The 105,195-nt window shown below is 33.8% G+C and carries 95 protein-coding genes, 1 tRNA gene and 2 pseudogenes; 29 read left to right on the top strand and 69 right to left on the bottom strand.

Features of this window, described 5'->3' with window-relative positions:
• The coding region (locus AD60_RS05990; RefSeq protein WP_146048833.1) for a transposase at window positions 1-475 on the top strand (475 nt) is incomplete at its 5' end.
• A gap of 203 nt (window positions 476-678) precedes the next feature.
• Here the strand turns inward: AD60_RS05990 and AD60_RS05985 are convergent.
• The 4 genes from AD60_RS05985 to AD60_RS05970 are packed head-to-tail and all read right to left on the bottom strand — an operon-like array spanning window position 679 to window position 4,048.
• Window positions 679-1,572, bottom strand: a complete 894-nt coding sequence (locus tag AD60_RS05985) for a glycine betaine ABC transporter substrate-binding protein (protein ID WP_233186831.1) — start codon at window positions 1,570-1,572, stop codon at window positions 679-681.
• Window positions 1,573-1,594: 22 nt separating this feature from the next.
• Window positions 1,595-2,245, bottom strand: a complete 651-nt coding sequence (locus tag AD60_RS05980; protein WP_103876757.1) for an ABC transporter permease — start codon at window positions 2,243-2,245, stop codon at window positions 1,595-1,597.
• A gap of 15 nt (window positions 2,246-2,260) precedes the next feature.
• Window positions 2,261-3,364 carry an ABC transporter ATP-binding protein gene (locus tag AD60_RS05975; RefSeq protein ID WP_103876756.1) on the bottom strand — a complete coding sequence of 368 codons (1,104 nt, stop codon included), beginning with the start codon at window positions 3,362-3,364 and terminating at the stop codon, window positions 2,261-2,263.
• A 27-nt stretch (window positions 3,365-3,391) separates the two neighbouring features.
• The gene (locus AD60_RS05970) at window positions 3,392-4,048 is read right to left on the bottom strand and encodes an ABC transporter permease (protein WP_103876755.1); all 657 of its coding nucleotides are present in this window, start codon (window positions 4,046-4,048) and stop codon (window positions 3,392-3,394) included.
• Window positions 4,049-4,299: 251 nt separating this feature from the next.
• Between AD60_RS05970 and AD60_RS10090 the strand changes: the two genes are divergently transcribed.
• Together AD60_RS10090 and AD60_RS05960 are read left to right on the top strand one after the other, a co-directional pair.
• Complete coding sequence (locus AD60_RS10090) at window positions 4,300-4,617, top strand: helix-turn-helix domain-containing protein (RefSeq protein ID WP_158248394.1); 318 nt, start codon at window positions 4,300-4,302, stop codon at window positions 4,615-4,617.
• A gap of 53 nt (window positions 4,618-4,670) precedes the next feature.
• Entirely contained in the window at window positions 4,671-5,120 is a 450-nt protein-coding gene (locus AD60_RS05960) for a hypothetical protein (protein ID WP_103876754.1), read from the top strand.
• Here the strand turns inward: AD60_RS05960 and mgsA are convergent.
• The 5 genes from mgsA to minC all read right to left on the bottom strand — a co-directional run bounded on the left by mgsA (window position 5,117) and on the right by minC (window position 9,356).
• Window positions 5,117-5,497 (bottom strand): methylglyoxal synthase, encoded by a 381-nt coding sequence (mgsA, locus tag AD60_RS05955; RefSeq protein WP_103876753.1) that lies wholly within the window; start codon window positions 5,495-5,497, stop codon window positions 5,117-5,119. The two genes, AD60_RS05960 and mgsA, sit on opposite strands and share 4 nt — an antisense overlap.
• 32 nt (window positions 5,498-5,529) lie before the next feature.
• A complete protein-coding gene (locus AD60_RS05950) occupies window positions 5,530-6,534 on the bottom strand; it encodes a M42 family metallopeptidase (protein WP_103876752.1) in 1,005 nt (334 codons plus the stop codon).
• Between the two features lie 17 nt (window positions 6,535-6,551).
• On the bottom strand, window positions 6,552-7,574 hold the full coding sequence (locus tag AD60_RS05945; RefSeq protein WP_103876751.1) for a M42 family metallopeptidase: 1,023 nt from the start codon (window positions 7,572-7,574) through the stop codon (window positions 6,552-6,554).
• On the bottom strand, window positions 7,571-8,611 hold the full coding sequence (locus tag AD60_RS05940; RefSeq protein WP_103876750.1) for a M28 family peptidase: 1,041 nt from the start codon (window positions 8,609-8,611) through the stop codon (window positions 7,571-7,573). Before AD60_RS05940 ends, AD60_RS05945 begins: the two co-directional genes overlap by 4 nt.
• A 142-nt stretch (window positions 8,612-8,753) precedes the next feature.
• A complete protein-coding gene (minC, locus tag AD60_RS05935; protein ID WP_103876749.1) occupies window positions 8,754-9,356 on the bottom strand; it encodes a septum site-determining protein MinC in 603 nt (200 codons plus the stop codon).
• A gap of 274 nt (window positions 9,357-9,630) precedes the next feature.
• Here minC and yajC point away from each other — a divergent pair, with 274 nt between their 5' ends.
• Genes yajC through secF form a run of 3 tightly spaced genes read left to right on the top strand, consistent with a single transcriptional unit; the run spans window position 9,631 to window position 12,401 of the window.
• Complete coding sequence (gene yajC / locus AD60_RS05930) at window positions 9,631-10,038, top strand: preprotein translocase subunit YajC (protein ID WP_103876748.1); 408 nt, start codon at window positions 9,631-9,633, stop codon at window positions 10,036-10,038.
• A 36-nt stretch (window positions 10,039-10,074) separates the two neighbouring features.
• On the top strand, window positions 10,075-11,493 hold the full coding sequence (gene secD / locus AD60_RS05925) for a protein translocase subunit SecD (protein WP_103876747.1): 1,419 nt from the start codon (window positions 10,075-10,077) through the stop codon (window positions 11,491-11,493).
• Entirely contained in the window at window positions 11,493-12,401 is a 909-nt protein-coding gene (gene secF / locus AD60_RS05920) for a protein translocase subunit SecF (RefSeq protein ID WP_103876746.1), read from the top strand. Before secD ends, secF begins: the two co-directional genes overlap by 1 nt.
• Before the next feature lie 44 nt (window positions 12,402-12,445).
• Here secF and AD60_RS05915 read toward each other — a convergent pair whose 3' ends face one another.
• Window positions 12,446-14,836, bottom strand: a complete 2,391-nt coding sequence (locus AD60_RS05915; RefSeq protein WP_103876745.1) for a WD40 repeat domain-containing protein — start codon at window positions 14,834-14,836, stop codon at window positions 12,446-12,448.
• A 298-nt stretch (window positions 14,837-15,134) separates the two neighbouring features.
• Between AD60_RS05915 and AD60_RS05910 the strand changes: the two genes are divergently transcribed.
• The gene (locus tag AD60_RS05910; protein ID WP_103876744.1) at window positions 15,135-16,244 is read left to right on the top strand and encodes an alanyl-tRNA editing protein; all 1,110 of its coding nucleotides are present in this window, start codon (window positions 15,135-15,137) and stop codon (window positions 16,242-16,244) included.
• 34 nt (window positions 16,245-16,278) lie between these two features.
• On the opposite strand, the gene AD60_RS05905 is transcribed toward AD60_RS05910, so the two are convergent.
• The gene (locus tag AD60_RS05905; RefSeq protein WP_158248393.1) at window positions 16,279-16,962 is read right to left on the bottom strand and encodes a thioredoxin fold domain-containing protein; all 684 of its coding nucleotides are present in this window, start codon (window positions 16,960-16,962) and stop codon (window positions 16,279-16,281) included.
• A gap of 16 nt (window positions 16,963-16,978) precedes the next feature.
• The gene (locus AD60_RS05900; protein ID WP_103876742.1) at window positions 16,979-17,662 is read right to left on the bottom strand and encodes a cytochrome c biogenesis CcdA family protein; all 684 of its coding nucleotides are present in this window, start codon (window positions 17,660-17,662) and stop codon (window positions 16,979-16,981) included.
• 369 nt (window positions 17,663-18,031) lie between these two features.
• On the opposite strand from AD60_RS05900, the gene AD60_RS05895 reads away from it, so the two are divergent.
• Entirely contained in the window at window positions 18,032-18,274 is a 243-nt protein-coding gene (locus AD60_RS05895) for an SHOCT domain-containing protein (RefSeq protein WP_103876741.1), read from the top strand.
• A gap of 85 nt (window positions 18,275-18,359) precedes the next feature.
• Window positions 18,360-18,587: an SHOCT domain-containing protein gene (locus tag AD60_RS05890; protein WP_103876740.1), complete on the top strand. Its 228-nt coding sequence runs from the start codon at window positions 18,360-18,362 to the stop codon at window positions 18,585-18,587.
• Between the two features lie 83 nt (window positions 18,588-18,670).
• Here AD60_RS05890 and AD60_RS05885 read toward each other — a convergent pair whose 3' ends face one another.
• The 5 genes from AD60_RS05885 to AD60_RS05865 all read right to left on the bottom strand — a co-directional run bounded on the left by AD60_RS05885 (window position 18,671) and on the right by AD60_RS05865 (window position 23,664).
• Window positions 18,671-19,555 carry a glycosidase gene (locus AD60_RS05885; RefSeq protein WP_103876739.1) on the bottom strand — a complete coding sequence of 295 codons (885 nt, stop codon included), beginning with the start codon at window positions 19,553-19,555 and terminating at the stop codon, window positions 18,671-18,673.
• Window positions 19,556-19,595: 40 nt separating this feature from the next.
• Window positions 19,596-20,426, bottom strand: coding sequence for a carbohydrate ABC transporter permease (locus tag AD60_RS05880; protein WP_103876738.1), 831 nt, complete (start codon window positions 20,424-20,426; stop codon window positions 19,596-19,598).
• Window positions 20,423-21,307, bottom strand: a complete 885-nt coding sequence (locus AD60_RS05875) for a carbohydrate ABC transporter permease (protein WP_166667792.1) — start codon at window positions 21,305-21,307, stop codon at window positions 20,423-20,425. Before AD60_RS05875 ends, AD60_RS05880 begins: the two co-directional genes overlap by 4 nt.
• A gap of 15 nt (window positions 21,308-21,322) precedes the next feature.
• A complete protein-coding gene (locus tag AD60_RS05870; RefSeq protein WP_103876736.1) occupies window positions 21,323-22,576 on the bottom strand; it encodes an extracellular solute-binding protein in 1,254 nt (417 codons plus the stop codon).
• 77 nt (window positions 22,577-22,653) lie between these two features.
• A complete protein-coding gene (locus AD60_RS05865; protein WP_103876735.1) occupies window positions 22,654-23,664 on the bottom strand; it encodes a LacI family DNA-binding transcriptional regulator in 1,011 nt (336 codons plus the stop codon).
• 390 nt (window positions 23,665-24,054) lie between these two features.
• Here AD60_RS05865 and AD60_RS05860 point away from each other — a divergent pair, with 390 nt between their 5' ends.
• Window positions 24,055-25,401: a hypothetical protein gene (locus AD60_RS05860; protein ID WP_103876734.1), complete on the top strand. Its 1,347-nt coding sequence runs from the start codon at window positions 24,055-24,057 to the stop codon at window positions 25,399-25,401.
• Between the two features lie 95 nt (window positions 25,402-25,496).
• On the top strand, window positions 25,497-27,710 hold the full coding sequence (locus tag AD60_RS05855; protein WP_103876733.1) for a hypothetical protein: 2,214 nt from the start codon (window positions 25,497-25,499) through the stop codon (window positions 27,708-27,710).
• Window positions 27,711-27,811: 101 nt separating this feature from the next.
• Here the strand turns inward: AD60_RS05855 and AD60_RS05850 are convergent, their stop codons facing one another.
• From AD60_RS05850 to AD60_RS05660, 39 genes are all read right to left on the bottom strand, one after another.
• Window positions 27,812-29,995 (bottom strand): TIM-barrel domain-containing protein, encoded by a 2,184-nt coding sequence (locus tag AD60_RS05850; RefSeq protein WP_103876732.1) that lies wholly within the window; start codon window positions 29,993-29,995, stop codon window positions 27,812-27,814.
• Window positions 29,996-30,016: 21 nt separating this feature from the next.
• On the bottom strand, window positions 30,017-31,660 hold the full coding sequence (locus AD60_RS05845) for a glycoside hydrolase family 66 protein (protein ID WP_103876731.1): 1,644 nt from the start codon (window positions 31,658-31,660) through the stop codon (window positions 30,017-30,019).
• A gap of 16 nt (window positions 31,661-31,676) precedes the next feature.
• A complete protein-coding gene (locus AD60_RS05840; protein ID WP_103876730.1) occupies window positions 31,677-32,519 on the bottom strand; it encodes a carbohydrate ABC transporter permease in 843 nt (280 codons plus the stop codon).
• A 14-nt stretch (window positions 32,520-32,533) separates the two neighbouring features.
• Window positions 32,534-33,418, bottom strand: coding sequence for a carbohydrate ABC transporter permease (locus tag AD60_RS05835; protein ID WP_103876729.1), 885 nt, complete (start codon window positions 33,416-33,418; stop codon window positions 32,534-32,536).
• A 78-nt stretch (window positions 33,419-33,496) separates the two neighbouring features.
• Window positions 33,497-34,744, bottom strand: coding sequence for an extracellular solute-binding protein (locus AD60_RS05830; RefSeq protein WP_103876728.1), 1,248 nt, complete (start codon window positions 34,742-34,744; stop codon window positions 33,497-33,499).
• Window positions 34,745-34,756: 12 nt separating this feature from the next.
• Window positions 34,757-35,944 (bottom strand): ROK family protein, encoded by a 1,188-nt coding sequence (locus tag AD60_RS05825; RefSeq protein WP_103876727.1) that lies wholly within the window; start codon window positions 35,942-35,944, stop codon window positions 34,757-34,759.
• 234 nt (window positions 35,945-36,178) lie between these two features.
• Window positions 36,179-37,903, bottom strand: a complete 1,725-nt coding sequence (locus tag AD60_RS05820) for a DUF4910 domain-containing protein (RefSeq protein ID WP_103876726.1) — start codon at window positions 37,901-37,903, stop codon at window positions 36,179-36,181.
• A gap of 16 nt (window positions 37,904-37,919) precedes the next feature.
• Window positions 37,920-38,930: a galactose-1-phosphate uridylyltransferase gene (gene galT / locus AD60_RS05815; RefSeq protein ID WP_103876725.1), complete on the bottom strand. Its 1,011-nt coding sequence runs from the start codon at window positions 38,928-38,930 to the stop codon at window positions 37,920-37,922.
• Between the two features lies 1 nt (window position 38,931).
• Complete coding sequence (locus tag AD60_RS05810; RefSeq protein WP_103876724.1) at window positions 38,932-40,383, bottom strand: glycogen synthase; 1,452 nt, start codon at window positions 40,381-40,383, stop codon at window positions 38,932-38,934.
• A gap of 47 nt (window positions 40,384-40,430) precedes the next feature.
• Window positions 40,431-41,054 carry a CBS domain-containing protein gene (locus AD60_RS05805; protein WP_134080048.1) on the bottom strand — a complete coding sequence of 208 codons (624 nt, stop codon included), beginning with the start codon at window positions 41,052-41,054 and terminating at the stop codon, window positions 40,431-40,433.
• Between the two features lie 38 nt (window positions 41,055-41,092).
• Window positions 41,093-42,316, bottom strand: coding sequence for a M20 family metallo-hydrolase (locus AD60_RS05800; RefSeq protein ID WP_103876722.1), 1,224 nt, complete (start codon window positions 42,314-42,316; stop codon window positions 41,093-41,095).
• 31 nt (window positions 42,317-42,347) lie between these two features.
• Window positions 42,348-42,467, bottom strand: a complete 120-nt coding sequence (locus AD60_RS05795; protein ID WP_103876721.1) for a CorA family divalent cation transporter — start codon at window positions 42,465-42,467, stop codon at window positions 42,348-42,350.
• Window positions 42,457-45,651, bottom strand: a complete 3,195-nt coding sequence (locus AD60_RS05790) for an exodeoxyribonuclease V subunit beta (RefSeq protein ID WP_103876720.1) — start codon at window positions 45,649-45,651, stop codon at window positions 42,457-42,459. The genes AD60_RS05795 and AD60_RS05790 overlap by 11 nt, the downstream gene beginning before the upstream one ends.
• A 132-nt stretch (window positions 45,652-45,783) precedes the next feature.
• Complete coding sequence (locus AD60_RS05785; protein WP_103876719.1) at window positions 45,784-46,512, bottom strand: ABC transporter ATP-binding protein; 729 nt, start codon at window positions 46,510-46,512, stop codon at window positions 45,784-45,786.
• Window positions 46,485-47,474: an ABC transporter permease gene (locus AD60_RS05780; protein ID WP_103876718.1), complete on the bottom strand. Its 990-nt coding sequence runs from the start codon at window positions 47,472-47,474 to the stop codon at window positions 46,485-46,487. The genes AD60_RS05785 and AD60_RS05780 overlap by 28 nt, the downstream gene beginning before the upstream one ends.
• 27 nt (window positions 47,475-47,501) lie before the next feature.
• The gene (locus AD60_RS05775) at window positions 47,502-48,443 is read right to left on the bottom strand and encodes an ABC transporter substrate-binding protein (RefSeq protein ID WP_103876717.1); all 942 of its coding nucleotides are present in this window, start codon (window positions 48,441-48,443) and stop codon (window positions 47,502-47,504) included.
• Window positions 48,444-48,753: 310 nt separating this feature from the next.
• On the bottom strand, window positions 48,754-50,214 hold the full coding sequence (cls, locus tag AD60_RS05770; RefSeq protein WP_103876716.1) for a cardiolipin synthase: 1,461 nt from the start codon (window positions 50,212-50,214) through the stop codon (window positions 48,754-48,756).
• Window position 50,215: 1 nt separating this feature from the next.
• Window positions 50,216-50,914: a dTMP kinase gene (tmk, locus tag AD60_RS05765; protein WP_103876715.1), complete on the bottom strand. Its 699-nt coding sequence runs from the start codon at window positions 50,912-50,914 to the stop codon at window positions 50,216-50,218.
• 58 nt (window positions 50,915-50,972) lie between these two features.
• Entirely contained in the window at window positions 50,973-51,536 is a 564-nt protein-coding gene (locus AD60_RS05760; protein WP_103876714.1) for a chromate transporter, read from the bottom strand.
• A complete protein-coding gene (locus AD60_RS05755; protein WP_103876713.1) occupies window positions 51,533-52,102 on the bottom strand; it encodes a chromate transporter in 570 nt (189 codons plus the stop codon). Before AD60_RS05755 ends, AD60_RS05760 begins: the two co-directional genes overlap by 4 nt.
• Window positions 52,103-52,225: 123 nt before the next feature.
• The gene (locus AD60_RS05750; protein WP_103876712.1) at window positions 52,226-53,326 is read right to left on the bottom strand and encodes a TM0106 family RecB-like putative nuclease; all 1,101 of its coding nucleotides are present in this window, start codon (window positions 53,324-53,326) and stop codon (window positions 52,226-52,228) included.
• Window positions 53,327-53,352: 26 nt separating this feature from the next.
• Window positions 53,353-55,422, bottom strand: coding sequence for a glycine--tRNA ligase subunit beta (gene glyS, locus AD60_RS05745; RefSeq protein ID WP_103876711.1), 2,070 nt, complete (start codon window positions 55,420-55,422; stop codon window positions 53,353-53,355).
• Entirely contained in the window at window positions 55,412-56,275 is an 864-nt protein-coding gene (locus AD60_RS05740; RefSeq protein ID WP_103876710.1) for a glycine--tRNA ligase subunit alpha, read from the bottom strand. The genes glyS and AD60_RS05740 overlap by 11 nt, the downstream gene beginning before the upstream one ends.
• Before the next feature lie 52 nt (window positions 56,276-56,327).
• Entirely contained in the window at window positions 56,328-57,995 is a 1,668-nt protein-coding gene (locus AD60_RS05735; protein ID WP_103927455.1) for a DAK2 domain-containing protein, read from the bottom strand.
• Between the two features lie 17 nt (window positions 57,996-58,012).
• Window positions 58,013-58,357, bottom strand: coding sequence for an Asp23/Gls24 family envelope stress response protein (locus AD60_RS05730; protein ID WP_158248391.1), 345 nt, complete (start codon window positions 58,355-58,357; stop codon window positions 58,013-58,015).
• 21 nt (window positions 58,358-58,378) lie between these two features.
• A complete protein-coding gene (amrB, locus tag AD60_RS05725) occupies window positions 58,379-59,203 on the bottom strand; it encodes an AmmeMemoRadiSam system protein B (protein WP_103876707.1) in 825 nt (274 codons plus the stop codon).
• Between the two features lie 29 nt (window positions 59,204-59,232).
• Window positions 59,233-61,320: a hypothetical protein gene (locus AD60_RS05720; RefSeq protein ID WP_103876706.1), complete on the bottom strand. Its 2,088-nt coding sequence runs from the start codon at window positions 61,318-61,320 to the stop codon at window positions 59,233-59,235.
• A gap of 222 nt (window positions 61,321-61,542) precedes the next feature.
• Window positions 61,543-63,423, bottom strand: coding sequence for a molecular chaperone HtpG (gene htpG / locus AD60_RS05715; RefSeq protein ID WP_103876705.1), 1,881 nt, complete (start codon window positions 63,421-63,423; stop codon window positions 61,543-61,545).
• A gap of 229 nt (window positions 63,424-63,652) precedes the next feature.
• On the bottom strand, window positions 63,653-64,447 hold the full coding sequence (locus AD60_RS05710; protein ID WP_103876704.1) for an OAM dimerization domain-containing protein: 795 nt from the start codon (window positions 64,445-64,447) through the stop codon (window positions 63,653-63,655).
• Complete coding sequence (locus AD60_RS05705; protein WP_103876703.1) at window positions 64,444-66,000, bottom strand: lysine 5,6-aminomutase subunit alpha; 1,557 nt, start codon at window positions 65,998-66,000, stop codon at window positions 64,444-64,446. Before AD60_RS05705 ends, AD60_RS05710 begins: the two co-directional genes overlap by 4 nt.
• The gene (locus tag AD60_RS05700) at window positions 65,997-67,340 is read right to left on the bottom strand and encodes a DNA mismatch repair protein MutS (protein ID WP_103876702.1); all 1,344 of its coding nucleotides are present in this window, start codon (window positions 67,338-67,340) and stop codon (window positions 65,997-65,999) included. The genes AD60_RS05705 and AD60_RS05700 overlap by 4 nt, the downstream gene beginning before the upstream one ends.
• The gene (locus AD60_RS05695; protein ID WP_103876701.1) at window positions 67,328-68,302 is read right to left on the bottom strand and encodes a hypothetical protein; all 975 of its coding nucleotides are present in this window, start codon (window positions 68,300-68,302) and stop codon (window positions 67,328-67,330) included. The genes AD60_RS05700 and AD60_RS05695 overlap by 13 nt, the downstream gene beginning before the upstream one ends.
• 23 nt (window positions 68,303-68,325) lie before the next feature.
• Entirely contained in the window at window positions 68,326-68,733 is a 408-nt protein-coding gene (locus AD60_RS05690) for a MaoC family dehydratase (protein ID WP_103876700.1), read from the bottom strand.
• Window positions 68,696-70,018, bottom strand: a complete 1,323-nt coding sequence (ablA, locus tag AD60_RS05685; RefSeq protein ID WP_103876699.1) for a lysine 2,3-aminomutase — start codon at window positions 70,016-70,018, stop codon at window positions 68,696-68,698. The genes AD60_RS05690 and ablA overlap by 38 nt, the downstream gene beginning before the upstream one ends.
• Before the next feature lie 13 nt (window positions 70,019-70,031).
• The gene (locus AD60_RS05680) at window positions 70,032-71,066 is read right to left on the bottom strand and encodes an L-erythro-3,5-diaminohexanoate dehydrogenase (protein WP_103876698.1); all 1,035 of its coding nucleotides are present in this window, start codon (window positions 71,064-71,066) and stop codon (window positions 70,032-70,034) included.
• Complete coding sequence (locus tag AD60_RS05675; protein ID WP_103876697.1) at window positions 71,063-71,884, bottom strand: 3-keto-5-aminohexanoate cleavage protein; 822 nt, start codon at window positions 71,882-71,884, stop codon at window positions 71,063-71,065. The genes AD60_RS05680 and AD60_RS05675 overlap by 4 nt, the downstream gene beginning before the upstream one ends.
• A 4-nt stretch (window positions 71,885-71,888) precedes the next feature.
• A complete protein-coding gene (locus tag AD60_RS05670; RefSeq protein ID WP_103876696.1) occupies window positions 71,889-72,272 on the bottom strand; it encodes a hotdog domain-containing protein in 384 nt (127 codons plus the stop codon).
• An 85-nt stretch (window positions 72,273-72,357) separates the two neighbouring features.
• Window positions 72,358-73,008, bottom strand: coding sequence for a 3-oxoacid CoA-transferase subunit B (locus AD60_RS05665; protein WP_103876695.1), 651 nt, complete (start codon window positions 73,006-73,008; stop codon window positions 72,358-72,360).
• Complete coding sequence (locus tag AD60_RS05660) at window positions 73,005-73,661, bottom strand: CoA transferase subunit A (protein ID WP_103876694.1); 657 nt, start codon at window positions 73,659-73,661, stop codon at window positions 73,005-73,007. Before AD60_RS05660 ends, AD60_RS05665 begins: the two co-directional genes overlap by 4 nt.
• 270 nt (window positions 73,662-73,931) lie before the next feature.
• Between AD60_RS05660 and AD60_RS05655 the strand changes: the two genes are divergently transcribed.
• The 3 genes from AD60_RS05655 (at window position 73,932) to AD60_RS05645 (ending at window position 77,336) form a co-directional block, all read left to right on the top strand.
• Window positions 73,932-76,532: an FtsX-like permease family protein gene (locus AD60_RS05655; protein WP_103876693.1), complete on the top strand. Its 2,601-nt coding sequence runs from the start codon at window positions 73,932-73,934 to the stop codon at window positions 76,530-76,532.
• Entirely contained in the window at window positions 76,532-77,227 is a 696-nt protein-coding gene (locus AD60_RS05650; protein ID WP_103876692.1) for an ABC transporter ATP-binding protein, read from the top strand. The genes AD60_RS05655 and AD60_RS05650 overlap by 1 nt, the downstream gene beginning before the upstream one ends.
• Window positions 77,228-77,261: 34 nt before the next feature.
• Window positions 77,262-77,336: transfer RNA gene (locus AD60_RS05645), tRNA-Ala, on the top strand.
• A 52-nt stretch (window positions 77,337-77,388) separates the two neighbouring features.
• On the opposite strand, the gene AD60_RS05640 is transcribed toward AD60_RS05645, so the two are convergent.
• The 10 genes from AD60_RS05640 to AD60_RS10450 all read right to left on the bottom strand — a co-directional run bounded on the left by AD60_RS05640 (window position 77,389) and on the right by AD60_RS10450 (window position 86,090).
• Complete coding sequence (locus AD60_RS05640; RefSeq protein ID WP_103876691.1) at window positions 77,389-78,678, bottom strand: ABC transporter substrate-binding protein; 1,290 nt, start codon at window positions 78,676-78,678, stop codon at window positions 77,389-77,391.
• A 13-nt stretch (window positions 78,679-78,691) separates the two neighbouring features.
• Window positions 78,692-79,273 carry a dephospho-CoA kinase gene (gene coaE, locus AD60_RS05635; RefSeq protein WP_103876690.1) on the bottom strand — a complete coding sequence of 194 codons (582 nt, stop codon included), beginning with the start codon at window positions 79,271-79,273 and terminating at the stop codon, window positions 78,692-78,694.
• A 2-nt stretch (window positions 79,274-79,275) separates the two neighbouring features.
• The gene (locus AD60_RS05630; RefSeq protein WP_103876689.1) at window positions 79,276-80,649 is read right to left on the bottom strand and encodes a glucose-6-phosphate isomerase; all 1,374 of its coding nucleotides are present in this window, start codon (window positions 80,647-80,649) and stop codon (window positions 79,276-79,278) included.
• A gap of 34 nt (window positions 80,650-80,683) precedes the next feature.
• Window positions 80,684-81,205: an adenine phosphoribosyltransferase gene (locus tag AD60_RS05625; RefSeq protein WP_103876688.1), complete on the bottom strand. Its 522-nt coding sequence runs from the start codon at window positions 81,203-81,205 to the stop codon at window positions 80,684-80,686.
• A 3-nt stretch (window positions 81,206-81,208) separates the two neighbouring features.
• Window positions 81,209-82,195 (bottom strand): UDP-glucose 4-epimerase GalE, encoded by a 987-nt coding sequence (gene galE / locus AD60_RS05620; protein WP_103876687.1) that lies wholly within the window; start codon window positions 82,193-82,195, stop codon window positions 81,209-81,211.
• A 16-nt stretch (window positions 82,196-82,211) separates the two neighbouring features.
• Window positions 82,212-83,294, bottom strand: coding sequence for a DUF933 domain-containing protein (locus AD60_RS05615; RefSeq protein ID WP_103876686.1), 1,083 nt, complete (start codon window positions 83,292-83,294; stop codon window positions 82,212-82,214).
• A 7-nt stretch (window positions 83,295-83,301) separates the two neighbouring features.
• The gene (mazG, locus tag AD60_RS05610; protein WP_103876760.1) at window positions 83,302-84,069 is read right to left on the bottom strand and encodes a nucleoside triphosphate pyrophosphohydrolase; all 768 of its coding nucleotides are present in this window, start codon (window positions 84,067-84,069) and stop codon (window positions 83,302-83,304) included.
• 31 nt (window positions 84,070-84,100) lie between these two features.
• Entirely contained in the window at window positions 84,101-85,255 is a 1,155-nt protein-coding gene (locus AD60_RS05605; RefSeq protein WP_103876685.1) for a lipopolysaccharide assembly protein LapB, read from the bottom strand.
• A gap of 215 nt (window positions 85,256-85,470) precedes the next feature.
• Window positions 85,471-85,896: a transposase gene (locus AD60_RS05600; RefSeq protein WP_233186829.1), complete on the bottom strand. Its 426-nt coding sequence runs from the start codon at window positions 85,894-85,896 to the stop codon at window positions 85,471-85,473.
• Entirely contained in the window at window positions 85,875-86,090 is a 216-nt protein-coding gene (locus AD60_RS10450; RefSeq protein WP_233186828.1) for a hypothetical protein, read from the bottom strand. The genes AD60_RS05600 and AD60_RS10450 overlap by 22 nt, the downstream gene beginning before the upstream one ends.
• A 78-nt stretch (window positions 86,091-86,168) precedes the next feature.
• On the opposite strand from AD60_RS10450, the gene AD60_RS05595 reads away from it, so the two are divergent.
• From AD60_RS05595 to AD60_RS05545, 10 genes are all read left to right on the top strand, one after another.
• Window positions 86,169-86,579, top strand: coding sequence for a hypothetical protein (locus AD60_RS05595; protein ID WP_103876684.1), 411 nt, complete (start codon window positions 86,169-86,171; stop codon window positions 86,577-86,579).
• A gap of 224 nt (window positions 86,580-86,803) precedes the next feature.
• Entirely contained in the window at window positions 86,804-87,220 is a 417-nt protein-coding gene (locus AD60_RS05590) for a hypothetical protein (RefSeq protein WP_103876683.1), read from the top strand.
• A 464-nt stretch (window positions 87,221-87,684) separates the two neighbouring features.
• Entirely contained in the window at window positions 87,685-88,092 is a 408-nt protein-coding gene (locus AD60_RS05580) for a GH36-type glycosyl hydrolase domain-containing protein (RefSeq protein ID WP_255396820.1), read from the top strand.
• 126 nt (window positions 88,093-88,218) lie between these two features.
• Window positions 88,219-88,908: a DNA alkylation repair protein gene (locus tag AD60_RS05575; RefSeq protein WP_199177854.1), complete on the top strand. Its 690-nt coding sequence runs from the start codon at window positions 88,219-88,221 to the stop codon at window positions 88,906-88,908.
• A 139-nt stretch (window positions 88,909-89,047) separates the two neighbouring features.
• Complete coding sequence (locus AD60_RS05570) at window positions 89,048-89,689, top strand: hypothetical protein (RefSeq protein WP_103876680.1); 642 nt, start codon at window positions 89,048-89,050, stop codon at window positions 89,687-89,689.
• Window positions 89,690-90,333: 644 nt separating this feature from the next.
• The gene (gene rbr, locus AD60_RS05565; protein ID WP_103876679.1) at window positions 90,334-90,927 is read left to right on the top strand and encodes a rubrerythrin; all 594 of its coding nucleotides are present in this window, start codon (window positions 90,334-90,336) and stop codon (window positions 90,925-90,927) included.
• A gap of 37 nt (window positions 90,928-90,964) precedes the next feature.
• Window positions 90,965-91,345, top strand: a complete 381-nt coding sequence (locus AD60_RS05560) for a desulfoferrodoxin family protein (RefSeq protein WP_103876678.1) — start codon at window positions 90,965-90,967, stop codon at window positions 91,343-91,345.
• Between the two features lie 298 nt (window positions 91,346-91,643).
• Window positions 91,644-93,671 (top strand): response regulator, encoded by a 2,028-nt coding sequence (locus AD60_RS05555; protein WP_103876677.1) that lies wholly within the window; start codon window positions 91,644-91,646, stop codon window positions 93,669-93,671.
• A complete protein-coding gene (locus AD60_RS05550; RefSeq protein WP_103927453.1) occupies window positions 93,668-96,697 on the top strand; it encodes a glycosyltransferase in 3,030 nt (1,009 codons plus the stop codon). Before AD60_RS05555 ends, AD60_RS05550 begins: the two co-directional genes overlap by 4 nt.
• 173 nt (window positions 96,698-96,870) lie before the next feature.
• Window positions 96,871-97,524 (top strand): hypothetical protein, encoded by a 654-nt coding sequence (locus AD60_RS05545; RefSeq protein ID WP_103876675.1) that lies wholly within the window; start codon window positions 96,871-96,873, stop codon window positions 97,522-97,524.
• A gap of 131 nt (window positions 97,525-97,655) precedes the next feature.
• Here AD60_RS05545 and AD60_RS10710 read toward each other — a convergent pair.
• Together AD60_RS10710 and AD60_RS05535 are read right to left on the bottom strand one after the other, a co-directional pair.
• Window positions 97,656-97,928: pseudogene (locus AD60_RS10710) on the bottom strand (permease); the annotation flags it as partial.
• 42 nt (window positions 97,929-97,970) lie between these two features.
• Window positions 97,971-99,689, bottom strand: a complete 1,719-nt coding sequence (locus tag AD60_RS05535; RefSeq protein WP_103876674.1) for a hypothetical protein — start codon at window positions 99,687-99,689, stop codon at window positions 97,971-97,973.
• Window positions 99,690-100,057: 368 nt separating this feature from the next.
• On the opposite strand from AD60_RS05535, the gene AD60_RS10185 reads away from it, so the two are divergent.
• The 4 genes from AD60_RS10185 to AD60_RS05520 all read left to right on the top strand — a co-directional run bounded on the left by AD60_RS10185 (window position 100,058) and on the right by AD60_RS05520 (window position 103,315).
• The gene (locus AD60_RS10185) at window positions 100,058-100,201 is read left to right on the top strand and encodes a hypothetical protein (RefSeq protein WP_158248390.1); all 144 of its coding nucleotides are present in this window, start codon (window positions 100,058-100,060) and stop codon (window positions 100,199-100,201) included.
• A gap of 463 nt (window positions 100,202-100,664) precedes the next feature.
• Window positions 100,665-101,069 carry a transposase family protein gene (locus AD60_RS05530; protein ID WP_158248389.1) on the top strand — a complete coding sequence of 135 codons (405 nt, stop codon included), beginning with the start codon at window positions 100,665-100,667 and terminating at the stop codon, window positions 101,067-101,069.
• A complete protein-coding gene (locus AD60_RS05525) occupies window positions 101,009-101,674 on the top strand; it encodes a helix-turn-helix domain-containing protein (protein ID WP_103876660.1) in 666 nt (221 codons plus the stop codon). The genes AD60_RS05530 and AD60_RS05525 overlap by 61 nt, the downstream gene beginning before the upstream one ends.
• Before the next feature lie 240 nt (window positions 101,675-101,914).
• Window positions 101,915-103,315, top strand: a complete 1,401-nt coding sequence (locus AD60_RS05520) for a radical SAM/SPASM domain-containing protein (protein ID WP_158248388.1) — start codon at window positions 101,915-101,917, stop codon at window positions 103,313-103,315.
• Between the two features lie 286 nt (window positions 103,316-103,601).
• Here the strand turns inward: AD60_RS05520 and AD60_RS05515 are convergent, their stop codons facing one another.
• The gene (locus AD60_RS05515; protein ID WP_103876658.1) at window positions 103,602-104,516 is read right to left on the bottom strand and encodes a transposase; all 915 of its coding nucleotides are present in this window, start codon (window positions 104,514-104,516) and stop codon (window positions 103,602-103,604) included.
• A 283-nt stretch (window positions 104,517-104,799) separates the two neighbouring features.
• Here AD60_RS05515 and AD60_RS05510 point away from each other — a divergent pair.
• Window positions 104,800-105,195, top strand: a pseudogene (locus AD60_RS05510) (ABC transporter ATP-binding protein); the annotation flags it as partial.

Here is a 105,195-nt window from a genome sequence, read left to right as displayed (position 1 = left end):
TTCTTTAAACGTAATAAAAGCCTTGGAAAAGGAAATAGAAACCGTTGATAAGGCTATTGAAAAAACGGTAAAAGGGCTTAATCCCAGCCAATATCAATCACTCATCTCTGTCAAGGGTATCGGTCCAGTTATTTCCTCTGGCATCATCAGTGAGATAGGTACGATAGCTTCCTTTCCATCTCACGATAGTTTGGCCAAATTTGCAGGACTGACATGGAGAAAACGTCAATCAGGGAATTATTCCTCCGACGAGACAGAAATGACTAAAACAGGTAACCCGTATCTTCGATACTATTTCATCGAAGCAGCTAGCTCCGTTAAAAATTATATCCCTGAGTTTGAAAAGTACTACTGGAAAAAATACTACGAGGTTACCACTCATCAACACAAAAGAGCCCTCGCGCTCACGGCTCGTAAGTTGGTTCGCATGATTTTTGCATTGCTGAGCAAAAATCGAATCTATTCGAATTACTAAGTTGAATAGATACAAGTGAATCTTTTTGTGTTTTCAAGCCTATTTTGAGTTTTTCTGAAAGTATGGGCATTGTCAGTTACACTAATTTTTAACAATTTTTTTGGTTTTTACCCCTTGACATATCACCGATTAGCTTTTTCTTCAAATAATAAGGGTGAAGAGATGCCCTTCACCCTTATTTGTTAGTTTAAATATAAGATCGTTTAATCTATCAAACCTAACCCTTCTAAATAATCTCTTGCAACAACTTCTGGTTCAACACCCTCAACATCAACTCTGTAGTTTAGCCTTATTAAAATGTCTTGGTTTAGGTAGAGTGTGAGAGGTCTCAAAATTTCTTCAATTTCAGGGTATTCATCAAGTGTATCTTTTCTAACTGCGTAAGAGATATGGTAATAAGGCCAGAAGTTTTGGTCGTCTTCTAGTACATGTAGGTTGTATCTTAAAATTTTTGGATCAGTAGCGAAAACCATTGCAATATCTATTTTATTGTTTGCAATTGCTTCGTAGGTTAATCCAAGTTGCATAGTTGATACTTGAGAATCAGGAATATCCAAACCATAGTGTTCGGCGAAGGCAAAGAAACCATCAGGTCTTTCATAGAATTCATAACCAACTCCTACCACAAACTCTTTTGGATGTTCGTTCCAGTAAGCAACTAAGTCAGAAAGAGTTTCGAAACCATATTTTTCGTAATCTTCTTGACGAATAGCAAGGGCATAAGTATTGTTAGCGTTTATCCTATCAAGCCAAACAATACCATTTTCAGCATCTAATTCTCTGACTTTTTCTAAAAGTTCATCTGGATCAGTGATCAGTTCTTCTTGGCCTAGGTAAGTTACCCAAGCGGTTCCAGTGTAATCTGGATATAAATCGATCTGACCTGTTGTCAAACCTTGTCTAGCGACGAGAGAACTAAGACCAAACCTTTCAACAACGTTAAAGCCATTCTCTTCAAGTAGCAGTGAAGCCAAGTTTCCAAGGACATACTGTTCTGAGAAGTTTTTTGCACCTACGGTTAAAGTTGCACCAAATATTGCAGTCAAAGAAAACACTACAACTAACATAAGTGCTGCCAATTTTTTCAACGTTAACACCTCCATTTAAAAGTTTTTTTCATTATTCATTTTGTAACTTAATACCTTCCGAAGTCATTTTGCTTTGTATTATAGAGAGTGCAAAATCAATTAAAACGGCCATTATAGATACTGGAATAGCTCCAGCTAATATCATCTCGAATTTAAAAGTCCCAAGACCTATAAAAATTAATTCTCCTAATCCCCCAGCACCTATGGCTGACGCGATTGTAGCTGTTCCTAAATTTATTATGGCTGCATTTCTTATTCCTGAAAAAATAGTAGGCATAGCGTTTGGGATTTCTACTTTCCACAGGATTTCTCTTTTAGTCATTCCCATTCCTCTTGCCGCTTCTTTCATACCTTTATCAATGCCGAAAAGTCCAGATGCCGTGTTAAAAGTTATAGGAACTATGCTGTATAAAAACAGAGCGAAGATCGCCGGGGCTGGGCCTATTCCCATGAATAAAAAAACGAGAGCAATAACGGCAATGCTTGGGACCGCCTGGGCTATTCCTGTGATTGAAAGCGCTATTCTTCCACTTCTCTCTCTTCCTGGGCGGGTAACATATATTCCTATTGCCATTCCCACAACTATGGCAATTGCCCACGAAGTTGCGAACAAATAAAGATGTTCTAAAGTCTTTATTCCCATATAACCAAGGTTTTCAGCAACGTATGTAAAAAATTCCATATTATCCTCCTCTTATCAAACCTCTGCTTTATTTGACATTTGTTCAAATATAGCTTTTAAGTTGATCACTCCTATTACCTTTTGTTTATCGGTAACTACGGGGATGTTTGTACTGGAAGAACTTAGTATTTTATTCAATGCTTCATAAAGGCTTGATTTTGTAGTGACGTAATCTTTTTTCAAAGAGCTTCGTAATTTAGATGAATCATCAATTCTATTCAATCTTTTAGTTTCTATAAAGCCTTTATAATTGTTATTTTTATCAACAAATATTGTGATAGGATAATTACTCTGTATAGTACTTTTAATATTTGAAAGATCCTCATCAATTTTAAAGACTTGCATATCTTTGTACAATCCTTCGCTAACTTTTACAAATTCCAAAGCTTTGAATTGACTATCTTCCCCCAATATGTCCTTTACAAAATCATTTTTTGGGTTTTGGACAATATCTTGTGTATCATCGTACTGTACTAATTCACCATCTTTGAAGATTGCAATTTTATCACCCAATTTAATAGCTTCCCTTATGTCATGCGTGACAAATATTATAGTCTTTTTGATTTTCTCTTGAATTTCAAGAAATGCATCTTGTAATGTTTCTCTATTGATAGGATCTATTGCACCAAATGGTTCATCCATGAGCAGTATGTCTGGATCGGCCGCAAGCCCCCTTGCTACTCCCACTCTCTGTCTTTGGCCTCCAGATAGTTGTGCTGGAAACTTATAAGCATTAACATCTGGTTCAAGATTTACTAAATCTAGTAGATCGTATACCCGCTTTTTTATTTTTTCTTCAGTCCATTTCAAAAGCCTTGGAACTACAGCTATGTTATCAAATACAGTCATATGAGGGAATAATCCAATTTCCTGTATAACGTAACCTATGCTTCTTCTCAATTGTATGGGATTCATATCGTCTATCGATTTTCCGTTGAAGAGGATATCACCCGATGTTCTTTCAATCAAACGATTGATCATCTTTAAGGTAGTTGTTTTGCCACATCCAGACGGACCTATTAGAATAGTTAATTTATTGTCTTCAAATTCAATATTTAAATTATTAACGGCAGTGAAATCGCCATACTTCTTTGTGAGATCAACTAATTTTATTGCCATTTCAATGTTCCTCCTGTGATTTTTATCTTATTCTTTAATTTTAAGACCCTTTGGGGTAATTAAATCCTCAAATTTTAGTAAAAGATAATTAGCCAAAACACCCAAAATTGAGACCAGTATTACCCCTGTTATTACCATTGGATACCTTGACCTGCTTAATCCAGCAAAAATAAAGTATCCTAATCCTCCTGAAGCAACAAAATATCCTAAAGTAGCAACTCCAACTCCCATTACTACAGCATTTCTTACACCAGACATGATGGTAGGAATCGATAAAGGTAAACGGATTTTAAATAATATTTGAGATTCAGTCATTCCCATTCCTTTTGCAGCCTCTATCATTTGTGGATCAAGAGCTTGAATAGCTACCAATGTATTTCTTATAATTGGAAGTAAAGAGTATATAATCAAAGCTATCACAGCAGGTGTAACCCCTAAGCCAGCTCCAAAAGGAGATAAAATTACAACCATAATCCCAAAAAGCGCCAAACTGGGAATAGTCATAAGAATACTAGCAATGTAGATGACTATGTTTGCGGCTTTAGGATGCCTTGATATGAAAATTCCAGTTGGTACTCCTATACCTATAGAAAAAGGTAATGACAAACCTATGATTTTTAAATGATTTAAAAATTCTCTAATTATAATACTTGAACTACTAGAAATATATTCAAAAAGTTCCACTTTTTCACTCCCTTCTTCTTACTGTAAATTAGTTTGTTCACCAAAGCGATAAATATTATAACACATTTTTAATCTTTTTAGAACATAAATAGGTTACAATTAAGTAAAAAAACAACGCTAAAAATCTTTTAAGATATTTTCTCATAAACTTAGTTAGGGAATAAAATAATTTTCAAGAAATAAGCGGCAGTAAAACTTGTTTAAAAATTTCTAAAAACAGTATAATTATTCTAATTTTGGAGGTGAAAGTTTTGAATGAAAATGAAAAGAAATGGGGAGCTATCGATAAAAAAGCTTTGTTAGAATTAGTATATGAGATTAAAAAAAGAAGATTACAAATGGGAATCACACAAAAAAACTTAGCTGAGCGAATGGGAACAACTCAGGCGATAATTTCTAAATTTGAAAAAGGAAACTACAATCCAACATATTTGTTTTTGCAAAGATTGACAGAAGTATTGGGTGGGAGTATCAAATTATATTTTGAGCCTAGAGATGATAAAGAGATAAATAGCGATGACGTTTCTAAAAATGATAATTTTCAAAAAATATTTCACTTAAAATTATAAAAAGAAATAAAGCTACTAATGACAAAAAATTCATAAACTTTGGGAGGAGTTTTATGAAAAAAACTGATAAAAAAATAAGTATATTGAAAGATATAATTTTAAAGGATATTTTTTTGGAAAGTGTTTTTTTCGAGAGAACAAATAAAGAAGAAGTTGAAAAAATTTCTGAAATATCTATCGAAAGAGGATACGTATATGAACAAAAAAATATTGACTTAAATTTAATTGTTACTTACAGGATCTTTTTAGAAGGGGAAAAAAAGAGAATAGCTTATTATGTTTTGACCTTCAGAGAGATTTTCGAAACGGAAACGGATTTCGAAAGTTTTTCAAAAAACAAAAGGGCCAAAAAGTATTTCCTTAAGAATTTTGTTGATGATGTTCTTTGGCCCTATATTAGAATTTATTTGAACGAAATTTTAATGAAAGCTGCTTTACCAAATATTGTTCTACCATTAAGTACAGGCAATCATCAAATTGATAGTCAAGATAATAAACTTTAATTATTAAGTTTTTTTTGAATTTCTAGAACTATCGCCTCAGCGGTTGCTAAATTAGTAGCAAGAGGGATGTTGTGTACATCGCAAATACGTAAAACTGCAGATACATCAGGTTCGTGTGGTTGGGCTGTCAATGGATCCCTCAAAAAGATGGCAAAATCTATTTTCCCACTGACAGCAAGAGCGCCTATTTGTAAGTCTCCTCCCAATGGTCCAGATTCAAAAGTTTGTATCTCCAATCCAACTTTTTCTTTTAAAATCTTTCCTGTGGTTTTTGTAGCATAAAGTTTGCAATTTTTAAATACATCCTTCCATTCTTTGGCAAAGAGCGCAAGGTCTAACTTTTTTTTATCGTGCGCAATTAACGCTACATTGACCATAATTTTCCTCCTCAAACGTGAAAAATAAGCTTCTAAAAATTCGTTTTACTAAGTGTATTTAACAGTTTCACCGTGTATTCAACATCGCTATAGCATAACATCTCGTGAGGTGAATGTATGTATCTGGTAGGGATAGAAATGGTACCACTAGGGATTCCAGATTTGGTTCTTTGATAACCCGCGGCATTTGTTCCTCCAAAGGTTAATACCTCGAACTGATACGGTATATTGTTTGCCAAAGCAGCATTTTTTATCCACTCTACAACTTCTCTGTCACTAACAGAAAGATTATCTTTTATTTTAATACAAGGTCCTTTTCCCAAGGCCATGCTCATTCTTTTAAGAGCCTTTGGAGTATCCAAGGAATCAGTGACATCAACAGCTATTGCTCTGTCGACTTGGTAATCATAAGAGGAAACAAAAGAACCGACCAAACCTACTTCTTCTTGGACTGTAAAAGCGAATAAAACGGTGTGTTGATTATCTTTCATATTTTTTATACTTTCTATTAAAATAGCGCATCCTATCCTGTCATCCATTGCTTTTGACATACAATAATTACCATAATCCACAAAACCTTCGGCGAAAGTTCCAAAAGTTCCTATAGGAGCAATTTTTTCCGCTTCTTCTTTTGAGGATACGCCTATATCAACAAATATGTTGTCTAAAGATAAGTTCTTATAATTATCTTTTAATTCTTTTTCACTTTCTCCCTCAACTCCAACAACCCCTATTCTTCCATTAAAAATCAATCTGGAACCAATTAAATTTACAGGGTTTTGGCCTCCAACTTGTTCTACTTTTAAAAATCCTTTATCTAAAATGTGAGTAACAACAACACCTATTTCATCCATGTGGGCGTCAAATAATATAGTTTTTCCAGAGTTACCTTTTTTTGTGGCAATAAGATTTCCTAACTTATCAGTTTTAATATCATCCACATAATCTTTAATCTGTTCTTTTATAAAATCTCTCACTTGGTCTTCTCTTCCACTTGGCCCATAAAGCTCAGTGATATTTTTTATTAGCTCTTTCAACTTTTTGCCCCCTCTCTTTAAAATGGTGTGTTAACAACTAATTGTTTTACCAATTGGTAGGTAAGTTCGTAATCTTGTAAATGCATTATAGATTGTGGAGAATGTATGTATCGGCACGGCACAGATATTACCCCAGCGGGAATTCCATAAAGGGTCTTTGCAAGTCTAGCAGCATCAGTTCCACCTGCCGTTCGCCTTTTGTATTGGAAATTAATACCTAATTTCTTTGCAGTATCTACGATCTTTTCAAAGATTTCTTGGTTAAGTACTAAACCGCTATGCATGAATGTTAAGACAGGTCCATTTCCAATATGTGTTGCCCATTTATCCTGTGTATTTTCAGGGTTGTCACCTGCTGTTGTACCTTCTAATACAATAGCGAAATTTGGTTGTATTTTTGAAGCTACAGTTCCTGTACCTCTCAATCCAGTTTCTTCTTGAGTAGCAAAATTGAAGTATGTGTCGTAAAGGGGTTTCTCGCCTTTTTCAAAAAAATAGTCTATTACATCCATCATAATAGAACATCCAACTCTATCATCAAAAGCTTTGGCCACAGCATAGTTATTTGCCTCATAATAAGTAGTATCAAATGTAACCATATCACCCAAATGAACCTTTTTAGACGCTTCCTCTTTGTTGGAAAATCCAACGTAGACCTTTATACTTTCATACTGTTCAACTTTGTCTATTTCTTTTTCTAAGTGAATAGGTGTAGAATTGACAACAGCAGATATTTTTTCTTCGATTTTTAATCTCTGACTTTTTACTACCCTTGGGTCAACACCCCCCACGGGAGATATGCCAAAAGTACCGTCTTCATTTATTTTAGTGATCATAAAGCCAACTTCATCCATGTGCGCGTCCAGCATCAATTTTTTGGAAGAATCTTTACCTTTAATTAAGCATAGTAGGTTTCCCATGTTATCCTCAGTGATTTCATCAACCTTGTTAGCAACTTTTGACTTTATGTACTCTCTTATTTTTTCTTCTCTTGAAGATATTCCAGGAAGATTGGTTAAATCTTTTAAATACTTCCTCATAATTTTCTACGCCCTTTCCAATTTAAACTAATATTTAAAGCGAAGAGAGATAATAATTTTGCGCTTTCTTCCACATCTTTTACATCTACAACTTCGTTGGGAGAATGCATGTTAAGGATCGGAACTGAAACAACACCTGTTTTTACTCCGGTAGAAGATATTTGTACTACATCTGCTTCGGTGCCACTGCCTCTAGTAAAAGTTTCTATTTGGTATTTGATATTGTTATTTTTAGCAGTTTTTGTTAGTTCTTCGAAAACACTCCTGGTAACGGTGGTACCTATACCTATGACTGGTCCTTCACCAAGCTTGATAGGCTCTATATTTTCCGGTAGTTTTTCGCCAAAAGTTACATCAACTACTATGGCATAATCTGGTTTTAGATGGTAGGCACTACCTTGTGCTCCCACTAATCCCACTTCCTCACCTTTGTTAAAAGATAAAATCAATTGTCCTTCAAATTTAAGATTTTGTAGGTACTCTAAAGACTTAATTAGTACTGCTGCACCTACTCTGTTGTCTAAAGACTTATTTGATATCTTTCCGTTTTCAAGGTCAACAGCTTGAACTTGTATAACGCCCATATCACCAACGTTGATATCGCTCGTTCCACCTGAAATGGAAAAATCGACGAAAAGCTCATCAAATGACGGAGATTTTTCCCTATCTTCCTTTTTTTGAAGGTGGGGGGCTAAAAACCCAACTATGCCGATTTTTTCCGAGTCATTTGTTTTAAAAAGAACCCTTTTTCCTACCAAAGTTCTTGGGTCGACTCCGCCAACTGGAGAAATGCGAGCAAAATGTTCATCGATTATTTTTGATATAACTATTCCAATTTCATCCACGTGTGCAAAAAAGGCAATTTTGGGACTCTCATTTTCAAAAGTTACCACTAAATTACCTATTCCTACTTTTTCTGATTTTACATCGGGTGAAATGTTTTTTAATTCTTTTTCAATCAAAGGGAAGGTGCAATTTTCAAAAGAAGACACTGCAAAGGTATTGGATAAATTTTTTAGTAAAGTAGAAGTATCCATTCGAAACCTCCTTTTTGGTTGTCATATACGACTGTTAGAAACTCTAAAATCCGCTTTAGCTCCGCTTACCCGGAGCCTGCTATCGTTTTATTTTCAAAGTTTCAATGAAGTTTTATAAAGATAATAAATGAGAGGAATCTTTTCACAATTCAACGGGTTCCACCAATGCTTTATTTTCTACTATCCTAATAGAAACGGGAGACTTTGGCCATTCGTAGTTGAAAAAAGGGATACCTGCGATTTCTACTAATGGTGAATTTAATTCGTAGGCAATAATAAAAGCGTTTTTTTTGTTGGTAATTCCAGCTCTTAATGTTCCAAATACCTTGCCAAATATTATGATACTTCCACCTGCGTTAACCTCTGCACCTTGGTTTACATTTCCAAAGACTATAATATCACCAGGATTTTGTACTACTTGACCGGATCTTAAATGTTTTCTATAAATTTGGGTACTGGAAAGGTTTAACTCTTTGTTTCCAACTTTTCCTTCGGGAAGCTTGCCAAAATACGCTCCTGCAACGTTTAATTGGAGATTATTGGCGAATTTTACGATTTTATTTAATAGATTGTGCTGGGAACCATCTTCGAAATATACGTAAAAACTATCTCCAACGTTAAAAAAACCTTTCATCTTAACGAGTTCTTTTTTAAAATATTCGAAAAGATCTTTTTGTGTGTTTCCCTTTGAAAAATAAAAGATTATGTCTCCGTCCAAAATTTTTGCGTATACGGGTTCATCCATCTAAACCCCCCCTAATGCAATTTTTAAATCAATAACAAATATCTATCACCATATATATAATAACACAAAATATAAGAAATATTACATATTCAGAAATTATTTGACTAATAGGCTGTAAAGAATTCATTGACCATAAAAGAAAAATATGATACAATCTAAAGAACAAACATTTTTTGTAATGATTTGTATTATATCAAAATTCTAGCAGTGATAAAATTTTTTAAGACTCAAAATTGCAACTAATTAAGGAAATAATAATCTTGGAGGTGTATCTATGTTAGAAAAAGTATTAGATTTCATAAACTTTGGCCCAGCAGGTGCTACGGATGCTGGTAACACAGTCCAACAAACACAAACTGCTCCCACAGGTGGTGGAGGATTCAGCGGATTGTTGTTCTTTTTAATAATCATAATCTTGATGTGGGTTATGTTGTTCCTCCCACAAAGGCGACAAGAAAAAAAGCATAAGGAAATGCTTTCTGCTTTGAAAAAAGGTGATAAAATAGTTACATCCTCAGGAATCATAGGAAAGATAATATCGATAACTAACGAAAGAATCAGAATTTCAACAGCAGATAAAACAGAGATTGATATAACGAAGAATGCTATTGCAGGTGTTCTTTCTAAAAGCGATAGGCCCGAAGCAGCACCAGAAGAAACCGAAACTGAAGATAAAAAATAGTTGTTTAACTTTAACTTTGTTCAGGGGGTGAAATAGTTGAGGAATAGAAGGATACGAATACTATTTACTATAATAGTTTTTGTTTTTGCACTATTAGGATTAATTCTACCTTTATCTGATAATGTGAATGATATAAGCATATTCGGTTTTTTCCCAAATATAAATTTAGGCCTTGATATTCAAGGGGGAGTACTGTTAGAGTATAGTTTAGATGTACCTGAAGAAGCGGATACTTCTAATGTTGTAGATAATGTAATCACAGTTCTAAGGAGAAGAATGGACAATGCTGGTTACACGGAGGCGATAGTTTCCGAAGTTGTTTCCGGTGGAGAAAGCAGAGTTCGCGTTGAGATTCCAGGTATATCAGATACTCAAAGGGCTGAAGAACTTATAGGTAGTAAGGGGAAACTTTACTTTGCAGAAGTATTGGAAGTTGTGGAATCTACAACTACTCCACAAATTACAAGAAATAGAACTATACAAATAAATGGGGAAAAAATAGAAATGTATAGTTACGTTAAGGATAGTAATAACCCTAACCTTTGGTATAGGGTAAAAAATGTTTTCGAATTTGGAGATGCCCCTTTTCAGATTACCGGTTTAGATGTCACTGATGCCGTAGCTTCTCTTAATAGTCAAGGAGCTGGATTCGTAGTTAATTTGAATTTTAATAATGAGGGAAGAATGAAATTTGAATTGGCTACCGCAAATTTAATAAATCAAAGGATTGCGATCATTTTAGATGATGAGGTTATAATTGCACCTGTTGTTAGAGAAAGGATATCGCAAGGAAGAGCTGAAATCAGCGGAATAGAGAGTATGGCAGAAGCACAAAACATCGCTGTTTTGATAAAGTCAGGGAATTTACCGGTAGATTTGGTTAAATTTCAAGAAAGAACACTTGGCCCTACTTTGGGAAGAGATATTGTGACCACAATTATAAACGCTGGAATCATTGGGCTTATAATAGTAATGATTTACATGATTATAGTTTATAGATGGATGGGAATAATTGCTGATATTGCTCTGATATATAATTCACTTTTGTTAATGGGAGTTTTAAGTTGGACAGGAGCAATATTAACTCTACCAGGTATCGCTGGAATAATCTTAACTTTTGGTACCACAGTTGATGGAAACATTATTATATACGAAAGAATAAAAGAGGAACTTAGAATAGGAAGGCCCCCTTTAACTGCAGTAAAGTTTGGATTTAATAAAGTTTTTTCAACTATTTTTGATGCCAATATTACGACTATTTTAGCTGGTTTAGTTTTATTCTTTTTAACAAGTGGAACTATTAGAGGCTTTGCGGTCACACTCATAATAGGTGTTTTAGGTGCAATGTTCACCAACCTTGTTGTAAGTAGATTGCTATTAGAAAGTTCTTCTCACTTCTTGAAGCCAGAAAAGTATGTGAAGGGAATTGTTGTGGGAAAAGGGGGCACTAAATAATGCCAAATATAGATTTTGTTGGAAAAAGGAATTTTTTCATATATTTATCTCTTGCTTTGATACTTTTTTTTGTAATAGTGATTTTTGTAAAAGGGTTCAATTTTGGAGTTGATTTTTCTGGTGGTAGTGAGATTATCGTATCTTTTGATAAAAGTTATACAATAGATGAATTGAGAAACGGTTTACGAACAATTAATCCAGATTATGCCACCGCAAAGATAATTCAAACTAACCCTGGTGGAGGAACTTCGGAACGATTCTTTTATATAATTACAGTAAGAGATTCTTTTCCTATCTTGGAAGAAAAACAAGCGTTTATAAATAGTTTAGAAGAATCTTTTTCTGATTCCAATTTAAACATTGAACAATTCAATGATGTTTCAGGTTATGCGGCTAGGGAGATTCGATCTTATGCTTGGTATGCTGTTATTATTGCTTTGATGGTTTTATTAGCTTATATAACCATTAGGTTTCAATTCTCCTATGCTGTTGGAGCGATTTTAGCTTTAGCTCATGACGTTTTAATCACCTTAGGTTTTTATTCTCTCTTTGGTATAGAAATGAACTTAACCGCTATAGCCGCATTTCTTACTTTAGCGGGTTATTCTTTAAACGATACTATTGTTATTTACGATAGAATAAGAGAAAATAGATCGAAAAATCATGGGATGGATATAGAGAGAGTTACCAATAAAAGTATTAATGAAGTTATTGTAAGATCACTAAATACTTCCTTGACTACATTCATAGTTGTTTTTATTATGCTTCTTTTGGGAGGAAGATCAATAGCTTCATTCGCATTTGGATTAACTGTGGGAGTCATAATTGGGACTTATTCTTCCTTGTATATTGCCAGTCCGATTGTTATCAGTATGGTAAAGAGGCGTAAAAAAACACAAAAAGCTTAATTAATAAGATAATAAAATTAAAAGGCCCTCATTTGAGGGCTTTTTTAAAGGGTGACAAATGCTTTTTTAATATATCCTTCTTTGTCAATATATTCTACTTTATAAGTATCTCCTAAAACTCCCTTTAATTTTAGAAGGTCTCCTCGACTTGCAATAGCTATAATTTCCCCTTCCTCGTTTGTGATTTCTGCTTGATTAGTGAATACTTGAAGATATATGTTCTCAAACTTCAAATTAACATATTTTGTGGATTTATTTCTATCATTGTCGTAAGCAGATATTTCAAGGACATTTGATGTAAGCTTTTCAGGATTTATCTCCAATGATAGATAGTAAGATTGGCTGTTAACTAAAAAAGTTTGACCTAATATTTCAATTTTTGTAATAAGATTATTGTCAAAAGCACTGAGAAGCAGAGAGTTGTTTTTATCTGAGACCAAAAATTCTGAAGGTACGTTTATAATCGGTCCTTCTAATACGGGAATGTTTATAGATTCTTTCCTTTTAAAGGTGACAGCTTCGAAAAGGCTTATAGGATTATTTTTATAGAAAAATTTGTTTTCTTCTTTTTCGGGGATGTTAGTAGTATACTCTCCGTTTTTTCTGTAGGAAACAGAGTAGCCGTTTTCAAAAATAATACTTTTCAAAGTTATAGTATTTTGCTGAAGATCTATGAGACTCAACAAATTACCTTTACTCAAGGCATACAAATACCTTTCATCATCGCTCCAAGCTAAATCATTGATTTCTCCATTGGAAACATTTATAGTTGATTGTAAGGTTCTACTTTTACTATTCCAAATATAGACATTTCCATCTGTTGTTCCTGTAGCTATGTAGTTATCATCGGGACTCCACTTAATTACCTTTATTGGAGATGTAATAATATCAAATTTTTTATATAATTGATTAAACCTTCCATCCCATAAACGTAAAACTCCTTCAAATCCTCCCATAGAAAGAAAATTTGAATTATTAGCCCAATCCAGTGACCAAATAATGTAGGGAAATTCTTCTACGTAAATTGTATTTTTAAAGGTTGGAAAATCTGATATGCTTACCTTTTTATCTAAGCTTGCCATGGCTATTTTATTTTCTTCGTAATTGATAGAAATATCTTTTATCCAATTACTATGAAGGTTTTCAACTTTCTTATAAACACTTAAATCGGGTAGTGTAAGCATATAAACATTATTATCCCATCCTCCTGCAATTAAGAACTTTTCTGAAGGAGAAAGCTTCAAAGTGGTTAATTTAAAATCACTAATTTTCTTATTTTCTTTTAATGTACCTTCAGGATCGTAAAGCGACACGTATCCGGAATTTTCTGAAAGTATCAAATATCCATTTTTTGTTATTTCAAAATCAACTGCTTCTTCAGAAAAAGAAAAATGATTCTCAATTTTTGCTGAATCAATATTAAAAACACCTATTTCACTGTTGGAAGTTAAGTAATAAATAAGATTATTATTTCTTATAATTTTTATAACATCGGGTTTTTTTAATTCCAGTAATTTTTCAATGGATTTTGATTCAATATTTAAAGAGTATATGTTAACTCCATCGTTTACGTAAATAATATCGCTTTTGTTATAACTCCATTCAAGAGATTTAATACTAAAAGTATCAAACTTTAGTTCTTGAACTTTTTTTAAATTAGAAGAATCAAAAAGTAAGATTCTATGATTCAAAGTTAATACAGTAAAATTTTCATTTGATGGTGAAAAAGCGACCTCTCTAATCGTTAAACCTAATGAAAAAGAATCTATTATCTTCAAATCTTTATTCAATACATAAATATTTCCATTCATAGAAAAAGCATATACATTGTTATTTACTATCGCCAATTTAATTATGGAATAATTATCAATTTTAAGGGTATTTATTTCTGTACCATTCGAATAATCTATTAAATAAATCCTACCAGAATGGTCTGCTACTAATATGGTATTCTCATCATAAAATTCTGCGACCGTTGGTATTGTTGAAAACCTCCGTTGAAATTCGACCTTTCTTTTGGTGATATTGTATACGTAGATCGTTTTATCTAAGGAAGTAAATACTATTCTTTCGCCAAAGCTAGATAAAGAGGTGATAGATTCGTTGGTTACGTTTATTTTGTAATTAAGAAGAGAGGTATCGTTGTTAAAAACTTCTATTGTTCCATCATTTTCGGCGATTATAGTATATTTATTGTTGAGGATCCATTCCACATGTGTGGGTATAGAAGAAGTTGAGTAATAATGGTTAATGCACTTTTCCTTCAAATCATAAGTTTTAAGGTAATTATTCTCTACAATTGTGGAAATTTCGCCTGTATTTTCATTTACAAAAAAATCAATAATGTTGGTATGTTCAAAATTATTTACTATTAAATTGGAGAATAAGTTTATACTGAAAATAGTCAAGAAAAAAAGTAGGAAGAATTTTCTCAAAGCACTCAACTCTCTCTCAAAGATTTTTGATTCTCTACTAACTATTATATTATATAATAAAATGATCTTAAAAGGAATCCAAGAATAAAAATTAAAGGTTTTAGAAATTAAACAGTGCTGAAATAGCTTTTGCTGTTCAGTGCAAAAAACTTTTTTAGGTTTGCTGCAGCGCGCAAACGATGTTTTTAAATGGTTTTGATCTTGAATTTGGGGTTTTTAAGGGGGAACCCCCTTAACGCCCGGGTTAAGGGGCGCTATATATAAAGTTTTAGACTAAGAGCAAAAGGAGGCTTTAAATTTGAGTGAAAAAGTAAAGATAATCAATGTAGTAAAGCAAGCAAATAGGTATTTTGCTACCATAGAGAATAACCCTTTTTATCCTGATGGGAAAGGCGGACAAATTGGAGATAGGGGTAAAATTGATACTGCTGAAGTTTTAAGTTCTACAGAAAAAGTTGTGGTCTTAAACAAATATTTACACCCAGGTGAATATTTTTATGAAATAGATGAAAAAAGAAGATTTGATATAGCTCAACAGCATACTGCACAACATATATTATCGGCTGCTTTTGAAAGAATAGCTTCATTAAAAACCGTTAGTTTTAAGATGGGTGAAGAATATTCTACTATAGATTTGGATGGACAAAATATTGGGGAAGAAGTGTTAAATAAAGCCCAAGAACTTTCAAACGATATAATTTCTAAGTGTATAGAAGTGGAAGAAATATTTACTGATAAAGAGGGAGCTCAGAAATACAATTTAAGAAAACCTCTAAGTGATAAAGTAAGTGGTGAAGTGAGGCTGATAAAAATAGATGATTTTGATATATCTGCTTGTGGCGGTTTTCATGTAAAAAATACGGGTAATATCAATCTTTTAAAGATAACAAATACAGAAAAAGTAAAAGGGAATTTAACAAGGATATATTTTTTAGGAGGTCTTAGAACCATTGAGGATTATTCACAAAAAGATTCGATTTTAAAAAGCATTTCTTCTATCTTGACATCTGGATTGTATGATTTAGAAAATAAAGTAGAAAGTCTATTAAATGAAAACAAAGATTATAAGAACCGTATTAAAAAGTTAGCAGAAAAAATGGCTTATCATCTCGCAAGAGATTTAATCGAAAAGGCGGTGATTGTGAACAATAACAAAGTAGTTTACCATAAAAAAGAGGATGAAACCGCAGATTTTCTACACAAATACGTCGATTTAAAAAATTATACACTCATTATTGAGGATGAGAAGAACAAAACCTTTTCTATTTTCTCAAACAATATTAACTGTAAAGAGCTTATAGACAAATTAAAAGTAAATAACAACATTAAAGGTGGGGGAAGCGAAGTAAGAGGTAACATTAACGGCGATACAAAATTTGAAGACATTCTCAAAATATTAGAAAAATAGCCCAAGATTGGACTATTTTTCAGAAATAAATTTTCTAATTCTTAGATTCAAAGATTTTAACGTAAAAATCCTCTAAGTTTTGTTCGTTTGTGTTTTTCTGAAGTAAAACTATATTTGTATACGGATCATAATTTTTACCGGGTTCATAGACTTTGGAATTTGGATCCAAGTCCAATAATCTTTCGATTTCATCTTTTGATAAGTGAAGAGTTTTTGGAAGAATATGGATATCTTTTCCTAATCCATCTTCTATAAATTTATCGAGGCTAATCTCTTCATTTTTTTCATAAGATATATATTTTAAGATATCTATAAATATATCGGCTGGATATCCCCCCATAACTGCTCCAAAAGGGTTTTGTTGTTCGTCGAAGAATATGAAGGTTGGTGTGTATCTCGCACCAAAGGCATAAAACAACTGGCCATAATTATATTCTTCTCCTTGAAATGTGGCTTTTTCAGTTGTAGGATAGATTTCTACAAAAACAAATTCTGTGCGTAGCCATTTTTGAATCTCTTCATCCAACAATGTTGTTTCTTTGAATTGAGCGCACACTGGACACGTTGGAGTTGAAAACATAACGACAACTTTTTTGTTTGTTAACTTGGCAACTTCGAAAGCATCATTGAAATTTTCAAAAACAAATTCATCTAAAGGGACAGAAAATATTGTAATTACTGGTAGTAGAAATAACATTGCAATGAAAAATCTTTTCATAAAGCACACCTCCATTTTATATGACGCTTAGATTGTTAAAAATCCCAAATGAAACCATAGTACCCACTACCATAAGCAAAATACCACCAATAATTCTCAAGGATTTTTGCCATTTTGGCTCTCCTAAGGTTACTTTAGATAATATTTTACTGACAATACCACTAAAGAATAAAAACGGGATGGAAAGTCCCAGGGAATAAACAAAAAGTAAAAGAGCTCCTCTTATTGGTTCTCCTGTTGTCGTTGCTAAGGTAAGAATCGAAGCCAAAATTGGGCTTGCACACGGGATCCATACTAAAGAAATTAAAATCCCAATTAAAAAGGCGGAAAAAAAGGAATTATTTTTATTGTATTTTCTGATGTCTATATTCTTTGCTGAAATCAAACTTTTATTTATCAAAAACAGAAATCCAAATAATATTATTAATACACCAGCAACTATGTTAATAACGCTTTGATACATTGCAAGCATCATACCAATACTACCAGAAATACTGCCTAACAAGGCAAAAAAGAGAGAAAGTCCAAGAAAAAAGCCTAAACTCCTTTTGATGACCAAACGGGTGTTTGAGATATCAGGGATCACCAATGCAAAAAAAACGGGTATTAAAGGGAAAACACATGGGCTAAAAAATGATAATAACCCACCAGAAAATGCCGTTAAAAAAGTAACAGAATTTGTTATGGCAAGAGAATTCATCCACTTTACTCCTTTTTCCAAATGATTAAAAGTTGGCAATACCCCGCTAAGGTATTTTAATTATATCACATTAAATGGAATTTTAGCAATAAAGCTGTGTATTTCTTTGGCTAACCTAATAAGAAAGGGTTGTCTTTTCTTCAATGAATAGAATTTCATTTTTTGTAAGATAGGTTTACTACTTTGGTAATCCATATTAATTTGAGTGTAATAAAAATCGTTTATAATTTTTATACCCTCCCCTTATGGGATGGATAAAAATGAAGCAATTTTATGAAACACGAAAAGGCTCTTAGAAAATTTAAAACAGTGCATGGACAAATTGATGAAACTATAAAAATGCAGTAGTTAGGAAAGGAGGGATAAATTATGATGGGATACGGTTTGGGAATGATAGGTGGAGGATTTTCTTTGATTTTCTTGATAATAATTGTCATAGCAGTGATTTATTTTATTAATAATAGGAATGACGATAATTCGAGTTCATATCACAACAATAATAATGACTTTCATCATCAAGCTGATAGAGCTGAAGAGATCGCTAAAGAGCGTTATGCTAAAGGTGAAATAAGCAAGGAAGAATTTGATCAGATAATGAAAGACTTGAAATAGGATTCAAAAAATTAAGGTTGTAGAGACAAAAAGGCTTGACTATGAGCGGCATGAGTAAATAAATTTCTGGAGAGGAGTGTTTATTATGGGATATTGTTACCTGTGGGGTGCTTATGGGCAGAGTATTCTAGGTGGATATTGGTGGATTATACCTTTGCTTTTCTGGGGACTACTTGTAACGGTGATTGTGCTGTTATTTGGGGCAAACAAAAAGCGCAGCAGCTATCATGCTCTGGACATTCTCAAACAAGAATATGCTCTGGGGCGGATTTCAAGAGAAGAGTATTTGAGCAAGAAAAAAGATTTAAAGTAATATTTAAATATTAAAAGTCGGGAGATCGAATCTACCGACTTTTATTATGAAGTGCTGCTATCAAAAACCCTGCCTAAAAAAGTTCACTCCTTTATCCAATCGAAAACTTCTTTTTTTGAAATAGTAGCCAAAGCTATGTAGTTGTCAGCTCCACCATAGTAAACATAGTATTGATCACCATATTCGACCAACGCATCTGAGAATACGACGTTTGGAACTCCTCCGAAAATCTCCCAGTTTTCCTGAGGCTCTAAAATGGGTTCTTCTGTTCTTTTTAAAACCTTTGTTGGATCTTTTAAATCTAAAAGCATAAAACCCAACCTGTAGATAGGTCTGATATCTTCTTGGACACCATGATACAAAAATAGCCAACCATATGGAGTTTTTAAAGGCGGACCACCGGCTCCGATCTTTAAGTTATCCCAATAATCCTTTCTTGGTGAAGCAATTTTTACATAATTGTCCCAATGCATTAAATCCTCAGAATATGCAAACCAAATATCTGGTTCCAACCTATGAATTAAAATATATTTTCCATTAACCTTTTCTGGAAACAAGGCAGCATCTTTATTAGGACTTTCGGGCAAAATAGTTCCATATCTTTCCCAAGTAAAGAAATTCTCTGTGGAGGCTAAGGATATTTTAACATTTCTCGGAGAATAAGCTGTGTAACACATATAATATTTTCCATCTATATACGTTATTCTTGGGTCTTCGACACCGTATAGTTCCGATAAATCTGATGGTTCAAATACAGGTTTTTCCATTCTATTGAAGTGTATACCGTCCAAACTTACTGCATAGCCTATCCGAGAAACCATATCTTCTCCTTGGGCACGGTACAACATATGGAAGATTTTCCCGTCATAAACTACTGCAGGATTAAAAACAAACCTAGACTCCCACAAATGCATTGGATTTGGACCAAACAACGGGTTTAATGAATGCCTTTTTAACTTCAAATTCAATATGTATCCCTTCCTTTTAAGTACAGTTTTTTGATTGTGATTATTTCAAAGACATTGAAATACCTTGTAAAAAAGCCTTTCTGAAGATAATGAAGATAAGCACCATTGGCAAAGTTTGGATCACTGAACCTGCCATTACTGGTCCAATATATGCACCGTATTCATGATTAAAACTTGCAAGCAACACGGAAAGAGGCATTTTGTAATAATCCTGAATGACGATGAGTGGCCACATGAAATTATCCCATACTCCGATGAATGTGAAGAGCCCAACAATGGCCATAACGGAATTGTTTAAAGGTAACATAATTCTAAAAATAATGAATAAATCGCTGGCTCCGTCGATTTTTGCTGCTTCGATATAGTCGTTTGGGGTCCCTCTAAAACTTTGAGTCATCATAAAAATACCCCATCCGCTCATAATAAAGGGAACAATTAATGCAGCCAACGAATTTAACAAATGCATGTTTCGCATTAATATGTATAAAGGTATCGTAAACATGAATCCAGGAAACACCATTTGGAAGATAATGAAATTAAATATTCCATCTCTTGCCTTAAATCTATATTTTGACAACGCAAAAGAAATAATGGCAGATGTTATTATAACACATACTGTAACAGTGACAGATGCAAATAAACTTATAAAAAATGCCCTTATAAACGGTCTATTCATTCTTTCGGCGCTTTCTAGTATAAATTTAAAATGGTCTAAAGTGAACTTTGTTGGTAGGAATCTGGTATAGATTTCAGCGGAAGGTTTTACCGATGCCAAGAATAGCCATGCATAAGGGTAAAACCAGATTAGAGATAAAAAAAACATTATTATATGAAGAATTACATTTCCAGACTGTATTTTTTTATTTGTCATACTAGATCAACTTCTCTCTCCATAGTTTTCCTTATTATCCAAATCATTCCAAAGCTAATCATAGCAACAAATACTGCCATTGTTGCTGCGTAAGTTGGGTCCATTCTTTGGAATGCTGTAGTAATCATATGCATCATCGGGGTTAAAGTACTTCTCATTGGCCCACCCCCGGTTATCATGTAGGGTTCTGTAAATATTCCAAAAGCCAAAGTAATAGCCAAAACCGAGACCATTATTATGGAGGGATTTAATAGTGGCAATGTGATTTTAAAAAACTTTGTAAGACTTCCTGCACCGTCCAACTCCGCCGCTTCATATAAAGATTTTGGTATAGCGGTTAACCCTGCATATAGTATTAAGCCATAGTAGCCAATGAATTTCCAAATAACTATCAAAGCAATGGAAAACATCGCCCATTGTGGGCTTGTAAACCAAGGAATAGTAATACCGAAAAGAGTATTTAAAGCTTTATTTACGGGTCCATTTACAGAAAAAAGGTTTGAAAACATAATAGAATAAGCAACTCCTGATGAAACATTGGCTAACAAAAAAGAAAGCGATATAAATGTTTTTCCAAACTTTATTTTGTTCAAAGCAATGGCAAAGAGTAAAGCCCCTATTAACACAAGAGGGATATAGTACATCATAAAACGAAAAACATTAGTTACTGTTTTCCAAAAAAGAGGGTCGGTCAAGACCCTCGTAATGTTGCGAAAACCGACGAATTGAGGAGATCCGACAAACCTCCATTTAGAAAAAAGGAGTATAAATAACCATACAAAAGGATAACCCCAAAATATTGCCGCATAAATTAAATATATTGAAGAAATACCGAATCCTTTCCTTGCTTCTTTTTTTGCTAACCCCTTTCTTTTACTCATCATTTTAACCTTCCCTTACCAAAGGATTCTGTTTATAGCTTTAACAGCATCATCTAAAGCTTTTTGAACATCTTTAGTACCGTGCGCCAATGGTTCAATCAATTCAACGGTCATGTTCTCTTGTACATCAACAGTTGTTGTGATTGGTGCAGGGGGAACAGCATAGGGGACATATTCGGCATATTCAGCCGCTAAAGGTTTTGTCTTCCAAAAATCAGCAAATATTTCATTAGTTAATAAATCTTCTCTTGCTGGGGGCATTTTGGTGTATTCTAACCATTTCGAATCAAAATCTTCTTTTGAGAATACCCATTTAACGAATTCCCAAGCTTCTTTCAAATGTTTTGTAGTATTAAAAATTACAAGTCCCTTTGTATCAGCAAAAGTATAAATTGGTTGATCACTTGGATAATTGTCAGGAACTGGTGGCGTTGTAATAACAATATCATCAATGACGTCTGGATACTGATTCTCTGCATAAGCGATGCTCCAAGGCCCCATCAATGTTCCAGCAATAGCTCCGTTATAAAATGGATCGGTACCTAAGTCTACAGCAGTCCATTGGTTATCAAACATTGTTTTGATAAACTGAGCTACTTCTTGGCCAATTTCGTCGTTAAATGTTGCTCTCATCCTTTCAGTATCTATATATGATTTTCCTTTGCCTGCAGCATAGTAATACGTTATAAAGTCAAACCATCTATCCCACCAGTTTCTTCCGGCAATTACTTGAATGGAATATTGTTCCATAGGTACCACAAAGTTTTTAGAAAATTCGTAAATCTCCGAGTATGTTCTAGGGGGATTATCAAAGCCAGCATCTTTCAATAATGAATCTCTCCACCACATCAAAATAGGGTTTGAATAAATAGGTATAACATATGCATTGTCGTTTATTTTCCAGCCTTCTATGATACTTCCCATCTTTCTTGTTTCAACAAGTTCATCAAATCCTTCTAATTCATTTAAAGCTACTAATTGGCCTATATCTGCTAACTGTGCGGCAAATCCCGAAAAAATGTTGGTGGAAATATCCGGACCTCTCCCCGAAGCTATAGCTGTTAGAATAGCTTCTTCTGAACTTCCTGCTGCTGGAATGGTAGACCACTCGATATCAATTTCAGGATGTAAAGCTTCATATTCAGCAACGACTTCCTTCCAAAACATTTCTTGCTGTGGATTAGGAGCGGTCCAAAAAACGAGTTTTGTCTGAGAAAACGCAAAAACCGTCAACAATAACACAATAAACACCACTGTTACCTTTTTCATACTGATCATACCTCCTTTGAATTGGCGTTACTACTCAATGATTATTTGTAACTTTTTAAAATGAGTCATTTTATTTCTTATATTGCTTGGTCACTATTCTTAGCTATTATCGTACTGTCCCTTTCTACAAAAGTGGTGAATAGGGAGATCATTGCTGGATGAGGATTCTTTTCATTGATCAAATCTATTAATCTATTTAAAGCGATATTTCCCATCTCAAATTTGAAAACTTTTACTGTAGACAATTTAGGTTCAGAAACTGAAGAAGAGATAATATCGTCAAATCCAATTAGTTGAATCTCTTTTGGAACATGAATTTTTTTCTTTTTTAAAAAATTTAAAATTATTAAAGCTATAAAATCGTTTGAAGCGAAAATTACATTGGGTTTTTTGGATAAAGATAGATTTAATGCATATAATATACCTTCCGGAGTTTCGTCGCACTCGAATGTTTGAGGCAGCAATCCAAATTCAGTCATCGCTGCGGTATATCCTTCAAATCTATTTCTAAATCCCCAATATGTAAGTGGACCGTGAATATGTGTAATCTTTTTATATCCCCGTAAGATCATTTGTTTTATTGTATAATAAGCACCATCAAACCCATTTGAGATTACCGAATCAACTTTTAAAGCAGGAATGTAATTATCTACCAGTACCTTCGGTAAATCTGAATTTTCAATAAAGTTGGGTAGGCGGTCTCCTCCCATTATCAGCAAACCATCTAAATCTTCCAATAATTTTCTATTTCCATTATCAAAGGTTTCCATTTTTATTTGGATATTGTTTTCTTTTGCTAAAGTTTCTATCCCCGCTAAAACAGTTGTATAGAACTCTCTTATACCAAACGAGTCATTCCCCTTGAGAATTTTGTCTATTCTTTTACTAATGACTAAACCAATGTTATAAGAATTTTTTTTGTTGGCTAAATTTCGAGCGATTCTCGAGGGTTTATAATCTAATTCTTCGATAGCTCGCAGAACTTTTTCTTTAGTTTTTTTTGAAACATTGTCTTTTGAATTCAAAACTCTTGATACTGTGGCTATCGATACACTGGCTAATTTTGCAACATCATCTATCTTTGACATTTAGTAAGACCTCCAAATTGTAAGCGCTTTCAAAAAAATTATAACAGTATCCTAAAAGAAAGTCAAACTTGATTATAGCCGAATAAAGTCAATTGAAGGTAATTATTCTCGATTATTTCAAAAATTCTTCGTTTTTCTAAGAGTTGATATTCGATAAAATGCATTTAGAAAATAAAAAATAAGAAAATAGGAGATTTCAACTGCTAAAAGTCCGTAATTGCTTCTAATTACATATAAACAGTTATAATCGACCTTGCATAGACTCTTTTTAGGTGTTATAATTATTAATAGTATTGTAAGCGCTTACATAACTATAAATTACAAAGTCTGCTTGCTTTGTGAGTATCACATTAGATTTATTTATGAATAAGGAAAGGAGGAGGAATAAAAGTGAAAAAAACCAAGATTTTTGTAACTTTAGTGACGGTTCTTCTTGTAACCTTCACCCTTTTTGCAGAGGAGAAGTTGTTAAAAGTTTCTACCGAGCAAATAACAAACCTTGAGGTTCCATTTGTGGTGAGTTTTTCTGAGTTGTTGGATTTTGTTGGATATGATTTCGATGCGAACTGGAATTCTATCAGAATAAAAGATTCGAAAGGGAAGAATCTTCCCTATCAGATTGTGGATGTTGATCAAAACGGAAGGATTTCTTCTTCAGATTTTCTCCAATTTGTATTTAAGAATGAAGCCAATATCGTTGTATCGGATGATTGGGATTTAGACTTACTACAATTCGAACCAGTTTTCACAATCGAGGAAAAAGATGGGGAATACAATGTAATAAACAAAAATTTTACGGTCAAGGTAAATAACCACGGATTAGCAAACTTTACTAAATTTGGCAACGTGCAAGGAATCTTGTACAATGAACTCGGAACAGCAAGAATTGCTGGCTGGTCAGGTAGCACATACTATGTAGACGGGAAGTTAGGCAAACACGTTGAAACAACATCTATGGGATTAACAGTGAAGGATTTAAAAGTTTTTGATCCAGGACCTGTTGCTGTAACTGTTCAGGCAGTACTTTCCTATGAAGATCTTCCTGGTCTCACACAAAAATTAACCACACATATTTTTAAAACTGGGGATGTGCTAGTAGAAAACGAATTTTCATTCTCCAATTACGTGGACATAATGAAATTACAGGTTATGGCTACAGCACCTTTAACAACCGTTGATGATAGTTCGTTACATATCACTCCTATATTTAGAAGAATGATTTGGTCAGAACAATTAGGAATTACTCCATATGAATATTGGAAAGAAAGAGACGCTATAGAAATAGTTGATGAAAATGCTTATGTGGTATTTCCAGCTATCGATTCAATGAAACCTTTGTGGTGGGGAGCGACATATGCCTTTGTTTCTATGGAAGATTGGAGAGCTAATTTTTCAGAGAAATATGGTTTGATAGCCGCAGAAATATTGCCACAAACATCAGTCGTTTATTCTGACCTTAAAAAATTTGTTTATAATGATTTTTGGTTTTATGAAAGTAGAGAATTTAGAGATGGGATATTTAGATGGATCCCTGGAGAATTGAATAATTATGAAGCTACAAAAGGTACCTTTGAAGGAACGAATGAAGCTGATTGGATGATGAAATTCAAAGCAGGAGACAAAGTAACTTATACGAGATATTTCTCGATTTATTCTGCAAAGGACACCGCAGAAGCTATAAGATTGCTGGAAGGAAGAGCGCATGAGATACAAAACTTAAAACTCATTGTTCAGTAAATCTCTTATTTCTGCAGCATTTATAAATGCTGCAGAAATATTTGTTAGCACAAAGTTTATAGGGAGGAACGTTTATGAATTGGAGGAAATTCTTTATGTTTTCTTTTCTTTTTTTATCTGTAATTTCTTTTAGTGTGCCGGAGATAAATCTTAACCATCTTGAATTCTTAAGGGACGAATTCATAATAGAAGGTGAGTCAAAAATCGGTTATTGGGTATATGCAGAAAAATTTGGAGATACATATGTTCACACAGGGGCAAAAGGCGAAGGAGTAACTTGTGTAGATGATGTAGCAAGGGTAGCAGTGTTGTATACAGAACTTTATAAACTGTATAAAAACGAGCATTACCTTCTAAGAGCAAAAGAAGCTTTAGATTTTGTGATGGCCCTTCAAGACTCTGATGGAGATTTCTATAACTTTATTTTTGATGATGGCAGTATTAATAAGCAAGGAATTACGAGTAGGAAATCAGCAAACTGGTGGGCGGCAAGAGGATTTTGGGCTATTTCAAATGCATTAGGAATCTATAATGAGGATCGGGATTTTCAAAAGAAATTAGAAAGTTCTGCCAAATTAGCGTATAGTTTTTTGTCAAAGAGCTTGGATGACAATAATTTTTTAAATAAAAATTCGGATGTTTCTTCCGTTTTCCTTTTAGGGGTGATTGAATATTACAAATATACAGGGGATGAAAGTGTAAAAGAATTGGCAATAAAAATTGGGGATTCAATTATTGATACACAGATAAAAGAAGGGCTGTTGAAGGGGGCGTTCAACGAAGGAACAGATTACCAATTATGGCACAGTTGGGGTAGTAGGCAAGGGGAATCTCTGATTGAACTGTACAAAATAACAGGAAATTCTAAACATTTAGATTCTGCAATCTTTCTAGCGGATGAATTCTATCCAGTATTGCTTTCACTAGGTCCTGTTTATGAAATAGGAAAGTATATAAAAACGTATCCTCAGATTGCTTATGCAGTCGAACCAATAATTTCAACTTTGGTGAAATTATACTTAGTTACCCGTGAAGAAAAATATGCCCATATGGCTGTATTGTTTGGAGGCTTTTTTGAAAGGAACAACCATTTATCTTCTCCTATGTATGGACCTAACGGTGAGGGTTATGACTCTCTACACTCAATATATATAAACAGCAATGCTGGTGCTGAATCGACAATATGTGCTTTGCTAAGTTTAGTAAGGTTAAAAACCTTACCTCCAGAGATTCAACCATTAACTTCATCTAAGATAGTTGGTGGGCGGCAAACTCTATTGTTTGAAGCTGAGAAAATGAATACAGGCATTTATTCTTTCGAATTAGATAATGCCAACAACATTCGGATTAAGACTGAGGAAAGCATAAGGATCAGACAAAAAATTGACAACTTTTATTCTGATGAGTATGAAGTTTGCATATCCGGGTCTTTTGATTCTAAAACCTACGTTAAAGCTTCTTCTGGAGATAATTCAATAGATAAAAACATAGAGCCGGGCGATGGTATAATGTACGTTGGAAGCTTAAATATGAAGGATAATCGAATTATTTTGTATTTAAAACCTGAAAATGGCTTTATTTACATAGATCAAGTTATTTTAAAACCAATAGATCCCATTTATATATTCGAATTCGACCAATCTTATTATGAATTCTCAAAAGGTAAAATTGAAAAAACAACTTATGAAACAAAAGCAGAAGAAAGTTTATATACCCAAACTGCTGAAGTTGAAGGTATTTTTTTCGAAAACGGCTTTTTATTGAATATAGAAGAGTTATTTAACAACGACGGAATTGTAAGTTTTTCCAACAGAAAATCCGGGAATTTCGATAACTTCGATGGAATAATAGGGGCAAAATACCCAGCAGAAGAACTTACAAAACATTTAGTGAATAATTTGTTATTTTATGAAAAAGAAGATGTATATTTTAAAATTAAAATCGATCGAAACGATAACCTAATATTAACTTCACAAGTTATAAATCTAAAAAATATAGAAAAAAAATTCGATTACATGTACATTGTTGGAGCGAGCGACCATGGAAATTATACAGGTAAGATACTAATTCTTTACCAAGATGGATCAAGTCAAGAAGTGAACATAGCCTTTTCCGATTGGTGCCAATCTCCAATTTATGGTGAAACTATTTTTTTGGAGTTTGGTTATAGATACGATAGCTTAGGAATCACAGAAAATATCAATCCGAAAATGTATTTGTTGAAGATTCCCCTAAAATCTGTACCTTTGCAATCTATCTTTTTGCCTCAAATTCCAACGATGCATATCTTTGCCATATCTTTAAAGTGAATTTAAGAATGCATTATGCTTTTTGAAAATAGAAGAGTAAAACCCATTTTTGAATAGTAGATTCTTAGACAAAAAGGACTTGGGAGTATCCCAAGACTTTTCTAAATGAGCATATCTTTTTTGATGACACTTCCATCACTGTCGTATATTTCGAAATGGATCTTTTTTATTTTCAAAATATTTGCTGGATCGTATGGTTTCACATCTATTTTGAAATCGCTGTCTACTTTTGTTATATCTATCTTTAAATTACCAAACTCACCTTTTGTGAAGTTGTAAGTAGTTCCATCGTCATCATAATAATTGTAAATAGCGTGATCGCTAACCAAACCAATGACTGTCAGTTCTGTAATGTCTTTTTCACCAACATAATTCATAGGTTCGGACAGAACTATCAAGCTATTCTCTTTTATAAAAAGAGGAATTTCGTTTAAATCCGCCTCAATGTAATAATCACCCGGTTCATAAACCTTCATATTTCTTTCTTCGTATTTAGAAGCTGTCCAATTTAGCCACTTCACTTCTGGCAAGTGTACGTATCTTCCCTTTTTGTTTTGTTCATGAACCGTTCCCACCATCAAGGAATCTCCGTACATGTACTGATCTTCTATATCTTTTACCCTATCCCCTTCAAATACAAAAGATAAAGGTTTTACAAATGGGACCGATTCCTTCACGGAGTTCATATATTCTGAGTAAGTATAAGGTATGAAAGCGTATCTGAGCCTCACTATATCTCTCATGATGTTCAATGATTCTTCGTCGAACTGCCAAGGTTCTTGAGACCTTGTATTTAGTGCGGTGTGGTTTCGGTAAAAAGGTGTGAATGCTCCTAACTCCATCCATCTTATGACTAATTCGGCAGATGAATCTGCTCCAAAGCCACCAACATCAGCCCCTGTGTAGAAAAATCCCATCATATTTAAAGATTGCAGCATTCTTATATTAACAAGCATATGTTCCCACCAAGATTTATTATCTCCCATCCATATTGAAGCCATCCTGTGAAGGCCAGGATAACTGCTTCTTGACAGTAGCAGGTATCTTTCATTCGGTAATAACTCTTTCAACTCATCTGCAGTCGCTTTCGTCATATTGAATCCATATAAGTTATGAACTGTATCGTGATTTATTAAACTACCGTCATCTAGTTTGTGAAAGAAGCTACTATAATCTTCTTTGTTGTTGGCTATGTTTAAAAGTGTTTCTTTTGCCAAGAAAACCTCTATTCCGGCATTTTCCTTATTTTCCTCCAAATATCTCAACAGTTCAAAAAGCTTGTTTAAACCTTTAGGAGTATAAAATATTGAAGGTTCATTCATATCGTTCCAAAAGCCTTTTATTCCCATATCTGTAAAGAGTTTATACTTCTTACCCCACCATCTTCTAACTTCTGAGTTCAAAAAGTTTGGAAAGTGCGTAGGTCCGGGCCAAACAGCTGCAACAAAGTCATTACCCTTTTCATCCACACAGAAAAAGCCTTTTTGCTTACCTTCTTCGTACATTTCATATTCCTTTTCTATCTTTACCCCAGGGTCTATAATCGGTATAATTTTTATTCCTATTTCTTTTAGGTCCTTCACCATCCCTTCGAAGTTAGGAAATTTTTCTTTGTTTATTGTGAAAACCTTGTAACTATCCATGTAATCTATATCTGTGTAAATGACATCACAAGGGATTCCAGTTTCTCTGAATTTTTTTGCTACATTTCTAACTTCCTCTTCAGAGAAATAACTCCACTTTGATTGCTGAAACCCAAAGGCCCATTTTGGAGGGATGTAAGGTTTACCTGTTAAATTAAAGTATTCCTTTATTATGGATAGCTTTTCATCAGTATCAAAGATATACAAATCAAAATCTTTTGAAGGAACGGTTATCTTTAAAATATCTTTATCTGTGAATCCTATGTCAAAGATAATTTCAGAAGGATAATCAATGAATAATCCGAAAGTACTTTTTCCATCCAAGATCATAAAAGGATGAGAACCGTATAAAGACATTTTTTCAGGGGTGTGTTCAGGATCATCTGTGTTGTAGAATCTGTAGATTTTACCTCTTTTGTTCAATGCCCCAAGAGTTTCTCCTAATCCATATACAACATCTTCTTTTGACATCTTGTATACGAAATTTATTTTGTTGTTTTCTTCTTCAACTTGAAAATATGGGAAAGTATCGTTTTGTTGGAAATCTTTGCTTTCTAATTCAACGATCACCGCCCCTGTTTTAAAAGGTTTGCCGCTTCTGTACAAAGTAGTGTATTGCGTTAACTGCATCATTGTGAACATGGATAAATCCTCCTCAAGTTTTTATTCTAATTCCATCAGAATAGTTGACCAATATTCAATTGTTGGAACTTTTACAATTAACCCATTTTCTGTTTCTGAAAAATCTATTTTTGAAAAAAACAACTGATTATCAGCTGAAGCAAAATATACATTTTTAATATTGTTTAAAGGAATAAAAATTTCTATATCATTGATTGTATTGGGTTTTTTTGTTTTCATTCTCCAAAAGTCTGTGCTTATCCCTACGAAATTGACAAGATTAATGAAAACATACTTAGAATTCATCTTAACATTGTACCATATAGAATCTTTTTTTGGGTTCAAAGATAAATTATTTCCTTTTAATTCTACTTCTTTTTCAAGGATATCAAATAATTCTTCATATCTTACTTGGTAATCGTAGTAATTCCTAAGTTTATTTAGTAAATCTTGACTTACAATATCTGCGTCACCAGGGAAATAGGGTCCTCCAAGTATTAACATATATTCTCCCAGTTCTAATCTTCTTCCACCACTTATTGCAATAACAGCATCGGTCAAAGTAATATTTTCTTCAAAAGAGGGATTAATGTAAGCAGCAGTTATGACATCCTTTTTGCTTCTTTCCTTAGCTTCTTTGATCATTTTGTACATATCTTCATATGTATTACATGATTCCCAAGGTTCAATATAAATCATGTCTGCTTTAGTTTGAGATTGAATTTCCTTAGGCCAATTATTAACATAATTAAAGATTACAGGAGCTTCTGTTTGCTGTTTCAATTCATTTATGAATTCCTTAAAACCTTTAGATGTTATGTAAGGTTTATATTCGTTATCTTCTAAGTAAAAAGATGCATAATCTTTAGGGTATCCATATTGATCTAAATGTATCCCATCAAATCCAAAATTTAAAGTTTCTTTACATTGTTGTATAAGAAATTTTGTCCAACCTGAATCTTGATAAGTATTTGTGATTAAAATTTTTTGATAAAAATCAACCGGTTCATAATTCTCACCTTTTATTTCGTATAACAACCACTCGGGATGGTCTGAGCCAAGATTTCTTTCTACACCGTAAATAGGGACATAAGCCATAGAAAAAATATTATTTTCATGCCCTTCTCTAATTAATTCTTTTAAAACAGAATTTGATATATTTCTTTCTCTATTCCAGGCATCTTTGTAATTTTCTTTTTTAGCAACTAGATATCCATAATCATACATCCAATCGTAATATTGCAAAGAGTTGATATGGTATTGGGCTAAATAATCCATCGTTTTTTCGGTGTTAAATCTTCCTTCGCCAAAATCTGTTAAAAACCCATAGCGAGGCGACTCAGTCCATGAATTTAAAACCGAAAGGCCCCTGCTTAAGATCAGATTATCATTTACATAAAAGTCTAATCCATACCCTCCAACTTTAGAAGGAGCTTTTAAAGATATTTGCATGATTTCTCCCACTTTAGATATGTTCATACTTAATTCATTGATTGTTTGAATATCTTTAGTTATAACAATTTTAATTTTTTTAGTTTCGTTAGGAAGATTCAACAATCTTAGATTTATAGAATCATTTGGATAATAAAATGATTTATCAAACAAAATGTCCATACTTTCACCTCCAAATATTGATACGAATAAAAGCAAGTTGTAAAAGCTTAAAAATATGATTTTCTTACGCAATTAAAAGCTCCTCCTTTCAAAGTTTTAAACCTCCTTCAGAAACTGATTGTATAAAATACTTTTGGAAGAGGACATAAACTACTAGTACGGGTGCCAAAGAAATCATAGTTCCTGCAAATAAAACATTCCATTGAACGCTAAATTGACCTTTGAAAGTCATTATACCGATAGGCAATGTCCAATTGTTCTTTGAAGTTAATATCAAAGATGGCCAAAAATAGTCATCCCATATTCCCAAAAAAGACATTATAGTTAACGCTCCTACAGGAGGGAGAGCTTGTGGGAAAACTATATAAATAAATCTCTGCCAGGCATTGGCTCCATCCAATTCTGCACTTTCTTCGTATTCAACAGGCATAGCCTCAAAAAATCCTCTCAAAAAAAAGGCGTTGAATGCAATCCCTCCTATGCCTCCTGTTAAAATAAGTGTAATTTTGTTATCCATCAACCATCTTATTTTACTAACAATGTCGAATTGAGGAATTATGAGAAGTAATCCCGGTACGGCTAAAGTAGCAATTAGAAGGGAGAAAAAAGTTTCTTTTCCCGGAAAATTATACCTTGCAAATCCATATGCCGTTAAAGTGGATAATAGAACATTCAAAATAATTGCAGGAAGCGTTATGGTAACGCTATTTACAAAGTATCTGGCAAAATCTGTTTCTTTCCAGACGGTTATATAATTTTGGAATGTGGCAGGCTTAGGGATTAATTGAGGTGGAACGGTGAAAATATAACTTGTTTCCTTTAAGGAAGTTATAAACATATAGTAGAATGGAAAAGTCATTATTATTGCTCCTAAAATTAAAATACAAAAAACAATTATGTTAATTATTTTTTTTGATTTTTTTCTTTGCATTTTTTCACCCCTTATTAGAAACTTCTTTTAGCTAATAGTTTCCTTTGGATTTGAGCTATGGTAAAAACAATAAGGAAGAAAATTACTGATATTGCTGACCCGTAACCAAAATGGAAGTAATCGAAGGCTTCTTTAAACATATATGAAGACAAGACCTCCGTTGATCCCATCGGTCCCCCGCCAGTCATAACGTAAACCGAAAGAAAAACATTAAATCCGCCAATTGTAAGCATGACAAGTTCGAACACAATTGTGGGTACCATTAAAGGTAAAGTAATTTTAGTTGTGGTTTGCCAGCTATTAGCTCCGTCTAAAGAAGCCGCTTCGTAAAGTTGTTTAGGTATTCCCTGAAGTCCGGCTAAGAAAATAAGCATCGACCACCCTATGCCTTTCCATATGCCCAATGTGTAAATAGGTATCATTGCTGTTTTTGGGTTGGATAGCCATGGAACATCCTTCTGTATTATATGAAGCAAGTCTTTTAATAGAAAGTTTACTAAACCTCCTCTTGCAGCAAAGAGATATTGAAACAATATTGAGACTATTACCCAAGAAGTGATGACAGGCAAATAGTACAGCAACCGAAATAAAGTTTGACCTTTCATTTTTCTATTTAAAAGGAGAGCTACTAAAAAGCCAAAAATCATTTGTCCAGGAACCGTAATTAGTGTATAAAAAATCGTATTCTTAAGAGCTACATAAAATTTTAGATCTTGAAATAATTGGGTATAATTTTTTAAGCCAATAAATTTATTAGGAATATTAGGATTAATATTCCATTTATATAAACTCATAATAAAACTTTTTATAATCGGGTACAAAGTCCACGCAAAATAACTGATCAAACCAGGCAAGACAAAAAGAAGGCCCACCAATTTTCTTCTCTTTTTCCTAGTCATTCTTTATTCCTCCTATAATACAAGAAATTATATTAGGTGGAGGAGAATATCCTCCACCTAGAATTTTACTTTCCATTCTTATCTATAGTCATTCAGAATTTCTTCAATTTCATAAGCGGCGTTATCTAAAGCATCCTGTGCCTCTACTCCTCCTATGACCGCATTTTGCCAGGCACTATCCAAAATATCGTTGATTTCGTTCCAAGCAGGATGAGGGGAGCGAGGAACTGCTGTTTCTAATTGTTTTAGATAAACTGGGAAGAATGGATGTTCTTTAATTTCAGGTTCGTCAAGTAATCCATTCAATATTGGCATCTGACCTACAGTTGCAAATTTTAGCTGAACATCCTTTGAGGTCAAGAATTTTACAAATTCCCATGCTTCTTCTTTGTATTTAGTAGAGTTGAAAATAACTATGTCTTCACCGCCGACAACAGACTTGGATCCGCCTTTACCAGCAGGAATGAGGGAATAATTAATTTCTGCATCGGGATACTGACCTTTTATAATACTCCAAGACCATGGGCCATCAAAGGTCATAGCATAAATACCTTCAGCATATCCTTCTAATACACCAATTCCCCCTCCTCCGATAGGAGCAATATAGCCTTGATTGTATAAATCTTTAAATGTTTTTAAAGCTTCGACACTTTCAGGTGCATTTACGTATCCTTTTGCCTTCGAATTTGTTGGATCAAGGATTTGACCACCAAAAGAATATATCCAAGCCATACTATTCCATGGTCCGAAACCAGTATCTGCAAAACCCCATTGGTCAATCTGTCCGTCTCCATCAGTATCTTTGGTTAAAGTTTTGATATATTTAATAAATTCTGCCATATTTGTTGGAGGCGAAGTTAATCCACTTTCTTCAAACATTTCACGGTTCCATAACAAAACTCTTGTATTTGTATCCAAAGGAACTCCATAATAGTGACCTTTCCAGTAATTTGTAGCCAGTGGGCCAGGTAAAAAATCATCTTTAATTTGTTGAAAATCCTTAGGAAATTCTTCATCGACTGGCAATAAGACGCCAATATCAGCAAATTGTGGGACCCAGATAATATCCATCCTCATAACGTCAGGGTATTGTGCAGCTGCTGTGCTTACGATCAATCTTCTTCTCATTTCATCGTAAGGAACTTGAACTTCTGTAATTTTAATATCAGGATGTTCTTTTTCAAATTCCGGTATAATTTCTTCAGTTAATAGTTTATACTCTCCAGAAGCAGTAGAATAACTATGCCAAAAAATAACTTCCTTAACCTGAGCTAACATGAAGGTGCTAATAAGTACCACAACCAACAAAAAGAATGCTTTTTTCATAATACCTCCTCCTCAAACATTGATATAAAACATCTCCTCTTGAATTACTTGATACACACCACCCAACATCCATGCTTTTGGTCCTAAGTTATCAACATCGTAAATCACCCTTTCACCTAAAGTTCCGAAGGCATTTTCTCTTGCATAGTTTATAGAGTTTTCTAAGAAATAATCTGAAAACTCTAAGGCTTCTCCACCTATCAAAAAGTATTCAGGAGTAAAAATATTGATTAAATTTTTTATGGCTGTTCCTATTAATTTTGAATATTCGTTGAAAACCTCGTGTGATACTTGAGGATCTTCTTTTAAAGCTAATCTTATAAAGTCAATTTCTGATAACTCCGTATTTTTAAACGTTTTATAATATTCTTTGAGAAGAGTGTTTTCACTTTTTGTGTAGATCTTATTAACCAAAGATTCAAAGCTAGCTTCTGCTTCTAAGCATCCATAGCTACCACACCTACATCTATTTCCATTCTCTTTTATAGTCATGTGTCCAATTTCTCCGGCGCCGCCGTTTCCAGTGTAAAGATTTCCATTTACAATAAGTGAACCCCCTATGCCAACCCCAAGAGTCATAACTAACGCATGTTTATAATTTTTTAATTTTCCTTTCCATAAGTGAGCAAGTGTGAAAGAATCAACATCGTTTATTATGTAAACAGGTACCTTTAAGATATTTTTTAAGATTTTGCCAAGTTCAACGTTTTTCCAATTTAAAATAAAAGAATCTAGAACAACACCTTTTGTTGAATCGATTGTACCTGAAACAGCTACAGAAGCTCCGACTAAATTATTTTTGCTTTTTTGTTCAACGTATTCTTTAATCAGACAGGAAATTTTATGGGGGTCAAACTCTTCTCCAAACTCTGTTCGTTCCTGAGATAAGATATTTCCAGTTAGATCAGTGATTATCAGTTGAAGATATCCCAAACCTATCTTCACACCTAAAATATTTCCGAAATCTGGGTTAATGCATAATAGAATGGGTTTTCTTCCTCCGGTCGAATTGCTTTCCCCAACTACCCTGATCAAACCCTTCTTTAGTAAATCAGAGGTAATCTTTGTGACTGTTCCACCACTCAAACTTGTTTTTCTTGCTAGTGAAGCTCTGTCAATTTTTTTTTCTAAAAAGATTTCCTTTAATATGGTTTTTTCATTTATATCCCTAATTAATTCTCTGCTACCTACTAAAGCCAATTTTTCTCCTCTTTTCTATAAATTTTAGAATAATTTTATTATCTTACTTTCTTTACTATCGAAAGTAAGTTTATGAAAATTATAAATCTATTTACAAAAATAGTCAAGTTTAATTACAGCAGATTATGAGCGATTACGAAGGTTTAGATCTATTTAAAAGCGTTTACCTTGCTTTTTCTTAAAAATAAAAAATAAGGCACTCATATAGAGTGCCCTAATATAATAAGAAAAATCTTATATTTCGATTAATTTTTCTTCTTTTAATCTTTGCAAATAATGCTCAACTTCAGATTTTAAATCTTCCTCAATTCCCAACTCTGCTTTTGCAATTAAAATAGCATCTTCTTTTGAAAATCCTAGTTCAAATATATTTAAAAATACATCCATGAAATCTCTAAAGTTAGGTATTTTTTCTCTAATTTGGTTCATCCATTTTATATCTTCGATATTGTGCCACGAATCAGAAATCGGTCCAATATTTTTTCTTACCTTTCTTTTTTGTGAAGGGATCAAATCAAAGTCAATTTTTTCTTTAAAAAATTCAATTAATTCTTCTTCAACATCTCCATATTTAGAGAGTTGCTTTAGCTTTAGGTATGTCATGTAGTTTACATAATTGGTGATAAGTTTGCTTTGAGCATTGACTAACTTGAAATGATTGTTTATAATTTTGCCTTTTACTTGTGCCAAAACTTCTTCACTCATGTTGTCTAGATCGTAGATACTTTTTAACACAGCTTTTCCTATCCAGTCAAGGGTGTCTTTTGAACATTTATCAACCGTGTCGTCGCTTGAATGGTAATATCTATCGGGCCAATTTGTTAATGACACAGCAGGTATTCCCAAGCTGGGGTCTGAAAACATGTAATGATCAGAACCTCCTGAATATCTTTCGAAAGATAATCTAAAAGCAGGATATTCTAAGTTCACATAAAGAAGTTCCGCTAAAAAAGAAGGTATTGCCCAGGGGGATGCAGTTAATTTAAGAGTAGACCCTGTTTTAAATTGATCTTCTCCCACCATATCTAAGTTTATAACGTAAGCGTTTTTTGGGAATTCTGTTGTTAAATAAGCGGCTGTACCGTACATCTCTGCTACCCAAAGACCAATGATTTTTCTGTTTAATTGGTCTTGGAATTTTTCTAATACTCTCATTATTTCTGCCAGTAGTGCTGAGCCGCTTGCATTGTCGTTGGCTCCCGGTTTTGGATGACACAGATGAGCAGTTAAAATAATAGCTGGTTGATCGGCATCTTTACCTATGTTTTCTTGTAAGACTTCTAGGGTATTTGTTCCTTGATCTGCATCTAAAAAGGCTTCTATGTAAACTTTTCCTTTTTTAAGCTTTTCCCTTAATTCTTGAAATTGATCATAAGATAAAGCGTAACCAAAGGCGTACTTATTTTTAAAACTCGGGAAAGAAGTATAATTAATGGTATTGGGTAAGAGTTCTGGAGTTCTTCCTATGGATTTATCCTGAGCTTTCATGTAATAACTGAGGACACACCTCGCGTTGAATTTTTCTACAGCATAGTGGTAGACTAAGGTGGGATTGCCATCAGCCAATACCGCATTTCCTGATTCAAAATTTTTGTAGTCTTCCTCTTTTTCTCCTTTTCCTACATCGAAGACTTTCAGTTTCTCTATGCCATCTGTTTTATCTGATAGAAATATTGCTGAGATAGGTGTTAGAGATAGATCAGAAACTATGTATTTCCCCTTTTGATATTTTAAATAACCCCCCTTTAGATTCCAGCTTGGAGGACTTTGCCACGTGTTGTAAGTTTTATTCATAGGAAAGGTCAACAATGTTGAATTTTTCAAATAATTTTGAATTATTTCTATCGCCTTGGAATATTCCAAGCTACCTTTTGCTCTGTGAAAATCAGAGATTTTTCTGATTAATTCAAGTACATTTCTTGAGGAAAATTCGTAAAATATATCTTTTAAATCTATCATTTTATCCTCCTAGTTTTTAAAGAATGTCTTTTTCTTCTATGAGGTCACTGCAGGCTTGTTCGGGAGAAACATGGTTAATATGGAAGCCTGTGCCCCATTCAAAACCAGCGACATTAGTTAATCTAGGTAATATTTCTATATGCCAATGATAATATAGTTCCAGTCCGTCTATAAACGGTGAAGTGTGGATGAATAGATTAAATGGTGGATCGTCGAGTTTTTTATCAAACCTTTTGGTTATAATAGAAAGAGTTTTTGCTAGATCTTCAACTGATGTCGGTTCGTTTTCTAAGGATCCAAAGTCATGTGAATGTTTTAGTGGAAGTATCCATGTTTCGTATGGAAATCTGGAGGCGTAAGGTTCTATAACAATAAACTCATCTGTTTTGAAAACTACCCTTTGTTTGTCTTTTAACTCCTGGTTTATTATATCACAATAGACACATCTTTCTCGAAACTCATAATAAGATTTGGATCCTTCTATTTCCGATTTAATCGTGATAGGAACGATAGGAGTGGCAATAAGTTGTGAGTGTGGATGTGAAAGAGAAGCACCAGCCTCTTCCCCCTTGTTTTTGAATATTTGAATGTATTTTATGTTTTTGTCTTTTCTTATTGTTTGAAACCTTTTTATGTAAGCCCATATTATTTCTTTCATTTGATCTATTGGCATATTTGCAAATTTTGCGTTATGTTGTGGAGTTTCTATTATTACTTCATGGTATCCATAACCAGACATTTGGTCGTATATCCCGATACCTTGTTTTTTCAGTTCGTTTTCAGAGTGGAGTGCTGGAAATTTATTTGGCACAACACGAACCCACCATCCTGGGGAGTTTGGAGTAGAGTTAGCGTCTCTAAATGCTATTATTTCTTCCGGAGTACTGTATTCATTTCCATAATCGAAAGGGCAGAAGGAAGTTTCTATTTTTTGATGCTGTTTTTTGAAATCCATGGGCCTTTTCGATCTTTCGGAAGATATGATAACCCATCTTTTTATTATAGGATCTTTTCTCAATTCCATCATTCTAATAACCCCGTTTTTTGTCAAGGGCAATTTTGTATAATTCGATGTATTTCTTAGCGGTTTTTTCGTAAGAGAAATCTTCTTTCATACAGTTTTCAAAAATATTAGTCCAGTCATCTTTTCTTTTTTGATGAAAGAATATGGCATTCATTAACGTGTACAATAAATCGGCTTCTTGGTATTCATAAAATCCGAATCCTGTTCCTTTTTTATCTTTTGGGTTGTATTCCGAGACCGTATCCTTCAACCCCCCTGTGTATCTTACAACAGGAACGGTACCGTATCTCATTGAGTACATTTGGCCTAATCCACATGGTTCATACTTAGAGGGCATTAAAAATATATCAGATCCAGCGTATATCTTTTGAGCTAGATCGACATCGAAGGTTATGTTGATGGATATCTTTTTTGGATAAAGCTTTGTCAAGGTAGCAAAATACTCTTCATATTTTTTATCTCCTGTTCCTAATAGTACAAATTGAATATCAGTGAGTAGCAACATGTCTATTATTTTTGAAATTAAATTGATTCCTTTTTGATCAAAGAGTCTACCAATAAAAGAGATTAGGGTTTTACTTTCATCCTTAGCGAGACCTAGGTGTTCTTGCAAACTTGTTTTATTTTTTAACTTGTCTTCGTATGATTTAATGGGATGGAAAATATGAGTATCTTTTAAGGGGTCATAAATACTGTAGTCAATGCCGTTTAATATACCAAACAAATCTTCAGATCGAACCTTTAATACACCTTCTAGTCCATAACCGTATTCTTCGCTTTGTATTTCTTTTGCATACGTGGGACTCACGGTATTTATTATATTACTGAACAAAATTCCGCCTTTCAACACATTTACTTTTCCATAATATTCCAGAGCGTTCATGTTGAAGAGGTAAGTTGGTAATCCAGCCTGATTTAACACATCAGGGCTAAAAAGCCCTTGATAACCTATGTTGTGAATAGTTAATATCGTGGCTATCTTTTTTAATATATTGTCTTGTAAATAATAGGTTTTTAGATATACAGGTATAAGAGAAGTGTGCCAGTCGTTTACGTTGATAACGTTTGTGTCTGGTTCACATTCTTTTATAGTTTTTAAAGCAGAATCACAGAAGTACGAAGTCTTCAAAAAGATATTTTCTTCATCATATATGTTTTTTGAATCATAGAGAGAATCGGTTTTTATGAAATAAATTACTACAGAGGAACCTTCTAAATAACTTTTATAGACACTAAAAGGGGACTTATGTGTATGTGAATCAGGTACTAAGCCTGTTTTTACAAGCTGAAATTTAGAAATTTCAAAATTATTTTCTATGTTTTTATGAAAAGGCATTATAACGTATATTTCTTCTCCTGCATTTTTAATATATTTTGGTAGGGCCCCAGCTACGTCTGCCAAACCTCCGGCTTTAGCAAATGGGGAAACTTCGTAGGATACGTAAGCTATTTTCATAATATTGCCTCCTAATGATTAATTCTTTACTCACAATTGGCTTTTTTTCAGCTTTCTTTATCTCCCTTTTCTTCGTATATACCTTCATACTCTATATTTTCCTCATCTAATATATCAGAAATGAGATCAATATTTTTAATACCAAGTTTTAGACTGATCATTCTTTTTTTATCACTTATTTTGGCTGTCATTAGAGAAAGAAGGTTGATTTTTCGGGTCGCAAATATGCTTAAAACTTTATTTAGTTCACCAGGAATGTCGTCTATCTTTATTACCGCTCGCGTTCCTGTTTCGTCCATGGCAGAGATTGTTTTAAAGGATTTTAATACTTCAAAAAGTCCGAAGACTCCCACAGGATGCATTTCATTATCAACAACAGGTAAAATTCTAGCTCTGTTTTCTAACATCAAAACTAGCGCATCCTCTAATAAATCATTGTCAAATAAAAAAGAATCGGTAGGATCTAATATTTCTATTAATTTCGTATCTAAATCATAAGAAGAAAATGTAGCTATATCGTTGAAAGTGATGAGGTTGTACAAAGTTCCATCGCGTCTTAAAACGACCAGATTTTCTTCTTCATTGCTTATTTTATCAAAGGCTTTTTGCAAGTTTTCTGTGTATTCAATTGTTTGAAAAGTATCATTTTGCCATAATTTTACATACATCATACAACCCCCAATATAATCTTTAAGGTTAAAAATAAGAATTATAAATTACTCATAAGGTATGCGAAAACTTGGGTATCTTTAATTAAATTGTCTATTTTCACATATTCGTTAGGTTGATGTGCGGTTCCATCGATCGTTGACCAAACAACAGCGGGGAACCCTGCCCCACGGACTATCGCCGCACAGGTACCTCCACCTATTCCACCAACCTTAGCTTGTATATTTCTAAGTTCCTTTATGCTTTCTTTTAATATTTCTACACAAGGGTGTTCTTTTGGGGTGGGTTTGGTTGATTTTTCAATATGTTCCCCTTCAATTATTATTTTGACATTCCATTTCTTTTCATATTCTTTAGATAGATTCTTAAGAGTGTTTATTATTTGTTCAACGTCATAGTTTGGAAGAATCCTTCCATCGAAATATATGATATCCGTGCCGGGAATGGTATTTATGTTTTCAACATTGGATACTTTCTTTGTTGGTTCAAAAGAAGAGTATGGGTAATTAAAGAGGTCGTCTTGTAGGTTATAAGTTTCGTGGAAATATTTATCGGCTGCAATTGCGAAATCCATGCCAGCTCTATGGGCGTTAATGGAGATATTGGGCATAGATGCATGGCCTTGCTTTCCAAGAGTTGTTATTTTTAACCACATAATCGATTTTTCTGCAACTTCGATGAAGCTTCCATCAGGTTCCCCGGCATCTGGTACGTAGAACCAATCCTCTTGTTTGAATATTCCTTGTTTTAATAAGTATTTTATTCCAAATTCTGAACCGGTTTCTTCATCTGAAACCAAAGCTAAGGCAATGTTGTTTTTCGGTCTCACTTTTAAACCCATAATGCTTTTTACGGCATATAATGTTGATATTAAGGAAGCCCCATTGTCTTCGCTTCCCCTTCCAAAAATCTTTCCATCTTTTACTACCGGTTGAAAAGGATCTGTTTCCCATAATTTGATATCACCAGCAGGTACCTTGTCCATGTGAGTTACAAACCAAATAGTTCTTTGTGGGTTTTGACCTTTATAGGTTGCAACTATGTTTGGCCTGTATCCATATTCAACAGCATCGTCTGGAGCGTCGTATCTTTTAATTTCATCGAAATTCCAACCGCTAATCAAAGATTCTAACCATTCTGCAACTTCCTTTTCCCCAGGCCCTCCCGCACGTGGGTTGACAGAGTCAATTGATATGAACTTTTTTGAACTTTCAATAATTTCTTCTTTTAATTCTTCTACTTTTTTAATTATACTTTCCTTCATGTAATTAGACCCCCTTATAGGTATTTGTAATTCAAAACCTTTTTTTCTTTTTGAATATAATTATCATGATTACAGCTATTGTTGCCATAATTCCTAAGATTAGGAAATAACCAAATTTCCAATGGAGTTCTGGCATATTCTCAAAATTCATTTGTAACTTCCTCTTTCGAAAGTTGTGAGATCAATCGCTCTTCAAACTGTGGGTCGTATTCAAGAGTTATGGGATCTTGTAATGTTTTGATACTTATTATGTGACCTCTTTTTGGATTCCCAAAATCGGATAATAGGTAAAGGTAGAAAAGTATTTGAAATTCGTAATCTTTAATTTTTTTTGGATCTTTCAAGTCTGAATATTTGTAATCCAAAATCTCAATATCACCTTTTTCTATTATAACTTTATCAGGAATCCCAAATAACATATATTCTTTTTTTCCTATATTCAATTTTTTCATGAGTCTCCATTCATTTTTTATTACTTTATTCTCAGAGGGTGAGAAGGCTCTTTTTACTATATCTAATTCATCAAAACCTTGTGGTAACTCTCCGTTTTTTACCATATTTTTTATGTGACTTATATTTTGAGCACTTCTTAGTTTAGAGTGTAAAAAGGATCCTCTAAAAATAAGCTCTTGATCTGAAAAAATGTTTTTTGGATCAAAATAAGTTGAAGGAGATAGAATGGTTTCATTGAGATCTTCTATTAAATCTAATTCGTTAGTTTTTATTTCATTGATTATGTAAGTTGGGGCTATGTACTTTTTATACGAGAGATTGGTTAAGTCTTTAAGATTTTGGTGAGGTATATCTTTAAACAAAGTATTTTCTTCATCTTTGTTTAGAGGTTCGGGAGCGTTTTCTTTTGGTTGTTGAATATTATCTGAATGAATTATATCTATGGTATTTGAATTTTTTACTGTTAGGAAGAAATTATTTAATGTATCGGCTTTCTCATTTGACACTAGGAGGGGTATCAGCAAGTCTTTTGCTCTTGTTATTCCTACATATACTAATCTGTTGGCTTCCGTTTTATCTAAAAACTCGTTGTTTTTAAACCATTTGAGTAGCCAATGATCACTGTTTTCTACGCTCTCTTTAAATACATTCTTCAAGAGGTAATATCTGTTTCCCGCCGCATCAGGGATCGAAAATTCCGCATAGGAACCATTTTTTGTCCCAGAAATAGAGTTGTGTAAACCGATCATTAATACAATAGGAAATTCCAAACCTTTAGATTTATGGATGGTCATTACTTTCACACTGTTAGAGGTTTCATCTTCTATAGAAGCCTCTTCTTCTGAGATATTAGAGGCATTTTTCAAAAATCTGACCAATTCAGAAAAAGAATTTGCCATATTGTTGTATTCTTCGGCTTGATTTATAAGTTTTTTTATATTGGATATTGAAACTTCAGGATCGTTTGTTAAAACGAGTTTAGAGAAGTAATTGTTGTTGTTTATTATACCTTTCAGTATGGAAGAAGGAGTTAAATAATATTTGAGATCCTTGTACTTTTTAAGCACTTTATAACTTTCCACTACATCATCAGGGAATTCGCTTTGCATATTTTCAAACGTTTCAAAAAAACTTCCTTGCCTTTTTTCTACCAATTTGGAAAGATCTTGAAAGCTCATGCCTACTAAAAGTGACATCATGTATCTGACAAACTGGTAGTCGTTAAAAGGATTTTGAATTGAGTTAAGGGCAGCGAAAATAGCTTGAATTTCTGGTCTATTGTAAAAAGATTTGCTGCCGAATATATAAAAGGGTATATTATATTTAAAAAAGGTGGTTCTAAGTATTTTCTCTGTATTTTTTAATTCTTTTGAAAGGACAGCGATATCTTTTGGTTCTATTTTTCTTCTTTCATAATATACTTTATTATTTTTTCTTACTTTGAAATCCATTTCTTGTCCTAACAACTTTTTTATAACTTTTGCCAACGTCTCTATTTCAATGGCAAGACGATTTTCTTGGTTGTTTAATCCATTTTCATCAGTGGGTTCAATTAATATGTATTTAACTCTTTTAGTATCATCTTCACTCAAAGTAGGGATCGTTTCGGTCTCTTGGGGAGGGATTTCGGGTTCTGATATATCTTCTTCTTGGAAGGAGAGATTTTCTAAAAGTTTGGGATCGATGTCTTCCATCTGTAAATTTTCTCTTTTAAATAAAGAAACTTCAGAAAGATGATTTGCAAAATTTATGATTTGTTGATGGGATCTTCTATTTTTAGTTAATTTTCCTAAAAGAATCTCTTCATCAGAATTTTGAGCTTCTGTTAAAGAACGTGAAAATACAGAAACATCCGCTCCTCTGAAACGGTAGATGGATTGTTTTCTATCTCCAACATAAAAAAAATAATTATCTGTGGTATGGAGTTTGTCAAAGATTTCTTTTTGAAGATAATTAGTATCTTGAAATTCATCAACTATGATATATTTAAATTTATTTTGATACTTTTTAAGAAGATCGGGGTTATTTTCGAATTCTTCTACAACTTTTTCTAAAACCGCTTTGAAATCGTATAAAAAATTATCGGTGGTTAATCCCAGATAGAATTCACTAGCGATAAGAGAAATAATTTTTACAAGCCATAAAAAGTTTTTGTAAAGCTCAGAGAGTTCTTTATCTGCTAATTCTAAATCGTTAGTTAATAAGACTCTTGACATTTCAATGCGCCAGTTGGAAACAACATCTTGAATTATCTTTTCAAACTCGTCCAAGCCTCTTTCAGAAAGTATTTTTTTAAAGGATTCTTTAAATTTTGTTTTTTCTCTATTCAAAGTTTCAATATACTTTTCTATTTTTTCCTTTCTTTTTATGGACAAGAAATTGAGCCAATCTATTTCTTTATCTTGATATATTTCTAAGGCAACTCTTAAAGCTGAATAAACCGATCTTTCAACTTCTCGATCTCTTTGAAAGTCGCTTATTATACTGAAATTTGGGTCTACCCCCATGGAAATGTTGTTTTCTCTTATTATTCTTGAGCAAAAACTGTCTATAGTTTTGACCCATGAGCGGGATAAATTAATTTTTACTTCGTTCCAATATTGGTACCATTCTACTTTGCTGGTGCCATAAGGGGGTTTTTCATCCAATTTGTTGGAAACTTCTTCCATAATTCTATTTTTCATTTCAGAGGCGGCTTTGTTTGTGAAGGTCACTGTAAGAATGTTTTCAACTATCTCGGCATTTGGAAAATTCTTTTCTAACACTTTGATAAAATATTGTGTAAGAATATAAGTTTTGCCCGTTCCCGCCGATGCTGAGATAAAAAAATTCCTATTTGGATCATCTATCTCTTTGTAAACATCTACTTTTTTTACACTCATTTTGTATCTTGTCCTTTCAAAATATGAACCAATTTGTTTTAAATATTATACCATATTCTATTATTGATTAAAAAAGTAAAGACGCCCTATGGGATAGAGCGTCAACAAGATAATTTAGAAGTATTTTATTTGTCAATTAGCTGTTACTTTTTTTAGTTCTTCTGTGTTATGTGTTTTTTCGTAGACAAAATCTTTTGTAACCTTTCCATCTTTGATTTCCACTATTCTACTTGAATATTTTTCTACTATTTTCATGTTGTGTGTGACCATTATAATGGTTAATCCCAACTCTTTATTTATCTTCATAGTTAGTTCCATCACCTTTTCAACATTTTTGGGATCAAGAGCCGCGGTATGTTCGTCTAATAGCAGAAGATCAGGCTTTGTTATAGAAGCAAGAACCATGGCGAGGGCCTGTTTTTGCCCTCCGGAAAATTCTTTGACTTTTGTTTTAAGTCTGTTTTCTAAGCCCATGTTTAAAGATTTCAACAATTCTAATCCTTCGTATTTTCCAAATGAAAAGAATCTATTTCCTTTTTTGGATCCCAAGATCAAATTTTCTTCGAGGGTTAGCTCAGGAAATACACCTCTATCAGGTTCTTGATACACTATGCCAACATTTCGAAAGAGCTTGTAGGGTTTTGTTCTTTTTATGCTTGTGTTATTTAATGTAAAGCTCCCTTGATCCAACACTACTTCTCCTGTTAAGACTTTAAGAAGCGTTGTTTTCCCAGCACCGTTGGGACCTATGATAGTTACAAATTCTCCCTTTTTAATACTTAATTCAAATTTGTCTAAAGCCTTTTTTTCATTAATCTGATTTTTGTTGTATACTACTCTGATGTTTTTAAGCTCAACCATTTTTTAAATTCTACCCTCCTTAATCCTATTACTAATATTATGAACAACGCAGTTATTAGTTTCATATCGCTTGATTGGAAGCCGATTATGTAACCATATCTCATGGCTAATGCCAGTAAAAATTGATAGATAACAGCTCCAATGATGGGGCATAGCATGTTATAGAACAGATTTAGCTTACCAAATATGATCTCCCCCAAAATAACCGCTGCTAAAGAAATTACAACAATGCCTTGACCCATATTCACATCTGAAAATCCACCGTACATTGAGAACAAGGATCCTGACAGCCCCGCAAAGAAATTTCCCAAAAGTAATCCGATTATACTCATAATTTCAGGGTTCATACCAAGGTTTTTGATTCCTGCCTTGTTACCTCCGTACCCCCTGAGCGCAATTCCTAACTCCGTTCTCAAAAAGATTATTGTTAAAAGAGCAGATACAAATACCACCGATCCTATTAAGATGGTAGAGTTATATCCAGAGTTTTCTCTGAATGGAGATAAGGTTTTTTTGGTTTCGTTTATTTGTAAATTACTTTGATTTTCCTTTAAGCTACTCATGCCTAAAATGTCATCTAACTTCGTTTTTTCGGTGTATTGTGCTTCTTGCTGGGCTGTTATTTCTTTTGGAACGGAAACGTTCGGTCCATTCATGACCCTAATGTTTATCGAATAGAGCATTGTCATAACCAATATGCTGGCTAACAAGGAATTGACTTTTAATTTGTTATGTATCAGAGCGGTTATTATCCCGAAAAAACCTGCCATTAAACCACCAAGAAGCATACATATTATCCAAGGCAGACCCGCGTACATAAACGCAACGGTTACGGCCCCTCCCAACACATACGATCCATCCGGCGTTAAATCCGGAAGGTCGATGACTCTGAAACTTATAAACACGCCCATGGCAACTAGGGAGGCTATTAATCCTTGTTCTAATATACCCACTAAATCCATAAATTTCCTCCTAAATTTCTGTCCCGATCATAGTATTCCTTCTATTTCATCTGCAATGTCTAAAAATTGTTGAGGTATATTTACATCTAGAGTTTGGGCTCTATCCAAATTTATATAAAACGTTAGAGCGTCTGCTCCTACTATCCGAGACTCAATTTCGTTAGGTTTTATGCCGTTTATGAGATCGAGGACAATTTTCCCTGTTTCTATTCCTACTTGATAATAGTCAAAGCCAAAACCTAAAACGGATGTTTTTCTTGCTATATCAATGTCTCCTGCAACTACCGGGATCTTGTTTTTTTCAAATACTTGGCCTAAGATTTCAGCTGATGAAGCAACCAAATTATCTGTGTATAGATAGGCAACATCGATCCTGTTCGCTTGAGCGTTTAGGGAAGTTACAAGTTCGTTAGCGTTCGTCCCTGTGATTTCAATTACATTGAATCCCAATTGGGGAGCAAATTTCTTAGTTTGATCTGCTAAAAAAACCGAGTTAGCCTCGCCAGTATTGTAAAGGATCGCTAAGTTTTTGGCATCAGGAAATATTGTTCTCATGAGGTTTACATGAGTTTCAACAGGGACCATATCGCTTACTCCAACAACATTTCCTGGATTTTTACCAAATTTGGGTATCAAACCCGCACTGATTGGATCCGTAACCGCGCTGAATACCACTGGCTTATCTTTTATTTCGGTTGCGGCTGCTTGAGCGGAAGGGGTAGCTATTGCAACTATTATATCTACATCAGTTTTGAACTTGTTAGCTATAGTTATTGCATTTTGAAAGCTACCTTGTGCGCTTTGATGCTCATATTCAAAGTCTACACCTGACTCTTCAAGATAATCAATTACTCCCTGATAAATTTTGTTTAAAGCAGGGTGTTCCACAATTTGTGTGATACCAATCTTTACACCAAAAGTAAATGTAAATAGAAAAACAATAAACAAAGTTGTTAACACTTTTTTCATACCCTTACACCTCCTGGAGATTTTGTTTTTTTACGTATTTCTTATAAAAAAAGGGTGTCTACTTTTTCGTAGACACCCACTTGATCTTCTTATACCTACTTGCTCGCTAATAGGTAATGGAAGGCACCAAGTTGGGTGTCTTTCCAATACCAAAAGTAGAAATATTGATTATTTTTTGATTTTAAAGTATCGAGAGGATTTATTAAAAATTGTAATGAAATTTTTTTCATAGTAACCCTCGCTTAATTGAAATTTAATTTTTTAAATTATACATCAATCAATAAGGTTTGTCAAGTAAAAATTTTATTTTTTACAAAAGATTGGAGAAAATCCTACAGAATGCTTCTGTGAATTTGATAGGGAAAGGCTGATTATTAAAGTAATCTTGAGAAATGTGAGAACTAATTTTTAAATCCTCAAGAAAAATATCTTCTATTTGTTGAGTTTTTTCCCTATCGTATATTAAGAAATTTGCCTCATAATTTAGTTCAAAGCTTCGAATATCTATATTTGCTGTTCCAACGGTTGATATTAAACCATCTATGGATACGAATTTAGAGTGTATGAATCGATCTTTTTTGTAAAAATATACTTCAACGCCATATTTTATAATTTCTTCCAAATATGTTCTTGAAGCAAAATATACTAAAAAATGATCCATCTTTCCTGGAAATAAGATTTTTACTTTAATACCAGAAAGGGCAGCAATTTTCAAAGCTGAAAGAATGCTATCATCTGGGATGAAGTACGGTGTAGCTATGTATATATGGTCTTTAGCAATATTAATCATCTTGTGGATCATTTGCATTATCGATGAATTTTCTGATTCTGGGCCACTCACCGCTATTTGTATTAAGGAGTCCCCTTTTCTCTCCTGCTTTTTAAAATATTTACCAGGATCTATTTTTTCTTTTTTCCTCTCTGCCTTTACAATTGTTTGATAGTCTTCAAAAAAAATTTTTTGAAGTCCGTTTACAGCCTCTCCTCTAACTTTTAAGTGGAGGTCTCTCCAATATCCCAAACTACTTTTACCAATGTATTCATTTCCAATGTTTATCCCTCCGATGAAGCCAATTTCAGAGTCAATTATCGCTATTTTTCTGTGATTTCTATAATTTACTTGGGTATTCACAAATTTAAGTAAAGGGGATAAAAAATAGCTATAAAAAGCAATTTCAACTCCTGCATTTTCTAATTGCTTTATATAGCTTTTCTTTAGGCGCCCTGAACCTATTTTATCCATGATAAATTTAATTTCTACTCCTTCTTTAGCCTTTTTTATCAAAAGATCTTTGAGCTTTTTGCCTGTTTCGTCATCTTTTACAATATAGTACTCCAAATGAATAGATTCTTTTGCGTTTTCAATTTCTTTAAAGAAAGAAGCAAATTTTTCTTTCCCATTTTTAAAAATTTCTATGTCGTTTCCCAAAAATAAAGGCGACTTAGAATTTCTTTTTAAAAGATTAATTAGTTGTAAGTATTGAATATCATTTTCCCCAAGTACCTTCGTTAACCATTCTTTTTCTTTTTCAGATAAAGTAGGTTTTGAATCCAAGTAAATATCACTGGTAAGTTTTCTTCTTTTCCAGTTCCTTCCAAAAAAAAGATAGATTACAAATCCTATAAGTGGGATTACGGCAAATATTAAAAGCCAACTTATGGTTTTTTCTGGTCTTTTTCTTTCTAAAATGACAACAGTTGTAGCAACAAATGCATATATTAATACAAAAAAAGTCCAAAATCCAAATTTGAAAATTATAGCAAAAGCCATTTTATATTTCTCCTAAATCTCTTATGTTTTTCCATATAGAGTAGATCTCTTCGTGAATTTCTTCGATTGTTTTTAATTCTTTGTTTTCTTTTAAACAGTTTATTATCGTCCAATTGTACTTCTGGGCAATGTATTTCGCATTTTTGTATGTCTTGTTTATGTACTCAATATTTTTTTCGTGGATATCTTTTCCCGTTAGGTCTATTATTTTTTCCTTTCTTTTTTTCAGCAATTCTATACTTATTTTGGGAGGAATATCTAAAAATATTACGTAATCAGGCTTTGGCAAATTAAATTTGTTGAATTCCAAATCCCAAAGCCATTCCAAAAATTCACCTTTTTCACTTTGATTTTCGAATTTTGAAGATTGATATATCATGTTGGAAGTTGTGTACCTATCAGATATTAAAATTCCACCAGATTCATATAAGGGTTTCAATTCCTTTTGATAAGTTGCAAATCGGTCCACAGCAAAAAATGTAGAAGCAGCGTAGGGATTTATTGCTTCAGGGTTTTCTCCAAATTCACCTTTTAAATACATTTTTATCAAAGCGGAAGAGTCGCTTTTGTAATTTGGAAATTCAACTTTGAAAGCCTTGATTTTTTCATCTTTTAATCTTTGGCATAATTTTTCTGCTTGAGTAGCTTTGCCACTTGCGTCTGTTCCAGATTCTATTACAATAAGCATTCCTTTTTTCATAAAATATCCTCCTACCATTTAGGCACTGGTACTTGAGCTATTTAACTGATTTTCTAAGTTAAAACTTAAAAATTATTCCCACAGCCGCTCCTAAAGCCAAATAAACTACAGGATGCTTTTTAAACCGTTTCATTAGATAAATAATGATTAGAAACAATATTATAGCCTTAAAATTGAAAATAGAAACCGAAGTTTGAGTTTCTGTAAGCTTCTCAAGATGAAATAAAGAAACCTTTGCTACTTCATATCCTGCTGCACCTATTAGTCCTACTACCGCAGGTCTTAAAGCATAAAATCCATTTTGTATAAATGGTTTTTCATTGAACCTTTGAAAGTAATGGGCAATTATAGTAATAATTATTATTGAAGGTGTCACTATCCCCAGCACAGCTATTATACCACCAAAAACACCTCCCGAGTTGTAACCAACAAATGTAGCTGTGTTTATTCCAATAGGTCCCGGTGTAGATTCGGATATAGCTATATAATCTGCTAAATCAGTAAGGGTTAACCAATCATACTTACGAGCAAGATCCTGAAGAAAAGGTATCGTTGCTAAACCTCCACCTACAGAAAAAAGACCGATTTTAAAAAATTCAAAATATAATATAAGGTAATTCATTTTCTATCATCCTTGAAACCCTTTCGGGGCGTTTCTATTCCATTTTGCTGTATAATCAATCCAACTATGAATGAAGTTATCACAACTACAACTGGAGATAATTGTAGGAAAGCAACAACAATAAAGGAAACTGAAAATATAATTATACCTATGTAATCTTTGATAGACTTTTTCCACATATTTATTATGGCGTTCAATATTAATGCAACTACAACTACCCTTATGCCTCTGAAAGCATGTTGTACTATTTTTAAATCTTGAAACTGTTGGAAAAATATAGCAATAATGGTTATTATTACGATAGAAGGGAAGACCATCCCTAAGGTTGCGAATATTCCTCCGAGAATTCCTTTTAATTTGTAACCTATGAAAGTAGCGGTATTTATAGCGATTATTCCGGGTGTACTTTGACCAATTGCATAATAGTCAATTACCTCTTCATCAGTAGCCCAATTGTGTTTTTTAACAACTTCTTCTTGAATCATTGGTAACATTGCATAGCCACCGCCAAAAGTTAAGCTTCCGATTCGAGCAAAAGTTATAAATAAATTCCATAAATCTTTCATCGATACTGTTAGCTCCTTTTATATAATTGTTAGAATTGTTTGTTTATATTAACATTAAAAAAGACTTATGTACAGCATTGGATAAACTATACATAGGTCTTATTTAGAGAGTTTATGAACGAACTAAATGGCTTTAAGGCTTTCTAATACTAATTTTGTAGCTCGACAATCATCTTCATTGTATTTGAAAATATTTTTCAAAGCATTTTTATTGCCATTCAAATAGCTTTTGTACTCGAGTATAACCGCAAAACCATTTAACTCTGTTTTCCAATCAAAACCAAAGTATTTACTGATATCTTTTAATGAATAAGAAACAACGGGTAAGCTGTAATTTTTTCTGATTATTTCGTATAGATCACAGGTTTTTGAGGAGATTTTATTTAATTTATCTCTCAATATAGGATATTTAAATGAAAGTTTTTTTAAGGCTGTGAGATCGTTTTTATCGTAGTGCAATAGCACTTTGTCTTTTTCATACAGGAAATCAACCATTTTTACAGCGTTTTGGTATCCATTTTTCCCTAAAAAGAAAGGAACGTAAGTTTCGTTTTCCAAAAATCCAAATAAAAAGTCTTTGTTTAGGTAAGTTTCTACATCAAAGACTATATAATCTTGTGGAAAAGAATACTCATCAATAACGTGAACTTGGTTTTCAATTAGAGATTTTAAATTGTATAAAGGTTTTTTAAATTTTTTGTCCAATTTTTCTATTTGATTGGTTTTTATAACTGTCAAGGGATCCAAATTCATGTTTTTTAAATCCTCAACCATAGATTTACTTAAATTGGGGACTATGGAATAATCCCCTTCCATTAGAAATTCCAAATGGCATTGGTTTTTTATTTTGCAGAATTTACAGTGTGGCCCATGGACTTTTTTCGTTGATTTAAGATAGTTAAGTTCTTTCGTTATCCATTTTTCTCTTAAAAGAATATCTGAAACGTTTATTTCGTAACTTCCATTGGATGTTTCTAAAACTATTCTTTTTATTGGTTTACCCTTATCTTTGAAATATTTATATACGGTATATATATGTAACCAATAAGATTTTTTAAAATTGTTCCCCATTCTAACGATTTTTACTACACCATTGTTGATGCTTTCATAATTAGCTTCAACGTTCAAACCATTTATATTAATATCAAAGTATGAACCTTGCCTTTTATAGGTAGGAACAAAATAACTGCAACTTTTAAAATTTTCATAGTAAAGTAAATCCATTGTTTAAACACGCCTTATCTTAAAATTTAGCCTTTGTATAGTTTTTCCACGTCTCCAATTTCATAAAACAGCGCAGATAGAGATTTTAAAAAACCTAGTCTATTACTTCTTATAGATTCATCTTCAGACATAACAAAAATTCTATCAAAATACCTGTCAATATTTTCTTTTAAAGAGATTAAGCTTTCAATTGCCCCGTCATAATCTAATTTTTTCAAACAGTTTTCAAATTGAGATTTCACTTCTAAATACTTTTGAAATAACGTTTTTTCCTCTTCTTCTATGAATAGTCTGCCATGATATTCTTGAGAATAGTGGTTTTTTGAAATGTTGTTTACCCTTTGAAACGCTGTAATAAAATCTTGAAATTCTTCTTTTTTTATAAACTTATCCAATGATTTGGCAGCCAAATAAGCTCTTAAAGGTTTATATATATTTATTAAAACTGAATTTATGGCCTCTGCAGATATGTTTTCTCTTTCTAAAATAGTTTCTAACCGGTTAGATAAGAAACTTTTTAACTCATCTTCTACAGGTTTTATAGATATGTTGGATTTTCCACTTTCGGCGAAAATTTTTTCTGATAAATCGATAAGTTTTTTGAGGTTCAAGTCCCATTCCATCGATATCAAAATTCTTAAGATTCCAAAAGCTTTTCTTCTCAATCCAAAAGGATCTTTTGATCCTGAAGGGATCTTTCCTATGCCGAAATATCCGGCGATATCATCTATTTTGTCTGCTATGGAGACGATATTAGCGACTAAATTTTGAGATATTTCATCATTTTCCGAAAGAGGCTTGTAGTGTTCTTGGGCTGTTAAGAAAACATCTTCCGTTTCTCCTTTGTGTTTCAAATAGATTCTTGCCATAATTCCCTGCAATTCAGGAAATTCATATACAACTTTGGAAGGAATATCAATTTTACATAACAATCCGGCCCTTTTAACAACATCTAAATTTTCAAATCCAAGTTTTTCAGCGATTTTTGAACTGAGTGTTGATATTCGCTCACATTTTTCTCTGTAATTTCCTAATTCAACTTGATAAGTAATACTTTTTAAATCTTCAAGTCTCTTGGATATATCCGTTTTTAAGTCATCTTCATAGTAAAAAGCCGCATCGTCCAATCTTGCGTTTATTACTCTGGTATAGCCATTTGTCACATTGTTTTTTCTGCCGAAACCATCTTGGAAAGCTATGTATTTATTGATTACCTTTCCATCTTTCATCGCCACAAAACTTCTTTGATGGTGTCTTACAGTGACAACGATGATTTCTGGTGGTAGAAAAAGATATTTTTCATCAAAACTTCCAACTACCCCTTTAGGAAATTCTGTCATTTTGGCAATTTCTCGAATTAAATCCTCGTGCTCTTCCAAAGAAATCTTGAAATTATGTTCATCTTCTAGCTCTTGAATTTCTCTCTCTATTACTTCTATTCTTTCTTCATATAAAGGGATTACATAGTTCTTTTTTAATTCACTAAAGAAAGTTTGAGGATTTGTGGTCAACATCTCTTCGCCAAAAAAACGATGGCCATAACTTTTGTTAGATGATTTTTCATCGAATATTTCAAATTCTAAAATCTCTCTATTGTACAAACCTAAGACCCAATGTACCGGTCTTACAAAACTGTAATTACCTTTTCCCCACCTCATACTTTTGGCAAAATTCATGTTGGTTATCAATTCTGGAATGATATATTGTAAAATAATTTTGGTAGGTTCTCCCTTTCTAATAGATTCTATATATGCGTACTCTACGCCGTCAATATTTTCAAACTTTACATCTTTTACTTGCACACCTAGACTTTTTGCAAAACCTTCCAGTGCTTTTGTGGGTTGGTTGTTTTCATCGAAACAAATCTTTTTTGGAGGGCCTTTTCTTTTTTCTTTTTTATCGGGCTGTTTATCTGGAAGCCCCAAGATGTAAGCTCCAAACCTACGAGGGGAAATAAAGATATTCATGGACAAAAAGTTCAAATCATTTTTTTCCAGTGATTTTTTTAATCCTTCTTCCAATTGAGCTAGTATATTATCAAATTCTGATGGGGGTAAATCTTCAACACCTATTTCAAAAATTGCTCTATTCAACATCAATTACCTCCGCATTTGAACTGTCGATATATAGTTTTGCACAGCTTTTCGCCATATTTCTTATATCCAAAATGTATTGATGTCTTTCGTTAACTCCAATGGCATTTCTTGCGTCCAATAAGTTGAATACATGTGCTGATTTTGCTAAATAGTCGTATGCAGGTAAATACAATTGTTTTGCAATTAGCTTTTGAAATTCTTTTTTATACATATTGTAAAGTGTCTTAAGCATATCTATATCAGCTTCTTCAAAATTATAGTAAGAAAACTGCCTTTCGTTTTCTTTATATATGTCTTTGTATTTTACATTTTTATTCCATTTGGTTTCATAAACGTTGTTGATATTCTGTAAATACATAGCTATTCTCTCTATTCCATAAGTAAGCTCAACAGGAATATAAGTTAGTGGGATTCCCCCCATTTGTTGAAAGTATGTGAATTGGGTGATCTCCATACCATCTAACCATACTTCCCATCCAACACCCCATGCACCTAACGTAGGAGACTCCCAATTGTCTTCTACAAACCTTATGTCATGCTCCTTAGGAGATATCCCCAGAGATTCCAAAGACCTAATATATAGATCTTGGACGTCTTTGGGTGAAGGTTTGAGAACTACCTGGTATTGATAAAATCGTTGCATTCTATTCGGGTTTTCACCGTATCTACCGTCTGTTGGCCTTCTACAAGGTTGAGTATAGGCAACTCTCCATTCATTTGCTCCAAAAGATCTAAAAAAAGTGGCAGGACTGTATGTCCCTGCCCCCATCTCTATATCGTAAGGTTGGTCTATAACACATCCTAAATCGGACCAGAATTTTTCTAAGTTCATAATCACATCTTGAATGTACAAATCAAATCCTCCATTCTTCCAGCAAAATTAATTGATTATTATTTTTAAGATTTCACTCAACGGAAATAAGCAGTGGATAATGTCTCTGCCCACCGTTGTGAATTTCTATCTCTATATTGGCATATTTTTGGGTCAGATTTTTTACTAGTTGATCGATCTTTTCTTTTTTAGCACCTTCACCGTAAATTATAGTAATGATTTCATAGCCTTTTTTTATTAGTTCTTCTAAAACTTTTTCCGTTTCTTTATAAACGTTCTTTCCATGAGCTTTTAACTCTTTTCCAAGAAATATCAAGTACTCGCCTTTTTTTATTTTTTCACCTTTAATGGTGGAATCCCTGACCGCATAAGTAACTTCAATCGGAACGATAGATTTAACGTATCCCATCATGGATTCTTTTAGTAGTTCTTTGTCCATATTGTCATCGAAACCAAGCATGGCGCTTATACCTTCTTGAACATGTTTTGTGGGTAATATCAATATTTCTTTATCTGTTAACTCTGCAGCCTTTTCGGCAGCCAGAATTATATTTGGGTTATTGGGGAGTATGATTACTTTTTTTTGTGGAACTTTATTGATTGCCTCCGAGATATCTTTTACACTAGGGTTGGTGGTTTGACCTCCAAAAATGACTTGATCCACTCCCAAACTTTTAAAGATTTCTAAAATTCCTTTTCCTGGAGATACAGCAATCACACCCCAATTTTTGTTGTTCAGATTATTGTTTATGGCTACTTTGGTTTGCTCTATATCAGCTATTTTCCCCTCTTTTTGTTTTTCTATTATGTGTTCATGTTGAGATTTCATGTTGTCTATCTTTGTTTTGATTAATTCGCCGTGTTCTAAAAACTTTTCAAAGACTAAGCCAGGATGATTAGTGTGTACGTGTGTTTTTAATATGTCCTCCTGATTAACTAAAACAATGGAATCTCCCATACTTTCCAAAAAACTTCTTATTTCTTCTAAAGCCTTTTTTTGTATGGGATGTTTGTGAAATTTTACTATAGCTTCTGTGCAATACTGATATGTTAATTCTTCATAAGCTATTTCAGTTATTTGTTCAGGTGTGGCAGACTCTAATGCCTCTAGTTCTACTTCAGTATCGCCGTGAAGTGCATCGTTCATCCCTTTTAAAATGTAAGCAAGTCCTTTTGCGCCAGCATCGACAACATTTGATTCGCGTAATTTTTTCAAATATTTTGGGGTTTCCTCTACTATTTCAAATGAATACTTTACAATCGCATCGAAAAAGACCAAAAAATCTTTTTCTTCGGACATACTTTCTTCCATCTTTTCTGACAATCTTCGAATTAAAGTCAGCATTGTTCCTTCAACTGGTTTCATAACGGCGTTGTAAGCTCTATCTTTAGCATTTTGAAGGGCTTTTATAAAATCTTGGGTGTTGATTCTTTTCTTTTTTTCGAGAATTTCTGTTATTCCGCGAAATATTTGTGACAAAATAACACCTGAATTACCCCTTGCTCCTAGCAAAAGGCCTCTTCTTAAACTTTCCATCAAAGATTTCATATCGTTTTTATCTTCAACTTCATCCATGCTTTTACAAGCTTCGAGCATACCTGCTAACATATTATTACCTGTGTCTCCATCTGGGACAGGGAAGACATTTAGGGCGTTAATTTCATCTTTGTTTTTAGCTAATTCTTCTGTGCCTTTTTTTAAAGCAAGATATAGGTCTTTTGCATACAAAAACTTGAGCATTCAACAGACACCTTCTCTCAATATTTCAAGCCAGATATGCTCACATTTACTTTGATATTATCAAAATTTAGCATAGATTTGACTCTATGGTGAACATTCTCTTGTATATTTTGAGCAACTTTTTTTATGGGGAGACCATATTCAAAAACAAGGAAAAGATCAACTACTATACTTTCTTCATTTTCTGATACGTTTATTCCCCTATCTTCACTTTTTGACCATAAACTTGATATCCTGTCAAAAAATCCTTGTTTTCCAGAGATTTCTACCGTACCATAGGATTCGATAACAGCTTTATAAACCAATTCTTTTATAACTTCGTTTTTGATATCTACAGTACCAAATTCAGTTTCTATTAACATTAGGTTCACCTCCATAATTTATTATTTTTGTAAATTACTAAGTATTGCAGAGAGATATCCAACGACCGCTTCATAATCACCGCTTATTTGGCCACTCGTCGTGTGGTCAATTATTTCAATATCAGAAAATCCTATACTTAAAAGAACAGCAACAGGACCGTATCCACACATACTAATATTATACCTTCTAATTGTATCATACATTTCTTGCAGATTCATATTTTTTAATGTTTCTATTACTTTTTCATCTTTTAGCAATGTCTTTTCATGACTTTCGTAATGGTTCATATCAGAAGAAGCAATGACCAAATCTCCTTCTCCTATTATATTTGCTAAAATTTTTCCAAGATTTTTTGAGGTTTCTAAACTTTGATCCATCATGCAGATAGGTATAATTTCAAAGTCATTTCCCATGGCATACTGAAGAAAAGGTAACTGTACCTCTAGAGAATGCTCATTCAAATGTGCAAATTCATCGTTATGAATATCTAAATCTTTCAAAATCTTCATTGTGGTTTTTTCGTCAACTTTTACTCCTCCCATGGGAGTTTCCCAACTACCGCTTGTAAAAATTGATATTTTAGAACCTAATCCTGAGTGGTTTGGCCCTAACAAAAATACTCTTTTTGCTATACCTTTCTTAAATACTTTTTTGTAAGCTTTTGCCGCGGTTTCTCCAGAATATATGTAACCAGCATGAGGTACTATTACTCCCATAGGGGGAATTAATTTTTCTGAATTTACTTTAAAATTATCACCAAAAAAACTTTTTAGAAGATTTTTTAATTTTTCAGGATTCGAAGGGTAAAAGGTACCTGAAACCATAGGATTCCTTACCTTCTCCATTTCTAAACGCCTCCTAAGAGACAGATGTTTCAGAAATAATTCTCAATTTCAGGTTTATTAGATACTTCAACATGTATGAGAATAACTAAATCATATACATTTTCTGTTTTTTCATAAGAAGTGAATAATTTCCCTATCACTGGTATTTCTTTAAAAATAGGAATACCGGTTTCGTTTTCAATAATGCTGGTGAAATTCAGTCCACCTAATTTTATAAAACCACCATTGGGTATGATGAATTTACTTCTCATGTTTCTCTCATCAACTATGTTTTTGTCTTCGTTTTTTAATTCGCTTATACTTATATCTAATTCAGTGTTGACCAGTTTTGTAATATTGTCGTATTCACCACTTACTTCCATTATAAAACCTGATTCAATTTTTGATATTATCTTGCCTTCCTCATCGAATACAGGAACCGATAAGACAGATTTTATTGATGCTTGTTCACCTTCATTAACATATATTACAGGTTTTGATATTAATGAAGCTCTATCTTTGCTACCATTTATTATACCATCAAATTGTAAAGTTAATAAGTAAAGTTCTTCTACAGTGAATCTATCCACATTTTGTCCTGAGAAAACAAAAATCTCGTATTTTAATAATTTTTTCTGTTCATAAAATCTAAGGGTATTGGGCCCTATATTTTCGTACCAGATGTCTTGCGATACCAGATAAGGCTGTAATGATGACATATCTAAATTAAAGTCATTGATGAATACCTTTTTATCGTTTTCAAAATCTGATATAACATTTATAGATTGAGCTTTCGCTAACAAAGAAATTAACTCTTTTAACGATATTTCAACATGACTCTCTTTATAAGGAAATGAATTCAGAATATTTTTCACAAAGCTTGTTTTGGATTCTTCGTATTCTAGCATATACAGAACATAATCTTCCTGTTCTGTAATTTTCGAAAATCGGATATTCTCTTTGATTAATAGTTTGTCGAAAATCGAGCTATTTTTAACAGGAATGGTAACGGGTTCTTTGTTAATTATGGGTTGAGACTTTTTAGGAATAATTTGAGGTTGAACAAGTTCGTTTATTTTTTCGACTATTTTTATGGATTCGCTACTTCCTATTAAAAAGAAATTTTGTTCATCTAACTTGTAAATCTTTATAGGTAAAATTTCATCTAAAAATGTCATGTCATAACTGGATTTTAAAACAATATAACTTTCATCATCGTAATTTTCTTTCTTTTCAATAGGTGTGGATGGTTCGCTAATTTGTTGTGATTTTATTGGTAAATCATTATCTTTTGTTTCTGGAATTTCGTTTAAATAATTTATCAGTTCTTTAATTTGATCTTTTTCATCTTCTCTAGCAAGGACTGCATAATAATTATCCTCAAAAAAGGCTACTTTACAATCAAAGATTTTTTCTAAACGGGTAAGGTCATATTTTGATTCAAAGAAAAGCAAATATTCTTGGTTTCTATCTAAAGAATCTTCTTTTGAAGTTGTTACCACAGAATGGGTTGAGGAAATCTCTTCAGATATGTTTTCACTTTCAATGAATAAAGGCAAGTCATTTTCAAAGGCAGAGGCTTGTTTGCCTATCAATACGGTATGTTCATCGTAAAAGATTGTGTTTAAGGAATAAACTTCATTCAGCATTCTTAAAAAATGTTCTATGTGTATTTCATTAGAAGTTATGGAGAAAAAAGTGTTTGGTAATTCTTCCGTTTTTATCCAATTCCAACCAATGTAAGCAAACAACATATCTATAGCGTCACCTAACTTTATTTTTTCAAAGTTTATCTGCTGAAAAATGTATGGTTTATATCCAAAAAAGATTATCCTATCATTTTTTATTTCTAAATTGGTCATTGGATAAAGAAATTTGATTGTAACTACATTTTTTGAAGAAGAGAGTTCTTTTACAGGTCCTTTATTAATTTTGTAATTTGCTTGCTCAAAAATTTCCCCCTCGAAAGAAATTTTGTAAATAGTCTTTGAATCGTTTGGATAAATTTCGAACTTACTTTGTGATTCAAAAAATATGATATTGGCGTTGTTGGATGGATCATAATCTATGGAAAAACCAAAGAGAAATGAAGGTAATATTAAAAGAATGAAAAAAATAGTATTCTTCTTTTGTGGCATGAATTCCCCCTTAAAGTTCGGTAAAAAGTATAAGTTTATTTTTTAATTATACCATATGTTTATAAAAATTCATTTAGGGCGCATTGTAGAAAAAATAGAAACATTGTCAATTTCATAAACCTTTTAAGATTAAAATTGGATTTGAATGCGGGGGAAAAGATAGAAGAGTTCATGAAAATTAGCGACAATTGTTAATTAAAAAAGTGCCCATGATGGGCGCCTTTAATTTTTTGATTTTATCATTAGTTTTGTGATCAGTTTTGCAAATGTAGTTTTATCTTCGATTTCTAATCCTTCAAGTAACAGAGATTGGTTGTAAAGTAGTTCCGCGAAATCTTTAATTTCTTCTGAGCTGGGATCTCTTTGGTATATCTCTGCTAATATTTTAAATACTTGATGATCAGGATTTAACTCTAAGATCTTTTCAGCTTCAAACGGAAGTTGCTCTAAATTTTTTAAAGTTTTTTCCATGCTTAAGGAGATCGCTTCATTGGCACTTACTATACATGCAGGGGATTCCTTCAATTTATCAGTTAATCTAACATCTTTTACTTTGTTTTTAAGATACTCTTTTATTTTTTGGAGTAAGTCTTTATTTTCTTCTTCTTTTTCTTTAAAATTCTCATCTATTTTTACATTTGAACTGCTGATCGATTTGAATTCTTTCCCTTCGAAGTCATGCATCAATTTTATAAGAAATTCGTCTATTTCATCTATTAAATACAAAACCTCATAACCTTTTTCTTTGAAAGATTCCATTTGAGGTAGGTTTTCAATAATATCTTTGCTTTCTCCTACTGCGTAATATATATAATTACCTTGATCTTCTTTCATTTTAGAAATGTATTCTTTAAGGGTTACCATAGTTTTATCAGACGTAGAACTTACAAATAAAAGTAGATCCTGAACTTTTTCTTTTTCCTGTATATTTTGGTATAATCCTGCTTTTATAACCTTTCCAAATTCACTCCAAAATTCCACGTACTTTTCTCTTTCGTTTTCAAGTTTTGATTTTAAAGTATCTAATATCTTTCTTTCAATATTTTTTCTTATTACTTTAAGTTGTTTGTTTTTCTGGAGTATTTCTCTTGAGATATTCAAAGAGAAGTCGGGAGAGTCCACCAATCCTTTAACGAAACCCAAATAATCGGGGAGAACTTCTTCACAGTTTTCCATTATAAAAACGTTCTTTGAATAGAGGTTTAGACCCCTTTTGTAATCTTTACTGAAAAAGGTAAAGGGCAACTTAGAAGGAATATAAAGCAAAGCTGTAAATTCAACCGTTGTTCCTTCAGCTTTGAAATGAATAACATCGAAAGGATCGTTCCAATCGTAAAAATGTTCTTTGTAGAACTCGTTGTATTCATTTTGAGATATTTCTTCTTTGTTTTTGTTCCATAATGGGACCATTGAATTGAGTGTTTTATCGGTTACTTTCCTTTTACCAGCTTCTAATTCTTCTTCCCATTTCATTTTTATGGGGTATTTTATATAGTTAGAGTGTTTTTTGACTAATTCTTGAATTTTGTATTGATCCAAATAATTTTCATCCTCATCTAGATCATCTTTCAATATTAGGGTAATCTTAGTTCCTCTATTGACTTTTTCACATTCTTCAATTGAATAAGTTCCTATTCCATCGGACTCCCATTTTACACCTTTATCTTGATCCCATTTTTTTGTTTCTACAATAACTTTTTTAGCAACCATGAATGCAGAATAAAACCCAACGCCAAATTGACCTATTAGGTTTATTATAGTGTTTTCAGACTGAGCAAGTTTTAGTTGTTGAAGAAAGTTTTTTGTGCCTGATTTCGCAATAGTTCCCAAGTTTTCGATTACTTCTTCATAAGACATTCCGATACCGTTATCTTCAACTATCAAAGAGTTGTTATCTTTGTCTATATCGATTCTTATTTGCAGGTCGGTATCATTTTGTAGAACGCTAGGGTCTTTTAAAGATAAGAATCTAATTTTATCAAGCGCGTCTGATGCGTTAGAAATCAACTCTCTTAAGAATATGTCTTTGTGGGTGTAAATGGAGTTTATTATTAAATTGAGTAATTGTTTTGTTTCTGCTTGAAATTCTTTTACTTCTGGCATTTTGTATCTTTCCCTCCTATTTTTTTAAGCCGTACCGTCTTTAGACACTCTAAAGTTTGATATATAGTACTTTCCACCGAGAGTTCTAAAGAGAGCCGCACAGCAAACTGCTAAAAGAATTATATCGAATGTTGTTGAATTTTAATTTTCTGTTTTTTTATTATTTTTTATAAAAGGCAGAAACGATTATTCCTTTATTAGATATCATCAACTATAGATGAATAAGTTATTATTTGTTTTCCTGCAATCTTTGAAATAATTCTTGGGCTATGTAAGACGCAACGTCTTCGGGATAGGTGTTTGGTCCAAATCCTGCATCAAAACCTATTTCTTTGGCTAATTGATGAGTTATTCGGGAACCTCCTACTATAAGAATCACTTTGTGCCTGATTCCTTCAGCTTCCAATAATTCTACTAATTCTGTAAGGTTTTTTACATGTATATTTTTTTGAGTGACAGTTTGAGAGACGAGTAAGGCATCGGCTTGAAATTCTATTGCTTTGGCAACAAAAAGCTCATTAATAACTTGACTTCCCATGTTCAAGGTTTCAAACATTTCGTATCTTTCTAAACCATAATGTCCCGCATATCCTTTACGGTTCATTATTGCATCTATACCCACAGTATGCGCATCTGTTCCCGTTGAAGCTCCTATTACCTTTACTTTCCTACATATATACTTTCTAATGTATTCGTCTATTTCTTCCATCGACATTGTTTTAGTTTTTATGTGGGGGACTTGAATTTTTGTATAATCAATAGTATGTGTGCAGCTTCCATAACAGATGAAAAAAGTAAAATCCTTGGTCAGCTCTTTGTGATAAACAACCATTGGTTCTATTAAACCCATTTTCATCAGTAATTGTTTTGCAGATTCTATCGCTTCTGTTCCATCTGGAACCGGTAGTGTGAAGCTTAATTGTACTTTTCCATCGTTCATTGAGTCTCCATAGGGCTTTATTGTCTTTAAGTTTAGAGTATTATCATAATCTTTTTTTTCTGTTGAGTATGATCCTCCGCTCATCTTTGTTTTCCCTCCAACATTTTTGTTATAAAAGGATTAAAGTAGTGTTTCCCTTTTTCAAATACACCTTCCAGACCTTTTCCACCATCAATGGGTCTTTTAATGCTCGCAAAGGTTCCCTTAGAAAGAGAAACGAACAGTCCATCTTCATTCATTTTTTCCAACAGTGCAATGGATTCGTCTAGTACTTGCTGCGCTCTTTTGTGTATGATACCACCCTTCTTGAATTCGATTTCATCGGCAATGTCTCTTAGATTGTTGAATATGTATTTTGCGTTTTCTATTGAGAGATATCTATCGGACATAAAAGGGGTATGAATAGCCTCTGTGAGCATGCCTAACAATTGTATTCCTTGTTCAGTCATGATTGAAACTACGTTGAACATCGCATTTTGTATATGCCCTTTGAAAATGTTACCTGTCATGTGTTTGGTTGGTGGCATGTACTTTAAGGGGGATTTTGGAAAAATTTCCCTTGCCATTTGAGCTTGGGCTAACTCGTATAAAAAACCATTCTTCATATCCGGATCCATTTCAAATGCATGGCCTAATCCCATCTGCTCTTCAGGTATTCCAGCTATTAATGCTAACTGTTCGTTTATGAATTGAGAGGTTAAGACTGTGTGGGCTTCTTCATATGCGTCGGCAGTTGTTAAGTAGTTATCTTCTCCAGTGTTTATTATAATTTCAGCAAAACCGTTAATGACTCTTGAAAAGTATTGATCTATTATCGTTCTTTTCATGTTGATGTCTCTGAATAAGATACCGTATAAAGCGTCATTTAGCATAACATCTAATCGTTCCATCGCCCCCATAGCTGCAATCTCGGGCATGCATAATCCTGATGCATAATTCACGAGTCTTATGTATCTACCTATCTCTTCCCCAACTTCATCTAAAGCCTTTCTCATTATTTTAAAGTTTTCTTGTGTGGCAAAAGTACCCCCAAATCCTTCCGTAGTAGGACCGTATGGGACGAAATCTAACAGACTTTGACCTGTGGATCTAATTACTGCAATTATGTCTGCTCCTTGTCTTGCTGCAGCTTGAGCTTGGATGACGTCTTCATATATATTCCCTGTCGCTACAATGACGTATAAGTATGGTTGAGGACCTTCACCTAATTTTTCTAAATAAGTTTTTCTTTTTCTTTTGTTTTTTTGTATCAAATTAATCATTGAATCAACATACGGGTCCAATGCCTTTTGAATTTGGGTGTCGGTGTTTATTTTGATCTTTGATAAATCTAATTCTTCAATCGATATTTTTTCTGCTATCTCTTGAGGTGTTAATCCCGTTTCTATTAAAGCGTTACCAATTAAGTATGCAGCTCCTTCGTTCAGTAAGCCTATTTCTTTTATATGTTCTACAACCCTGTTGGGTAAGGGTACATCATTTTTATCGACACCATCTATACCTAGTAATCTGCATATCGCTCTTTCGGTTGAAACAGTGGATCTTCCCTCAACATATTCTTGAACATCCAAGGCGATATTTTTAGCCAAGTTTCGGGCATGTTCAATTTTATTTGGGTCCAAATTTAATTTGTTCACATTTGCTCCTCCTTTTTCAATTCTTCAATCATTTTTATTAGTTCTTTATCAATATTGAGTATTTTTGCAATTGTTAATGCTTCTTCTGGGACTTTTCCTTTATTGTCTATTATTAAAGAATAATCCATTAATTCTGTGATGTTTGTTGGAGAAATATACATTTTCTGTCGGGATTTTTTGATTCCTTTAATTCTAAATTTTTTTATATTTTGTTCTGCAACGTCGTTGAAATGGGTTGTAATTACAGATATAGAATGGTAATTGTTGAGAATTTTAATGATAGCTTTTACAATTAATCTTCCTTCATGAGGGTTTGTGTTTCTTGCTATTTCATCAAGTAATATCAATACACAATCATCTTGCTTAATGTACGTTAATATCTCATTTAATTTTAAAATCTCTGCTGCATATGAAGATAAACCACTTAAGATTGATTGATAATCCCCTGAAACTAAAAATATTTTAGCCACTGGCTTGATCTTTGCTTGCTTTGCGGGAACGTAGAACCCATATTGAAAAAGATGTTGGGATAAAGCCAAAGATCTTAATATTACTGTTTTCCCTGTCATATTTGCCCCGGTTATTAAAGTTACTCCTTTATCTAATTTTATATTTATAGGTTGATATATTTGGTTCTTTTTTTCTAATCGTTCTTTAATGAGGGGGTTGAATAATCCCTCATATTCTATACTGCTAGAAAGTTCTGGTTTTGAAAGCGTGAGGTTAATTGCTAGTTCTGCTTTAGCCAATATGAAATCTAATTCCTCAACATCTTTTAAGGCTTGTTCCAATTCTAACAAGTATTCTTTCAATTTTAGAGAAAGGGTATATCTTATTTTTTCTTCTATTTCCATTTCTCTTTGGTATAATAATTTTTTTTCTTCTTGAGGGGCTTTTTTTCTTTTTCTTCTAAGCGTTGCAAGTTCAAAAGAGTATGAATTGTAAATGTAAAATGTTGGAAGTTTATTCCCTTCTGGGTCCAGAACGGCTATCACATTTTCCAAAGAGGGTAGTTTTAAAAAAGAAAGATTGACTAATTTCCTTATTTCTTCATAGTATATGGAAAAATATTTTATTTCAAATAGTTCTATATCATCCAAAACATTGCAGTTTTTCAGTTTTCCTATAGTGTGGTTAATGTCTTTTATATATTTGAGGTTGGATTTAATTTTGCTTAGTGATTTCTTTCCCTTTTTAATTGCCATTATTGCTTCCTCAATTTTATCTAGTTCTTGTTTTATTTGGATAGGGTTGGTATAAAATTCTAAATTTTTTATTTTTTTAATCCCTAAGGGAGTAACAACATCTAACTTTTGAATAATATATTCTAAATCATCCACGATTTGCTTTCCCTCACATTTATTATTGGTATGTTTATTACTTCTTTCAGTCTATTTATAATTTCATCTGAGTCCATAGTATATCCATATGGAGAGATAGGATTAATAGTTATAGCCAATAATTTTGTACTGTGAAGTACCTTTATTTTTCCGCCTTTTTGTATGAATTTATAATAAGTTTCCGGTTTTACAAATATCTTAGTGAAGTCGTTTATTATTAATTCTATTTCGTTTAAATTTTTTTCCTTACATAGATAATTCAAAAAACTTTCCCCTAAAGCACCACATATATAAAACTTTTTCCCGTAATCAAGAATCGGCTTGTCAGATTCTTCAAAAGAGAGTAGCGATTTTATGGGTAATTTAATAGTGCTTTCACCTAGTGCATATATTCCGCCTGTAAGATTTTCCAATTCACTGTTATTTTCTCTTTCTAATTGAATCAAATCTGTGACAAATTTGGTTTTTTTGACAAGTTCATCGGTGTTTAGACTTACAGCTGCTCCTGTTGCAAGTATCATAGCATCCGTTATGACTGGGGAAGCAGGAGCTAGTCTCGATAAAGCACCATCTATTAAGACGATCTGTGCTCCTAATTTTAACATTTTGTCTATGAGAGTTTTTATGTCTTTGCTCTTTTGAGGGCCGGCCAATATTACCTCGCCTTTTTCAAGTGCATTGGATACCACTATTCTTCCTAAAGGAGTTCTTAAATCATCGTCAACGGATAAGATTTCAGAATGAAATCTTTTTAGTTTGTAATATTTTTCAGCGGTGGCAAAGATTGTTCTTTTTACAATTTCTATGTGAGGTTTTGGCATAGAGGTTAATTGATCTATTGGTTCGCCATCTAAGCCTATAGAAGTAATTCCAACTCTTTTATTGATTGTCTTTAATAAATAATTTATCGTTTCTGTTTTTCCAGTATTTTTTTCAAGTCCAACAATAGAGACACTATTCAAATTTATAACTCCCCTTGCAATACTCAGCTTTTGAATAACACCAAAGCTTCACCATCTATTCCCAAAGATCCATCCTCTTTTATAATTTGTGTTATAAGTATTAATCTGGATTTTTCCTCTATTTTGTCCTTTACAGTTATTCTAACCGTTATTTTTTCACCTATGTATATGGGTTTTAAGAATTTTACCTCTTGCTTAATATATATAGTTCCTGGACCCGGAAATTCCATACCAAGAATCGACGATACTATGCTCAAACTCAACATTCCATGAACTATTCTTTTTTTGAATAAGGTGTGAGATGCGAATTCTTCGTCTAAATGAACAGGGTTTTTATCCCCTGTTATTTCTGCAAAAGATTCTACCATCTGGGAGGTTATTTTTCTTTCAGCTTCATAAACTTGATTGATTTTTATCTCTTCGTATTTCATTTTTACCCCCTAGTTCGCCATATTTTTTGCGCATTTTCACTCTTTCATGTCTTTCTAATAGATCAGGTTCCAAGCTTAATTTTTCTTTATCATCAAACAGTCTTGCCACCCCAAACCACTGATATTTTTCTCTATAAATTAAATCATCGACGTCAGTGGTTGTATCTTTGGGTTCGTGATAGGTTGATATTACGCCTTCATAATTTCTTAAGATCACAGTATCCTTGTTTTGAGATATCAAATAAGTTGGCATTATTCTGATCTTCCCCCCACCTCCGGGAGCATCTACGACGAATGAGGGAATGGCAAATCCAGATGTGTGACCAATAAGGGATTCCATAATCTCTATACCTTTTGATACCGATGTTCTGAAATGTTCTATACCTTGCGATAAATCACATTGGTATAGGTAGTACGGTCTCACCTTTATTTTCACCAATTCATGGACTAATTCCATCATAATGTATTTGCTGTCGTTCACTCCCCTAAGTAAGACTGTTTGGTTTCCAAGTGGGATCCCAGCATCAGCCAGTTTTCGGCAAGCTTCAGCAGATTCCGGGGTTATTTCTTTTGGATGATTGAACTGGGTGTTGAGCCATAGAGGGTGGTACTTTTTGAGTACATTAACTAAATTATCGGTAATTAGCTGAGGAAATACCACCGGAACTCTCGTCCCTATTCTTACTACTTCCACATGTGGTATTTTTTTCAGCTCACTAAGTATATATTCTAGAATAGATATTCCAGCCATTAAGGCATCTCCACCGGATAAAAGTACGTCTCTAACTTGAGGGGTATCTCGTATGTATTGAAGTGAGGCATCGATTTCATTTCTTTTTCTGTTGGCGTCTAACTGACCGGCGAACCTTCTTCTGGTGCAATGTCTGCAGTACATCGCACACATATCGGTTATCAAGAACAAAACTCTATCAGGATATCTATGGGTAAGCCCGGGTGCAGGCGAATCTGCATCTTCATGGAGTGGATCTATTTGGTCCCATGGTCCCTTTATCAGTTCTTTTGAGCTGGGTACCGCTTGTCTCCTAATCGGACATTTTGCGTTATCAGGATCCATTAGAGTAGCAAAATATGGGGTAATAGCCATTCTCATAGTTTTTAAAGTGTTTTTAATACCTTCTTCCTCTTCAGGGGTTAAGTTGATTATCTGCCTTAATTTTTCAACATCTGTAATTCTGTTTCTAAGTTGCCAATGCCAATCTTTCCATTCTTCTTCCGTCACATCTTTCCATAAGGGTATATCCTTGTAATTTCTAGGGATATTCATAAATGACCCCTCCTCATGCATATAATTTCTCAAACAAATTTCTTATTTCACTCGACTCTCTCAATATTTGAAGGGTTAAATCCGCGTGTCCCTTTGTGTAACCATTTCCTATAATCATAGTTAAATCCTTTCCAACTCCTTCGGCTCCCAAGGCGGCTTTGGTAAAAGATGTTGCCATAGAGAAAAAATAGACAATACCACTATCTTTCGTTATTAAAATCGATGACATTTCGGTATTAGGGACATTCACGTTGTTAATCGTTACATCACAAAGTTTTCCATTGTTTTTTTCTAATACTTTTTGGTATACTTCAAGTGGTTTTGTTGCATCTGCAATTATTAATTCATCTGCTAAGTTCAACTCTTTTATCCTTTTTGCATTTTCCACAGAATGTTCGGCAACTATAACTTTCCCTTTTTCTCTAGTATTTTTCATTGCTTGATAAGAGCATAGTATTCCTGATTTTCCTCCACCACCAATGATGCAGACTGTGTCACCTTTTTTAACTAATTTAGAAGTTTGAGCAGGAGCTCCCGCAACATCTAAAGCCGATAAGGCTAATTTTTCTGGGATATCTGTTGGTAAAATAGCATAAATTGCGCTTTCAAATAATATGGCTTTACCTTGTATATCTACCTGCTCATTTTCCAAATTTATTTTTTTTATTTTGTTAATTTTTAGAGGTGTGCCTGATAGAGAAACAAGGGTGGCAATTTTGTCTCCAACTTTTAAATCTTTGTGTGGAAATTCCGAACCAATTTTTTCTACTATCCCAATAAGCATTCCCCCAGAACCAGTAACGGGGTTCTGCATCTTTCCTTTATCGTTTACTATTTCTATAATACGTTCTTTTACTTTCTCAGCATCATTTTTACATGATTCTTTTATCTGTGTAAAACTGGCTGAATCAATATTCAATGTTAGTACATCTATTAATATCTCATTTGAATATATTTCTGTTGAGTTATCTATTTTGTTTGCGGCTTGAGGTAACAATCCTTTTGGTTCGATAACTCTATGAGAACCGAACGGGCAACCTTTTTTCATTCTTCACCTCCAATGTTTAATATTTTTCGGGCTTCTTCAGGTCTAGCAACTTCTCTTCCTAATTCTAAAGATATTTTGGCTATTCTTTCAACTAATTGGGCATTAGATTTCGCAAGTTCTCCTTTTTTAAAGTATATGTTATCTTCGAACCCTACCCTAACATGTCCGCCCATCAATATGGCATGAACAGCAAGCGATAGTTCATACTTCCCTATTCCAGCTACCGTCCATGTGCTCTTTTGTGGGATATGACTTACAAGATATAGAAGGTCATCGATTTCGCCAGGTATAGCTCCTGGAACACCCATTACAAAATCAAAGTGAATTGGTCTGCCTAATAAACCCATTTTTTCTAGCTTTAGAGCGTTATTTATATGCCCCCTTTCAAATATCTCTATCTCTGGCTTGATTTTTCTCCGTTTCATCTCAAGAGCAAATTTTTCGATGTATTCCTCAGTGTTTAAAAAAATATCTTTTCCGAAGTTTGTTGTTCCAGCTGATAGAGTAGCCATCTCTGGGTTTAGTTCTAAGGGTTGCCTTCTTTCTTCAAAAGTGTGGTAAACAGATCCACCGGTAGATGGTTGAAAGATGATATTACATCTATTTTCTATCTTCTCTTTAATCTCTTTGTATACATCTAAAGATTGTGTTGGATTGCCTTTTTGATCTCTTGCATGGACATGAACAATAGAAGCACCAGCTAAATAACAATCGTAAGCTGCTTGAGCTATTTCTTCAGGAGATATTGGCAAGGCAGGTTGTTGCTCTTTAGTTACTTCGGCTCCAGTTAAGGCTGCAGTGATAATTAGCTTTTCCATTTTTTCACTTCCTTTTTTTACCTTTTGGTACTACACATGTACCGCTCGCCTTACAAACTATTATGGGTTGTTCAAGGTAATTTGCAGCAGAGTCACTTATATCCGCTCTCTTTGTTATAACCTTCCTGGCTTCAAAGCTCATAGTTCTAGAGGTATTTCCAACCTTTATTATCTCTCCTTCTGCTTCAATATAATCTCCTGCATAAACAGGAGAGATAAATTCAACATAATCGTATGCTTTAAATAAACCCTCATCACCATCATGTTTTATGAGCAACTCTGTTGCAACGTCTCCAAATAATTGTAGGATTTTTGCCCCGTCCACTAAGTTGCCTCCATAATGAGCGTCTTGTGAACTCATTCTTACGCGTATAATCGCTTTTTCCATTTATTGTCCCTCCTTAGAAATATCGAATAATAAAGGTTTCAAGATTGTTTTTATCCAAGGTTAAGATTATCATAAAAAAGGATAGTTAGAGTTCCATAAGTTTTAAGTCATTTGGAACTATCAGTTCAGCATCGGTTATTTCTTTTAAATTTTCCAATGTAATGTCAGGGGAAATTTCTTTTAATAATAACCCATTATCGGTTGGCTCAATGACAGAAAACTCTGTTACTATAAGGTCGACTCTTCTAATCGAGGTTAAAGGTAAAGAACACTTTTTAATTATTTTCGGGGTACCTTTTGAGGTGTGTGTCATTGCTATTATAACTTTTTTTGCACCGGTAACTAAGTCCATTGCTCCACCCATGCCAGCGATAACTTTTCCAGGGACTATCCAGTTCGCTAAGTGTCCTTCTTGATCAACTTGAAAAGCTCCAAGAACGGTTACATCTACATGACCACCTCTAATTAACGCAAAAGAAAAAGCAGAATCAAATGTCATTGCACCGGGGATTATATCCACATATTTTCCACCTGCGTTGATTAAGTTGGAGTTAGAAATTTCTTCAGGAATCTCGGAAGCTATTCCAAGAATACCGTTTTCTCCTTGGAAAAATATTTGAGCATCTTTAGACACAAAGTTAGATACCAAAGTGGGCAAGCCAATTCCTAAGTTGACGATATTTCCTGGTTTCAGTTCTTTTGCGACCCTCTTGGCGATCCTTTCTTTTTCATTCATCGTTTTTCACCCCTTATAACAACGTAATCTACTATGGCACCTGGAATGTGAACTTCATCAGGATGTATACTACCTGTTGGAACAAGTTCATCTACTTCGGCAATAACGATATCACAAGCTAAGGACATAACAGGATTAAAGTTTCTTGCGGTGAATGAACAATGTAAATTTCCAAGATGATCAGCCTTGTTGAATTTAACAAGAGCCACTTTTCCTCTAAGAGCTTTTTCGAGAATATATTTTTCCCCATCTATTTCAATGAGTTGTTTGCTTTCTTCCCTTATAGTTCCTATCCCTGTTGGCGTTAATATGCCTCCAAGACCAGCACCCCCAGCTCTAATTTGTTCTATTAATGTGCCTTGAGGGACAAACTCAACTTCCAACTCGTTTTCCATGTATTGTCTTTGAGTTTCTTTGTTTGTTCCAATATGTGAGGTTATAACTTTTTTTACGAGTTTGCTAGCTATTAATCTACCAACCCCTTTGTCTTCAAAAGAGGTATCGTTGCATATAACTGTCAGATTACTTTTCCTTTTGTTTATTAGTTCGTCTATCAAAGTTTCTGGTGTTCCAACGCCCAAAAATCCTCCTATCATTAAGGTAGTTCCATCGGGAATAAACGAAATTGCTTGTTCTGGACCTACTATTTTCAACTTACTCACCTCTTTTATAATGCTTTTGTAATGTTTTTATAAAAAATAACTTAACTTTTTTATACATGTAATATTTTACCCCTTTTTTTATTCTTTTGTATGTCACGCATTAGATAATATTAAATGTCCGTGAAAAACTTTGCTACGTTCACAAACTCATTTTATTATGTAATCAATTTTGATATATTTTTTGTTAAACCTTAGTATTTTTGAAAGTAATTTGATAAAATAACACTATACAGCGAATAATGCGTTTTGGGAGATGGTTTAGTGTTTTTTTGGAAATTTGCCCTTCGTAATTTTTTAAAGAGATGGCAAGTAAGTATTTTGTTAGTATTGGGGACTATCATTCCTTCTTTATTAACTGTTTCTTCTCTTTCCCTTAATGATTCGATAGTTTCCTATAGAAAAACTCAAGTGGAAGTTAATTTTGGTCAAGCAGATGCCTTTATTGTTAATAACAGGACATCATTTTTTCTCTCTTTTCCTTTGTCACAAATGATTTTAGACGATATAAAAAGCAATCCCCAAATAAAGAATATTCTACCGGTTTCAGAAAGTTTGGGAAGAATAGAGCATAATGGACGTTTTTTAGAAGTTCTGGTTGTTGCGGTTAAAGAAGAATGTCTTTCAAACTTTGTGGGTCAAAATATTGATTTAAGCCCCGGTAAAGTAGTTATATCTAAAGAGATAGCAAAAGAATTTGGACTTAACGAAGGAGAAACCATTACAATTCATATGCCTGGAGGTTCAAAGAATTTAGAGATTAACTATGTTGGTGAGAAGGGTTTTTTGAATTATCGAGGAGAGATGGCGCAATATCCAGGATCGGTTTTTGTTAATGTATCAGATTTCAAAGGCAATACAGTTTTTCCTTCAAAAGCTTATGTAGATTTTGTTGAATCTGAAAATGTAGATATTTCTAATATTTCCCTTCCTTCAAATTTGGAGATTAATAATATAAAAGAAGATTTTTTAAATTCCCCAGTAAATGAAATTCTGGGATATATTGTTTTTGCCTTTAGTTCTTTTTCAATATTGGCTGGTTTAATATTAGTTATAGTTTTCGGGAATAATTTTGCAAACGAGCAAGAAAAAACGGTAGGTATTTTAAGGATTTTAGGTTTTAAAAGGTATAAGATCTTATTTCTTTTCTTTATGGAAGCCCTGTTGTATTTTGGGATATCTTCTATAATAGGAGTCCTTTTGGGGGCGAAATTCGGAGCTGTCCTGTTAAATCAACTTGGTGAAATTGTATCAGGTCTAACTTTCGAAACTTTGGGAAGTTTCACAACCGTTCCTTATGAATTAAGTGTTAGAACAATAATATTTGGTTTTTTAATAGGTATTATTATACCCTTGGTTATTTTTATGATTAAAGGGTTACATATTTCCAACAATTTTCCCGTAGAATCCTTGAAAAAGGATGTGGAGGCATATGTTCCTCATGGTATTAACGGGTGGTTTTCCATTCTTTTTATTATATCAGGTTTTCTGCTGATTTCATTTGCAAATGAGTTTGAAATCCCAGGATTAATACTAATTTCCTTGGGTTTAGTATTTGTATTCAAAAATCCTCTATTTAATGTTGGGTTATCCATTTTTCTTATGATACTTAGTAAAACATATTTTGGTCTCTCTTCAGGAGTATTAACTTTTAATTTTATTTTTCAAAGATCTTTTTTATTCGGTTTCATCGTCGTTCTTTTTTTTACTTCTATAATTCCAATTTTAAGAAGGTTTTCTAAGGTGTTTTCCTCAAAGAAGAGTGTTCCTTTTCTTTTGGGATTTTCGTATGTAGAGAGATTCCCCGTGAGAGTTTTAATGCTTTCTTTGATGTTTGGTATAATTATTTTTGGTTTGATTGTTATTTCTTCCATACCAGCGAATTTGGTTAGGTTTGTTGACACTTCTATGAAAGAAGGATTATTTGGATACAATTTTCTGGTTGTATCAAATCCTATAAAAAACTTGTTTTTTTCTGATGATATAGCGGTTTATGAAGGAATAGAAAAGCCCACTAAGGTTCAAGTTGCCATGATCAACTCACAGATTATAGCTTTTGTAGACAATACTTTTCTTGAATCGGCGATAATTCCATCGGAATCAGTAACAGTTTGGAGAGAGGAACTAAAGAGTAAAAATACCGTTCTTTATGGAAAATTTAGTGATGAAGAAAAAGTCCCAGAGTACGTCAGGGGCAAACTTTCTTCTATTACGCCCTTAGGTGGAGCATCTAACGTTTCTTATGATGTTGTGGGTTTTTTTAACTTAAAAGATATTACAATTCCTGTAAAATATGTTACAAATATAATTTCTAAACCTAATAGTGTGAAAAGTATCGATATACTTTTAGGAAATGTGCCTAAAGAAAATATAGATGAAATTAAACAGAAATATATGTCAACTTTTGATTTCCCCATTTTTATAGAGGAGGAATTACAAAACATTTATAATGGAGTCGATGGTATAATTTCCCTTGCAACGGGGATGCTTTATCTTGGATTGATTAGTGGATTTTCAGGACTGGCGCTGTACTCTGTAAGGTCATGTATAATTCGCCAAAGAATAATCGGGACTCTAAGGGCTATTGGTTCAAGCTCACAAGATATAACTAAGGGGCTTCTCATTGAAAATTTCAGCATTGTTTCCGTAGGAGCTTTCATCGGTCTTGTTGGAGGTTACCTAGTCGCAAAGGATATCGTTTTCGCCATCTTTCATCTTTTAGGAAATGTTGATTTTTATTTTCCTTTGTTGAATGTAGTAGGAATAGTTGGAATGGTGTATTTAATCACTTTTCTAACCTTGATGATACCTTCGTTTTTAATAACTAAAATCACACCAGCAGATAGTTTGAGGGAGATAGGATAATGGAAGTTGAGAATAAAAATAGTGCTTTGATAAAAGCGATCGAATTGTACAAAGTGTACAACGATAAAAGAGTAAAAGTAGAGGCTTTAAAGAACATTACCTTAACGATTAAAAAAGGTGAATTTATTGGTATATTAGGACCTTCAGGTTCAGGTAAAACGACCTTGCTTAATTGCCTTTCTGCAATAGATAATCCTACAAGCGGCGAGATATACTTTAAAGGGGTTCCATTCCAAAATTTGAAAGAAGAAGAACGGACTTCCTTCAGAGCCAAAAACATGGGCTTTGTGTTTCAATTTTTTAATCTAATTCCGGTTTTAACGGTTTTAGAAAATGTCCAAATGCCTTTGTTAATCTTAGGAGAAAAGAATAAAACCTCAAAAGAAAAGGCTTACGAAGTTTTAAAAAAAGTTAAGCTTGACAATAAAGTAGAAAGATTCCCTTATGAGCTATCAGGTGGAGAGCAACAAAGAGTTGCAATTGCAAGGGCTATAATACATTCGCCAGAGGTTATATGGGCTGACGAGCCAACTGGAAATCTTGACAGTGAAAATGGTGAAATAATAATAAACCTTTTGGAGGAAATAAGAAAAGAAAAGGGAACAACGCTTGTGGTAGTTACCCATGATTCGAATATTGCAAAAAGAGCTGATAGAATTATTCAAATTAGAGATGGAATTATACAAGAAGTTTAATTCTTTGATGAATTTTGATATAATATAAAAAGAAGGGGTTGTAGCGCAGCGGGAGCGCGTTGCCTTCGCAAGGCAAAGGTCGTGGGTTCGAATCCCATCAACTCCACCAAAATGAAACCCCAGGTTCTGATTCTACCTGGGGTTTTGATGATTATTATTTATTATTCAGCGTATTCACCTGTCTCCTTTAATCCTGTTTCTAAAGTATTCACAATAGCATCGTATGTCTCGTCTACTGTGGCCATATCATTTAGGAAGTTAGCAAATACTGTGCTGATGTCACCTCTTATATTGTTCCATGCTGCAGGTTTTGGATCTGGGATAGCGGTTTCTAATTCTTTAAGTGCAATAGTTGGTTTATCATCTCTTGCCGTATGAGCTTTCCACTGTGGAACTTCTTCAACATCTCTTCTTATTGGAACATATCCGGTATTTATTGACCAATATGCAACGTTAATGGGGTCCATCAAAAATTTAAGGAATCTCCATGCTGCGTCTTTTTGCTCTTGGCTTACCCAATTAAACATTATCAAATCTGTTCCAGCTATAGGTGAGCGAGGGACACCATCTACAGAAGGCAATGGAGCCCAAGCAACCCCGTGTTTCCCTCTGGAAGATTTTTCGGCATAAGTTAAGCCTGCAACAGTTGCCATGTAAGCAGCGATTTCTCCTGAGCCGAACTGGGGATCCAAATATGCGTTTTGGAACAGGGCGTATCCAGAATCTTTCAGGTTCTTTATGTATCTTAAAACTTCTTTTGTTTCTTCTTCAGGTAAAACAATCTTGTATTTACCGTCACCAACGTATTCTAAGAATGTTACGTTATGTGCATATAAAAATATCTGAAAATCGTCGATAAAGTTTCTCGCACCTAATCCATATTGATCTGTTTCTCCATCCATATCCAAATCCATTGTTAAAAGTTCACTTACTTCAAACAACTCATTCATAGTTTTGGGGGGGTTAACTCCAAATAGATCAAAGAGATCAGGGTTATAATAATAAACATAAACAGATTTGTTGAATGGGATTCCGTATACAGTGTCTCCCCAAGTAACTATATCCTTTAGAACAGGGAATATCTGATTATCCCAAGCATCCTTAAACGCGGAATCATTTTCAATATATCCGTTAAGTGGTTCCACTACACCAGAAAAAAGGTACATTGCCGTCCAGTTTGCGTAAGCTTGGGATAAAGTCGGAAGGTCTGTAGTACTTCCTTGGGAGTAAGCGGTGATTGTAGAAAGTAACTTTTGGTTTAAAGCGCTGTAGTTCCCTACATAGATAGCTGAGACGTGAACATCTGGGTTTTCCCTATTAAAGGTATCGACTAAGGAGTTCAACGTCTCTCCCAGTTGCCCACCCATCGCGTGCCAAAACTCAATTTCGACTTGAGAAAAAGCAAAAGAAACAAGTAAAATTGTAAAAAGAATGGTAACAACTTTCTTCACTCCAAACACCTCCTCATAAGTTTTGGATAATTTTTTCTATTTCTTTGTACAATTGATCAAAATTACCAGCGTTCCATATTTTAAAATCATAATGTTTATAGTCTTTGTAATCTTGTGATTCAACGATATTTTTTGATCTCTCCAAGGGGATACCGCGATTTTCTGACAGCCTTTTAATACGTAATTCTTCTGGGGCATCTACGTAGATAATTTTATCACATAATTTGTCCACTCCTATTTTGAAAAGCAAAGCTGCATCTACAATTATTATATCATTTTTATTTGAAATTTTTCTCACTATTTGTTCAGTTTTTTTAAGAATTTCTGGGTGGACAATCTGATTCAATAATTCTAACTTTTCTTTATTTGAAAAAACTATTTCTCCAAGTTTGGATCTTGAAATATTGTTATTATCGTCAAATATTTCGTCTCCAAAGTTTTCTTTTAATTTCTCTTTAATAAAAAGATAGGTTAAGACCTCGTGTCCTAACCTATCCACATCGATTATGGATGCCTTATTTTTGTATATTGTTTTTATTATCTTTGATACAGTGCTTTTTCCAGATCCTGCAGGGCCTGTAATTCCTATTACCATTTTTACATCGTTACCTGTTTTTTGCTTTTAAGTTTGTTTTCTACCTCGATGTTGAAATCTTCGTATCCTTTCCTTCCCATCATAGCATAAGTAACCTTTTTACCTAATTCGACACCGGGTTGGTCATAGGGGTTTATCTCTAATAGACTTCCCATCACTGCTGTTTGAAATTCATATGCGAATATGAATTGTCCCACATTGAAGGGATTGATCTGAGGGAAAATAACTTTGAGATTTGGTCTATTGTTTTCTGTCAAAGCGTATTCCGTACCAGCTAGTTCTGTATTCAAAAGGGCTGAAAGATTTTTACCTCCCAGATAAGATAGCTCAGGAAGATCACAGTGTATGTTAGGGATTTTTATGTTTCGTTCGAAATTTTCTAATTGTATGAAAGTGATTACCTTATCGTAAGGCCCTTCGTTATATAGTTGAACTTGGGAATGTTGGTCTGTTGTACCTAATGCTTTTATTGGAGTTTGACCAACGTTCACGACTTCACCTTTTAAATTGTATTTTTTCCCAATGCTTTCTGCCCATAATTGTCTGTACCAATCAGCTAGTAGATATAATTTGTTTGAGTATGACATCATTACAGAAATATTGTAACCTTTCTGGTAATAAAGATAATGGACTAGGGCATTAAAAGCAGAGGGATTTTCCCAAATGTTTGGATTAATAACCCTTTGATGCATTTCCTTGGCACCGTTATATAGATCAATTATATCTATTCCGCTTGCCAAAGCTGATAAAAGACCAACAGGGGTCAAAACACTGAACCTGCCACCAATTGAAGGGGGTATATCTAGGGTTTTTATTCCTTCTTCTTCAGCTATTTTTTTCAATATACCTTTTTCTGGGTCGGTGGTGAATAGAAAATGTTCTTTTGGGTCTAATCCAAATCCTTCTACTATTCCTCTTGCAACCAAATAATTTGCCATGGCTTCGGCTGTTGTACCGGATTTTGATATAACATTGAACAAAGTAGTCTTTGGATCGATTTGATCTAATACGGACGCTATGAAATCAGGGTCAACATTATCGAGAATGAAGATTTTAGGAGTTTTTCTTATTTCTTTAGATAAAACATTATAATTCAATGGATTGAGCGCTGTTTGCAGTGCTTGATTTCCTAATGCTGAACCGCCTATTCCTAAAACTACTACACTTTCAAAACTTTGTACCCACGTTTTTAAATCCAAAACTCTATCTATGTAAACCCTTGTGAAAGGTAGACTCAAAAAGCCAGGATTTTTTTGTTTTATCATTTCCACAATATCTTGAATTCTATTGGCGTGTTGGTTTATTTCTTCCTCCGTTAATCCATTTTCTATATTGGGATGAATAACATTTGAGAAATCAAATTTTATTCCATTCATCTTTTTTCCCCCTTCTTACAATTAAATTATACTTTCAATAATATATCAAGCTAGCAATTTCCAAATCTTTTAGATTTTCTCTTGGGTTTAGATAGGTTAGTTCGGCAAGACAAACAACTCCAACGGTTTCTCCTCCAGCTCTTTCTATTAATTCTTTTATGGCTTTTGTAGTACCTCCCGAGGCTAACACATCATCAACAACTATGACTTTTTCACCTTTTTCAATCGCGTCAACATGCATTTCCAGGGATGTTTGACCATATTCCAATTCGTAAGAGATCGAATAAGTTTGGTAAGGTAGTTTTCCTGGTTTTCTGATGGGAACGAATTCTTTATCCATGATATAAGCTAAAGGTGTGGCAAATATAAACCCCCTTGACTCAGGGGATACAATACAATCAAAATCCCAATCTTTTATCAATTCGACGATTTTGTTAAGTGAATATTTAAATACTTCAGGATTTTTCAAAAGTGGGGTAATGTCTCTAAATATAACGCCTTTTTCTGGAAAATCTGGTATGTCTCTTATCCATTTTTTTATCTCTACTGTCTCCATATGTTATCCTCCTAATCCTTTTTTATCTTTATTTCTATGCCAATTCCAAGCGTCGGATATTATCTTTTCTAATTCCTTGTGTTGAGGGTGCCAGTTTAGGATCTCCTTTGCTTTTTTTGAGGAAGCTATTAAAACAGCAGGATCGCCAGGTCTTCTTTCTACTACTTGGTAATTTATTTTTTTTGAAGTTACTTTTTCGGATGCTTTAATAACCTCTAAAACGGAAAATCCTTGCCCGTTACCTAAATTAAATACGTCAGATTTTTCGTTTTCCTTCATCCATTTCATAGCTAAAATGTGGGCCTCTATCAAATCCATAACATGGATATAGTCTCTAATGGGTGTTCCGTCCTTGGTTGGATAATCATCTCCATAAACGTACAGCTTGCCTCTTTTTCCTAAAGCTGTTTCCAGAACTAATGGGATCAAGTGAGTTTCCGGTTCGTGAGCTTCACCTATACTGCCATCAAAATATGCCCCGGCAGCATTGAAATATCTTAAAGCTACATACCTTATAATATCAAGTTTAGAATACCAATTTAGTATTTCTTCAACCATTAATTTTGATTGACCATAGATGTTTGTGGGATTCTTAGTTTGATCTTCAGTGATGGGGACTATTTTAGGTTCTCCATAAACAGCAGCGGTAGAAGAAAAAACTATGTACCTACTTTTGTGTTTTTGCATACTGTTCAGAAGGTTCAATGTCCCACATATATTGTTTTTAAAATATTTATAAGGTTCTTTCATTGATTCACCAACCAATGAAAAAGCTGCGAAATGATATACTTCATCTATTTTGTAATTTTCAAATACATAATCAATATCTTTTTCGTTTCTAAGATCTCCTTCAACGACTTGTACATCTTTGACAGCCCACTTATGACCTTTTTCAAAATTATCAAAAACTACTACTTCTTTATTTTGATCTTGCAACCTTTTGACCAAATGAGAACCTATGTACCCAGCTCCTCCTGTGACAAGTATCATTAGGTCACCCCTCTAATCAAGCATTAGCTCTAATGTTTAATATTTCTCCATCTTCTAATACTTCATCTTTACCAGCCAATCTCCAAAGTCCTTGTTCTTTTACTTTTTCTTCGCTTCCGTATTTAATTAAATTCTCGTATTTCATAACCTCTGCGCGAATGAAATTCTTTTCAAAATCAGAATGTATTTTCCCCGCAGCTTCCTTCATTGTACTGCCTTTTTTTACGGTCCATGCTCTTACCTCGTCTTTTCCGACGGTGAAAAAGGAAATTAGTCCAACATGATTATACACAATTTTTGCTAATCTTTCAACACCAGGTTCTTTAATTGATAAATCTTCCAGAAATAATCTTTTTTCTTCTTCATTCTCAAGCTCGTTTATTTCTACTTCTATTTTTCCGTCTATCTCAATATACGCAAAATTCTGTTTTTTACATTCTTCAATTATCTGTTCCTTATATTCATAGCTATCTTTTGTAAATTGGTCATCATCGACGTTGACACAGACGATGATGGGTTTTAAAGTGAATAAAGCTAAAGAGCCAACTAATTTTTTATCCTCTTCACTCAATTCCATCTTTGAAACAAAAACCTCATCCTCCAAAACTTCTTTTATTTTCAACAAAATTTTTTCTTCGTTTTCTTCTGTTACTGAGAATTTTGTCTTTTTCTTTTGCGTTTCAAGCCTTTCTAATCGATTCTCTACAATTTCTAAATCTCTGAAAATTAGTTCTGTTTTTAAAATTTCTAGTTGTTTTATTGGATTATCAGCATTTTCAGGCCAAGGTACCGAGGGGTTTTTAAACGATCTTATAACCAAAAGCAAAGCATCAACATTTTGTATCATCTGAAAAATTCTCGTTTTTTCTTTTGGATCCCCTTTGTGGTCGTAACTTGGAATATCGATAAAATCTAAACTAGCAAAGATAATCTTTTTAGGCTTGTATAAACGTGCGAGAGAATTAACTCTTTCGTCTTTGATAATAGCCGTTCTTTTGATAGCCTCTCTTTTATAACTATCCTCTATTTTATAGTCGGTTAAAAGGGAAAAAATAGTAGTTTTACCCGTTAATGGAAGGCCAAATATGCCTATTTCCACCTAATTTTCACCTCTTTTCCTCTTTTTTAATGAATTCCCAATATTTGTCTAACTCATCTAAATTTAAAGCTTCAAATTCTTTTCCATCTTTTTCAATTGCTTTTTCCATCTGGTTGAAGCGTTCTATAAACTTCTCACTCGCCTTTCTTAAAGATACTTCCGGATCTATCTTTAAAAAACGAGCCAAGTTAACCAGTGCAAATAATAAATCCCCAAACTCTTCTTCTAATTCTGCTTGGGTTTTTGCTTCATTAAGTTCTTCCACTTCTTCTTTTACTTTATCGAGCACGTCTTTCACTTCTAACCAGTCAAACCCCACCGCAGCAGCGTTTTCTTGAATTCTTCTTGCCAGTGACAGTGCTGGTAAGGCTTTGTTAAGTTTACCGATTCTACTAAAGTTCTTCTCTCCATTCTCTTTTGCTTTTATTTCCTCCCATCTGGCATAAGAGTATACTTTTTCATCTCCAAAAACATGCGGATGTCTTCTGACTAACTTTTCGATCAGTTCATTTATCACTTCAATAGTAAAAAACTCATTGTTTTCTTCAGCAATAGTGGAATGAAAAACAACTTGGAGTAATATATCTCCTAACTCTTCTTTTATTTTTGTTATATCTTGTTCGTCAATAGAATCAACCAATTCATAAGCTTCTTCAATTATATAGGGTTTCAAACTATCATGTGTTTGGGCTTTGTCCCAATCGCAACCTTTTGGTCCTCTCAATCTTTTCATTACTTTCATAAGCTCTTCAAATTTTTCGCCTAATTCCAAAATAATTCCTCCTGTATTGAACTTATTAGCTTCCTTATTTATTATTCTGCTCTTTAAATATTTGTTCGTGTTCCTTGACCTTCCTTTTTTTATCCAAATAATATAGCAACCATAATGCAAAAGCTACTCCTAACAGCAAGGGTAATAGATACTTAAGGAAAATTTCAAATACAACTCTCGATCTCAATTCTCTTAGAGCTTTTTCCATTTCTTCGGTGACATAGTTACGACTTTGAGCACCATTGAGAAAGTATCTAGCTAATTGGCCATATTCTTTTTTATCCCAACGATAGTAAGTTAACCCCAATTTAGACATTATTCTTCCGTTTTCCTTGTCTTGGGTTAAAGCTTTTTGATAATATTCTATCTGTTTTCCGTAAATGTTTTCTATGTCACCTAAAAATTCGTATGTTTCAGATAGAATTGATGAGTCCTTTGAAACTGGAATTAAAGAAAGGGCTATTTCCTTAGATTTTTCCGTTTCTCCCATGTTGTAAAAAATTTTTGAAAAGTACAGTAAAGTTTGAGCATTTTGCCCTTTTAAATTCATATAAGTATTATATAGGTCTTTTATAATGTCGTAGTTATTTGTTTGAAAACTTATTTCTACCAATGATTCAATTATTTTTTTATCGTAATTGTAAGTGAGATAGATTCCTTTTAAATCATTATAAGCCTTTTGAGGATCATTATATATTTTAGATTTTGATAGGATTTGTCCTTGGTAATAAACAGTATAGGGAGTTTTCCCTCCCACAAGCCTTTCGATTTTTTCAGAATATTCAAAGATTTCTTTCGCTACAGATGGGTTCAAAGAATTTTGCCAATATTGGAAGTTGAAAAAAAGATACATAGAATTTATTATTATTGAATCAGGGTATTCTCTTAGGGCTTCTTCAAACAATTTGGTAGGTTCAAGGTAAAAATAAGGGTCTGACTCTTTTAATATCTTTAGGGTTGTCTCATCATCAGGAAACAGCACTAGATCTGAAAGTTGCAAATTGTCTACATACATCGATAATCCCGTTTCCCATCGTTTCAACAAGCCTCCAAGGATCTTTAAATATGGATCATCTGATTCATGCATTGTTTGAAGATCTACGTAGTAAACAAAATCATCAAAAACTGTGGCAAAGGTCGATAACGTAAAAATAATAAAAAAAAGCAACACAAATAATTTTTGTCTCAAAACATCCCTCCTACAATGTCAAATAGTTTTAAAAGCTTTTTGAAAAATTTTCATCAATACATTTTTGTAGTAATAATTATATCATAAAGCCACTTCTTAAGAAAGCTAACGCAGGCTCCTTGTCAAATATGGTTGATAGAATAGACTGAAGAGATGATGACAAGGGTAATACAGCTTTTTTTGTTGAGTAGTTTCAGCTCAGAAAGGATAACTGTTTACAATATAAAGAATAATCTTACAGGTATCTTTTTATTGTTATTCGTTACCTCTTCCTCTATCTTTATACTTTCTCTTAGCTTTTTCTGTGCGTCTTTTACTACATGAAAATGGTCCGCTACTACTTTCACTCCAGGTAATTCTTCTTTGACTGCATTCTTAAACGAGACTCTCATATCGAGAGCTGCTTCTGTTATCTTTTGCCATCTATAACTTATCTTCTCATTTCTGAAGCTTTTCCCTGTTTTTTTACACATGTGTCTTTGTGGTCTGTGTATCAGATATATTCTTTGTGTCCCAACTTTTTCAGCCTTGATGATCCTTTCTTTTGCTTTACCGTTACGTACTATGTATTCTCGCTTGTCATTACATTCTTTACATTTATACGGGCATTCTGGTATCTCTATCTTTTTCGAATATCCCACTTCAAAATAAATCTCTCCCTCTTTTTCAAATCTTTTCTGTCTTTTAACTTAAAGCCTTTATCAATACCCAGTATTTGTGCTATAATTTTGTTGCTTATGATATCGCTCCTCTCTCTCTTTTTATTTTTTTGTTTTTTGTTCAATGAGGAGCGATATCTTTTTTTACCCCTTTTGTCAAGTACCTCATCAACCATTTTTATTATACAGCCAAAAATAAAATATGTAATTTGTATTCATATGCAACCTTTCATCAAGAAAGGAGAGGCTACATTATGAGAAGAAAAGTTATGTTTTTGATGTATATTTTGCTAAGCTTATCTCTTTTAGCTAATTCTTCTAACATCTATTGTGCGATTGAAGAACATGTTAAAGCACTAGATACTTACAAGAAAAGAACCTTCAGTAACCAAGTAAATCAACTAACCATGGAAGAACAATTAATTAATTTTAATCCCATTCCATCAACAACTTTCACTTTTAATCAAAACGACTATAGTATAAATATTTCTAAGGATTTAAGAGATATCTTGTATATAGGAAAGATAAAAGAAGAAAAAGAGAAAGAAGTTATCAAGGCAAAATTTCAAGAAATAAATGTAGGACAAGAACTCATAATTTCTGTATTCTCGTCATTTTTGAATTACTTCATTCAAGGAGAAAAATTACCACTTTACAAAAAATAGAGGAAATATTTGCCAAAAAGCTGGACCAATAACTCAAAATAATATATATTAGCGCTTGAAAGCATATCCTACCCAAAGGAGATGATACTATCAAGCGCTTAATAAAAGAATATCATAAAACCTCGACAATTGGAATACTTTTTTCGTATTTTTTTCAATATACCAGATTTTTTACAAACCCAACCAGGATAAAATTTATTTGGTTATGTATTGGAATTATCACTATGACCAGTATTCAATCTGTTAGTTTTATGCATAAATGGTTTCTAAAAAAAGTAACAAACAAGTCGTTGAATTCATACTACTACCTGCTTTCATATACCAAACTGAATTTAAAATATCTTATGCGAACTACTGTAAAGATAGCTTTGTCCTATATACCAAAAGTCTTAAAGCCATTATTCATATTTGTTGTTATTGATGATACCTTGCAGGCAAAATTCGGTGTCCACTTTGAATGTCGGAAAGAACTTTTTGACCACACTGCTCGGAATGGCTCTAACTATCTTAATGGACATTGTTTTGTAGGATTAATTCTTAAAATTCCTATGTTCTTTAAAAAGCAGGTTATCTATTATCTCAAAGTACTCATAGGTTACAGATTAAAAAAGATAATCCTGCCGAATCAAAGCTACAGATAGCATCAGAAATGATTAACTGGGTTATGGGGATACTTAAAAACTATAAGATGGTTATACTTTGCTGTGATAACTGGTATCCTAAAGGAGAAGTATTAGAAACTGTTAAAAAATATAATAATCTTGAGCTTATTGACAATGTTAGAGTTGATACTGTACTTAATGACTTGCCTCCTGAACCTACTGGCAAACGAGGTCGTCCTCGGAAAAAAGGTAACCGATTAGTTATTTATAACCAGGAACACTTTAATTTTAGCAAAATAGGAAAATATTTTGTGTAGCCACCCGCAAGGTTATAACTAACCTTTTTAAAAACAATGTTGTGTATGTAACTGTGACGACTTCTGACTTAGAGAGGAAAAAAGCTATAGGCTTTTTATAAGCACAATAATGCCTGAACAGTTAGAGCATATGCTACCAGTAGTTAAAGACGAGATAGAATATAATATTTCCAAAGAACAACTAATATCCTTGGAGGGGGTGATATGGCTTATCACTATTATAAACAGTCCTTGCCCACCAGTGTCTGTGATAATCAGGATGTTTACAAGTTGGAACCGTATATTTACGCTGAGTACATAACAGGACCGAACCATCCCGACTTTGGGGAAGCTGGCCACTCTTGGCTCACGGGCACCGCGTCTTGGATGCATAGGGTCGGAATCGACTTCATTTTGGTGGTGAGACCTGAGTTCAATGGACTTAGGGTTGACCCCTGCGTCCCAAAGGAGTGGGATGGTTACAAGATCAAAAGAAAGTTCAGGGGCGCAACCTACAACATCACGGTTAAGAATTCTAACCATCCTTCAAAGGGTGGGGCCAAAATTAGGATAGATGGTAAGGAGTACGAAGGCAACCTCTATAAAAATATTTGATGGAGAACATGGATTTGCAGATAGATATTCTCATAATTATAATGAAGATTTGTCAAATAGATCCAAAAAAATAATGAAACAATTTTTAAAAAGTTTTAAAATAATCTTGTAAGGCGGGTGACTATTATGGGGTTTGAAGTTAATGATTATATTGCAAAAATTAGGCAGGCTTTTATGGAAAAATCTAATCCGGAAAATGCTAAAAAACAAATTGAATACATGAAAGGAAATTTTGATTTTTTTGGTATAAAAGCACAAACAAGACGTAAGGTGACCCAGGAATTTATGAGAAAGGCAGAGCGGCCTGACTATGATGATATCGATGTTGTTATAAGGAAATTATGGAAACTTCCGGAAAGAGAATATCAATATTTTGCATTGGAGCTTCTGGAAAAGTATAAAAAGGGATTCGAAGAAGATATTATTTCTTTATTTGAATATATGATAACTAATAAATCCTGGTGGGACACGGTGGATTTCATATCTAAAAAACTTGTTGGGGAATTTTTTAAAATGTTTCCGGAGTTAAGGGATGAATATATTTCAAAATGGATGGACAGTGATGATATCTGGCTTCAGCGGACCTGTTTGCTATTTCAACTTGGATATAAAGAAAATACAGATTTGAAATTGTTATTTAATTTAATTGAACGTCTGCAAGGAAAGGATGAATTCTTTATCCAGAAAGCTATTGGATGGTCACTCAGGGAGTATTCTAAAATAGAACCAAAGAAAATAAAGGAATTTATTCAGAAACAAGATTTATCTGCATTGAGCGAAAGGGAAGGGTTGAAATTGTTAAAAAGTAAAGGTTGAAAAAATACAAACTTCGCTTAATAAAAGTTTATGATTCCGTACGCTACACCCAAATTTATGATCCTAAGCTAAGTCAGGCTAGGGGTCATGAACTTCGGCAATACGGATATGTTATACGCCATTGATAAGGAGAGATTAAATGAAAAAAAATGCAATTTTAAAGGAGATTTCTGAAAAAGATTTTGATCGCGATTATTTTGTCAAGCTAATAAATAGTAATAGTAATATTAGAGACTTAATTATAAATGAATTGCTTTCAAATACTAATATTATGATATATTACCATTGTTATTATGTAGTTTCGGATGCGAGTAAGAAAGCACCTTCTTTGTATTACAAATATTGGGATAAATTTGTAAAATTATTAGATCATGATAATTCTTATCATAGAGATATTGGATTAACACTGATTGCGAACTTAGTAGAAGTTGATGAGGAAGATCGATTATCGTTAATATGGACAAAATATCTGGAACATATTAATGACGAAAAGTTTATGACTGGAGAATGTTGTATAAATAATATAAGAATTATTTTAAAGACTAGGCTTGACATGATAGATGAAGTGGTTAACATTCTTTTAAAACTTGAAAAAGTATGTAATTATACTGAAAAACAGATTGCGCTCTTAGAATATAGTGTTTTAAATATATTTGATGATGTATTTTTCAAGAGCAATTATAAGGATGAAATTGTTTGTTTTATAAAAAAGAGAACTACGAGTATAAGTTCAAAAACAAGAAAAAAGGCTAAGCAACTTATTAAAAAGTATAAGATATAACGCATATCAACGGTGTATAACATGGAAGGTTCCGCTACGCTACACTCAAATTCATTCGTCAAGGGGAATCGTTCTAAGACTCGTGGAAAAGCAGAGAAGATATACGAGATAATCTTGTTCAAATATCATTAAGAATTTGCAGTAAATTATAATATTATTTATTGTTTTTGGAGTGAGATAAAAGTGGGGGCCACGTTGTATAACAAGGAATTTACGTTGTGGCTAAAGACCAGCCTATCCTAACGGGACATGCCCTCTGGAGCTTGCAATGAGTGAGGTTAATGATGATTGGCAAGCTTGCGCCAGACCTTCGGCACGGGTACGTAGGAAATTCCCAAGACGTTATACGTAATCCCTAAGTAAATAATTAAAAGAAAGAAGGTATCGAGGAAGAAATTTGATTTTCTTATTATTAACATACTTTTGCTAATTTGAGGAAATAAAGATAATTATGAAAAAACATTGATATTGTTGATATTATCTATATTACTTTTAGTAGTTGGGTGTATTCATAAAACAACATGGAATGAATTTGCTTGGATTGAGTATTCATTTGGTAACCAACATTATGAAAAAGCTGCAATATTTATTTCTTGTAAAGTGGTGTGGTATAATAAAAAAATGTAAAAAGGAGGATGTAACTTATGAAGGGCTTAAATGGGACTAAAACTGCTGAAAATCTTCTAAAAGCGTTTGCTGGTGAATCTCAGGCACGCAACCGCTATACCTATTATGCATCAGTAGCTGACAAGGAAGGATATAAGCAAATAAAAAATATTTTTATTGAAACAGCCGACAATGAAAAGGAGCATGCGAAGAGGTTTTATAAATTCCTGCTCGAGGGGTTTCAGAATGAACTGCCGGCAACAATGGAAATAAATGCAGTTTATCCGGTTGCCCAGGGAACTACCCTTGATAACCTGAAAGCCGCGGCAAGTGGTGAAAATGAGGAGTGGACAGACCTCTATCCAGAATTTGCAAAAGTAGCTGAAAAAGAAGGCTATCCTGAAATTGCAGAAGCCTTCATAATGATTGCTTCTGTCGAAAAAAGGCATGAGACAAGGTTTAACAAGCTTGCAGCGAACATCGAAAATGGTAAAGTTTTCAAAAAGGGTGAAAAAGTTATGTGGAAATGCGGGAACTGCGGTTATGTACATGAAGGCACAGAAGCTCCGGAGAAATGCCCTGCATGTATTCATCCACAGGCATTTTTTGAGCTGTTTGCAGAAACCTATTAAAATATCTAAGAATCGAGGGAAGAGGGGGATATTTAAGATGAAAGCGCCTGTAGCTTTTTACAAATGCGAAATTTGCGGGACCCTCGTAGGTTTGATCAAGAATGGAGGCGGTCAGCTTGTTTGTTGCGGTAAACCAATGACAGAGATGAAAGCGAATACTACAGAAGCATCCACTGAAAAGCATATTCCTGTAGCAACAAAGGAAAACGGGAAGATAACCGTCCAGGTTGGATCAAATCTCCATCCCATGACAGACGGGCATTATATAGAATGGATTGCTGTAGTAAGCGACGATGGGACTGAAAGAATCTCACTAACCTCGGCTGACGAACCCAAAGCCGTATTTTGTGATAAGAAAAACGCAGAAGTATATGCTTATTGCAATCTGCATGGTTTGTGGAAAGCAGATGTAAAATAGGTTGAAGGAATAAAAAACAGCATGGTTCTACAAAAGAAGAATCACTGAAAATCTTGCGCAATTAAACAGGTAATTTTATCATTAAGGCAGTAAAAGTATAACATCCGATGCCAAATACAAACGTTGCTTTTAGGCCGCAAGGGTTTTAAAACAATGTTCATATTTGTGTACTTAGGGCAGGGTATGGAATATTATTTATATAAGTTTGAATTATGCCGTAGGCTATTATGGAATCGATAGGAAGCATATGGGAAACAATAGAAAATATTAAAATATTTGGGGGGGGTATAGTAAGCCAATGAGTAACGCAAGAGTTGTTGAAATTGCCGAGAATATCTACTGGGTAGGGAGCAGAGGGCAGCAGGGTGGCCTTAACTGTAATCCTTATTTGCTGGTTGATGAAGAAGAAGCGGTTTTGATTGACCCTGGCTCAGTCCTGGATTTTGAAGACGTGCTGGGAAATGTCTTAAGTATTGTACCTCTGGGAAAAATCAAGTATGTTATCCTTCATCATCAGGACCCTGATTTTTCTGCGAGTGTTCCTTTGTTTGAACAAAAAGGGGCAAATTTTAAAATTATTACTCATTGGCGAACTCAGAATTTAGTTAAATATTATGGCATCAAATCAGATTATTATATCGTCAATGAAAACGGATTCAAATTGGTCTTAAAATCAGGCCGGGTTCTGAGGTTTTTGCCCACTCCCTATTTGCACTTTCCCGGGGCTATTGCAACCTATGATGAACGTTCCAAAATCCTTTTTTCCAGTGATCTCTTTGGGGCATTTTCCTATGAATGGACACTCTATGCCGGAGAAGATTATCTGGAGAAAATGAAGACCTTCCACGAACATTATATGCCTTCGAATGATATTCTCCGGCCGATTATGGAAGAATTCCTCCGACTGGATATCTCGATGATTGCGCCTCAACATGGTTCGATTATCCGCGATAACGTAAAAACCTATATTAAAGCCTTAAGAGATATGGAATGCGGTTCCTTTATGGCTTCCATAAAGAAAAATCTAATGAAGTCCGGTGGCGTCAAACTAATCTGTAGTTTGGTTATCAAACGATATGTTGCGATCTTTAATAAGGCGGAAGTCTTACAAGCCATTGAGGGTTTAGAACTGACCCTGGATAAGGAGACGCTGGAAATAACGGATTATAATTATCCGGGCAACCGTTTGTGGGATATGCTTTTTGAATTTATCCTGGCCCGGAAGGGTTTACAATGGCTGATTGTGATCGAACCTTATGTGCGTAAACTATCTCAGGAATATGATATTCCGATGCCTGAAGTGTTTCAAACCACGCTCAAACAGGCTGAAGAGAAAGCGCTTCATCTGAGTCAGGAAAATCTCCTGCTTAAGGAAATCAATGCCAGGTTGGAGAACAGCATAAAAGAAGTTCAGGAAAAATTGGTGCATTGCCCGGTGACCGGTTTGTATAACTATGATTTTTTCCAGAATTATCTGACCTCAGAACTGGAAAATTTGTTAGCTTCTGATTCGCCCCAGAATCCCGCCCTTCTTATCCTGGACGTGGATCAGGTAGATAAAATCCGCTTTTCTTACGGGGAGCAGGAAGTCAATGAGATTCTGAAGAATATAGCCGATATGGTGACAGCCCTAAAAGAGGAAAATACCCTGCTGTTTCGGCTTCAGGGAGCGTCTTTTGCTTGCTATCTCCAGCATACCACCCGGGAAGCGGCTGTGAGTTTCGCGGAGAGGGTGAGAAATGAGATTGCTTCATCGGAAAAATTCGTTGAGAAAATAACGGTATCGATAGGGGTTGTCACTTTAGATGAATTAAGAGAGGGTAATCCGTATCTGAATGATCCGGCAGAGAGAATGTACAATATTGCCACCATGCGCGTCAAGCTGGCCAAAAGGATGGGAATGAACTTTGTTTGCAGCAGTTCTTCTTTAGAAAAATATCAGGAGGAGATCGGGAAGATCCTGATCGTCGAGACCGATGAAGTGAGTATCGATGTCTTAAAAACATTTTTGGAGAATTCGAACTATAAAGTACTCATCGCTCGTGACGGGGAAGAGGCCTTAAAAATTCTGGAAACAGAGGAAGTGGATCTGATTATTTCCGAAATTATGCTGCCTAAAATCGATGGTTTCCTGATTCGCGAAAGTCTCCTTGCCAAATCGCAGACCAAAAATATTCCTTTCCTGATAGTTTCCCACCTCAAAGATGATGATACTGTCGAGAGAGCAGCGGCGTTGGGAATTGAGCATTATTTCCGCAAGCCGGTCATGCTTTCCGAATTGCTGGGAGTTATCAAAAACAGGATCAAAGGGGAAACGTTTCGATGAACTTTAAAGTTGAAGTTTACGTGATATTGGCTATCGTGCTTTTTCTCCTCATAGGAATTATGCTGTCCCTTTTGCTCATCAGAAGGCTGAAAAACGATGAGGAGAAGCTGGAGCACGAAAAACAGAAGAAGGCTTTAGTGGAATTCATTTCTGGAAAATTGCAAAAATTAGGGTTCAAATTTCCTTTAGCCATCGGCTTTGAGTTTCAGCAATCTATTAAGCTTAACAGGCAGAACGAAGAAAAGATAAAAAAAACTTTGGAGCAAGTGCGGCTGGAAAAGAAATACATACGTCAACTGCGATCATGGTTTAGAATCAGGAGAATGGAAGCCGCTGTATATCTTGGTTTTCTTGGTACGGACAATGCCAGGCTGGCTCTTGAAAAGGCGCTCTTAAAGGAGAAGCTTTATCCGGTTAAATTATATATTGCCAATGCTTTGTCTGATATAAAGAACGAGGCTTCTCTCCCTGTCTTGGTCTTCTCTTTGTTTAATGCTCACCGTTGGTATAGAGAAAAGGTTAATATGCTGATTGCGGATTTTGGCAAATCCTTTAATGCCTATCTTCCGCAAATTGTGGACAACCAACGGATGGAGATTAAAGAACTGATAGTTGATTTTGCTTCGGTGTATTTTTCCGAGGAGGTCAAAAACTATCTTATCCAACTGATTGATAGCAAAAATGAGGCCATTTCCAGACTTCAAGCTATCTATGGTGTGAGTGGGGTGAAGTCCTGTTCTAACTGTATGTATGCAACACCTGGTGAGTCCGAAGACATTCGTACATGTCCGTATTATGGGACAGTTAAACCTGATTATTATTGTGGAAAGTATAAAAAATTGCCTCTCAGTATGAATCTTAAGGAAAATTACCATCAGTTGGTCTATAAAGCAGCCGACATCCTGGCTCGTTACTATCCCCAGCTTCTGGATGATGAAAAATATTTGCATTCCGAAGATATTGAGCTAAAAAATATCGCAGTTAAGGCGCTGGCTAATTTCCATAATCAGGAAAACATTGGGAAACTGCTTACCTATGTACGCAATCATGATACTGCCCGAAGTGCTGTTAATGCGCTTTCTTTATTGATTAAAAAAAATCCGACGTATATAAATATTATTCTGCAAGCCTTTGCAGAAGAAAAGGATTTGGCAATTAAACAGCGCCTGGCGGAAATTCTTTCGATACGTATCGAGTATTTTATTATGAAGTTAATTACCAGGAACAAGGAATCTGCAGCCCAGATCATCAAGCAGATCTTACTCTTGGGAAGAACCAGTGAGATTATAGATTTTCTTAATAAAAATAAGAATATCGAAGTAGAGAATGAACTGGTTGCGATCATCCGAGAGGTTGTCACTATTTCGGAGAATTTGAAACGGGAATTTTCCCGTTATTTATGTGAAAGAGTAGCCTATAAATGCAGAATTGTTCCACAGCCGGAAAACGAGGAGCCGAAGGTAGAAAACAAAGATAAAAAGTTGATTTCTAATATCTATCTGATTTTGCTTTTCAGTCTGCTAATCTTTCCTCTAATTTACGTTTTCAGACATCATGATCTGATATTGCATATTTCCTGGACTAAACAACTAGAAATATTTGTAATAGAATGCAATTACTACCTGGCTTTTTATTTTCTGGCCATAAATTTAATTTATCTTGTTCTCTTGATGTTTTCGTTTTTCCATGTCAATCAGCAAGAGCGCCTGTGGAGGATAAAAAACAGTAGCTTTCTTTTCAAGAAAAAAATTCTGCCCTCGGTTTCCATTATTGCCCCGGCTTATAATGAAGAAAAGACGATAATCGAGAGTGCGAATTCCCTGCTCAACCTTAAATATCCGGATTATGAACTCATTATCGTCAACGATAGGTCTAAAGACAAAACTCTGAATGTGTTAATTCAATATTATGATCTGATAAGAGTAGATCATATTTTTGAGTACAAGTTAAATACCAAGCCAATCAGGGGGATCTATATGAACCCCTCTATTCCTAAACTCGTCGTGGTCGATAAGGAAAACGGCGGCAAGGCGGATTCCCTGAATGCGGGCATTAATATTTCCCGCAAGGAATATTTTTGCGGGATCGATGCCGATTCCCTGCTTGAAGATGACGCCTTACTTAAACTGGCATCCCTCGTATTAGATGAAGGAGTGGAAACTCCTGCTCTGGGCGGAAATGTCTTACCGGTAAATGGGTGTACAATTGAACGCGGCCAAATTACTAATGTCCGAATACCCCAAAACCACCTGGCCAGATTCCAAACAATAGAATACATACGCGCTTTCATGGCGGGAAGGCTGGGCTGGGCCAAAATCAACAGTCTTCTCATCATTTCCGGGGCTTTTGGTCTTTTTAGGAAAGAACGAGTCATCCGTGCAGGGGGATATCTGACGAGCAGAGGGAAATATGCAAAAGACACAGTCGGAGAAGATATGGAACTTGTCGTGCGCATCAATAGGCTGATGAGAGAAATGGGTTTCAGATACAGAATTCGCTATGCTTATAATGCGAACTGCTGGACCGAGGTGCCGGAAGACCTGAAAAGCCTGAAAAGGCAGCGCTACCGTTGGCACCGGGGACTGATCGAAAATCTCACCATCCATAAAAGGATGATTTTTAACCCCCGCTACGGCAGAATTGGCCTGTTGGCTATACCTTATTTTCTGCTTTTCGAGATGTTCGGTCCCCTGGTAGAAATCCAGGGATATCTCATGGTGTTTATAGTGTTGATTATTGGAATCCTAAATGCTGAAGTCGTGCTTCTTTTGTTTATTTCGAACATTTTGCTGGGCATTCTTATTTCACTTTCTTCCTTATTTATTGCTGAAAAGAATATTAAGTATCTACGATGGAAAGACCTGATGATTCTTTTGGCTTATGCCATTCTCGAAAATTTTGGACCGCGGCAGCTTTTTAGTTTCTGGCGAGTGGGAGGAACGATCAGCATGCTTAAGAAACCCACAGGCTGGGGTAAACCGGAGAGGAAAGGATTTGCGGCTGCTAATCATTCCGCAAAGGGGTGATGGGACAATGAAAAGGAAAATTATGATTTCGGCACTTTATGCTTTGATTATCATGCTGTGGAATCCCGGCAGATCTTTGGGGCGAGATCAAATTCAAATTCCTTCGTGAGTTTGCTCTGTTCAAAGTACAGGAGCAAAAGCTTTATGCCCAAACCACGAAACATGGTTTTCAGGTGCTCAAGGAGGGAACATGGCTGAAGATCTTTGTTAAAGGCGAGAATATCGGTGCCGCCCTTCCAGGAAGGTGGTTCACAGAGTTTCCGGGGAATGAGCAAGTTTACCTGGATTGGCTGGAAAAAATCGGACAGATGCGGGCTAATTCCATCCGAGTTTATACACTATTGCCTCCGGAATTTTACAGGGCTTCACTTTACTATAATATCAAACATCCGCATGAACCCCTTTGGCTCTTCCAGGAAATCTGGCCGGAAGAAAATCCCGAGGAAGAGAATTATTTAAACCCAAGCTATGTGGAGGAATATTTCCAGGAAATAAAGTATACCGTTGATGCAATTCATGGCAAGGCGGATATTCCCGAAAGGAAAGGAAGGGCGTATGGAGTATATGACAGCGACGTCTCTAAATATGTCCTGGGCTACTTGGTTGGCAGGGAATTGGAACCAGATGAGGTTATACAGACGAATCAGTTGAATCCAGGCTTTAGCTATACCGGGGAGTATTTGTTCTCTGATCAAGGCGCTAACCCGACGGAAGGATGGTTGGCCATGAACTGTGACTATGTTTTGCATTATGAAGAGAGCACCTATGGCACTCAACACCCGGGTTGGGATTGTCAGTTGGTCTATGCTCGATGTTCAGGAGCATGATTCGGAATGGAATGCTTCGGGGTTGAAATCCCTGGAATATAACGATAAAGTTTCAGTCAATATTAATCATATTTCAACGGGAAATAAGCTGCAGGCAGGTTCGGCCTCTTCTTCATCAGCCTTGGCAGCCACTGCCCCCTGAACCTTTTCTGATCATCCTTGCGAAAGATTACAGCCATTAGTAGGCCGATAACCAGGGCAAAGACAACCTCACCAATAGCCCAGGCTAAGTCTAGTTGCCAGCCTAAAACCTTGGCAGTCAGAATGATGGCCAGGATGTTAATGACCGGCCCCGAGTAAAGAAAGGCGGTCGCCGGACCGATTCCGGCGCCCCTCTTATAGATACCGGCAAAGAGGGGTAGTATCGTACAGGCACGGACGGCCAGAATGATTCCGGAAACCGCGCATTAGATAATATTACATGTCCGTGAAAAAGATTGGATAGATCATACATGCGCAATAGGAGGGCGACGGAAGTCCGCTCTCTCTTCCCCTTCAAAAACATAAAAAGAAATGGCAGAAGGCTTTCTTTTCAACGTATATTTTTTCACGAATGAATTAATCTCTTTTGGTACTTTCGGTGTGATTTCCTTTGGTATATCCTTTAAATCATAGTACCTACCGTAATTCATTATGAATTTTTCTAATATCTTTTTTTGGCTTGCATCAAGACTAACGTAATTTTCAATGAACTCTTTTAAATTCTTTTTATTTAAGTCTTTCATAAATCTTTTTACAACATCTTTCCTTCCCAAATAAAAAGGATGTTCGTTGAAGGTTATATTTTTGTTTGTGTAGATTTTTGGTTCTTGAACGTTTGTTAGTAAAGAATCAAAATCTATCTTTGGATTTCTTACAAAGATATAGTTTATTAACTCTTTCGTGTAGTAATCACATCTTTCTTCAATTAAACTGTCATCTTGTATCTCTTTAATTATCTTTTTTAGATTGATCTCTTCTTTGTAGTAATGAACGAGGTAAGAGGTAAAGAGTTCTGATACTTGTCTTTCTTTTGAAAGGTTTTTAAACTTTTCAAGGTTTATCTCAAACTTCTTATCTATATCCTTCTTTTTCAATTCTTTGATCATACATATAGGTGTGGATGTATCGATTTCAAACTCAAGAGCATCTATTATGTTTCTCAAGGTACTTGGTTGAATGTACTGTGTCTTTGCAGATAAAAACTCTTTCAACGTTCTTTCAGAAACGTTCATCGAGTCTATAGGTATCTTTTCTTTTCCTATCTCTTTCCTTATGAAATCTCTCAGTTTTGGTGTACTTCTGTGTTGGTTGTTATCCAAATTGAATACAAAGTATTTTAATTGGTTAATGATATCTTTAAAAGTATTTTTTATCGGTTCACTTTCCGCTTTGTTTAGTTGAGATAAACACTTTGAAAAGATAAAGGCGGTCTCATAAACCAAAGGGTCGTTGTTATTCTTCTGTACTTGAAATATGGTATCAAGGGAATTGAAAACTTTAAAGTTATTATCTTCAAAATAGTAACCAAGGTAGAATCCCAATGGAAAAGTAAAAGCTAAAGCCTTTTCTTTGTTTGTATCTTTCAACCACCAAGATATATTGTTTAAAGCTTGTACCATACCAGAAGGATGTGGAATAGTTTTTAAAATCTTAAATGCTTCTATGTTTAAACAAACTGCTTCTTCGTATCTTTCTTCGTTCTTTTTCCCTCTTGCTTTTGATAGTAATATGAAACCTTTGGTGGCGGGAGCATTTTCATAACTTTCACTCCAAATCCTAATGGTTTGCAAATCTTTTTCTTCAAAATTTATTTCACGAACATTCTTTAAATTCTCAACAACTATTCCTTTTAAATACTTAGGAAGTTTTTCGAATTCTTTCTTCAATTGATTGAATACTTCTTTAATTTCTTCATTTCTAGAAAGTTTGACCAAAATATCTATCTTTTCAACTAAAATTAAACAATACAAACCACCTTTTTTCAGCCCCTTTATCTCTTCATCTATTATCTCAAGGGCTTCATCGTATTTTACATCCCATTTTAATTTTAAAACGTTTATGTAATTGACAATGCTTTTATTTTTATCTGGTCTATCACTTTCTAAGTAATGAATAACATAATTCAAAATCGGTCTTATGAACTGTCCTTTATTCACAATTTCAACCAATAGTTTAATGTTCATTTATATACCTCTTTTTCCTTTACCCAATAGCAACAAAAATATAAAATAAAATTTACTTCAAAAACCCTTTCTTTGGAATGTTAATAACTCTTGAAGCTTTTATATTTTATTCTAGAGTTTATTATATCATAACCCTCTTATAATAACCAAAAGAAAGACAAAGGCATCATATCCGATAAAAAACATCGTAAATAATTTTAACATAAGTTTTTTTGACCGATCTCTGTAATACTTTATAAATACATATTTGAAGACAATTAAAAAACCACTTGAAAACCATATGGGAAAGTGTATGATTAAAGTGAAGGGTTGGATTATTTGAGATATTAGTTTTAAATTAAAAGAATAATTCAAGGGGGTGAAAGAGGATGAAGAAATTTGGTGTTGTTTTGTTAATCACTGGTCTGCTATTGAGTGGTATTTTTGTTTTTGGAGGAGATGATAAAGATACAGTTCGGACAAACGGAGTAAAACCCGAGATGGTTGTAAGTGTTGTGGAAGAAGTAGAGTAAATGCTTGATCGAGGCCTTTACTTTATGCAAAAAACAACGCTTGGAAAAGCTTAAAAGATTTAAGGAATTATCTATATAAGTTTTTGAAGGAAAAGATTGTGAGGAGAGGAATTATTTGCCGGCAAGTAGCAAACCTGCAGGGAAAAAGGTGAAAAATAAAAATGAAAGGAGGGAAATGCGATGTTTGAACTTAACTCAAAGGCTAAAATGAATCCAGCAGGCGGATGTGGCGGTATAGGTTGTGGAGCGTGTGCTGCTCTTAGAACCTAAGATAAAAACATGAGGTCCAGGCCCATCTTTTTTATTCTAAAAATGATAAAAAGATGGGTTTGGCCCATAAAAAAAGACTTAACTATCATCTCCTGCACTTACTAAACGAAAAGTGGTTCTTTCCATCAACGATTGGCTTGATTAGCCTCTGGTAATATAATTGATGAAAATCACTTAAAAGAGGATGAAGGGAATGGAAGAAATAGTTAAGTTGTTGGATGAGAACTTAGAATACGTTAAACATGAGGTATCAGGAGATAGAATAACGATTTGGGAGAAATCAGCAAAAAAAGAAGTAATCTGTCCGTATTGTGGGAAACCATCCAAAAAAGTACATTCAAGATATGAAAGAAGCTTTCAAGATTTACCGATACAAGGTAAAAAAACAACGATAGTTGTAATAAGAAGAAAGATGTTCTGTGAAAACAAAGAGTGTAAGAAAAAGACGCTTGCTGAACCTCTTGACTTTGTGGAACCAAAATTCAAAAGAACGAAAAGGTTGGAATTGGAGAAACAAAAGATCAGGACTTTGAACAGATGGTTTTTGAAAACAAAGAGCTGGTTCCTTCTGAAAAAGAAAAGGCAAAACTTAAGTTAGCCAAAGAAGTTAGGGAATTATACAACAAAGGCTACTCAAAAAGGAAAATATCAAAATTACTGAATATACATAGAAGTACTGTGGATAAATATTTAGATAATAATTTCTCTCCCACAAACATGAACAAAGGGAAAAGACTCCCAAGTATGCTGGACTCATATAAAAGGCAAATACAAGTATTGAAAAGAAACGGAAAATCAAACAAAGAGATATTTGAAATAATAAGGGGTGAAGGTTATACAGGTAGTTATTCAAACATTGGAATATATTTAGCAAAAAGAAATTTAAAAATTGAAGAGTCAAAAGAAATAAGGATAAAAAGAAAAGATTTAATCAAATTACTGTACAAACCCATTGAAGAAGTAGAAACTATTTCAAAAGAGTTGTATGAAAAGATCATTCAAAGATACCAGGTTATTGAAAGTATAATAAGCTTAGTAAATGAATTCAAACAAATGTTGAAATCAAAGAACGTTGAAAAAATTGAAGAATGGATAGAAAAAGCAAGTAACTTAAAAATCAGAAAGATAGATAAATTTGTGAGCGGGTTAAAAAGAGATATGCAAGCAGTTAGAAATGCGATTATATATGAATACAACCATTGACTAGCAGAAGGATCTGTGAATAAACTTAAAGTTATTAAAAGGATAATGTATGGAAGAAACAAATTTGAGATGTTGAGACAGAAAGTACTTTTTCTTAAGCGTAATGGATAATTCAACAATCAGTGGAAAGAACCGGTATTCGCCGTAGCAATTCTCCCATTGAAATTAGAAAGATTCTAAAAATTAATGAAAATAGTATCGATTATTTTTGTTCTTATTATATGTAAAGGAGTGAGAAAATTGGAAAATAGTGAATTAGAGCTAGTGGTGACAAACTTTCATAAATTAAAAAAAGACCTTTTCCTTCTCACTGCAAAAAATAATAAAACAGCGGTTTTATATCATAGGCCTTCATTAAAAGCTTACTATTTAGAACAACAATATAAACAATTTTTTTCTTGTCTTCTTAATAATACAGATCCTTCCCATGTGTTTTCTTGGTTGGAGAAAAATACACAGATGTTATCGAAAATTTGGAATGAATTAGAATACTTTTTAAGATATGAGAGTATTGGTATTTCTGAAAATGTTGAAAGATTAACTTTACTTATTTCTCAGAAATGTGGGCAAAACTGCAAGTATTGTTATGCTGGTGGGGGTACGTATGCTAATCCATCTTCTATGAACTTTGATACGGTAAAAAGAGCATTGGAAGTTTTTTCTAAACTTTTCAATTATATTGAAAAAATTCAATTTTTTGGTGGAGAACCTTTATTAAATATAAATTGTATTGAAAAAATAGTCCCCTATGTCAATCATCTTTATGAGGTAGGAAGTTTAGAAAAAAGGCCTATACTGAATATTGTAACTGGTCTTGGAGTCTCAAAAAAGTTAATAGAAAAATTAAAAATGATAATACAACAATTCCCTGATTTTGAGTTTGAAATAGTAGTTAGCTTTGACGGCCCAGAAAAAATTCAAAATTATTTGAGACCTTTTAAAGGCAGATTCCCCTCTTATGAAATAGTTAAAGAAAACATGGATTACCTTCAGGAAAATGGATTATTACAATTAGTAGAAGTAACTTATACTAATTATCATGTTAAAAATGGAATAAAACCTTTTGATCTACGGTCTTTCTTTTATGAGAAATTCAAACTTGAAAACGTAATAATTGTTCCTGTTATAGCAAATGATCCAACATTAGCTCTTACTAATAGAGATTTTTTTATAGCTAATGAATATCAAACTGTAATAAACCGCTATCAAAACGGGAACAAAAAAGAGATTGATTCAGTAGAACGTCTCGCGAACCAGGTATTAAATGCACCACCAACTTGCCTTTATTGTGGCAGTGGCATCACAGAATTTGTAGTTGATTCAGAAGGAGATGTTTTCCCTTGCCAATTATTGGCTAGTAACAAAAACTTTTTGGTTGGAAATGTATATGATACCAAAGAAAAATTGAGACAAAATCTGATTACTTCCAAACAAAAATATAGTAAAATATTTGATAAAAGTGAAGATAACGAATGTCAGACCTGCTTTTTACAATTTTTTTGTCGCGGTTGTCCTATTGCCCCTTATCTCTTGGGAAACAGTATGCATATACCTCATGAAAGCTGCCCTTTGTTTAAGGAAGTTGTTAAAAATTCTATTTTAATAAAAGCTGAAAAAGACTTTGTTGAATCAAATTCTTAAAAATTTCATTTATACCCACTTCAGAAATAGGCAAAAACAACGATTACCGAAAGGTGAGATAAGTTAAGGCAAGTAGAAAAAGAACTAAAATATCGGATAACTATCAAAAATGCTCTTTGAAAATCGAAATAATTCTTCAAAAAAATGAAAAGTAGTTAGAATTGAAGAATTTTTTAGAAAAAATACGCATGAAAGAAGCACGGTTGAAAACAGGCTCACGCCCACCAAGGAATAACCGTTCGTTTGGGAAGTATTGAAAAGGTCTAAAGTCTTCTAAAGAAACAAGCTAAGAAGCTGTTTCATACATAAGTGTTTTGGGAGAAGACAGTAAATCGTCTCTACCCATCTTGTGAGCTAAAAGAGCAGAAGCGATAAGGAAAAGGTTAGAAAGGTTGCATTCGAGTTGCACAGCGTTTGTATATTTCAAAGAAGTAGTACCGTTGTTGCTTTCTAACCTAGAAAAGATAGATTCAATGAGAGTACGTTTCTTGTAAATCTCTTTGAAGAAAGAAGAATCTCTGTTAAGGAAACGACGGAAATCATACTTTGAATAGTTTCTGTAACTATAACAGTTAGGTTTACCCAAAGGACAATTAGAAGGATCATCACAAACGAATTTGGTTCTATATATGTTTCTTTTACTCTCAAGGTAATGGGAATGTTTAACAAGTTTTTTACCGCATTCACCTACTAACCCTTTTTTAGAAGAACTGTGAAGGAGAATGAAAGCAATAGAACCAGTTTTCAAATGGACGTAATCGTAAAGATCGCTTGAATCATATGCGGCATCAGCTAAGAAGTTAAACCCACTAAGATCCAAGCACTTAACAACCTTTTCCAAAAGGACGAAAGCATAATTCTTGTCATAGGCAGAAGCTGGGGAAACCACGGTGAAGATAGGGACGTTGATCCCCTCTTTGATGCCTTTAATGACGGTAAAAACGATAACCTTATCCAAATAAGAAGGATCAAACTCCTTCTTAAATGAAGAGAAAGTAGCTTCAGAAGGAACGTAATTGATAATAGGATCGAAACCGATGCATTTAGCGAAGGAAGGGTTACTCTTAAGGAAGTGAATCAACTCCCTTACTGTAAATCCCTCAACTTTCTGAACGAAGATAGCTTTAAGTAAAACCCGACGGGAGTACCCTGTTCTGCCTATCTTATTATTGAAATCTGGGACAACGGACCAATCGATCATATCAATTAAATCGAGGAGAAAAGAAAATTCAGAATGTTTTTTCTCCGTGACCCCGTTCGGGGCGTTTCTTTTAGCCAGAGTAGACGAAATCGAAGTACAGTTGAGAAGAGTTACCGAATAATGACAATTGAATGACCTCCTTACGAGATAATAAAATTATGGTATCAAATAGATTATATAGTGAGGAGGTAAAAGTATAACATTGAAGGTATTAAAAGTTAGTTACAATGCATGTTTTAGAATTTCTAAAGACAGTATTTAATTTATAGGGGGAGGTAAAGGTATGGGTTTGTGCACAAGAAGGTTGATAAGATATGGTATAAAAAATTATAAAAAGTACATGATTTTCATGTTTCTCTTGGGTATTGCTACTTTGGTATTAGCAGCTTTGAGACCTTTTTTCATTCAGTATTTAATCGACGATATAATATCTTTTCAAAGAATTAACATACTGCCTTTTTTCCTTATCTTTTTAATCGGTGTAGTAGCTTTAGAAAGAGTTTTCAATTATTTTTTCAATACTTATCATCGAAAAGTAAATTTTTTCACTATTAAAAACGAGCAGATAAACCTTTATAATAAAATTCAAAACTCAAAATTTGTTGATTATTCTAAGATGGATTCTGGGGATATAATGAGTAGGTTATTGTCTGATATTGATGAAACTTCTTATACAATG

This window comes from Petrotoga sp. SL27 (assembly GCF_002924605.1).
In the GTDB taxonomy this organism is placed as follows: domain Bacteria; phylum Thermotogota; class Thermotogae; order Petrotogales; family Petrotogaceae; genus Petrotoga; species Petrotoga sibirica.
This window is presented reverse-complemented; position numbering and strand designations above follow the sequence as displayed.

Excerpts from the sequence above, each read along its gene's own strand:
- AD60_RS05980 (WP_103876757.1), bottom strand. The coding sequence starts at position 2,245 with ATGGAATTTTTTACATACGTTGCTGAAAACCTTGGTTATATGGGAATA.
- AD60_RS05975 (WP_103876756.1), bottom strand. The coding sequence starts at position 3,364 with ATGGCAATAAAATTAGTTGATCTCACAAAGAAGTATGGCGATTTCACT.
- AD60_RS05960 (WP_103876754.1), top strand. The coding sequence starts at position 4,671 with ATGAAAAAAACTGATAAAAAAATAAGTATATTGAAAGATATAATTTTA.
- mgsA (WP_103876753.1), bottom strand. The coding sequence starts at position 5,497 with ATGGTCAATGTAGCGTTAATTGCGCACGATAAAAAAAAGTTAGACCTT.
- AD60_RS05945 (WP_103876751.1), bottom strand. The coding sequence starts at position 7,574 with ATGAGGAAGTATTTAAAAGATTTAACCAATCTTCCTGGAATATCTTCA.
- AD60_RS05940 (WP_103876750.1), bottom strand. The coding sequence starts at position 8,611 with ATGGATACTTCTACTTTACTAAAAAATTTATCCAATACCTTTGCAGTG.
- minC (WP_103876749.1), bottom strand. The coding sequence starts at position 9,356 with ATGGATGAACCCGTATACGCAAAAATTTTGGACGGAGACATAATCTTT.
- yajC (WP_103876748.1), top strand. The coding sequence starts at position 9,631 with ATGTTAGAAAAAGTATTAGATTTCATAAACTTTGGCCCAGCAGGTGCT.
- secF (WP_103876746.1), top strand. The coding sequence starts at position 11,493 with ATGCCAAATATAGATTTTGTTGGAAAAAGGAATTTTTTCATATATTTA.
- AD60_RS05905 (WP_158248393.1), bottom strand. The coding sequence starts at position 16,962 with ATGAAAAGATTTTTCATTGCAATGTTATTTCTACTACCAGTAATTACA.
- AD60_RS05900 (WP_103876742.1), bottom strand. The coding sequence starts at position 17,662 with ATGAATTCTCTTGCCATAACAAATTCTGTTACTTTTTTAACGGCATTT.
- AD60_RS05895 (WP_103876741.1), top strand. The coding sequence starts at position 18,032 with ATGATGGGATACGGTTTGGGAATGATAGGTGGAGGATTTTCTTTGATT.
- AD60_RS05890 (WP_103876740.1), top strand. The coding sequence starts at position 18,360 with ATGGGATATTGTTACCTGTGGGGTGCTTATGGGCAGAGTATTCTAGGT.
- AD60_RS05880 (WP_103876738.1), bottom strand. The coding sequence starts at position 20,426 with ATGACAAATAAAAAAATACAGTCTGGAAATGTAATTCTTCATATAATA.
- AD60_RS05875 (WP_166667792.1), bottom strand. The coding sequence starts at position 21,307 with ATGAGTAAAAGAAAGGGGTTAGCAAAAAAAGAAGCAAGGAAAGGATTC.
- AD60_RS05870 (WP_103876736.1), bottom strand. The coding sequence starts at position 22,576 with ATGAAAAAGGTAACAGTGGTGTTTATTGTGTTATTGTTGACGGTTTTT.
- AD60_RS05865 (WP_103876735.1), bottom strand. The coding sequence starts at position 23,664 with ATGTCAAAGATAGATGATGTTGCAAAATTAGCCAGTGTATCGATAGCC.
- AD60_RS05855 (WP_103876733.1), top strand. The coding sequence starts at position 25,497 with ATGTTTTCTTTTCTTTTTTTATCTGTAATTTCTTTTAGTGTGCCGGAG.
- AD60_RS05850 (WP_103876732.1), bottom strand. The coding sequence starts at position 29,995 with ATGTTCACAATGATGCAGTTAACGCAATACACTACTTTGTACAGAAGC.
- AD60_RS05840 (WP_103876730.1), bottom strand. The coding sequence starts at position 32,519 with ATGCAAAGAAAAAAATCAAAAAAAATAATTAACATAATTGTTTTTTGT.
- AD60_RS05835 (WP_103876729.1), bottom strand. The coding sequence starts at position 33,418 with ATGACTAGGAAAAAGAGAAGAAAATTGGTGGGCCTTCTTTTTGTCTTG.
- AD60_RS05830 (WP_103876728.1), bottom strand. The coding sequence starts at position 34,744 with ATGAAAAAAGCATTCTTTTTGTTGGTTGTGGTACTTATTAGCACCTTC.
- AD60_RS05820 (WP_103876726.1), bottom strand. The coding sequence starts at position 37,903 with ATGATAGATTTAAAAGATATATTTTACGAATTTTCCTCAAGAAATGTA.
- galT (WP_103876725.1), bottom strand. The coding sequence starts at position 38,930 with ATGATGGAATTGAGAAAAGATCCTATAATAAAAAGATGGGTTATCATA.
- AD60_RS05810 (WP_103876724.1), bottom strand. The coding sequence starts at position 40,383 with ATGAAAATAGCTTACGTATCCTACGAAGTTTCCCCATTTGCTAAAGCC.
- AD60_RS05805 (WP_134080048.1), bottom strand. The coding sequence starts at position 41,054 with ATGATGTATGTAAAATTATGGCAAAATGATACTTTTCAAACAATTGAA.
- AD60_RS05800 (WP_103876722.1), bottom strand. The coding sequence starts at position 42,316 with ATGAAGGAAAGTATAATTAAAAAAGTAGAAGAATTAAAAGAAGAAATT.
- AD60_RS05795 (WP_103876721.1), bottom strand. The coding sequence starts at position 42,467 with ATGAATTTTGAGAATATGCCAGAACTCCATTGGAAATTTGGTTATTTC.
- AD60_RS05790 (WP_103876720.1), bottom strand. The coding sequence starts at position 45,651 with ATGAGTGTAAAAAAAGTAGATGTTTACAAAGAGATAGATGATCCAAAT.
- AD60_RS05785 (WP_103876719.1), bottom strand. The coding sequence starts at position 46,512 with ATGGTTGAGCTTAAAAACATCAGAGTAGTATACAACAAAAATCAGATT.
- AD60_RS05780 (WP_103876718.1), bottom strand. The coding sequence starts at position 47,474 with ATGGATTTAGTGGGTATATTAGAACAAGGATTAATAGCCTCCCTAGTT.
- AD60_RS05775 (WP_103876717.1), bottom strand. The coding sequence starts at position 48,443 with ATGAAAAAAGTGTTAACAACTTTGTTTATTGTTTTTCTATTTACATTT.
- cls (WP_103876716.1), bottom strand. The coding sequence starts at position 50,214 with ATGGCTTTTGCTATAATTTTCAAATTTGGATTTTGGACTTTTTTTGTA.
- tmk (WP_103876715.1), bottom strand. The coding sequence starts at position 50,914 with ATGAAAAAAGGAATGCTTATTGTAATAGAATCTGGAACAGACGCAAGT.
- AD60_RS05760 (WP_103876714.1), bottom strand. The coding sequence starts at position 51,536 with ATGAATTACCTTATATTATATTTTGAATTTTTTAAAATCGGTCTTTTT.
- AD60_RS05755 (WP_103876713.1), bottom strand. The coding sequence starts at position 52,102 with ATGAAAGATTTATGGAATTTATTTATAACTTTTGCTCGAATCGGAAGC.
- AD60_RS05750 (WP_103876712.1), bottom strand. The coding sequence starts at position 53,326 with ATGGATTTACTTTACTATGAAAATTTTAAAAGTTGCAGTTATTTTGTT.
- glyS (WP_103876711.1), bottom strand. The coding sequence starts at position 55,422 with ATGTTGAATAGAGCAATTTTTGAAATAGGTGTTGAAGATTTACCCCCA.
- AD60_RS05735 (WP_103927455.1), bottom strand. The coding sequence starts at position 57,995 with ATGCTCAAGTTTTTGTATGCAAAAGACCTATATCTTGCTTTAAAAAAA.
- AD60_RS05730 (WP_158248391.1), bottom strand. The coding sequence starts at position 58,357 with ATGTTAATAGAAACTGAATTTGGTACTGTAGATATCAAAAACGAAGTT.
- amrB (WP_103876707.1), bottom strand. The coding sequence starts at position 59,203 with ATGGAGAAGGTAAGGAATCCTATGGTTTCAGGTACCTTTTACCCTTCG.
- AD60_RS05720 (WP_103876706.1), bottom strand. The coding sequence starts at position 61,320 with ATGCCACAAAAGAAGAATACTATTTTTTTCATTCTTTTAATATTACCT.
- htpG (WP_103876705.1), bottom strand. The coding sequence starts at position 63,423 with ATGCCAGAAGTAAAAGAATTTCAAGCAGAAACAAAACAATTACTCAAT.
- AD60_RS05710 (WP_103876704.1), bottom strand. The coding sequence starts at position 64,447 with ATGAGCGGAGGATCATACTCAACAGAAAAAAAAGATTATGATAATACT.
- AD60_RS05690 (WP_103876700.1), bottom strand. The coding sequence starts at position 68,733 with ATGAAATACGAAGAGATAAAAATCAATCAAGTTTATGAAGCTGAAAGA.
- ablA (WP_103876699.1), bottom strand. The coding sequence starts at position 70,018 with ATGAATATCCCTAGAAATTACAAGGATATACCCTTATGGAAAGATGTG.
- AD60_RS05680 (WP_103876698.1), bottom strand. The coding sequence starts at position 71,066 with ATGAAAAAAGGTTGCCCGTTCGGTTCTCATAGAGTTATCGAACCAAAA.
- AD60_RS05675 (WP_103876697.1), bottom strand. The coding sequence starts at position 71,884 with ATGGAAAAGCTAATTATCACTGCAGCCTTAACTGGAGCCGAAGTAACT.
- AD60_RS05670 (WP_103876696.1), bottom strand. The coding sequence starts at position 72,272 with ATGGAAAAAGCGATTATACGCGTAAGAATGAGTTCACAAGACGCTCAT.
- AD60_RS05665 (WP_103876695.1), bottom strand. The coding sequence starts at position 73,008 with ATGAATGAAAAAGAAAGGATCGCCAAGAGGGTCGCAAAAGAACTGAAA.
- AD60_RS05650 (WP_103876692.1), top strand. The coding sequence starts at position 76,532 with ATGGAAGTTGAGAATAAAAATAGTGCTTTGATAAAAGCGATCGAATTG.
- coaE (WP_103876690.1), bottom strand. The coding sequence starts at position 79,273 with ATGGTAATAGGAATTACAGGCCCTGCAGGATCTGGAAAAAGCACTGTA.
- AD60_RS05630 (WP_103876689.1), bottom strand. The coding sequence starts at position 80,649 with ATGAATGGAATAAAATTTGATTTCTCAAATGTTATTCATCCCAATATA.
- AD60_RS05625 (WP_103876688.1), bottom strand. The coding sequence starts at position 81,205 with ATGGAGACAGTAGAGATAAAAAAATGGATAAGAGACATACCAGATTTT.
- galE (WP_103876687.1), bottom strand. The coding sequence starts at position 82,195 with ATGATACTTGTCACAGGAGGAGCTGGGTACATAGGTTCTCATTTGGTC.
- AD60_RS10450 (WP_233186828.1), bottom strand. The coding sequence starts at position 86,090 with ATGGTTGATGAGGTACTTGACAAAAGGGGTAAAAAAAGATATCGCTCC.
- AD60_RS05595 (WP_103876684.1), top strand. The coding sequence starts at position 86,169 with ATGAGAAGAAAAGTTATGTTTTTGATGTATATTTTGCTAAGCTTATCT.
- AD60_RS05590 (WP_103876683.1), top strand. The coding sequence starts at position 86,804 with ATGACCAGTATTCAATCTGTTAGTTTTATGCATAAATGGTTTCTAAAA.
- AD60_RS05575 (WP_199177854.1), top strand. The coding sequence starts at position 88,219 with ATGGGGTTTGAAGTTAATGATTATATTGCAAAAATTAGGCAGGCTTTT.
- AD60_RS05570 (WP_103876680.1), top strand. The coding sequence starts at position 89,048 with ATGAAAAAAAATGCAATTTTAAAGGAGATTTCTGAAAAAGATTTTGAT.
- rbr (WP_103876679.1), top strand. The coding sequence starts at position 90,334 with ATGAAGGGCTTAAATGGGACTAAAACTGCTGAAAATCTTCTAAAAGCG.
- AD60_RS05560 (WP_103876678.1), top strand. The coding sequence starts at position 90,965 with ATGAAAGCGCCTGTAGCTTTTTACAAATGCGAAATTTGCGGGACCCTC.
- AD60_RS05555 (WP_103876677.1), top strand. The coding sequence starts at position 91,644 with ATGAGTAACGCAAGAGTTGTTGAAATTGCCGAGAATATCTACTGGGTA.
- AD60_RS05550 (WP_103927453.1), top strand. The coding sequence starts at position 93,668 with ATGAACTTTAAAGTTGAAGTTTACGTGATATTGGCTATCGTGCTTTTT.
- AD60_RS05535 (WP_103876674.1), bottom strand. The coding sequence starts at position 99,689 with ATGAACATTAAACTATTGGTTGAAATTGTGAATAAAGGACAGTTCATA.
- AD60_RS10185 (WP_158248390.1), top strand. The coding sequence starts at position 100,058 with ATGAAGAAATTTGGTGTTGTTTTGTTAATCACTGGTCTGCTATTGAGT.
- AD60_RS05530 (WP_158248389.1), top strand. The coding sequence starts at position 100,665 with ATGGAAGAAATAGTTAAGTTGTTGGATGAGAACTTAGAATACGTTAAA.
- AD60_RS05525 (WP_103876660.1), top strand. The coding sequence starts at position 101,009 with ATGGTTTTTGAAAACAAAGAGCTGGTTCCTTCTGAAAAAGAAAAGGCA.
- AD60_RS05515 (WP_103876658.1), bottom strand. The coding sequence starts at position 104,516 with ATGATCGATTGGTCCGTTGTCCCAGATTTCAATAATAAGATAGGCAGA.